This window comes from Seonamhaeicola sp. S2-3 (assembly GCF_001971785.1).
Taxonomy (GTDB): domain Bacteria; phylum Bacteroidota; class Bacteroidia; order Flavobacteriales; family Flavobacteriaceae; genus Seonamhaeicola.
This window is the reverse complement of sequence record NZ_CP019389.1, coordinates 135,001-250,343: the sequence shown is the minus strand read 5'-3', so window position 1 is coordinate 250,343 and position 115,343 is coordinate 135,001. Positions and strand designations below refer to the sequence as shown.

Annotated in this window: 109 protein-coding genes, 5 tRNA genes, 2 rRNA genes and 2 pseudogenes (2 of these 118 only partly in view); 49 read left to right on the top strand and 69 right to left on the bottom strand. The window is 31.7% G+C overall.

All coding sequences use genetic code 11. The features are described 5' to 3' along the window. On the bottom strand, window positions 1-159 hold the 5' portion of the coding sequence (locus tag BWZ22_RS01195) for a hypothetical protein (RefSeq protein ID WP_076697416.1). It extends 108 nt beyond the left edge of the window; the window shows 159 of its 267 coding nt (coding positions 1-159); it begins with the start codon at window positions 157-159; its stop codon lies off the left edge, out of view. Between the two features lie 586 nt (window positions 160-745). Here BWZ22_RS01195 and BWZ22_RS01190 point away from each other — a divergent pair. Continuing rightward, window positions 746-1,597, top strand: coding sequence for a PPK2 family polyphosphate kinase (locus BWZ22_RS01190; RefSeq protein WP_083692144.1), 852 nt, complete (start codon window positions 746-748; stop codon window positions 1,595-1,597). Continuing rightward, window positions 1,590-2,156: a hypothetical protein gene (locus BWZ22_RS01185; protein WP_076697410.1), complete on the top strand. Its 567-nt coding sequence runs from the start codon at window positions 1,590-1,592 to the stop codon at window positions 2,154-2,156. Before BWZ22_RS01190 ends, BWZ22_RS01185 begins: the two co-directional genes overlap by 8 nt. Here BWZ22_RS01185 and BWZ22_RS01180 read toward each other — a convergent pair whose 3' ends face one another. The 6 genes from BWZ22_RS01180 to lysA form a co-directional block, all read right to left on the bottom strand. Then, the gene (locus BWZ22_RS01180) at window positions 2,157-3,341 is read right to left on the bottom strand and encodes a DUF1624 domain-containing protein (protein ID WP_076697407.1); all 1,185 of its coding nucleotides are present in this window, start codon (window positions 3,339-3,341) and stop codon (window positions 2,157-2,159) included. Between the two features lie 159 nt (window positions 3,342-3,500). Continuing rightward, window positions 3,501-4,448, bottom strand: a complete 948-nt coding sequence (locus BWZ22_RS01175) for a nuclear transport factor 2 family protein (protein ID WP_076697404.1) — start codon at window positions 4,446-4,448, stop codon at window positions 3,501-3,503. A 38-nt stretch (window positions 4,449-4,486) separates the two neighbouring features. Beyond that, entirely contained in the window at window positions 4,487-5,425 is a 939-nt protein-coding gene (locus tag BWZ22_RS01170) for an NAD-dependent epimerase/dehydratase family protein (RefSeq protein WP_076697401.1), read from the bottom strand. A gap of 248 nt (window positions 5,426-5,673) precedes the next feature. After that, complete coding sequence (locus tag BWZ22_RS01165; RefSeq protein WP_076697398.1) at window positions 5,674-7,557, bottom strand: tetratricopeptide repeat protein; 1,884 nt, start codon at window positions 7,555-7,557, stop codon at window positions 5,674-5,676. A gap of 19 nt (window positions 7,558-7,576) precedes the next feature. Continuing rightward, complete coding sequence (locus BWZ22_RS01160) at window positions 7,577-8,320, bottom strand: LytTR family DNA-binding domain-containing protein (RefSeq protein WP_076697395.1); 744 nt, start codon at window positions 8,318-8,320, stop codon at window positions 7,577-7,579. 187 nt (window positions 8,321-8,507) lie between these two features. Beyond that, entirely contained in the window at window positions 8,508-9,743 is a 1,236-nt protein-coding gene (lysA, locus tag BWZ22_RS01155; RefSeq protein ID WP_076697392.1) for a diaminopimelate decarboxylase, read from the bottom strand. Window positions 9,744-9,943: 200 nt separating this feature from the next. On the opposite strand from lysA, the gene sucC reads away from it, so the two are divergent. Next, window positions 9,944-11,134 (top strand): ADP-forming succinate--CoA ligase subunit beta, encoded by a 1,191-nt coding sequence (sucC, locus tag BWZ22_RS01150; protein WP_076697389.1) that lies wholly within the window; start codon window positions 9,944-9,946, stop codon window positions 11,132-11,134. Window positions 11,135-11,269: 135 nt separating this feature from the next. Here sucC and BWZ22_RS01145 read toward each other — a convergent pair whose 3' ends face one another. After that, entirely contained in the window at window positions 11,270-11,986 is a 717-nt protein-coding gene (locus tag BWZ22_RS01145) for a LytTR family DNA-binding domain-containing protein (RefSeq protein WP_076697387.1), read from the bottom strand. Beyond that, complete coding sequence (locus BWZ22_RS01140; RefSeq protein ID WP_232225206.1) at window positions 11,983-12,969, bottom strand: sensor histidine kinase; 987 nt, start codon at window positions 12,967-12,969, stop codon at window positions 11,983-11,985. Before BWZ22_RS01140 ends, BWZ22_RS01145 begins: the two co-directional genes overlap by 4 nt. Before the next feature lie 254 nt (window positions 12,970-13,223). On the opposite strand from BWZ22_RS01140, the gene BWZ22_RS01135 reads away from it, so the two are divergent. Beyond that, window positions 13,224-13,655, top strand: coding sequence for a MotA/TolQ/ExbB proton channel family protein (locus BWZ22_RS01135; RefSeq protein WP_076697382.1), 432 nt, complete (start codon window positions 13,224-13,226; stop codon window positions 13,653-13,655). 109 nt (window positions 13,656-13,764) lie between these two features. Here the strand turns inward: BWZ22_RS01135 and BWZ22_RS01130 are convergent, their stop codons facing one another. Next, a complete protein-coding gene (locus tag BWZ22_RS01130; protein ID WP_076697379.1) occupies window positions 13,765-14,436 on the bottom strand; it encodes an HAD family phosphatase in 672 nt (223 codons plus the stop codon). 112 nt (window positions 14,437-14,548) lie between these two features. Here BWZ22_RS01130 and rlmF point away from each other — a divergent pair, with 112 nt between their 5' ends. Further along, window positions 14,549-15,424 (top strand): 23S rRNA (adenine(1618)-N(6))-methyltransferase RlmF, encoded by an 876-nt coding sequence (rlmF, locus tag BWZ22_RS01125; RefSeq protein WP_076697377.1) that lies wholly within the window; start codon window positions 14,549-14,551, stop codon window positions 15,422-15,424. Here the strand turns inward: rlmF and BWZ22_RS01120 are convergent, their stop codons facing one another. The 3 genes from BWZ22_RS01120 to BWZ22_RS01110 all read right to left on the bottom strand — a co-directional run bounded on the left by BWZ22_RS01120 (window position 15,425) and on the right by BWZ22_RS01110 (window position 19,680). Next, entirely contained in the window at window positions 15,425-16,111 is a 687-nt protein-coding gene (locus tag BWZ22_RS01120; protein ID WP_076697375.1) for a DUF2490 domain-containing protein, read from the bottom strand. Between the two features lie 71 nt (window positions 16,112-16,182). After that, on the bottom strand, window positions 16,183-17,814 hold the full coding sequence (gene pckA / locus BWZ22_RS01115; RefSeq protein ID WP_076697373.1) for a phosphoenolpyruvate carboxykinase (ATP): 1,632 nt from the start codon (window positions 17,812-17,814) through the stop codon (window positions 16,183-16,185). Window positions 17,815-17,850: 36 nt separating this feature from the next. Beyond that, window positions 17,851-19,680: an SLC13 family permease gene (locus BWZ22_RS01110; RefSeq protein ID WP_083692413.1), complete on the bottom strand. Its 1,830-nt coding sequence runs from the start codon at window positions 19,678-19,680 to the stop codon at window positions 17,851-17,853. A gap of 333 nt (window positions 19,681-20,013) precedes the next feature. Here BWZ22_RS01110 and bshB1 point away from each other — a divergent pair, with 333 nt between their 5' ends. Together bshB1 and BWZ22_RS01100 are read left to right on the top strand one after the other, a co-directional pair. Continuing rightward, window positions 20,014-20,736 (top strand): bacillithiol biosynthesis deacetylase BshB1, encoded by a 723-nt coding sequence (gene bshB1 / locus BWZ22_RS01105; RefSeq protein WP_076697368.1) that lies wholly within the window; start codon window positions 20,014-20,016, stop codon window positions 20,734-20,736. A gap of 94 nt (window positions 20,737-20,830) precedes the next feature. Continuing rightward, a tRNA-His gene (locus tag BWZ22_RS01100) sits at window positions 20,831-20,906 on the top strand. A 108-nt stretch (window positions 20,907-21,014) separates the two neighbouring features. Here the strand turns inward: BWZ22_RS01100 and BWZ22_RS01095 are convergent. The 6 genes from BWZ22_RS01095 to BWZ22_RS01070 all read right to left on the bottom strand — a co-directional run bounded on the left by BWZ22_RS01095 (window position 21,015) and on the right by BWZ22_RS01070 (window position 25,793). Then, entirely contained in the window at window positions 21,015-21,950 is a 936-nt protein-coding gene (locus BWZ22_RS01095) for a transposase (RefSeq protein ID WP_076697213.1), read from the bottom strand. A 43-nt stretch (window positions 21,951-21,993) separates the two neighbouring features. After that, the gene (locus BWZ22_RS01090; RefSeq protein WP_076697215.1) at window positions 21,994-22,377 is read right to left on the bottom strand and encodes a hypothetical protein; all 384 of its coding nucleotides are present in this window, start codon (window positions 22,375-22,377) and stop codon (window positions 21,994-21,996) included. 71 nt (window positions 22,378-22,448) lie between these two features. After that, window positions 22,449-23,456, bottom strand: a complete 1,008-nt coding sequence (locus BWZ22_RS01085; RefSeq protein WP_076697365.1) for a M28 family metallopeptidase — start codon at window positions 23,454-23,456, stop codon at window positions 22,449-22,451. Window positions 23,457-23,498: 42 nt separating this feature from the next. Beyond that, window positions 23,499-24,551: a M28 family metallopeptidase gene (locus tag BWZ22_RS01080; RefSeq protein ID WP_076697363.1), complete on the bottom strand. Its 1,053-nt coding sequence runs from the start codon at window positions 24,549-24,551 to the stop codon at window positions 23,499-23,501. A 103-nt stretch (window positions 24,552-24,654) separates the two neighbouring features. Beyond that, window positions 24,655-25,023, bottom strand: coding sequence for an FUSC family protein (locus tag BWZ22_RS01075; RefSeq protein WP_076697360.1), 369 nt, complete (start codon window positions 25,021-25,023; stop codon window positions 24,655-24,657). Between the two features lie 5 nt (window positions 25,024-25,028). After that, window positions 25,029-25,793, bottom strand: a complete 765-nt coding sequence (locus tag BWZ22_RS01070) for a DUF3108 domain-containing protein (RefSeq protein ID WP_076697358.1) — start codon at window positions 25,791-25,793, stop codon at window positions 25,029-25,031. A gap of 179 nt (window positions 25,794-25,972) precedes the next feature. On the opposite strand from BWZ22_RS01070, the gene BWZ22_RS01065 reads away from it, so the two are divergent. Beyond that, window positions 25,973-26,824: a universal stress protein gene (locus BWZ22_RS01065; protein ID WP_076697355.1), complete on the top strand. Its 852-nt coding sequence runs from the start codon at window positions 25,973-25,975 to the stop codon at window positions 26,822-26,824. Between the two features lie 259 nt (window positions 26,825-27,083). On the opposite strand, the gene BWZ22_RS01060 is transcribed toward BWZ22_RS01065, so the two are convergent. From BWZ22_RS01060 to BWZ22_RS01030, 7 genes are all read right to left on the bottom strand, one after another. After that, window positions 27,084-28,046 (bottom strand): HaeIII family restriction endonuclease, encoded by a 963-nt coding sequence (locus tag BWZ22_RS01060; RefSeq protein WP_076697353.1) that lies wholly within the window; start codon window positions 28,044-28,046, stop codon window positions 27,084-27,086. A 4-nt stretch (window positions 28,047-28,050) separates the two neighbouring features. Beyond that, entirely contained in the window at window positions 28,051-29,094 is a 1,044-nt protein-coding gene (locus BWZ22_RS01055) for a DNA cytosine methyltransferase (protein ID WP_076697350.1), read from the bottom strand. Between the two features lie 6 nt (window positions 29,095-29,100). Then, window positions 29,101-29,418, bottom strand: coding sequence for a helix-turn-helix domain-containing protein (locus BWZ22_RS01050; protein WP_076702207.1), 318 nt, complete (start codon window positions 29,416-29,418; stop codon window positions 29,101-29,103). A 361-nt stretch (window positions 29,419-29,779) separates the two neighbouring features. After that, on the bottom strand, window positions 29,780-30,898 hold the full coding sequence (gene dnaN, locus BWZ22_RS01045; protein ID WP_076697348.1) for a DNA polymerase III subunit beta: 1,119 nt from the start codon (window positions 30,896-30,898) through the stop codon (window positions 29,780-29,782). A gap of 89 nt (window positions 30,899-30,987) precedes the next feature. After that, window positions 30,988-33,372 carry a gliding motility-associated ABC transporter substrate-binding protein GldG gene (gene gldG / locus BWZ22_RS01040; RefSeq protein ID WP_076697345.1) on the bottom strand — a complete coding sequence of 795 codons (2,385 nt, stop codon included), beginning with the start codon at window positions 33,370-33,372 and terminating at the stop codon, window positions 30,988-30,990. Continuing rightward, window positions 33,373-33,669: a putative quinol monooxygenase gene (locus BWZ22_RS01035; protein ID WP_076697343.1), complete on the bottom strand. Its 297-nt coding sequence runs from the start codon at window positions 33,667-33,669 to the stop codon at window positions 33,373-33,375. 3 nt (window positions 33,670-33,672) lie between these two features. Continuing rightward, entirely contained in the window at window positions 33,673-34,509 is an 837-nt protein-coding gene (locus tag BWZ22_RS01030) for an S-adenosyl-l-methionine hydroxide adenosyltransferase family protein (RefSeq protein WP_076697340.1), read from the bottom strand. A gap of 130 nt (window positions 34,510-34,639) precedes the next feature. On the opposite strand from BWZ22_RS01030, the gene BWZ22_RS01025 reads away from it, so the two are divergent. Both BWZ22_RS01025 and BWZ22_RS01020 read left to right on the top strand, forming a co-directional pair. Then, on the top strand, window positions 34,640-35,593 hold the full coding sequence (locus BWZ22_RS01025) for a PhoH family protein (protein ID WP_076697338.1): 954 nt from the start codon (window positions 34,640-34,642) through the stop codon (window positions 35,591-35,593). Between the two features lie 167 nt (window positions 35,594-35,760). Beyond that, window positions 35,761-36,714, top strand: coding sequence for a phosphoribosylaminoimidazolesuccinocarboxamide synthase (locus BWZ22_RS01020; protein ID WP_076697335.1), 954 nt, complete (start codon window positions 35,761-35,763; stop codon window positions 36,712-36,714). On the opposite strand, the gene BWZ22_RS01015 is transcribed toward BWZ22_RS01020, so the two are convergent. The 6 genes from BWZ22_RS01015 to nrfH form a co-directional block, all read right to left on the bottom strand. Beyond that, the gene (locus tag BWZ22_RS01015) at window positions 36,709-37,356 is read right to left on the bottom strand and encodes an HAD family hydrolase (protein ID WP_076697333.1); all 648 of its coding nucleotides are present in this window, start codon (window positions 37,354-37,356) and stop codon (window positions 36,709-36,711) included. The genes BWZ22_RS01020 and BWZ22_RS01015 overlap by 6 nt on opposite strands. Window positions 37,357-37,369: 13 nt before the next feature. Next, window positions 37,370-38,152, bottom strand: coding sequence for a carbonic anhydrase (locus BWZ22_RS01010; protein WP_076697330.1), 783 nt, complete (start codon window positions 38,150-38,152; stop codon window positions 37,370-37,372). A 108-nt stretch (window positions 38,153-38,260) separates the two neighbouring features. Next, window positions 38,261-39,487: a hypothetical protein gene (locus BWZ22_RS01005; protein WP_076697328.1), complete on the bottom strand. Its 1,227-nt coding sequence runs from the start codon at window positions 39,485-39,487 to the stop codon at window positions 38,261-38,263. Window positions 39,488-39,493: 6 nt separating this feature from the next. After that, entirely contained in the window at window positions 39,494-42,652 is a 3,159-nt protein-coding gene (gene ccsA / locus BWZ22_RS01000; protein WP_076697325.1) for a cytochrome c biogenesis protein CcsA, read from the bottom strand. Between the two features lie 108 nt (window positions 42,653-42,760). Next, window positions 42,761-44,257, bottom strand: coding sequence for an ammonia-forming cytochrome c nitrite reductase (gene nrfA / locus BWZ22_RS00995; protein WP_076697323.1), 1,497 nt, complete (start codon window positions 44,255-44,257; stop codon window positions 42,761-42,763). A gap of 27 nt (window positions 44,258-44,284) precedes the next feature. After that, a complete protein-coding gene (gene nrfH, locus BWZ22_RS00990) occupies window positions 44,285-44,890 on the bottom strand; it encodes a cytochrome c nitrite reductase small subunit (protein ID WP_076697320.1) in 606 nt (201 codons plus the stop codon). A 413-nt stretch (window positions 44,891-45,303) separates the two neighbouring features. On the opposite strand from nrfH, the gene BWZ22_RS00985 reads away from it, so the two are divergent. The 3 genes from BWZ22_RS00985 to acs all read left to right on the top strand — a co-directional run bounded on the left by BWZ22_RS00985 (window position 45,304) and on the right by acs (window position 49,309). Next, window positions 45,304-45,558: a DUF4212 domain-containing protein gene (locus BWZ22_RS00985; RefSeq protein ID WP_076697318.1), complete on the top strand. Its 255-nt coding sequence runs from the start codon at window positions 45,304-45,306 to the stop codon at window positions 45,556-45,558. A gap of 16 nt (window positions 45,559-45,574) precedes the next feature. Then, a complete protein-coding gene (locus BWZ22_RS00980) occupies window positions 45,575-47,272 on the top strand; it encodes a sodium:solute symporter family protein (RefSeq protein WP_076702204.1) in 1,698 nt (565 codons plus the stop codon). Between the two features lie 129 nt (window positions 47,273-47,401). Beyond that, the gene (acs, locus tag BWZ22_RS00975) at window positions 47,402-49,309 is read left to right on the top strand and encodes an acetate--CoA ligase (protein WP_076697315.1); all 1,908 of its coding nucleotides are present in this window, start codon (window positions 47,402-47,404) and stop codon (window positions 49,307-49,309) included. Between the two features lie 73 nt (window positions 49,310-49,382). Here the strand turns inward: acs and BWZ22_RS00970 are convergent, their stop codons facing one another. Both BWZ22_RS00970 and BWZ22_RS00965 read right to left on the bottom strand, forming a co-directional pair. Then, entirely contained in the window at window positions 49,383-49,997 is a 615-nt protein-coding gene (locus BWZ22_RS00970) for a fumarylacetoacetate hydrolase family protein (RefSeq protein ID WP_076697313.1), read from the bottom strand. A gap of 75 nt (window positions 49,998-50,072) precedes the next feature. Continuing rightward, the gene (locus BWZ22_RS00965) at window positions 50,073-51,278 is read right to left on the bottom strand and encodes a multidrug effflux MFS transporter (protein ID WP_076697310.1); all 1,206 of its coding nucleotides are present in this window, start codon (window positions 51,276-51,278) and stop codon (window positions 50,073-50,075) included. 131 nt (window positions 51,279-51,409) lie between these two features. Here BWZ22_RS00965 and BWZ22_RS00960 point away from each other — a divergent pair, with 131 nt between their 5' ends. Together BWZ22_RS00960 and BWZ22_RS00955 are read left to right on the top strand one after the other, a co-directional pair. Then, entirely contained in the window at window positions 51,410-51,856 is a 447-nt protein-coding gene (locus tag BWZ22_RS00960; protein ID WP_076697308.1) for a DinB family protein, read from the top strand. Between the two features lie 236 nt (window positions 51,857-52,092). Beyond that, window positions 52,093-53,604, top strand: coding sequence for a hypothetical protein (locus BWZ22_RS00955; RefSeq protein ID WP_157607874.1), 1,512 nt, complete (start codon window positions 52,093-52,095; stop codon window positions 53,602-53,604). Window positions 53,605-53,914: 310 nt separating this feature from the next. On the opposite strand, the gene BWZ22_RS00950 is transcribed toward BWZ22_RS00955, so the two are convergent. The 4 genes from BWZ22_RS00950 to BWZ22_RS00935 all read right to left on the bottom strand — a co-directional run bounded on the left by BWZ22_RS00950 (window position 53,915) and on the right by BWZ22_RS00935 (window position 58,172). Beyond that, the gene (locus BWZ22_RS00950; protein WP_076697303.1) at window positions 53,915-55,456 is read right to left on the bottom strand and encodes an acyl-CoA carboxylase subunit beta; all 1,542 of its coding nucleotides are present in this window, start codon (window positions 55,454-55,456) and stop codon (window positions 53,915-53,917) included. Between the two features lie 6 nt (window positions 55,457-55,462). Continuing rightward, window positions 55,463-56,902: an acetyl-CoA carboxylase biotin carboxylase subunit gene (gene accC / locus BWZ22_RS00945; RefSeq protein WP_076697300.1), complete on the bottom strand. Its 1,440-nt coding sequence runs from the start codon at window positions 56,900-56,902 to the stop codon at window positions 55,463-55,465. 3 nt (window positions 56,903-56,905) lie between these two features. After that, window positions 56,906-57,391, bottom strand: a complete 486-nt coding sequence (locus BWZ22_RS00940; protein WP_076697297.1) for an acetyl-CoA carboxylase biotin carboxyl carrier protein subunit — start codon at window positions 57,389-57,391, stop codon at window positions 56,906-56,908. A gap of 109 nt (window positions 57,392-57,500) precedes the next feature. After that, window positions 57,501-58,172 (bottom strand): PrsW family intramembrane metalloprotease, encoded by a 672-nt coding sequence (locus BWZ22_RS00935; RefSeq protein WP_076697295.1) that lies wholly within the window; start codon window positions 58,170-58,172, stop codon window positions 57,501-57,503. Between the two features lie 384 nt (window positions 58,173-58,556). Here BWZ22_RS00935 and BWZ22_RS00930 point away from each other — a divergent pair, with 384 nt between their 5' ends. Then, a complete protein-coding gene (locus BWZ22_RS00930) occupies window positions 58,557-59,168 on the top strand; it encodes a YceI family protein (RefSeq protein ID WP_076697292.1) in 612 nt (203 codons plus the stop codon). Between the two features lie 85 nt (window positions 59,169-59,253). On the opposite strand, the gene BWZ22_RS00925 is transcribed toward BWZ22_RS00930, so the two are convergent. Together BWZ22_RS00925 and BWZ22_RS00920 are read right to left on the bottom strand one after the other, a co-directional pair. After that, entirely contained in the window at window positions 59,254-59,805 is a 552-nt protein-coding gene (locus tag BWZ22_RS00925) for an NUDIX domain-containing protein (RefSeq protein ID WP_076697289.1), read from the bottom strand. A gap of 85 nt (window positions 59,806-59,890) precedes the next feature. Continuing rightward, a complete protein-coding gene (locus BWZ22_RS00920) occupies window positions 59,891-60,979 on the bottom strand; it encodes a M42 family metallopeptidase (RefSeq protein ID WP_076697287.1) in 1,089 nt (362 codons plus the stop codon). A gap of 135 nt (window positions 60,980-61,114) precedes the next feature. Between BWZ22_RS00920 and BWZ22_RS00915 the strand changes: the two genes are divergently transcribed. The 4 genes and pseudogenes from BWZ22_RS00915 to BWZ22_RS00900 all read left to right on the top strand — a co-directional run. Beyond that, window positions 61,115-61,798 carry a DUF4294 domain-containing protein gene (locus BWZ22_RS00915; protein ID WP_076697284.1) on the top strand — a complete coding sequence of 228 codons (684 nt, stop codon included), beginning with the start codon at window positions 61,115-61,117 and terminating at the stop codon, window positions 61,796-61,798. 2 nt (window positions 61,799-61,800) lie between these two features. After that, a complete protein-coding gene (locus tag BWZ22_RS00910) occupies window positions 61,801-62,427 on the top strand; it encodes a hemolysin III family protein (protein WP_076697282.1) in 627 nt (208 codons plus the stop codon). Window positions 62,428-62,433: 6 nt separating this feature from the next. Beyond that, entirely contained in the window at window positions 62,434-62,925 is a 492-nt protein-coding gene (locus tag BWZ22_RS00905) for a GNAT family N-acetyltransferase (protein WP_076697279.1), read from the top strand. 261 nt (window positions 62,926-63,186) lie between these two features. Continuing rightward, window positions 63,187-63,480, top strand: a pseudogene (locus BWZ22_RS00900) (transposase); the annotation flags it as partial. Window positions 63,481-63,530: 50 nt separating this feature from the next. Here the strand turns inward: BWZ22_RS00900 and BWZ22_RS00895 are convergent. The 3 genes from BWZ22_RS00895 to BWZ22_RS00885 all read right to left on the bottom strand — a co-directional run bounded on the left by BWZ22_RS00895 (window position 63,531) and on the right by BWZ22_RS00885 (window position 67,192). Beyond that, a complete protein-coding gene (locus BWZ22_RS00895) occupies window positions 63,531-64,688 on the bottom strand; it encodes a GIY-YIG nuclease family protein (RefSeq protein ID WP_076697277.1) in 1,158 nt (385 codons plus the stop codon). A 151-nt stretch (window positions 64,689-64,839) separates the two neighbouring features. Beyond that, window positions 64,840-65,433 (bottom strand): DUF4145 domain-containing protein, encoded by a 594-nt coding sequence (locus tag BWZ22_RS00890; RefSeq protein WP_076697274.1) that lies wholly within the window; start codon window positions 65,431-65,433, stop codon window positions 64,840-64,842. A 1,195-nt stretch (window positions 65,434-66,628) separates the two neighbouring features. After that, window positions 66,629-67,192: a hypothetical protein gene (locus tag BWZ22_RS00885; protein WP_076697272.1), complete on the bottom strand. Its 564-nt coding sequence runs from the start codon at window positions 67,190-67,192 to the stop codon at window positions 66,629-66,631. A 222-nt stretch (window positions 67,193-67,414) separates the two neighbouring features. Between BWZ22_RS00885 and BWZ22_RS16705 the strand changes: the two genes are divergently transcribed. Further along, a complete protein-coding gene (locus tag BWZ22_RS16705; RefSeq protein ID WP_198027634.1) occupies window positions 67,415-67,609 on the top strand; it encodes a hypothetical protein in 195 nt (64 codons plus the stop codon). Between the two features lie 272 nt (window positions 67,610-67,881). Here BWZ22_RS16705 and BWZ22_RS00875 read toward each other — a convergent pair whose 3' ends face one another. Next, the gene (locus tag BWZ22_RS00875) at window positions 67,882-68,271 is read right to left on the bottom strand and encodes a hypothetical protein (protein WP_076697266.1); all 390 of its coding nucleotides are present in this window, start codon (window positions 68,269-68,271) and stop codon (window positions 67,882-67,884) included. A 351-nt stretch (window positions 68,272-68,622) separates the two neighbouring features. Here BWZ22_RS00875 and BWZ22_RS00870 point away from each other — a divergent pair, with 351 nt between their 5' ends. Beyond that, the gene (locus BWZ22_RS00870; RefSeq protein ID WP_076697264.1) at window positions 68,623-68,844 is read left to right on the top strand and encodes a hypothetical protein; all 222 of its coding nucleotides are present in this window, start codon (window positions 68,623-68,625) and stop codon (window positions 68,842-68,844) included. A gap of 97 nt (window positions 68,845-68,941) precedes the next feature. Here the strand turns inward: BWZ22_RS00870 and BWZ22_RS00865 are convergent, their stop codons facing one another. After that, on the bottom strand, window positions 68,942-69,640 hold the full coding sequence (locus BWZ22_RS00865) for a hypothetical protein (RefSeq protein WP_076697261.1): 699 nt from the start codon (window positions 69,638-69,640) through the stop codon (window positions 68,942-68,944). Window positions 69,641-70,210: 570 nt separating this feature from the next. Then, window positions 70,211-70,807, bottom strand: a complete 597-nt coding sequence (locus BWZ22_RS00860) for a toxin-antitoxin system YwqK family antitoxin (protein WP_076697259.1) — start codon at window positions 70,805-70,807, stop codon at window positions 70,211-70,213. A gap of 150 nt (window positions 70,808-70,957) precedes the next feature. Here BWZ22_RS00860 and BWZ22_RS00855 point away from each other — a divergent pair, with 150 nt between their 5' ends. Next, window positions 70,958-71,203, top strand: coding sequence for a DUF3850 domain-containing protein (locus BWZ22_RS00855; RefSeq protein ID WP_076697256.1), 246 nt, complete (start codon window positions 70,958-70,960; stop codon window positions 71,201-71,203). 82 nt (window positions 71,204-71,285) lie between these two features. Here the strand turns inward: BWZ22_RS00855 and BWZ22_RS16820 are convergent. From BWZ22_RS16820 to BWZ22_RS00820, 8 genes and pseudogenes are all read right to left on the bottom strand, one after another. Further along, window positions 71,286-71,402 (bottom strand): annotated as a pseudogene (locus tag BWZ22_RS16820) (recombinase); the annotation flags it as partial. 313 nt (window positions 71,403-71,715) lie between these two features. Beyond that, entirely contained in the window at window positions 71,716-72,786 is a 1,071-nt protein-coding gene (locus BWZ22_RS00850) for a DUF6090 family protein (protein ID WP_076697254.1), read from the bottom strand. Between the two features lie 133 nt (window positions 72,787-72,919). Further along, window positions 72,920-74,029 (bottom strand): alpha/beta hydrolase, encoded by a 1,110-nt coding sequence (locus BWZ22_RS00845; protein ID WP_076697251.1) that lies wholly within the window; start codon window positions 74,027-74,029, stop codon window positions 72,920-72,922. A 197-nt stretch (window positions 74,030-74,226) separates the two neighbouring features. After that, the gene (locus BWZ22_RS00840; protein WP_076697248.1) at window positions 74,227-74,670 is read right to left on the bottom strand and encodes a hypothetical protein; all 444 of its coding nucleotides are present in this window, start codon (window positions 74,668-74,670) and stop codon (window positions 74,227-74,229) included. After that, window positions 74,660-75,898, bottom strand: coding sequence for an ABC transporter permease (locus BWZ22_RS00835; RefSeq protein ID WP_076697246.1), 1,239 nt, complete (start codon window positions 75,896-75,898; stop codon window positions 74,660-74,662). Before BWZ22_RS00835 ends, BWZ22_RS00840 begins: the two co-directional genes overlap by 11 nt. After that, window positions 75,895-76,524, bottom strand: coding sequence for an ATP-binding cassette domain-containing protein (locus BWZ22_RS00830; RefSeq protein ID WP_076697243.1), 630 nt, complete (start codon window positions 76,522-76,524; stop codon window positions 75,895-75,897). The genes BWZ22_RS00835 and BWZ22_RS00830 overlap by 4 nt, the downstream gene beginning before the upstream one ends. Window positions 76,525-76,593: 69 nt before the next feature. Then, window positions 76,594-77,253 (bottom strand): GTP cyclohydrolase I FolE, encoded by a 660-nt coding sequence (folE, locus tag BWZ22_RS00825; RefSeq protein WP_076697241.1) that lies wholly within the window; start codon window positions 77,251-77,253, stop codon window positions 76,594-76,596. After that, complete coding sequence (locus BWZ22_RS00820; protein ID WP_076697238.1) at window positions 77,246-77,650, bottom strand: MerC domain-containing protein; 405 nt, start codon at window positions 77,648-77,650, stop codon at window positions 77,246-77,248. Before BWZ22_RS00820 ends, folE begins: the two co-directional genes overlap by 8 nt. Window positions 77,651-77,730: 80 nt before the next feature. On the opposite strand from BWZ22_RS00820, the gene BWZ22_RS00815 reads away from it, so the two are divergent. Continuing rightward, window positions 77,731-78,111, top strand: coding sequence for a Fur family transcriptional regulator (locus BWZ22_RS00815; RefSeq protein ID WP_076697236.1), 381 nt, complete (start codon window positions 77,731-77,733; stop codon window positions 78,109-78,111). Window positions 78,112-78,121: 10 nt separating this feature from the next. On the opposite strand, the gene BWZ22_RS00810 is transcribed toward BWZ22_RS00815, so the two are convergent. The 3 genes from BWZ22_RS00810 to BWZ22_RS00800 are packed head-to-tail and all read right to left on the bottom strand — an operon-like array spanning window position 78,122 to window position 80,005. Next, the gene (locus BWZ22_RS00810; RefSeq protein ID WP_076697233.1) at window positions 78,122-78,550 is read right to left on the bottom strand and encodes a DUF4268 domain-containing protein; all 429 of its coding nucleotides are present in this window, start codon (window positions 78,548-78,550) and stop codon (window positions 78,122-78,124) included. Between the two features lie 4 nt (window positions 78,551-78,554). After that, on the bottom strand, window positions 78,555-79,229 hold the full coding sequence (locus BWZ22_RS00805; RefSeq protein ID WP_076697231.1) for a ZIP family metal transporter: 675 nt from the start codon (window positions 79,227-79,229) through the stop codon (window positions 78,555-78,557). 44 nt (window positions 79,230-79,273) lie between these two features. Continuing rightward, complete coding sequence (locus tag BWZ22_RS00800) at window positions 79,274-80,005, bottom strand: bifunctional 2-polyprenyl-6-hydroxyphenol methylase/3-demethylubiquinol 3-O-methyltransferase UbiG (protein WP_076697228.1); 732 nt, start codon at window positions 80,003-80,005, stop codon at window positions 79,274-79,276. A 223-nt stretch (window positions 80,006-80,228) separates the two neighbouring features. On the opposite strand from BWZ22_RS00800, the gene BWZ22_RS00795 reads away from it, so the two are divergent. After that, complete coding sequence (locus BWZ22_RS00795; protein WP_076697226.1) at window positions 80,229-81,386, top strand: class I SAM-dependent RNA methyltransferase; 1,158 nt, start codon at window positions 80,229-80,231, stop codon at window positions 81,384-81,386. A 140-nt stretch (window positions 81,387-81,526) separates the two neighbouring features. Here BWZ22_RS00795 and BWZ22_RS00790 read toward each other — a convergent pair whose 3' ends face one another. After that, a complete protein-coding gene (locus BWZ22_RS00790) occupies window positions 81,527-82,969 on the bottom strand; it encodes an EVE domain-containing protein (RefSeq protein WP_076697223.1) in 1,443 nt (480 codons plus the stop codon). 195 nt (window positions 82,970-83,164) lie between these two features. Continuing rightward, the gene (locus BWZ22_RS00785; protein WP_076697221.1) at window positions 83,165-84,730 is read right to left on the bottom strand and encodes a right-handed parallel beta-helix repeat-containing protein; all 1,566 of its coding nucleotides are present in this window, start codon (window positions 84,728-84,730) and stop codon (window positions 83,165-83,167) included. Between the two features lie 209 nt (window positions 84,731-84,939). On the opposite strand from BWZ22_RS00785, the gene BWZ22_RS00780 reads away from it, so the two are divergent. The 6 genes from BWZ22_RS00780 (at window position 84,940) to BWZ22_RS00755 (ending at window position 89,236) form a co-directional block, all read left to right on the top strand. Then, complete coding sequence (locus tag BWZ22_RS00780) at window positions 84,940-85,449, top strand: Hsp20/alpha crystallin family protein (RefSeq protein ID WP_083692136.1); 510 nt, start codon at window positions 84,940-84,942, stop codon at window positions 85,447-85,449. A gap of 186 nt (window positions 85,450-85,635) precedes the next feature. Continuing rightward, window positions 85,636-85,709: transfer RNA gene (locus BWZ22_RS00775), tRNA-Arg, on the top strand. A gap of 700 nt (window positions 85,710-86,409) precedes the next feature. Beyond that, the gene (locus BWZ22_RS00770) at window positions 86,410-86,793 is read left to right on the top strand and encodes a hypothetical protein (protein ID WP_076697215.1); all 384 of its coding nucleotides are present in this window, start codon (window positions 86,410-86,412) and stop codon (window positions 86,791-86,793) included. Between the two features lie 43 nt (window positions 86,794-86,836). After that, the gene (locus BWZ22_RS00765; protein ID WP_076697218.1) at window positions 86,837-87,772 is read left to right on the top strand and encodes a transposase; all 936 of its coding nucleotides are present in this window, start codon (window positions 86,837-86,839) and stop codon (window positions 87,770-87,772) included. 101 nt (window positions 87,773-87,873) lie between these two features. Continuing rightward, the gene (locus BWZ22_RS00760) at window positions 87,874-88,257 is read left to right on the top strand and encodes a hypothetical protein (protein ID WP_076697215.1); all 384 of its coding nucleotides are present in this window, start codon (window positions 87,874-87,876) and stop codon (window positions 88,255-88,257) included. 43 nt (window positions 88,258-88,300) lie between these two features. Continuing rightward, the gene (locus tag BWZ22_RS00755; protein WP_076697213.1) at window positions 88,301-89,236 is read left to right on the top strand and encodes a transposase; all 936 of its coding nucleotides are present in this window, start codon (window positions 88,301-88,303) and stop codon (window positions 89,234-89,236) included. Between the two features lie 176 nt (window positions 89,237-89,412). On the opposite strand, the gene BWZ22_RS00750 is transcribed toward BWZ22_RS00755, so the two are convergent. After that, window positions 89,413-89,485, bottom strand: a tRNA-Lys gene (locus BWZ22_RS00750). 134 nt (window positions 89,486-89,619) lie between these two features. Here BWZ22_RS00750 and BWZ22_RS00745 point away from each other — a divergent pair. Next, window positions 89,620-90,138: a shikimate kinase gene (locus tag BWZ22_RS00745; protein WP_076697210.1), complete on the top strand. Its 519-nt coding sequence runs from the start codon at window positions 89,620-89,622 to the stop codon at window positions 90,136-90,138. On the opposite strand, the gene BWZ22_RS00740 is transcribed toward BWZ22_RS00745, so the two are convergent. Next, entirely contained in the window at window positions 90,130-90,633 is a 504-nt protein-coding gene (locus BWZ22_RS00740; RefSeq protein ID WP_076697208.1) for a phosphoribosyltransferase domain-containing protein, read from the bottom strand. The two genes, BWZ22_RS00745 and BWZ22_RS00740, sit on opposite strands and share 9 nt — an antisense overlap. A 26-nt stretch (window positions 90,634-90,659) precedes the next feature. Beyond that, window positions 90,660-91,031 (bottom strand): RNA-binding S4 domain-containing protein, encoded by a 372-nt coding sequence (locus BWZ22_RS00735; protein ID WP_076697205.1) that lies wholly within the window; start codon window positions 91,029-91,031, stop codon window positions 90,660-90,662. 92 nt (window positions 91,032-91,123) lie between these two features. Here BWZ22_RS00735 and BWZ22_RS00730 point away from each other — a divergent pair, with 92 nt between their 5' ends. Further along, window positions 91,124-92,056, top strand: a complete 933-nt coding sequence (locus BWZ22_RS00730) for an FKBP-type peptidyl-prolyl cis-trans isomerase (protein ID WP_076697204.1) — start codon at window positions 91,124-91,126, stop codon at window positions 92,054-92,056. A gap of 67 nt (window positions 92,057-92,123) precedes the next feature. Here the strand turns inward: BWZ22_RS00730 and BWZ22_RS00725 are convergent, their stop codons facing one another. Next, the gene (locus BWZ22_RS00725; RefSeq protein ID WP_076697203.1) at window positions 92,124-92,720 is read right to left on the bottom strand and encodes an outer membrane beta-barrel protein; all 597 of its coding nucleotides are present in this window, start codon (window positions 92,718-92,720) and stop codon (window positions 92,124-92,126) included. A gap of 123 nt (window positions 92,721-92,843) precedes the next feature. Between BWZ22_RS00725 and tgt the strand changes: the two genes are divergently transcribed. The 7 genes from tgt (at window position 92,844) to BWZ22_RS00690 (ending at window position 100,455) form a co-directional block, all read left to right on the top strand. Further along, complete coding sequence (tgt, locus tag BWZ22_RS00720) at window positions 92,844-93,974, top strand: tRNA guanosine(34) transglycosylase Tgt (RefSeq protein WP_076697201.1); 1,131 nt, start codon at window positions 92,844-92,846, stop codon at window positions 93,972-93,974. Window positions 93,975-93,980: 6 nt separating this feature from the next. Then, complete coding sequence (locus BWZ22_RS00715) at window positions 93,981-95,057, top strand: LptF/LptG family permease (RefSeq protein ID WP_076697199.1); 1,077 nt, start codon at window positions 93,981-93,983, stop codon at window positions 95,055-95,057. Further along, on the top strand, window positions 95,044-95,940 hold the full coding sequence (locus BWZ22_RS00710) for a DMT family transporter (protein WP_076697196.1): 897 nt from the start codon (window positions 95,044-95,046) through the stop codon (window positions 95,938-95,940). Before BWZ22_RS00715 ends, BWZ22_RS00710 begins: the two co-directional genes overlap by 14 nt. 66 nt (window positions 95,941-96,006) lie before the next feature. Beyond that, window positions 96,007-96,960, top strand: a complete 954-nt coding sequence (locus BWZ22_RS00705; protein ID WP_076697194.1) for an acetyl-CoA carboxylase carboxyltransferase subunit alpha — start codon at window positions 96,007-96,009, stop codon at window positions 96,958-96,960. 168 nt (window positions 96,961-97,128) lie between these two features. After that, window positions 97,129-98,673 carry a replicative DNA helicase gene (gene dnaB / locus BWZ22_RS00700; RefSeq protein ID WP_076697191.1) on the top strand — a complete coding sequence of 515 codons (1,545 nt, stop codon included), beginning with the start codon at window positions 97,129-97,131 and terminating at the stop codon, window positions 98,671-98,673. A gap of 133 nt (window positions 98,674-98,806) precedes the next feature. Beyond that, on the top strand, window positions 98,807-99,991 hold the full coding sequence (locus BWZ22_RS00695) for an asparagine synthetase B (RefSeq protein ID WP_076697189.1): 1,185 nt from the start codon (window positions 98,807-98,809) through the stop codon (window positions 99,989-99,991). A 41-nt stretch (window positions 99,992-100,032) separates the two neighbouring features. Then, window positions 100,033-100,455 carry a secondary thiamine-phosphate synthase enzyme YjbQ gene (locus tag BWZ22_RS00690; protein ID WP_076697186.1) on the top strand — a complete coding sequence of 141 codons (423 nt, stop codon included), beginning with the start codon at window positions 100,033-100,035 and terminating at the stop codon, window positions 100,453-100,455. Here BWZ22_RS00690 and BWZ22_RS00685 read toward each other — a convergent pair. The 5 genes from BWZ22_RS00685 to thrS form a co-directional block, all read right to left on the bottom strand. After that, window positions 100,452-101,255, bottom strand: a complete 804-nt coding sequence (locus BWZ22_RS00685) for a Cof-type HAD-IIB family hydrolase (RefSeq protein ID WP_076697184.1) — start codon at window positions 101,253-101,255, stop codon at window positions 100,452-100,454. The genes BWZ22_RS00690 and BWZ22_RS00685 overlap by 4 nt on opposite strands. A gap of 134 nt (window positions 101,256-101,389) precedes the next feature. Continuing rightward, window positions 101,390-101,734, bottom strand: a complete 345-nt coding sequence (gene rplT / locus BWZ22_RS00680) for a 50S ribosomal protein L20 (RefSeq protein ID WP_076697181.1) — start codon at window positions 101,732-101,734, stop codon at window positions 101,390-101,392. 98 nt (window positions 101,735-101,832) lie between these two features. Then, window positions 101,833-102,030 carry a 50S ribosomal protein L35 gene (gene rpmI, locus BWZ22_RS00675; protein ID WP_019388182.1) on the bottom strand — a complete coding sequence of 66 codons (198 nt, stop codon included), beginning with the start codon at window positions 102,028-102,030 and terminating at the stop codon, window positions 101,833-101,835. A 61-nt stretch (window positions 102,031-102,091) separates the two neighbouring features. Next, window positions 102,092-102,610, bottom strand: a complete 519-nt coding sequence (gene infC / locus BWZ22_RS00670) for a translation initiation factor IF-3 (protein WP_371326818.1) — start codon at window positions 102,608-102,610, stop codon at window positions 102,092-102,094. Window positions 102,611-102,678: 68 nt separating this feature from the next. After that, on the bottom strand, window positions 102,679-104,613 hold the full coding sequence (gene thrS / locus BWZ22_RS00665; RefSeq protein ID WP_076697176.1) for a threonine--tRNA ligase: 1,935 nt from the start codon (window positions 104,611-104,613) through the stop codon (window positions 102,679-102,681). A gap of 421 nt (window positions 104,614-105,034) precedes the next feature. Between thrS and BWZ22_RS00660 the strand changes: the two genes are divergently transcribed. The 4 genes from BWZ22_RS00660 to BWZ22_RS00645 are packed head-to-tail and all read left to right on the top strand — an operon-like array spanning window position 105,035 to window position 110,018. Next, a complete protein-coding gene (locus BWZ22_RS00660) occupies window positions 105,035-105,877 on the top strand; it encodes a hypothetical protein (RefSeq protein WP_076697173.1) in 843 nt (280 codons plus the stop codon). A gap of 23 nt (window positions 105,878-105,900) precedes the next feature. Then, entirely contained in the window at window positions 105,901-107,616 is a 1,716-nt protein-coding gene (locus tag BWZ22_RS00655; RefSeq protein WP_076697171.1) for a cytosine permease, read from the top strand. 5 nt (window positions 107,617-107,621) lie between these two features. Further along, on the top strand, window positions 107,622-109,118 hold the full coding sequence (locus BWZ22_RS00650) for a mannitol dehydrogenase family protein (protein ID WP_076697168.1): 1,497 nt from the start codon (window positions 107,622-107,624) through the stop codon (window positions 109,116-109,118). After that, window positions 109,119-110,018 (top strand): carbohydrate kinase, encoded by a 900-nt coding sequence (locus BWZ22_RS00645; protein ID WP_076697166.1) that lies wholly within the window; start codon window positions 109,119-109,121, stop codon window positions 110,016-110,018. It begins immediately after the preceding gene. 84 nt (window positions 110,019-110,102) lie between these two features. On the opposite strand, the gene BWZ22_RS00640 is transcribed toward BWZ22_RS00645, so the two are convergent. Next, a complete protein-coding gene (locus BWZ22_RS00640; protein WP_232225203.1) occupies window positions 110,103-111,566 on the bottom strand; it encodes a mannitol dehydrogenase family protein in 1,464 nt (487 codons plus the stop codon). A 176-nt stretch (window positions 111,567-111,742) separates the two neighbouring features. On the opposite strand from BWZ22_RS00640, the gene BWZ22_RS00635 reads away from it, so the two are divergent. The 5 genes from BWZ22_RS00635 to BWZ22_RS00615 form a co-directional block, all read left to right on the top strand. Further along, window positions 111,743-112,471 carry an NUDIX hydrolase gene (locus BWZ22_RS00635; protein WP_076697161.1) on the top strand — a complete coding sequence of 243 codons (729 nt, stop codon included), beginning with the start codon at window positions 111,743-111,745 and terminating at the stop codon, window positions 112,469-112,471. 641 nt (window positions 112,472-113,112) lie between these two features. Further along, window positions 113,113-114,632: ribosomal RNA gene (locus BWZ22_RS00630) — 16S ribosomal RNA — on the top strand. Window positions 114,633-114,780: 148 nt separating this feature from the next. Further along, window positions 114,781-114,854, top strand: a tRNA-Ile gene (locus tag BWZ22_RS00625). 141 nt (window positions 114,855-114,995) lie between these two features. After that, a tRNA-Ala gene (locus BWZ22_RS00620) sits at window positions 114,996-115,069 on the top strand. 154 nt (window positions 115,070-115,223) lie between these two features. Beyond that, window positions 115,224-115,343: ribosomal RNA gene (locus BWZ22_RS00615) — 23S ribosomal RNA — on the top strand (it continues 2,698 nt past the right edge of the window). The 16S and 23S rRNA genes sit together here with 2 tRNA genes alongside, the layout of an rRNA operon.

Sequence of the window (115,343 nt, the reverse complement as noted above, 5' to 3'; positions counted from 1 at the left end):
TGTATTGGGTGGTAAAATCTCAAAACTACTCCCATATTGTTTTAAAACCCTATTGTAAGTTTCAATGTTTAAAGAAAGCGCGTCTTTGTATTTGGTAATTATAGCTTTCTTTTCAAGTGTTGCTGCTTTTTCTTTTTTGTTTAGCCAATTTTTTGGCAATAGCAGCTTCTTTTTGTTTTAATTCAAGTTGTTGCTGTTCAAGTTTTTACTTTTCAATTTGTAAAGCACTTAAATTATCGGTTTCCTCTTGTTCTGTATTGTTGTTTGCTGTAAATTCATTCAAAGAATCAATAGTGCTTTTAGCAATTTCTCTAGCTCTTTTTACATAAAAGCGTCCGTCTTCAAAAGTTTCTTGAGATGCTACTTTTGCTAGTAATTCAGCGCCATCATACGCTAAATTATAGGCACTTTCACAACCACATTTTTTTAGATTGGTTTTTGCTTTTTCAAACGATTTTAAAGACTTTTCTGAGTAATACTTAAGGTGGTCTAAATTATTAGATTCATAAGCAGATTTTACATTAGAATAAGCATAAATAAGATTAGAATCGGCATCTGCACAATAATCTTGAGCAAAAAAAATTAGAAATACTTAAAAGTGATAATAAAAAACAAAGGTGTTTTTCATGGTATTTTGGTTGGTTAATAAGTAGGTAAACCAAATGTATAAAAAACATAATTAATGAGCTTGCACTTCATCGAAATTTTGGTTTTAGTATATTTATAAAAAATTAAAAAAATACATATGAGAGAATATAAAGTGACTTCTAAAATTTCATTAAAAGATAGACCCACTAAAGTTGTAATAGATGATGCCAAAAAGCAATTAAAAAAAACTAGAAAGAAACTAGGTAAACTACAAGATACCTTATATGCTCACGGAAAATATGCTGTTTTAGTATGTTTACAAGGTATGGACACCGCAGGAAAAGATAGCTTAATAAGAGAAGTTTTTAAAGATTTTAACGCCAGAGGTGTTGAGGTACATAGTTTTAAAGTGCCTACAGAGTTAGAGCTTAAACATGACTACTTATGGAGACATTATTTAGCACTACCTGCTAGAGGTAAATTTGGTGTGTTTAACCGTACACATTATGAAAATGTATTAGTTACACGTGTGCATCCTGGTTATATTTTAGGAGAAAATATTCCTTCTGTAAATACTGTTGAAGATGTTAATGATGCTTTTTGGGACAAGCGTTTTGAACAAATAAATAATTTTGAAAAGCATGTTGCCGAAAACGGAACCATAATTTTTAAGTTCTTTTTAAACCTATCAAAAGAAGAACAGAAATACAGACTTTTAAGACGATTGAATAAACAAGAAAAAAACTGGAAATTTTCACCAAGCGATTTAAAAGAACGTAAGCTTTGGGATACATATCAAGAGTGTTATGAAGATGCTATTAATAGAACTTCTAAAGCATATGCACCTTGGTATACCATTCCTGCAGATGATAAACCTTCGGCAAGATATATTGTAGCTAAAACTATATATGATACACTTAAAGAATATACTGATATTGAAGAACCAGAGTTAGATGATGATATTAAAGCTAATATTGAACAATACAAACAACAATTAAAAAATGAATAATATTAAAAAGTTGGTTGTTGCTTTTGTATTATTGTTTTTAGTACAAAACATAATGTCACAAGAAGTGAACAATTTACCATTTAGAGAAATACCAGAATATCCTGAAGAATACACGTCTAACTTATTAGTAGCTAGAATGGTAGATGGTTTAGGCTTTAGATATTATTGGGCTACCGAAGGATTGAAAAATACAGATTTAGCTTATAAAGCAAGCGAATCTGGGCGTACAAGTTTAGAAACTATCAATCATATTTATGGGTTGTCTAAATTTTTAAGAAATAGTGTGTTAGAAAATGATATAGATGATAATAAAGAAGAACTCAGCTTTTTAGAATTGAGGGCAAAAACGTTAATAAACTTCAAGAAAGTTTCTGATAGATTAAAAAACGCTAATAAAACGTTTAAATTTGAAGCTACTGCGGTGCCTTTTTGGAATATCATTAACGGACCAATTGCAGATGCGTTGTGGCATTGTGGACAAATAGTGATGTTGCGAAGAGCTTCTGGAAACCCGTTTAATTCTAAAGTTTCGGTGTTTAGTGGTAAGTTAAAAGATTAATTACAAATAGCTTAACCACCATTTTTGCTTATTATTTGCTTTGTAAATCATGTATTTTTTACTAGGTAAGTAAAGTAGTGCTACAATACCTATCCAAACTAAATACACAACAAAAAGCGAATAGCCATATTTTGCAAGTCCTATAATAGATCTGTCAGAGATGTTTGAAAGAATGTCTCGCCAACCTTCATTAAATAAAATAACACCAATAATTGCAAAACTGTGAATTACAAATATGTGTAAGAAATAATAGAAAAGTGGCACTCTACCAAATACTAAAAAGAAATCGGTTATTTTATTTTTAGCTTTTTCAATAGCTAATAAAAAGAGTAATGAAGGCCCTATGGTTATTAATATATATGATAAAGATGGCGGGTATTTAGTTACTTTAAAAAAAGACATTACGGTTTTTGTAAAAGTATCTTGCGTAGACCACGGTGTTAAATCTCCATACATATTAGTACCTCTAATAATAAAAAACAGTACAATAGCACCAATACCAAGTGATAGTAACCATTTTTTTCTAGTTTCAGCACAAAACCCTCTAGTATAAAATGAACCAAAGCAATATCCTAACGCAATGAGCCCAATCCAAGGAATAACAGGATAAATAATATAGGCAAATCTAGTTCCACTTATTGGAATACTATTAGGTTGATGTAACATGTACCAAATGATAGATTGAAAACTAGTACCTTCAGCAATAGTTTTATCTAGAAGGTTATGACCCGCAACTAGAATAATACCAATACCAAGAATAACTTTTTTAGGTAGTAAAACAAGAAAAGAAAGAGCAATCATACCTATACCTATAGCCCAAATAACTTGTAAAGCTATTAAACTGTAAGTGTAATCAAAAGTCCAATTAAAGCTATTAACAAAAATTTCAAGAAATATAAGCCATAAACCTCTAGTAAATAAGAATTTAAAAAGTTTAGGTTTTGTTTTATTATTGCCATAAAGAAAAGCCGAGGTTCCCGCTAAAAACACAAAAACAGGTGCACAATAATGCGTTATAAACCTAGTGAAAAACAATATAGGAGTTGTGGTTTCTATATTTGTAGGATTATTTAAAGAGGCATCCAAATGAAAATAATCTCTAGTATGATCTAAAGCCATTAACACCATTACAACACCTCTTAAAATATCAATAGATTGAATTCGGGTTGATTTTATAACGCTCATACTACTAAGGTAAGTTTTAATTTTGAATATAAATGATTTCAGCTTTGCACACTTAGTAAGATACTACCATTTAAAATTTTAGTGCTAAATTCATTCTTTTATAAAAAGAACCAAAAGCAGCTTTAATAATGAAAGCTACTTTTGGTTTAAAAAGGTTGGTTATTTGGCGCTTAATAGAGCTCTACTGTAATAAATCATTTCACTTGTAATTTTCCCATCGGCATCAAAACTATTGCTAAAATGCATAGGAACTGTAATTTCTTTCTTGTCAGATTTACGTATTAAATGGTAGTTCCACCAAGATAATACTTCGCGTCCTTCGCCCATTTCATATTCTAAATAATCAGGATACCCAATCATATCTATACTTACTATTTCAAAATTTTCTAGAAACTGTTCCCATAAAGCTTTTATTTCAGATTTTGGTGTTGAATCTCCCACTTGATTGTGAATACTGTGAAAAGTAGCATCATCACTATAATAGCTTAAACATTTGTCTAAATCTAAGTTTTCAAAGGCATACATGCCTTTACGAATGGTATTTATATTATCATGATGGTTGTAAATAGTACCATTAGTTCTATTAACAAAACTGGCTCCTATTTCATCAAAAATACTTTCGTTAGTATAATTTATTATAGCTTGTATTTTGTTGTTTTTATTTAGAATAAAAAGTCTGTGTAACGGCATGTTTACTTTTACACCTGTTTTTTTGTGTACGCCTTTTATGTCTTCCCAATTTTGTACCCAAACTACATCTTCGTCATTATCTTTTTTATACTCAATGGCATCTGGATAGGCTCCTTTTGTCTGTGTTATAGAGAAATAATCAAGAACATCATTCCAGACTTTTGCAGAACCAGCAAATGATGCTTTGTCTTCTCCTTTAGGTTTGGTTGCTAAACCTACGCCATTCCAAGCCTTAAAATCATCAGCTAGGTAACTTGCAACTTTAGAAGAATCGCCTGCTACAAAGGCTTTGTTCATGGCTTGAACAGTTTCAATGGCCGGATGTTCAATATAAACAGTTCCATTTGATTTTTTTTGCCCAAAAGCAGTAATTAAACTTGAAAGGGCAATTACGAATAATAATGTTTGTTTTTTCATTTTATTGGATTTATGGTTAATTAATTTCTTCTTAATTTTTAATTTGAATAACTATTTAAAGTGTCTTTTACAGGTTTAAAATGAATACCTAAATCGGTTTTAGCTAAATCACTTCTATAAATAATTTGGGGATGATTTTTTGCAGGTTTGTGGTTAAGCATTTTATGCATATCTGAAATTTTATAAGTTTCACTGCTTAATAAATAATCTTTACCATGTAGGCCTTTTTTGGTTGCTATTTTGTAAATGGCTTTAGCTACATCTTCAACATCTACTATGGCAAATGGTACGTCATTATCAAAAAGGAGTTTAATAAAATTGTTAGGAGCTATATTGTTTTTTACTAGATATTGCAGATTTCCAGAGGTAGAATCTTCTCTGTTTGATAGTGCTTTCCCCATAACGGCTACAGGGGAAACTGTGCTGATTTCAAAATGAATATTTGGGTTGTTATTGATGAATTTTTCTACTACTTGGTTTGCTATAAATTTTGCTTGGGCATATGGGTGACTTTCAGTGCTTGAAAACCGAGAGCTAGATTCATCAATGGTATCTGTGAAATTTTTGCCATTTGGCGGAAACGGAAAGTTTGTATTCCAACCCGCTACTGATGCAATAAAAACAACTTTTTCAATGCTTGGTGTAAGAGATATAACTTCTAGAAAATTCTCGGTACCTTTAATTATAGGATTGAATAATTGGGTTTGAGGGTTTTCAACATCTAAAATAAATGGTGTGCCACCATGAACAATAATATCACAATCGCTTACAAACGCTTTTAAAGAGGTTTTGTTGGTTATATTCATTTCGCTTATATACAAATGGTCAGTATGTTTAAGGGTCATTAAATGTCCGTATTTGTCTTCACGAGAAATATCAGTAGTTGACACTTTTACTTGATAGCCTTTATTTAAAAATGCTTTGGTGACGTGGCTTCCTATAAACCCTGAACCGCCTATGATTCCTGCTTTTTTCATTCCATTTTAAATTAAAAAACCTACATTTTAATATTGACAAATGTTAGTTTCAATGCATGTAGGTTTTTTGTTTTTTTGATTGGTTACTTAATAAAAATGACTAACTCAAGTGTCATAACTTGTATCTAAATAAGGCATAAAAAGAGTAGGGGAAAAGCGATTAAGGACGAAACAGGTATAAAATTGAGCAGAAGCGGTGATTTATTTATCGAAGGATTTAAGTGCTTGTAAATAAATAATTTATATGTTTATGAAGTGGCTTTTAATTGAAAGTCAAAAATAAAAGTGGTGCCATTTTTATTTTTTTCTGTCATAGAGCCATTAAGTTGAAGGGTAAGTAAGGATATTAATTGCGAACCAAAGCCGGTGCCCTGTATAACGTTGGGTTTACCAATGCCATCATCGGCAACTTCTAGGTGTAAAACATCATTAGTTTGTTTTTCCATTTTAATGGTTATAGTACCATTTTTGTTATCAGGAAATGCATATTTTACGGTGTTGGTTAACAACTCATTAATTATTAAACCTAAAGGAATTGCTGTATCAATATCTAAGTCTAGTTTATTCATTGTTAGAATTAGGTTTATCTTTTTTTCAGCATTTAAACTATCTAAAATATTTTCACTTAAATTTAAAACATAATCTTTCATTTCTATAGCACCTAATTTTTCACCTTGATATAATTTTTGGTGCACAATACCAATAGAATTCACTCGGTTTTGATTTTCTAACATGGTTTCTTTAGTGGTTAGGTCGTCTATTTGTGCAGATTGTAATGAAAGTAAGCTAGATACAATTTCTAAATTATTTTTTACTCTGTGGTGAACTTCTTTTAGTAGTAACTCAATTTTAGCATTTTTTTCAGCTAAAAGTTTATTTGTTTTACTTCGGTTTTGGTAACTTATAAAGACAAAAACTAATACCCCAAGTAAAAGCGCAACCATACCAAAACTTAGGGTTTGAATTACGCGTTGTTGAGAAATTTTAGTTTGTTGAATTACAATGGTTTCTTCCTTCTTTTTTGTTTCGTATTGAGTTAATAGCTCAGACATTTTAGCATCGCTTTCTATTGAAGCAATACTGTCTCTAAGAGTATAAGCTTTTTGTTTAAAGTTTAAGGCTTCTTTGTAGTTTCCTAGTTTATTATAAATGGTACTAACGTGGTTGTAATTTTCAATTAAATTTGAAACGTCTTTGTTTTTTTCTTGTAGGTTTACGGTTTTTAATTGATAGTTTAATGCTGTTTTGTAATTTCCTAGAAGCATATTTACTTCGCCCAAATTTGCAATAACAGTACTTGTGGCATTGGGGTAGTTAGCTTTTTTGGCTAAAGCTAAACACATTTTATAACTTTTTAAGGCCTCTTCATATTTACCAAGTCTTTTATAAGCATTGCCAATGGCATTAGTAACATCAGATTCTGTTGGTAAACCTAAATTTTGTTCTTGTGCTATGGTTAAGGACTTTTTATAATAATCTAAAGATTGAGCATAATTATTTTTTGCCATAGCTACATTACCAGCATTAAAATTAACATAGAATTTCTCTGAGGTTAATTGGTTGTCTTCTGCAATTTTTATGGCTTTTTGGGCATATTCTAAAGCTTCATTTAATCGGTTTTGGTATGTTAGGTCTTCAGATACCCGTGTTAAGCCACTACAAATACCTTGTTTATCATCTAAAGTTTCCATTATTTTTAAGGCAGAAAGATCTTTTTGTAGTGCAGCATCTAGATTGCCATGTTTTTTATCAACCCAAGATAATTTAAAAAGTGTGGTGGCTGTTCCTCTTTGGTTATTAATAGCCTCATAACCTTTTAGGGCTTTGTTAAAAAAGATAATTGCAGAGTCTAATTGTAACAAATTAGCGTGCATTCTACCTTGCATTTCGTAAAATTTAGGTTGCCAAGTTTTGTTTTCTACCTTATCTGATAATTGTACACCAAGTTTAGAAAATTTTAATGCTTTGCTCATATCCTGGTTAAAAGCAATATCTACCATATTGCTAATTATCTCAAGCTGTTTTGCAGGGTTTGTTTCGGAATTTAATTGTTGTTGAAGTTTATTTATTGTGGAATGTTGACTATATCCTATAAAATGTAAAATTAAAAATAAGAAAAGGGCATTTTTCATAGATGAGAGATAGAGTTTATTACACTTTTTGGATAAGTTGAAGCAATTGTTTTTTAGAATCTGTACTTATTGGAATGGCTTTTTTTGAAATAACAATATGGCTAGTGGCTATTTCATCAATGTTTGAAAGGTTTACAATAAACGAGCGGTGTACCCTAATAAAGTGTTGGTGGGGTAATTTGTCGTTCATATCTTTAAGTGTTGTAGATAATAGGTACTCTTTGTCTTTACAGTGTATCCGGCAATAGTTTCTTTCGGCTTCAATGTAGAAGATGTCTTTTATATTAACACGTACCATTTTTTCATGATGGCGTACAAAAATACAATCGTTTAGAATAATTGATGATTCTTTAGCTTTTAGAGTTGAAGTGTTTGGTGCTTTTTCAGGCTGTATTCTATTTATGGTTAATTCAATAGCACGTTGTAAATCTAATTTTTTAAACGGTTTAGAAATGAAAGCGTGTGGGTTGGTTTTTATAGCTTTTTTAAAATGCGTGTTATCTGAATTTGCCGTTACGTAAATTATAGGAATCTTGTAATCTTGTTGAATAATTTGTGCCGTTTCTATACCAGAAAGCGCGCCTTTTAAATTAATATCTAGTAAAATAATATCGGGCGTATTTTCTTTTATATGTACTAAGGCATCTTCGCCTTTAGGCATAATACCTGTTACATCATAACCTAAATTGGTAAGCTGTAATGATGTATTTGCAGCAATAATCATCTCGTCTTCAACAATTAATATTTTAATTGCTTTTTTCATTAGAGATGGTGACGAGAGTAATAAAAACTACTAAAATAATTGAAACACAATTTACACATATAAGTCTTTTTATTAAGTTGCTATTATTTAAAAAGACCTAGGGAGGAATTATAAATGTAGATATAATCTTTGGATAAAAAAAATGCCCAACATAAGTTGAGCACCTAAAGTAAAGTTTATTGTTGATTTATTTAGCTAGTTCTTTTTCCTTTTTTGAAGAAAAATCTACTTCAATTTGGTTTCTAGTTATATCTTCAAAAGTTTCTCTTTTTCTAATTAAATGGGCTTTGTTATTATACCATAAAACTTCGGCAGGTCTAAACCTAGAGTTGTAATTACTAGCCATAGAAAAACAATAAGCGCCCGCATTTTTAAAGCGAAGAATGTCACCTTCGGTAATTTCATTAATACGTCTGTTATTTCCAAATGTATCTGTTTCACAAATATAACCTACAACAGTGTAGAAACGCTCTCGACCTTTAGGGTTAGAAATATTGTCAATTTCATGGTGAGACCCATAAAACATGGGGCGTATTAAATGATTAAAGCCAGAATCTACTTGTGCAAAAACAGTTGAGGTTGTTTGCTTTACGGCATTAACTTTAACTAGAAAATTACCAGATTCGCTAACTAAGAATTTACCAGGTTCAAAAGCTAAGGTTAACTCTTTACCGTATTCTTTGCAAAAGTTGTTAAATCTTTCTGATAGTTTTTTGCCTAATTCTTCAATATTGGTTTCAATATCACCATTTTTATAAGGTACTTTAAAACCAGACCCAAAATCAATAAAATCTAAATTTTTAAATTGTTTAGCGGTTTCAAATAATATTTCACTGGCATATAAGAAAACTTCAATGTCTAAAATATCACTACCAGTATGCATATGAATACCGTTAATAGTCATATTAGTGTTTTCAACAATACGTAAAATATGAGGTATTTGATGAATTGAAATTCCAAATTTAGAATCTATATGACCAACTGAAATATTAGCATTTCCACCTGCCATTACATGAGGATTTATTCTAATACAAACAGGAATATCAGGATGTTTTGTTCCAAATTGTTCTAAAATAGACAGATTATCAATGTTTATTTTAACGCCCAATTTAGCAGCTTGTTCAATTTCTTCTAAAGACACACCGTTTGGAGTAAAAATAATTTGTTCTGGGGCATACCCCGCAGCCAAACCAAGCTGAACCTCTTGTAATGAAACCGTATCTATACCAGAACCTAAAGCATGCAATAACTTTAATATTGAGATGTTAGATAATGCCTTAACAGCATAATTTATCTTTAAACTTTTTATACTTTTAAAGGCATTAGTTAAACGTTTATATTGCGATTCAATTTTTTCGGCATCATAAACATAAACAGGGCTTCCAAAATCTTGTGCTATTTTAAGCAATTGATTTTCCGTCATAACTTTTCAAATTTTTGCCAAAGATATTTTATTCAAGTGAATAAAAAATAAATAACTAAAAAATAATACAAACTAAACAAGATGTTAAATAATTAACAAAATATAAAAGTTTTAAAATAAAAAAAGTTTTAAATAATAATTATTAGCGAAAGTAATCGCTATTATCTACATTTGCTTTTCTTATAAATAATGAGCGAATTATGAATTTACACGAATATCAAGGTAAAGAAATATTAAGCAGTTTTGGAGTGCGTATCCAACGTGGTATTGTTGCCCAAAATGCTAATGAAGCTGTAGCTGCTGCAAAACAATTAACTACTGAAACTGGTACTAGCTGGCATGTAATTAAAGCACAAGTACATGCAGGTGGTCGTGGTAAAGGTGGCGGTGTAAAGCTTGCTAAAAACTTGCAAGAAGTAGAGGATATTGCTGGTGAAATTATTGGTATGAACTTAATTACACCTCAAACATCTGCTGAAGGTAAAAAAGTTCATCAGGTTTTAGTAGCAGAAGATGTTTATTATCCAGGTGAAAGTGAAACAGAAGAATATTATATGTCTGTTTTATTAAATAGAGGTACTGGACGCAACATGATTATGTATTCTACCGAAGGTGGAATGGATATTGAAACGGTTGCCGAAGAAACCCCTCATTTAATTTTTACTGAAGAAATTGATCCATCAGTGGGGTTATTACCATTTCAAGCAAGACGAGTAGCTTTTAATCTTGGATTATCTGGAACTGCGTTTAAAGAAATGACCAAATTTGTAATGGCACTTTATACAGCTTATGTGAAATCTGATTCATCTTTATTTGAAATTAACCCAGTTTTAAAAACTAGTGATAACAAAATTTTAGCTGTTGATGCTAAAGTTACCATAGATGATAATGCGCTTTACAGACATAAAGATTATGTTAATTTAAGAGATTTACGTGAAGAAAATCCAATAGAAGTTGAAGCCAAAGAAGTTGGTTTAAATTATGTTGATTTAGATGGTAACGTGGGGTGTATGGTAAATGGAGCAGGTTTAGCCATGGCAACAATGGATTTAATTAAACAAGCAGGAGGTGAGCCAGCAAACTTTTTAGATGTTGGTGGTACCGCAGATGCGGCTCGTGTAGAGGCTGCTTTTAAAATTATTTTAAAAGACCCTGCAGTAAAAGCTATTCTAATTAATATTTTTGGTGGTATTGTACGTTGCGATCGTGTGGCGCAAGGCGTTATTGATGCTTATAAAAATATGGGTAATATAAATGTGCCTATTATTGTGCGTTTACAAGGTACCAATGCAGATATTGCTAAAGAATTAATTGATAATTCTGGTTTAGCAGTTTTAAGTGCTACAGAGTTTCAAGAGGCCGCAGATAAGGTTCAAGAAGTGTTATCTTAAACTTTTAGGACGGGACAACTATAATAAAAAAAGCAAATCGATAAGATTTGCTTTTTTTATTTGATGTTTTACTTTATTATAAAATTTTACTCTTGGTATTAAGTTTTTGATATAAATAATAGTAACAATATCATATTAATATTGTTCTAGGTGTTTTAACACCTCTTTTTTATAACCTCTACTTATTGGTAAAGTCTTTTTTAAAATAGTAATGTGTTCATTGGTAAATGATGTAATTTGCTCTAAAGCAATGATGTAAGAACGGTGTATTCTTAAAAATTTTTGTTTAGGTAATTTTGCTTCAATAGCACTAATGGTTTCTCGTGTTATTATGGTTTTGTTATTTAAATGAATTTTTAAATAATCACTATAACTTTCAATATAAACAATGTCATCAAAATTAATTTTAATCATTTTTCTATCTGCACGAACAAAAATAAATCCGTTAAAGTCTCTACTATTCTCTAATTGTTTTTCGTTGCGCTGTAGCGTTTCAAAGTAATTATTAACCGCTTTTAATAAACGTTCAAAAGCAATGGGTTTTAATAAATAATCAACGGCTTTAAGCTCAAAACCTTCTACAGCATAATCTCTGTAAGCTGTTGTAAAAATAATTTTAATGTTTTTGTTTATAGATTTAGCAAACAAAATACCCGATATTTCCGGCATATTAATATCTAAAAAAACAAGATCTATTTTGGTTGTGTTTATCCAATTAAAAGCTTCTAGAGCATTACTACAACTTGCAACAACACTTATATTATTAATTTTTGAAAGATGTGTAGCTATAACTTCTCTGGCTATAATTTCGTCATCAACAATTAGGCACGATATGGAGGTGTTGTTTATCAAAAATTCAGAATTAATTCTACTTTAAAGTTTGGTGTATTATCATCAATTTTTATTGAGTATTTGTTGGGGTAAAGTAAATCTAAACGTTTTTTTATATTTTCTAGCCCAATGCCATTAGTATGTGTTTTAGATTTTTTACTGGTATTAATTATTGAAAAATAAATTTTATTGGGTTTGCAAGTTAAATTAATATCAACATTTAAAACACCATGCTTTATAAAACCATGTTTAAAGCTATTTTCAACAAAAGGTAGTAAAAGCATGGGAGCTATTTTTTGAGTAACATCAATATTAGTTGTTTTAAAAGAAATTTTTAATGTATCATTAAATCGCATTTCTTCTAAAGCAATATAATCTTTTATATGAGCAATTTCTTCAGTTAAAAGTACAAATGGTTTATCTGCTTGATATAATAAATAGTCTAGTAAATTTGAAAGTTTTAATATCATTTCTGGGGTTTCGTCTGCTTTTTTTAAAGCAAATCCATACATGGTATTTAGGGTGTTGAATAAAAAATGCGGATGTATTTGCATTTTTAAATAATTCAATTCTTGTTCTTTTAACTTTAGTTGTGTGTCTAAAATTTTTGTTTTTAGAGTACTGTTTTGTTCAGCATTTTTAAAATTAAGCTTTAATAATTTAAAAGCACTTACAATAAAAGCTACCAAATATACTGCTGTAATAACAAACAGCATGTTTTTTGTAGCAGGAGCCATTTGTTCATATTTAAAGTTTGATATGTAAATCAAACTAAAAAATATAGAAACCATAACTAAATATACCGAAACTATAAAGGTGTAACTACTGTATAGAATAAAAAGGGCGTACCGTTTTTTTACCAAATAATCTGGGATTAATTTATATACAGATACATAAGAAACTGCTATGGTTATTGGCATTAAAAAACCAGCAAACCACAGTGTATCATTAAAGTTTTTACTATCTGCACCAAAAAGATAAGTAAAAAATAAAAGTACTCCCAACCAAAAGAGCAAGTGTAAAAACGCGTGCCCAATTTTATTTATAATAAACTGTTTTGAAAGCATTATTGCATGTATTCATACAATAATAGTATATTTTTACATGCTAAATCTTATTTTGTAGACGAATAACCAATTTAAGGACGGATTTTGCAATACTGTTATTTCCTGTGCTAATTTGGTTATTGGTCTCATTTTAATTTTCAAACCTATAAAAGGCATTAAGTTTGGGTATGTTCAATTAAAAACCGTTAATTATGAGTTTATTTTTAATTTCTTTGTTTGCTGATAAATTGGTTATTACCTTGCAATTTGTTGATCGTTTTAATGAGGGCGGACCATTATTTATGTCTTTAATATTAATATGCCTGCTATTATCTGTATTTTTTATTATTATGAGTTTCATCAATCTAAAAAAAAACGAACTACTTTCAAAAAAATACATAAAGTTAACTACAGACTCTAGCTTGCTAGGTTTAGTTTTAGGTTTTCTAGGTTCAGTAATAGGATTAATTACAGCGTTCGATTCAATTGAAGCAATGGGAAGTCCTAGTCCTGAGATTTTTGCGGGTGGTCTTAAAGTATCACTTCTAACTGCTACATTTGGGTTGTTTTCATTTGTAATTGCTAGATTGGGTATTCTTATTTTAAGATGGTTTAGTAACGCAGATAAAGAAGTTGCTGAATAAATTTTATGCTAACACTAAATTAAAAAAGTGAATCATTAGGTTCACTTTTTTTATAGCAATATTGTATGCATTTTTAAGAATAAAACTTATGTTTTAAAGTCTAAAAAAATTATTGGAAGGAATTAGTTAAAACCTCATTTAGTCTATCAAAAGTAATTTCCTTAAAATCTTTAATAACCATATCAGCTTTAGAATAGTCTTGGTTTTTAGAGTGAAAACTATCATAACCAACACAGTAAATACCTGCAGCATGTGCAGCATGTATACCATTGGTTGAATCTTCAATAACCATACATTCTTCTTTTTTGAAACCAGAGGCTTCTGCAGCTTTTATAAATATTTCGGGGTGTGGTTTAGATTGCTTTAAATCGGCACCACTTAATTTTGCTTTAAAATATTTGTCCAAATCAAATCGTTCAAAAATCTGATTAATGCTTGTCATTGCAGCAGATGAACCTAAAACTAAGGTTAAACCATTACTGTGATAATCTTTAATTAAATCTAAAACACCATCAATAAGGGTTAAATCAGAGTTTGTTTCAAAAAAGTGTTTATAATACTTTCTTTTTAAAGCCACTAAAGTTTCTGGAGATTGTTTAAGATTAAAATGATTGCACAAACGTTTGCAAATATTTATGGTAGATTGCCCTGTAAATGACTCATATAATTCTGTTGAAACTTCAATACCAACATGATTAAACATATCATTGTAGGCTTTATTATGCAGTGGTTCACTGTCTATAATAACCCCATCCATATCAAAAATAACTGCTTTAAGCATATTAAATTTTTTTTTTGACGAAGATAAGCAATTGATAAAAGTTGCCTGTAAAATATTTTGGTGTTTTAGAATTATATAAGCACTTTAGCTAAATTAATTTTAAACAATTAGGGTGACTTCACAATTGCATCATAAAAACAAGCATAAATTTGGTTATGATTTTGATGTTTTATGCAGCGTATTTTCTAGTTTAAAATCTTTTGTATTTGTTAATAAATACAAAACACAAACTATAGATTTTTCAAACCCTAAAGCAGTTAAAGCGCTTAACACGAGTTTGTTATTAGCGTATTATAACGTTAAGTTTTGGGAATTTCCAGATAAAAATCTATGTCCGCCAATTCCAGGTAGAGTTGATTATATTCATTATTTATACGATTTATTAGTTGAAACTAAAATATCTGAAAAAATTAAAGTTTTAGATATAGGAACAGGTGCTAGTTGTATTTATCCTATTCTAGGAAATGCTGAGTACCAATGGAATTTTGTTGGAACTGACATTGACAAAAATTCTTTAAAACATGCACAACATATTATTGATAAAAATGATTTAACAAATGATATTACATTAAGATTTCAAGAAAACAGTCAACACATTTTAAAAGGTATTTTAACTTCTGCAGACAAATTTTCAATAACCATGTGTAATCCACCTTTTTACAAATCAGAACAAGAAGCTATAGCTGCTACTGCTAGAAAATTAAAAGGATTAAATACATCTCAAGACAAACTTATTAGAAACTTTTCTGGTAAACATAATGAACTTTGGTATAAAGGGGGTGAAAAAGCATTTCTTCATAATTATATATATGAAAGTTCTTTATACAAAAATCAGAGTATCTGGTTTACATCATTAGTATCTAAAAAAGAATTGATTAGAGGATTGAAAGTATCTCTTAAAAAACTTAACGCTAAAACTGTTAAAGTTATTAATATGGGGCAAGGCAATAAATTATCAAGAATTATTGCTTGGACATTTCAAGAATAACTACTCTGTTTTTTTTCTAAAATCTACTTTGTAAAAGAATCCTAGTTGTAATCTATGTAAATCTAAGCCACTTATTTTTCTGTTTAAATAACCAACTTGAAGGTTGGCAGATTTAAAAACATTAATACCTAAGGCTCCGTAAGCTCTGTTTTCTGTAAAGCCATCATTCTTTTTGGTTTCAATAGTCCAAATAAATTCATTATTCAACCTAATAAAAAGGGTTTTGTTTAATGTTATTTTGGTACCTATTCTATAACGCATACGGTTGTGCATTACGTTTTCTATAGGAGCAGGTTTGTTTAAAAATCGTTGTTCTAACCTTAATCTATGGTCAAAAGGAAGATTAGCTAATTTATGTTTGTAGCCTAATTGTTCATAAATTCTATTTTCGTAGGTGTGTGATCCACTTTTCTCAAAACCGCTATCTATATCCGTCCAACCATAAGATACAGAGGTAGTAAACTTAGGAGAAACGTGATAGTTAAAAGCTAAATTGGCAAGAAAAAAATTGAAATTATCAGCAATTTCGTAGTGCCATGACTGTACAACGTTGCTAACACTAATTTTATCTGAAATTCTATAAGTACCACCATAGGTAAACCAAGAACCTATTTTATCTTCAACAGGAGATTGTGCAAAAGTATTTAAACTTAAAAAAAGTAATATAAGGGCTAAATATTGTTTCATTCTAAATTAAAATAAAGGTTAATTATAAAGGGAGTTCTTAAGAACTCCCTTTAGTTTTTAATAAAAACCTATTAAAAGTGTTCGTGTAAGTGATGGTGTTCATCAATTAGTGGACCACCTTCAATTATTTGTGTTGAAGCTTGACTAGCAAATTTTTCGAAGTTTAAGTGGAATGAGTGTGCTAACTGTATAGCTTTTCCAACATAAGCTCCTTTTTGTAACCAAGTATTCATTGGGTCTAAAATTTCAGTTGGTACACCAGGACAATATTTAGGCATATATAATCCAAAAATAAAGTTTTGGTCATAATCTACATTGTCTAATTCACCGTTTAGAATAGCAGTAATCATGGCTCTAGTGTATTTAAGCTTGATACGAGATCCAACACCGTAAGGTCCGGCACTCCAGCCTGTGTTTATTAACCAAACGTTAACGCCAGCTTCAGTCATTTTTTTACTTAACATTTCGCCGTAAACTGTTGGGTGTAATGGCATAAATGGTTCGCCAAAACAAGCAGAGAATGATGGCACAGGCTCAGTTATTCCAGCTTCTGTTCCAGCAACTTTAGCTGTATAACCAGAGATAAAGTGGTAAGCCGCTTGACCAGGAGTTAATTTTGAAACAGGAGGTAACACACCAAAAGCATCACAAGTTAAAAAGAAAATATTTTTTGGGTTGTTTGCGTAAAGTGTTTCTTGAATATTATCAATATGATAAATAGGGTAGCTTACACGTGTGTTTTGTGTTATACTGCTATCTAAATAATCTGGTTCTCCGTTTTCTTTTAAAACTATGTTTTCAAGTAAAGCACCTGGTTTAACAGCTCTAAAGATGTCTGGCTCTTTTTCTTCAGATAAATCGATTACTTTTGCATAACATCCACCTTCAAAGTTAAAAATGGTGTTGTCTGCAGTCCAACCGTGTTCATCATCACCAATTAATTTTCTTTCTGGATCTGCAGAAAGTGTTGTTTTTCCTGTTCCAGATAATCCGAAGAAAATAGCCGTATCACCTTTTTTGCCTACGTTTGCAGAGCAGTGCATTGGTAATACGTTTTTTTCTACAGGTAAAACCATGTTCATAGCAGAGAAGATACCTTTTTTAATTTCTCCAGTATATGCAGAACCACCAACTAATGCTATTTTTTTGGTAAAGTTTAGAATTGAAAAGTTTCCTTGGCGGATGCCGAAAGCTTTTGGGTCTGGACATTCATAACCAGGAGCACAAAGTACTAACCAATCTTCTTTAAAGTTTTCAAATTCTTTTTCGCTAGGTCTTAAAAACATGTTATAAACAAACATATTAGACCAAGGAAGTTCGGTTATCGTTCTAACATTTGTTCTATATTCAGGCTCTGCACAAACATAGCCATCTCTTGCATAAATTTCTTTTCCAGAAAGATATTTGATAATTTCTTTTTCAAGTTTATCAAAATTTTCAGGAGATACTGCTTTATTTGTTTTTCCCCACCAAACTCTTTCTGCAGTATAGTCATCTTTTACAATAAAGCGGTCTTGAGGAGAACGTCCTGTAAATTTTCCAGTATTAACGGCTAAGGTACCATTAGCAGTTTCTTTGCCCATTCCTTTTTCAACTGTGATTTTTTGAAGTTCTTTTGGAGATAAATTCCAATGAACTGTTGCGTCTTTTAACCCATATTTAGATAGGTCGTGGGTTTTTTTAGAAGTCATAGATGTATTCATTTTGTTCAATTTTAAGGTTCTTACTAAATAATTTTATTAAAATGGCCATATAATTGGCACGAGTATTAATGAGATAATTAAGAATAATAATAATAATGGTGCTCCAACTTTTAAGTAATTCATAAACTTGTAGCCACCTGCCGTCATTACCATGGCATTTGTTGTAGTACCTATTGGCGTTAAAAATGCTGTAGAGGCACTAATAGCAACAACTATCATGAATGGTTCTGGAGATAGGTTTAATGATTTGGCTGCAAGTATGGCAATAGGAGCCATAAGTACTGCTGTTGCAGAGTTGTTTATTACCTGACTAAAAGTAGTTGTTAATAAGAATACGCCACCAAGTAATAAAACGGGATGAATAGACCCTAAATAACTTACTAGTCCATTTGCTATTACTTGCGCAGTTCCTGTTTTTTGTAACGCTATACCCATAGGTATCATAGCGGCAATCATAATTACACTAGTCCAGCTAATGCCTTTATAAGCTTTAGCCATAGGAATACAGCCTGTTAACAGTATAATACCAGCAGAAATTAAAGCAGCAATAGAGCCTGGTACAATTTTAAATACCATAAAAATAATCATGAGTAATAAAGATCCTAAAGCAATCCATGATTTATGGTTTAAACTTTCTACATTTTTAGCCATTCCTTCAGGGCTACCACAAATTACCAAGTTACCATGTTGGGTTTTAAGGTCTTCAATACTTTTCCAAGTACCTCTAAGTAAAAAAGCATCACCTACTTTTACTTTAATTTCTTTGTCTAGTAAAGGTTTGTTGTTTCTGGAAGCAGCTAGTAATTGAATACCAAACCTTTTAAAATAATCACCTAGTTTATAGGTTCTTCCAACAAAAATGGAATTTGGGTTAACAATTACCTCTGCCATTCCAACCTCTTGGTTAATAAGGTTGTGTTTTAATTCATCTGTCACAGGTTCTAGGGGTAATAAACCTAGTCTAAAATTAATCATGATTCGGTTAATAGCTTCTGTATCACCTTTAACAGTTATAATATCATGATATCTTAAAACAGTATTAGGATCTGGAAACTCAACAAACTGAGGTATTTTTTTCAATACGTTTGGATGTCTTCTTTTCAATCTAATAACTGTAACATTAAAATTTTTCTCAAAATCCCATTCGCTGAGTTTCGTGTTTATAAGGGGAGATATAGATCTTACACGTAATCTATAATAATCTCCATCAATTCTATAAGCTTCAATCCAATTATGTAGTGTAGATTCTATATTTACAGGTTTATTATTTGTGTGGTTTTTTGGTAATAATTTAAACCCTACATATCTAAAATATAGTAAAGCAACTATTAAAAGAGGGACTCCAATAAGACCAAATTCGAAGAAAGAAAAGCCTTCAAAACCAGATTCTACTAACGCATTGCTTGCTATAATATTAGGAGGAGTACCCGTTAATGTAAGTAAGCCACCAGTATTAGAACCAAAAGCCACAGGCATTAACATTTTAGAAGGTAAAGTACCAATGCTCCAAGCAGATGAAATAGTTAAGGGCATTAAAGTTGCTACGGTACCAGTATTACTAACAAAACCAGATAAAACACCAGCACCTAAACTTACAATAACTAGTAGTTTAGGAACGCTTTTACCAGCCCATTCTACAAATTTCTTACCAGCCATAGCCGTCCAGCCTGTTTGCGCTATACCTTCACCTATAATAAAAAGAGCGGCAATCATAACAACTGTAGGGTTACTGAATCCGCTCAAAGTTTCTGGCGCTGTTAAAATACCCGTTAAGTACAACGTTATCATAGATATTAAGGCTACAATATCTGGTGTAAATTTTCCCCAGACAAAGAGACCTATTGTGACAACTAAAATGAAGAGCATTAAATACATAATTTTTGTGTTTTCTGGTTAATTTTTTATTGATTTGTTTTATCTGCTATTAATTATATGATAAAATTACTACTGCTTATTGCTATTTATTATGACGAAAGTCATACTTTACATAGAGTCATTATTTTTCAATAATTATTATATTTATCATATAAAAATTAAAGAAACCACTAACGAAGACGTTTTCGTAATTATGACTTTTGCGAGTTTACTACTTTCTTTTGAATAATTAAACATAAGAACATTCAATAAACTAATAAAAAAATAAAAAATCACATAATATTTAAATTAAAGTTAAGTATTTATGTGAAAAAAATTAAAAATATGAAATTAGATATATTAGCCATTGGAGCGCATCCTGATGATGTGGAATTAGGTTGTGGAGCTACCTTAGCCAAAGAAATTTCAAATGGTAAAAAAGTTGGTATTATAGATTTAACTAGAGGAGAACTAGGTACCAGAGGAACAGCTGAAACCAGAAAAATAGAATCTGAGGAGGCTAGAAAAATTTTAGGAGCTTCAGTTAGAATAAATATGAAGTTTGCCGATGGGTTTTTTACTAATGATAAATACCATCAAATAGAACTTATTAAAATGATACGAAAGTATAAACCCGAAATAGTGTTATGTAATGCCATTGATGATAGACATATTGACCATGGAAAAGGAAGTAAACTAGTTAGTGATGCTTGTTTTTTAAGCGGGTTGCTTAAAATAGATACTAAAATTGATGACGATGATGCGTGGCAGGAACCTTGGAGGCCAAAATATGTGTATCATTACATTCAATGGAAAAATTTAGAACCAGATTTTGTTGTTGATGTTTCTGGATTTATAGATAAAAAAATAGAAGCGGTCTTAGCATATAAAACACAATTTTTTAATACTAAGAGTAACGAACCTGAAACCCCTATATCTAGTAAAAATTTTAAAGATAGTGTTGAGTATAGAGCAAGAGATTTAGGGCGGTTAATAGGGGTAGAGTATGCCGAAGGGTTTAATGTTGAAAGATATGTTGCTGTAGATAGTTTGTATGATTTAAAATAATTTGATGATTTATTGCTTAAAATATTAAAAAAGTCTTTGCAGAAAAATTGAAATCCGTTACATTTGCACTCGCATTGTGAAAATGCATTTAAATGGTGGTTGTAGCTCAGTTGGTTAGAGCGCCTGATTGTGGTTCAGGAGGTCGTCGGTTCGAGACCGATCTTCCACCCAAAAATACAAAGCCTTTCAATTTCTTGAAAGGCTTTTTTTGTTTGCTAATTTTATGATTAGTTCTAAATATTTTTCGGATCAAGTCCAAAATCTGGGTTTTTACCATTTTAAGAATATAATTTAATCAAGCGATATAAGAAGTATTCCGTATTCCTGACTCCCCTAAATTGAGATCTAAAAGCCTTTACTTTGGCATTAAAGGATTCAGCTGAAGCATTAGTACTTCTGTTTATAAAATAGTTGAGTACAGAGCGGTAATTTAAAGTAATACTATTGGCTACCGTTTGGAAGCTCTTAAATCCAGACTCCTCTACATCTTTGTACCAGTGGGCTAGTTTGGTGTAAGCTACTTTAATATCTATGGCTTGGTTAAAAATATTCCTCAAGCCTTGAACAAGTCCATAAGCTTTCTTTAATTCTGGGTATTCATTAAACAATATCTGTCCCCTCTCTTTCTGATTTGGAGTCCATTTATCTGGGGATTTATACAGTAGATATCTACTCCTGGCCAGGAGTTGTTTTGAGCTATCACCATTAGAAAAAGTTACAGGTTTAAATTCTTTGTCGGCAGCTCTAGATAGCTTTATCTGTTCATTTTCTTGATCCAAAGCTTCCCATCGGTATTTGATACGAAGATCTTGGAGCGCCTCTATTGCCAGCTTCTGTACATGGAACCTGTCTGTTACTTGGATGGCTTTCGGGAAACATTTAGTGGAGATTGTTTTCATAGAATTAGCCATGTCTAAGGTAATCTCTTTCACTTTAGCACGCTTCTTTGCTGGGATCTTCAAGAGTTGTTCGATAATAGGCTCCACTTTAGTTCCGTGGAATATCCCAACTAAAGCCCCTTTCTTTCCTTTGGCCTTCTTATTGGTAATGATGGTATAGAGCTCTCCCTTGGACAGCGCTGTCTCATCAATGGATAAATAAGAACCTAAGTTTTCAGGGAAAACAAGCCACTGTTTAGCATGACTCTTATGCTCCCATTGCTTAAAATCACTTAAGTGATCCTTATAATGTCTTTGAAGCCTTTTTCCGGACATACCATACTGGTGCCCAAGTTGTTGGCTGCTCAGAGCAGTATTATCAGTCGATTTCTTTTAAAAAAGCAGCAAACTCTTTTGATATTCGAGTTCCCTGTGCAATAAATTCATCCCATTCACGACTTACTTTAATCCTCTTTTTATCAAGTAGAACGTCCCAACGCCTTCGTTTAAGATTTAATGATAGTAGATTGTCTCGAACGGGATAATCCTCGATTATTCGAGGCTCCATGAAGCCACTGGCTTTATACTTGCAATCCTTGTACTTAGATGGTATTTGTTTTTTCTCCTCCAAATATATCGTTAGACGGTTCTCATATAAAACATGCTTTATAGGCTTCTTATCGAATCCAACAATATCAAAATACTCTAATATTCCTTCTGGTAATATTAAACTTAACAAGGATAACTCAGTGTCTTTATTCATCAATATAATTTAAAGCACAAAGAAAATTATTTTTCTCTTTAGACCCAACTTTTGAGATTGATCCTATTTTTCTAATCTAATTTAATACGTTCTTCTCTATTAGCCAATTCCCATGCCGTGTAAAAAATGAGGCGTGTTCTAGTTTCTAAAAGTTCATATTCAATTTTATCTGGCGTATCGGTTGGTTTATGATAATCTGCATGTGTACCATTAAAATAGAAGATAACTGGTATGTTGTTTTTTGCAAAATTGTAGTGGTCAGATCTGTAATAAAAACGGTTAGGGTCATTAATAGCGTTATACGTATAATCAAACGTCATATTGATATATTGTTTATTAACGGCCTCAGACAAGTCATGTAGTTCTTTACTCAATTTATCAGACCCAATTAAATATAAGTAATTAGGGTTATTTTCATGTTTGGAATCTACGCGTCCAATCATGTCAATATTTAAATCTGCAACAGTATTTTCTAAAGGAAAAATAGGGTCAACATCGGTGTAATATTTAGAACCGTAAAGACCTATTTCTTCTCCTGTTACGTGTAAAAATAAAATAGAACGTTTTGGTCCGTGACCATTATCGGCCGCTGTTTTAAAAGCTTCTGCTATTTCTAAAACAGCTACTGTGCCAGAGCCATCATCATCAGCTCCATTATTTATTTCTCCATTTGTGTTTACCCCAATATGATCTAAGTGTGCAGAAATAACTATAATTTCATCGGGTTTTTCAGAACCTTTAATGTATGCTAAAACATTTTCAGAAGCAGCATTTGCATGACCATTAAAAAAAGATTCAGGTATTTCTTGAAAATAATCGCCTTCAGCAATTGGAGAAGGTATTTTATTAGCTATATAGTGCTCTTTTATAAATTCAATGGCTTTTTTTTGTCCAGGTTCACCTGTTTTTCTGCCTTCATAGTCGTCAGATGCGTAGGTGTAAAGCATATCTTTTAACTCATTAGCAGTTATAGTTTTTGCATAATCTACAGGGTTTGCTTCTTTGTTTTCTTTGTTTTTTGAAGAGCTACATGCCACTATTAAACATGATGCTATTAGTAGTAACGTTAATTTCCGCATATTGTTTATTTATTAATGTAATATTACAAAAAAGTTATTTATTTAATTTAATAGTTTATTATTTTCATCTAATAGAACTCTTTGTTCCTGATTGGCTATTTGCCATGCCGTAGCAAAGACTAGTTGTGTTCTTCTTTTTAAAAGCGGGTAGTCTATCTTATCTGCAGTATCGGTAGGCTTGTGGTAATCGGCGTGTTCACCATTAAAATAAAAAATTACAGGAACACCATTTGCAGCAAAGTTATAATGATCTGACCTAAAGTAATAATTATTTCTATCTCTTAATGAATTGTATTTATAGTCTAGATATATGTTGAAGTAGGCATTATTTACCTTTTCCGACAGGTAGTGTAATTCTGTACTCATTCTATCAGAACCAATTAAATAAATATAATCTTTATTCTCTTGATGTAAATCATCAACTCTTCCAATCATGTCTATATTAAGGTTTACTACGGTGTTTTCTAACGGAAAAACGGGGTGTTCAGTATAGTATTCAGAGCCTTTTTTTCCTATCTCTTCAGCAGTAAAATGAAGAAAAAGTATGCTTCTTTTGGGACCTAAACCTTTGTTTTTTGCTAAGTTAAAAGCTTGAGCTATTTCCATAAGCGCTACCGTTCCAGAGCCATCATCATCTGCACCATTATTTATTTGTCCGTCTTCCTCAATTCCTAAATGATCTAAATGTGCAGAAATAACCACTATTTCATCTGGTTTTTCAGAGCCTTCAATAAAAGCTAAAACATTGTTGGTACTTTTAATGTTATTAGATAAAAATTCTGCTGGAATGGTTTGAAAATAATTACTATTACCAAAGGCAGATTGTATGTTTTCGTTTTGGTAATATGTTTTTAAAAAATGGGCGGCTTTTACATGACCTGGTTCACCAGATTTTCTACCTTCAAACTCATCTGATGAAAAAGTATAGAGGTGAGTTTTTAATTCTTTGGCAGTAATTGTACTAGCGTATTTTACAACATGTGTACTATCTACCAGTTGAATATTATTTTTTAAGTTTTTAATTTTAGTTGTGTATTTGGGTGTAGCACAAGTACCAACTAATGAGAGCGCTGAAAGCAAGAAAAGGATTTTCATCTGGTAAATTCTGTGTTTTTGGTGTCAGATGTACTAGTATACTAAACTGAGTATCCTAGTTTTAGTCTTGCCAAATATACGAATAACCCTGAAAATGATTGCGTTATAACTCTATATCTTCTAGTTCAGATTCGTCTATCTCAATGTCATCAATTTCTAACTCTTCCAGTTCTTCTATAGCATCTTCTTGAGATTTAGTTTCTGTGGCTTCTAAATCATCGGTATTAGCTACTTCGGTTTTTGTAAAAACAGCTTTGTAAGTGGTAATGGCTAGTGCCATGATAGTTAAAAAGAAGGTAAACTGAATTATTTTTTTTACTTGTCCAGTTTTTTTTGAATAATAAAATGCCAAAAGTCCGAAAATGAGGGCTAAAACAGCTGGAATTATGGCTAAATTAGAAACAGGTAAAACAGCTAAAATAATAGCTAAAAAAGAAGTTATTAGTGCTAATACGGTAAATACTTTTTTCATTTTGTTTAATTTTTTAATCCAGAGGCAGATTTTATTTTTAACTCACCATTTCCAACAGGTATTTTAAATTTACCATATACTATTATTTTGTTGGCATCTGCAGTAAGCCACAATACATTATTGTTGCTTCCTTCTAAAATTTTAGATTGACTTCCTATAGATATTTTGTAACAAGTTTTTGTGCCAATATCAGTGTTAATGGTTTCTTTTCCTAAATAAGTAATGTAGGCTTTGGTTTCTTTTCGGTCAAAAATAATAGTAAGTGTTTTTTGACTGCCTTTATTCATGCCTTCAAAATTAACCAACCTAATATTGTACAGTGTAGATACAATGTCTTTTGCACCTAGGCTAAATTTGAAATCTTTGTTTTCAACATGATTTTTCTTTTTAGTTTGTACAGATTTAATGGTGCTAGTTTTATGGCTATAAGTGTATTTCATGGCCTTAAAATAACTACCTTCATTAATGTTTCGTTTGTATAAATAGGGTTTTAAAGTTTTAGGGCTAACGTAACTTTCATACAAATCTCTAATTCTAAAAAAATTATCCCATTTGCTATATGTGGCGGCAGTACATTTTAATCTTAAAAGTGTTGCTTTTGATGTTTGTACGTTGCTAGTTTCCATGGTTACTTGTGCAATATCAGTAAGAATTCCAGACATATTGTACGAAGCCGTATAAACAAGCTTTTCATTGGGTGAAACAGCCGTATTTTGCGCATTTATAGTAAAAGACCACAAAAAAATAAGTAGGTAAAAAAAACGAGCCATTTAGTAATATTTATGGTTATAACGGTTCAATAATCATTTATTGTGCCGAAAATACAATGCTTTATATTATTTTACTAATTTTTAGTTTTATAGTTTGTAACCGGTTGTGTAACTGATATTTGTCATAGTTTTATGAGATTGTTAATGTTAAATTTACTTAACATCAAAATATTGAAGTTATGAAAACTATATTATTACCTACAGATTTTTCTAAAAATTCTATTAACGCTATTAAATATGCAACAGAATTGTTTAAAAATGAAGTTTGTGATTTTTATGTTTTAAATGTTCAAAAGGCGTCATCATTTATTTCAGATGATATGATGTCTGTATCAACTTCAACAACAATATATTCAACCTTAATTGATGCCGCAAAAAAATCAATTTCTAATATTATTTCTGGTATAGAAATAAAAAAGAAAAACAGCAATCATAAATTTCATTCTATAGTAGATTATGATAATTTTATAGATTCTATAAATCAAACTTCAAAAAAACATCAGGTAGATTTAATAGTTATGGGTACTAAAGGAGCCTCTGGTTTAAAACGCGTTCTTTTTGGAAGTAACACAGCAAGAGTTATGCAACGTTGTAATGTACCTGTTTTAGCAATTCCAGATGGGTGTAAGTTTTCTAGCTTAAAAAAAATAGCTTTTACTACCAATCATATTAATATATTTACAATTGAAGAATTAGAAACTTTAAAATGGCTTGTAGCGTTCTGCAAATCTGAACTTTATATTTTACATGTGGCCGATGAGCATCATTTAGCACAAAAACAAATGCAAAATATGGAATTTTTTGATGCATATTTCCCAAATGCTTTTCATGACTTTATTGATGTTAATTACAAAGACATGTTTGATACCGTACATAAATACCTAACAGATAACAACATTAATTTACTTTCTATGATTAGTGAAAAGCACTCATTTTTAGAACGATTATTTACCAGACACGCCTTAGAAACGTTTGCATTTAGTATAGATGTGCCGTTTTTAGTAATGGAGCGTGCTAATGAAAAAAGTTAGTGACTTAAAGTTATTTTGTAGTAAGACTTACTGGGGCTAGTATAGGAATAGTAGCGGATTAGAACACACTAACCTTTCTGATAAATACTAAATTTTTTGTATTTACTTACTTTTTTTTAGCGATTAAATCGCTATTATTTTTACACATTGCTGTGTTTTTTTTCTTTATTGTGGATTAGCAAAAATATACTTTTTTGCAATTTTTGGTTTGTATGTTGACTGTAGAGACTTGCAAATGAGTATGACTTTATGCGTTGGCTTATCCATTCACAAATATATGATTCGTAAATAAAGTGTGTGGAGCACTTACTAAATTTATGTCAAATTTCAATGATGGTTCAACTCTTGAACTCGCATTATGAATTCTAAAAGAAATCTGCCAACCCTCATTCAAAGAAACTAACAATGTTGTTGTTGAATTTTCTTGGTAAACAACTTCGATTAATCTTGTTGGTAATTTTAATTTTGGAATTTTGGCTTTTGGTTTTACTTTTTCAAAAGGCAAATTCAAAGTTCCGTGTAAATTGTAAGCCTGAATCTCGACTTTCTTTTTACCTTTAATTACCTTGTAAAAATCCTTATTCCCAATTAAATATTGTACCAAATTTTCTGCTACAATGTTTGGGTTTTCTTTATCTAAACGAAGTAATTCTTTACGGAAAGCATCTAAAATTGGAATATAAACTACTTGGTGCATATTTTCAATCGAAGTCCATTTAGTAGCTTTGTCCTTTGCTCTCAAATCAGCAAGCATTGTAAAAACCGGGTTAATTTCCTCGAAGTAATTGTCTGAACAAGAAACACCTAACCATTTTTCTCCAAAGTTGATTTTATTTGATAACCTTGAATGTTTAACTGCTCTATGATTATTCTTTGCTGAAATTCCAATTTCCCATTTTTGTAGAGAACGAATCATCAAAATATCACGAACATCTCCAGTTTGTCCAGTTTGGTCACTAACTAATTCCAAAACTAAAATATCATCTTTGCTAATACCATTCGATAATCTCGGTTCAATGTCAATTAGAAAATTAATTGAAGCACTGGCGGTAATTCTAAAAGTATCTTGATCTGGTTCGCTAAAACCATCGAAAAATCCTTTAGCCGTTTTATAAGGTTCGTTTTCAGTTATTGAAACGCTTGTTATTGTCTTTAAACGTTCATAAAATTCAAATAGCAATGCATATTCAAATGCCTTACCGTTAATTGTTTGACTTGCCATAAATTTATGAAAGAGTATTTTCTAATTCCAATTTTTTCTTTACAACTCGTTTTGGTTCATTTTCTGCATTCTCAATCTGAGACTTAATACTTATGGCAATATGTTTTGCAAGATTAACAGGAACTGCATTTCCAATCATTTTGTATCCAGCTGAAATATTGTTATAATAGAATATGAAGTCATTTGGAAAAGTTTGAATTCTTGCGCACTCTCTAACACTTAATCTGCGATATAAATCCTCTTTACCTGGAACAAAAACGCGAATATTTTGCTCAATAAATTTCATCTTTGGTGCTTGTGGATGAATAGGGGCGTGTCTTCCTCCTGCTTGAATAGTGAATGACTGTTCGTCCCAACTTCTTACTCTATTCCTTGACATAAACATTGAAGAGAATCCGCCAATCATATATTCGTGATTTGGGATTTTACAATTTTCTTTATTTGTCTTATTTCCATCTTTTGCTGGAACAACAGAATCTTTTAAATCAGCTATTGCCTGTTCAAGAGTCACTTTCTTTTTTAATGGTTTAGGAAATTTAAATTCAAAACCAAGGTCTTCTCGAATACCTACAAAAAATACTCTTTTTCGGTCTTGGGGAACATCAAAGTCAGAAGCATTTAATAACTTAAAGGACAATCTATATCCAGCATTTTTAAACATTTCCTTAATATTATTTAAAGCTTTTTTGTGTCTTTCTAATAACATTCCACTTACATTTTCAGCAAGAAAGAATTTTGGCTGTTTTGCTTCTAATATTCGGATAAAGTCATAAAATAATTGTCCTCTTTTGTCATTTATTCCACGTAATGAACCTGCTTCACTCCAACTTTGACAAGGTGGTCCACCAATTATTCCATCGCATTCGGGAACTTCGTCAGACTCTATGTTTACTATACTTCGTCTGTCGAGTATCGTTTTTTTATGATTTTTCTCATAAGTTTCCCAAATATCTTTGTCATATTCGTTTGCCCAAATAACATTAAATCCTGCTTTTTCAAATCCTAAATCGAGTCCGCCAGCTCCTGCGAAGAATGATACTATATTCATATTTTATTATGCTTGTAGTGTTTTATTAAGTTTTCTGCGATATTCTGCTTTTTCTTCTGCGACTTGTAAAAGTTGTTTCGTACAATTAGTTTCGTAAATATGTTTTCCAATTTGGTCAGTTACATATTCATTCCGTAATTCCGTTAGATTAAGCTTGAAGATTTTCGCAAGTTTTGGTAAGCGTTTTTCATCGAAATCTCTTTTTCCATTCTCTATTTTGCTCAAATTTGCAGAATCCAAGTCCAGTTTGGCTGCAAGTTGAGTTAAGGTTAATTCGTTTTTGTTTCGTAAAAGCCGGATGTATTCTCCAAATGTGGTTTTCATAAGACTTGTCATTTTTTGACAAACTTAAATCTTTTTGTCAATATATTCAATTCGAGCGATGGGAAATTTAAGTTCTTTTAGTTTTTAGAGCTTTGGGATTGAACGTTGGCAAAAACCAAAGTGCTAAAATATGTGGTTGGTATTATGAAACATAATTAAGGCTATAAACCTTTTCAATACAGGAACAAGTTCAGCACAATTAATTTATATCCACTAATAAGCTAATCTAGAATTTTCTTACTGAAAAATCTAATTGATTTTTAGATAAAACATTTGTTAGTAGATATAAAAAAATCCTGATAGAAAATATCAGGATTTAAAAATTTGGTTTTTGTTATTTATTAAACTTTCAGAATATGTATTAAGAATTTAGCATTACGGGCATTACAAGCATAGTAACTTGCTCACCTTCATCTAAACCATCAATTGGTGTTAAAATACCGGCTCTATTAGGCATGCTCATTTCTAGTTGTACTTCATCAGAGCTAAGGTTGTTTAGCATTTCGGTTAAAAAACGCGAGTTAAACCCAATTTGCATATCGTCACCTTGGTAATCACAAGTTAAACGCTCTTCGGCTTTATTGCTGTAATCTACATCTTCGGCAGAAATATTTAACTCGGCACCTGCAATTTTTAAACGTATTTGGTGGGTTGTTTTGTTAGAGAAAATGCTAACACGTTTTACAGAGTTTAAAAATTGCGTTCTGTCTATCACCAATTTATTAGGGTTTTCTTTAGGTATTACCGCCTCATAGTTGGGGTATTTACCATCAATAAGCCTACAGATTAAAACAGAATTTTCAAATGTAAATTTAGCATTAGATTCATTATATTCAATAACAACTTCATCTTCACTAGCAGCTAAAATACCTTTTAAAAGATTTAAAGGTTTTTTAGGCATAATAAATTCTGCAACCTGATTTGCTTGTATATCTTCTCTAGTGTATTTTACTAATTTATGAGCATCGGTTGCTACAAATGTTAGTCCTTGTTGTGAAAACTGAAAAAATACACCACTCATTACAGGGCGTAAATCGTCATTTCCAGCAGCAAAAATTGTTTTGCTTATGGCTGTTGCTAAAACATCTCCAGTAACAACGGTTTTACTAGGGTCTTCTAAGGCTACGGCTTTAGGAAATTCGTTTCCATCGGCGTAAGCTAGGGCATATTTACCGTGGTTAGAGCTAATTTCTACAGTGTTGTTATCTTCTATAACAAATGTTAAAGGTTGCTCTGGGAAGGTTTTTAAAGTATCAAGTAACAAACGCGCAGGAATAGCAACGCTTCCGGTACTATCACTTTCTACATCAAGGGTAGAAGACATGGTGGTTTCTAAATCACTTGCCGAAACAGTAAGTGTACTGTTATCTAATTCAAATAAAAAATTATCTAAAATAGGTAAGGTATTAGAATTATTTATAACGCCACCTAAAACCTGCAGCTGTTTCAATAAATACGTGCTAGATACTATAAATTTCATGTATGTTAATGAATTTAATTTTTTTGAATAAAATGCTATCTACAAATATATTCGATACAGATAAATAACCGAAACAAACTTATTAACATTTAAGAAGCGTATTTTTTCTTTCTAATAAAATTAAAGATAAATCCAAAAATACCTAGTAATACCAGTGGTAATAAGATGTTTACGAGTTGCCACTTGGTTTTTTCTGAAGCTATTTTTTGCTGATTTAAGAAAGCTACGGCTATTTCTTTAGAACGAATGTTTATAAGTCCGTCATCATCTAGTAAATAATTTACGGCATTAAGTAAAAATTCTTTGTTACCGTAAGTTTGTCCGGTCCATCTATCAAAACCTAATTCTTGTGGTTTGTTTTTAAGCACATCATTTTTAATAACATCGCCATCGGCAATAATTATCATTTTGGTTGGTGTACTTTGGTCTTTTATTGTTGATAATTTTATGGGTTTAATTAGATTATGATACACAGAGGTAAACTCACCTTCTAAAAGAACAGCCAATGTTTGGTTGCCTTTATTAAACAATTTAGGGTCTTGTGGTTTAGTAACTAAATCTAAACTAATTTCGCGCGGGGTTCCTTCTAATTTAGTAAGTGGCGCAGATTCTAAAAGGATAGTCTTTTTTAATGCGTTCTTTAAGGTGTCTATTTGGTTAGCAAAGTCAAATTTTACAAGATTTAAGTTGTTTACAATAGGGTGCTTACTGCTAGAACCGGCTAAAGGTGAATAAGGCCATTGTAAATGCTGAAATTGCGAATTACTACCTTCGCCAATAGCCAATGTTATTGGGGCAGAGTAGAGGGAACTAACAATATTTGGATTTATGCGCACACCGTATTTAAAAAAGAAATCGGTTAAATTTAAATCTCTAGAAATGGCATAATTTTTACCAGCTTCGTTATACAAACTATCTTTTTCAATAGCTACGGCATCTATTAACCAGAGACTTTTACCACCATTCATGGTAAATTGGTCTAAAACTAATTTTTCTTCTTCTGTAAATGGTTGGGTAGGTTTTGCCGAAATAATTAAATCAAAATCCTTTAAATCTTCTAAAGTTTTTTGAGCATTATTAGATACACTATCTAGGGTAAAAGGTGCAATAAAATAGTATTCACCTAATTTTTTAAGAAAATCTGCAATGTAAATATCGTCTAGTTGTTGATTGCCTTTTAAAACTGCTATTTTTCGGCGTTTGGGTTTGGTGAGTTTGCTAAAACCATCAGCAAAGGCGTATTCTAAGTGCTGAACAGAATTACTTACTAACTCTTGTTGTGTGGCTCCAATTTTATTTTTTATAAGCGGAATGGCAACTGTTTGCTCATTAAAACTTGCTAATGCCCATGGAAATATTACAGCTTGTGATGACTTACCACTTTCTGTAACGCTTAATTGCATGGGGGTTAAACCACGATTGTTGAGTTGTTTAATGTTTCTATCTTTAGTAGCTTCGTCTTCTAACGGATTGATAAAACTAAAAACAATATTGTCATTTACATTAGAAAACTCTTCTAGTAGTTGTTTGGTTTCAGCTTGTAGGCGCCTAAATTCTGAAGGAAAATCTTCACCTTCTAAAAACACATCAATAGTAATAGGAGACTCTATGTCTTTTATGATGTTTATAGCAGATTTGCTTAAAGTGTAGCGTTTGTCTTTTGTTAAATCAAAACGTTTGTGTATAGAATTAGAAACAATATTTAGTCCTATTAACACAACAAAAGCAGTAGTTATTTGTGACAGGTGTTTTTTCTTAAAAGTTTCATTTTTAATAGCAATAACAGTAAGTACAATAAAGAAAATGGTAACACTTAAAAAGTAAATAATATTGGTAGTATCTAACACGCCTCGTCCCATACTTTTAAAGTGGTAACTCATGCCTAATTGTTCAATAAAATTGCTAGATGTAAAATCGGCAATACCTTCAAAACCAATGTAGAACAGAAAACATAAAAACACAGCAATAATAAACGCCACAATTTGATTATCTGATAGGGTAGAGCTAAACACCCCAATAGCGGTATAGGCAGCAGCTAAAAACAACAAACCAAAATAAGACCCTAGTGTGCTACCAACATCTAAATTTCCAACAGGGTTTCCTAATTGATAAACGGTATAAACATAGAGTAGTGTTGGTGTTAATGCTATAATAATGAGTATAAATGCACCAAAATATTTACCTAAAACTATTTTTAAATGAGATATGGGTTTGGTTAAAAGTAACTCTAAAGTGCCTTGTTTTTTTTCGTCAGAAAAGCTGCGCATGGTTACGGCAGGAATAAGAAAAATAAGTATCCATGGTGCTAATAAAAAGAACGATGATAAATCTGCAAATCCATAATCTAAAATGTTAAACTCGCCTTTAAAAAGCCATAAAAACAAGCCATTTAGTAATAGAAAAATAGCTATTACTAAGTACCCAATGGGTGAGGCAAAAAAGGAATTTATTTCTTTTCTTAAAATTGCTAACATTTATTTTAAAGTTTCTAGTTTATCAACACTCCAAGCTTCTGGTTTTATGTTAAAAAGTACTTTGGTTTTGTTCCAGACATTTTTAAATAATTCAGACTGCCTGTATTGTTCCAAATCGTTTTCAGTTTCCCAATAACTGTAAGTGAAAAATATATTTGGATTATTTTTATCTCTGTAAAGTTCTAAAAATTTACAACCCTTAAAGTTTCTAATTTGTTTTTTATTAGCATTAAAATTTGATAGAAATGTATCAATATGCATTTCATGAAATCCCATTTTTACAATTCTAACAAGCATAAATTATTCATTAATAAATTTAACGCTAACGGTATCCATAAGTCCTAATCCCATTAAACTACTAGCACTTCCTACAGTGGCAGAATTACTTTTGTAAACTGCAATTTCTAAAAAGTTTCCAGAGTTAAAAACCACCAAGCCTTTGCCTTCATCATTTCTTTTACCTTCGGGTATTTCAAAATTTACAATATCGCTATATTTTTTATAAATGGTATTAAACTTATAATTTCTAGCATAAATTTCAAAAGCACGTCCTTTTTGTATGGTTTCAAAAAAACTCTTTTTAATATTAGTTACCACATTACCATAATTATCAACATAAATAATCTTGCCCATTATTTGGTTTTTTTCATCATTAACATAAGGTAGAATATTTTTTATGGGCTTAATTTCATTAATGGTTTTACCAATAACCTCTAGGGTACCACCTCTTGCAATATGGCAAGCTACTTTAACAAAAACATCTAAAACAGGAAAACTAGTTTGAATTTTATCATGTATGTTTATTTCTACAATTTTTTCTGGAGCTATTTCAGAACAAATCATACTCATAATACCATTATTGGCGCAAATAAAATAATGGTCGTCTAGCTTCATAGCAATGTGTTTGTTTTCCTGATTTAATTCAGAATCAATACCAATAACATGAATGGTACCTTTAGGAAAACTACTATACGCATTCTGTATAATATAGGCCGCCTCTAAAATATTAAAAGGCGATACAGTATGTGAGATATCAACAATTTCAATATTAGGTAGTTCACTATAAATAGCGCCTTTTATAGCGCCAGCAAAGTAATCTTTTTCCCCAAAATCGGTTGTTAAAGTAATAATTGCCATAGACAAAATTGTTGATATGTTTTTAGCGTTAGGTCACTCAAATTTGCTTATTTTTGAGTTTTACAAAACTAAGCAAATCATTTTATCTGATTAAATATAATTTCATAAGTAATTAAAATAATCTACGCCTTTGAATGAATTAATTTTTGAACTTGAAGAAATCACTCCAAAAGAATTTTTTGGAGCACACAATGTTAATATTGAGCTTTTAAAAAAGTACTTTCCTAAACTTAAAATTGTAGCCAGAGGCAATAAAATAAAAGCCTTTGGTGATGAAGAACTTTTAGAAGAATTTGATAGGAGACTCACCATGCTTTTAAAGCATTATGCAAAGTATAATAAACTAGATGAAAATGCTATAGAACGTGTTTTAACAAGTGTAAATAGCGAAGAATATAGCACGTCTAAACAAAGTGGCGAAGTCATTGTTCATGGTGTAGGCGGTAAAATAATAAAAGCACAAACAGTAAATCAGCGTAGGTTAGTAGAAAGCATGCGTAAAAACGATATGGTTTTTGCCATAGGTCCGGCAGGAACAGGTAAAACCTATACAGGTGTTGCATTAGCGGTACAAGCATTAAAAAATAAAGAAGTAAAACGCATTATTTTAACGCGTCCCGCTGTAGAAGCAGGAGAAAATCTTGGGTTTTTACCAGGCGATTTAAAAGAAAAGTTAGACCCTTACATGCAACCCTTATATGACGCTTTAAGAGATATGATTGCACCAGAAAAATTGGCGCATTATATAGAAAATGGTACCATACAAATAGCGCCATTAGCTTTTATGCGAGGTAGAACTTTAGATAATGCATTTGTTATTTTAGATGAAGGACAAAACACTACCCACGCCCAAATGAAAATGTTTTTAACACGTATGGGTAAAAACGCCAAATTTTTATTAACAGGAGATCCTGGGCAAATAGATTTGCCACGGCGCACCATATCAGGTTTAAAAGAAGCCCTTTTAATCCTTAAAAATGTAGAAGGCGTAGGCATTATATTTTTAGATGATAAAGATGTAATTCGTCATAAACTTGTTAAAAAAGTAATAGAAGCCTACAAAAGTATAGAAAACAGAGAGTAGTTTGTTAAGAAGCTATTTCCCGCTTTCGGCAGTCGCTTTTTTGTGTTGCATAGGTGCAACAACACAAAAAGAGCTTCAACAAATGCCTCAATCGGGGCTAGGGTTTCGTTAAAAATAAAAAATTACAGTGCTAGAAGCTAAAAGCACATAGCAAAAAGCAATAAACAATGAGTAACACAATAATAGATACCAACTTTAATTTCCCAAAACAAAAAAGTGTTTATAAAGGAAAAGTACGAGAAGTTTATAACATAAATAATGAGCAATTAGTAATGATTGCTACCGATAGGTTATCGGCTTTTGATGTAGTAATGCCTAAAGGAATTCCTTATAAAGGACAAATACTAAACCAAATAGCTACCAAAATGATGGCAGCTACTGAAGATTTAGTTCCTAATTGGTTAACAGCCACACCAGATCCTAATGTAGCTGTAGGGCATTTATGCGAACCTTTTAAAGTAGAAATGGTAATTCGTGGGTACATGTCTGGTCACGCAGCAAGAGAGTATAAAGCAGGTAAACGCATGCTTTGTGGCGTACCAATGCCAGAAGGTATGAAAGAAAATGATGCCTTCCCAGAACCCATTATAACACCAGCTACAAAAGCAGAAATGGGCGATCATGACGAAGATATTTCACGAGAAGATATTTTAAAACGCGGTATTGTTTCAGAAGATGATTATGTTGTTCTAGAAGATTATACACGCAAACTATTTAAGCGTGGGTCTGAAATTGCAGCTTCCAGAGGTTTAATTTTAGTAGATACCAAATATGAATTTGGTAAAACTAAAGACGGAAAAATAGTATTGATAGATGAAATTCATACCCCAGATTCTTCGCGTTATTTTTATGCTGAGGGGTATGAAGAACGACAAGAAAAAGGCGAGCCTCAAAAACAGTTGAGTAAAGAGTTTGTTCGTCAATGGTTAATCTCTAATAACTTTCAAGGTTTAGAAGGACAAACCGTACCTTTTATGAGTGATGAGTACATAGAAACGGTTTCAGAACGTTACATAGAACTTTATGAAAATATTACCGGAGAAACTTTTGTAAAAGCCGATGTTTCAAATATTCAAGAACGTATAGAAGCAAATGTTTTAGCTTATTTAAAAGGGTTATAATATATCAAGCAATTCTATAGGTTTATCTAAAATATAATCGGCACCTTCATTGGTTAGTTCTTGTTTGTCTCTAAAACCCCAGCTAACACCAACAGCTAGCATATTGGCGTTTTTAGCGGTTTGAATATCAATATTAGAATCGCCTACAAATATGACCTCTTCTGGCTTTAAGCCTAAATTATTAATTAAGTTTAAAGCCTTAGCAGGATTTGGTTTTTTTAACGCTTCGGTGGTTAACCCTAAAACCTGATGAAAATATTTTGGTAAAATAGCATTTGCTACTTTTTTGGTTAAAGTTTCATCTTTATTAGAGAATATATTCAATTTTAAGTTTTTTGAGTTTAAAATGTCTAATAACTCTAAAATGCCGTTGTAAGCATGTGTTTTAATGGTACAATGGTTGCTATAAACCCGCATCATTTCAGAGAGGCATTCATCTACTTCTGCCTCATTTGGGTTTTTGTTGGGTAAAGCATTAATTACCAAACTTCTAATACCACTACCAACAAATAGTTTGTAGGTTTCATAATTATGAGTAGGGTAATGACGCTTTTTAAGTACTGTGTTCATGGCATCTGCTATATCTTGTATAGAATTTACCAAAGTGCCATCTAAATCAAAAATTATGGCTTTATAATTCATATATTTTAATTGTTTAATAGTGATAATTAACCACTCTACCGTTTAAAGCTTGCTCATTACGGTAGTTGTTTACAGGCATATTATTTTTAAGTTTTAATACTTCATCAACCGATAAAATAATAGGTTCTTTAAACACAATCCAATTCACATTTTCAGTACATGGAGGTGTAGTTAAAGAGCCATCGTATGAGTAATAATGTTTGTCTTCTAAAAACAAACTTGATAAATCAATTTTTTGATGTATTTCTTTAACAGCGCCATTTTTAAGCGGTAAAAAACTTTCAAAAAACTCAAACAATTGGCTTTCTTCGCCTTCTTCACCTAAAACGCCTAAAACAGTAATTTCCCCTTTTTTACTTACATGAACTAAGTGCATTTCAATAGGGTAAATTATACCGTTAATTCTGTGTTCTGAAGGTTCATGAAAATGAATTTGTTTTAAGTAAAAGGTTTTTCCTTTGTAATTTATGGAGTCTCCAGCTTCAAAATCAAATTGAATAGAATGTCCGTTGTTTTCAACTTCACTTATTAAAGTAGCGGGTGTATAAAGTATTTTTAAATCATCGTTAATTTTTACTGAATCTACATCCTTGTGTATAATATTTATAGGTGATTGGTAATTTCCATCACAATCAGAATTCTTTTCAATTTCGGCCCAATGAATAGGAGCGGTTTCACCTTGGTAACTCCAGTGATGTTCCTCTGTGTGGTTTTGGCTTGTTGTTTTATGGGTTTTGTTACAAGCTACTGTAAATATTACAAGAAGACCTGTTAAAAGTTTAATTGTAGTGTTCATTCTGGTTTTTTTAAGCAATGATTAAGATGCTAAAATTAATGCCGATATAAATGATAAAAGCTAACTAATATCAGGTTTTTTTAAGTTTTTGTATAAAGTTTTTAACTATTACGTTTTCTTTAGTTTATTTATTTTTTTAGTATTAAACTGAAGTAAGAATATATACATTAAAGCAAATAAAAAAATTACACTGCAGGCTAGTATAAAGTAAGGTTGTTTTTCAGGTAAATATAGGTTTTTCCAAATGGCTATTCCGTTGTATAAGATTACAAATTCCATTAATAAAAATCCTAAAAGATAGAAGTTAAGACAGCCTTTTGTTAATTGAATAAACTTAAAATAATTTAGAAAACCTAATAATAGAAAGCTGCATACACCTAAGAAAATCCAATGTAAATATCCAATTATTAAGTGAATATTTGAAGCGATGGTACTTGATATAGAAGGTAAAGTTCCAGTAAATTGTAATAAAAGTTTAATGCTAAAGAATATTAAAACAATTTTAAGTATGCTTAGGTAGTTTTTTGAAAATGAATGTTTAATTTGATGGTTTAGGGTAATGATTCTTTTTACTAAAATACCAAATGCTAATATTTGAAAAAGCGCTCCAATACCAGCTATAATATTGATATAAGTGTGGACTTTCATCCAGAGTATTGAAATTGCTAAAGTTAATACTACTCCAATATTCATTAATACAAAGAAACGTTTAAAAGTATTATTTGAAACCTGAATGTTGTTTTGCTTTAGCGTGTAAAACAAAATACCAAAAAGAGCCATAATAAACCAACCGTTATACTGAAAGTGCAAGTAAAAGTAAATAGCATTTCTATACCAACTAGAGGCACTACCCATAGTACTCATAATAATACCTAACGCTAAAGGACCAAGGCTAGATATGACCATATACCATAAACCAATTTGAACACATTTATATGAATTAGTTTGTTTCATTTTTAGCGGTGTATGCTTAAAAACCATATGGCAGAATGCATAAGAAGCTACCAAAAACAATGTAGAAAATAATATAGAAAAGAAAGCATACCCAGTAAAAGGAAATGATAGAAGCATACCTAAAATAGTAATTTGGGTAACCCAAAACAAACGCTTGAATTTTTTGCTAATACTAATGTTATTTAGATATAATTTATAAATTAATATCATTAAAGCAGTATACACCCATCCTAGAAGCGCTATATGTGAATGTGTATGAACCACATATTTATAGTTAAAGTTAAAATTTGATACACTAAAACTACGAAGTAGTACTCCTAATAAGGCTATAAGAAAAAAATACCCCAAAGCTAAAAGGCTGTATTTTTTTAAGTTAATCATTTGTAGTTATTTAACAGCTTGATGTTTTTTGCGTTTTAAAGCTACTAATATTGTAATTAATATCATGCTAAAAAATATAACATATACAAACTTTGGTACAGGTACAGAGTCTCCTGCGGCATAACTATGGAGCCCAGATAAGTAGTAGTTTACACCAAAAGAAGTCATGACAATAGACCAAAAAGCAAACATACTAGCCACATTTAAAACGTAAAAGTTGTTTAGTTTAGGCACAAAACGTAAATGCAATACAATAGCGTAAATAATAATACTAATTAATGCCCAAGTTTCCTTGGGATCCCAAGCCCAATAACGTCCCCAACTTTCATTAGCCCATACACCACCTAAAAAAGTACCTACAGCTAGTGTAAATAGACCAATAGTCATAGAAAGCTCATTAATATAAGTGAGTTCCTTTATTTTTAAATCTATTATTGTTTTTGTCTTTTTAGTTCTAAATAGCATAAGTAATAATGCCATAATACCTAAAACAGCCGATAGCCCTAAAGGTGCATAACTGCTAACAATGGTAGCTACATGTATTTTTAACCAATACGATTTTAATACGGGCATTAGGTTTGTAATTTCAGGATTTAACCAATCTAAATAACTTACAAAAAGTAACGCACCAGAAAAAAGCGTAGCCAATGGTAGCGAGAAGTCTGATTTTCTAAATGTTATTAGTCCACTTAGTAAAAGACACCAAGCAACAAAAACAAGCATTTCATAGCCATTACTCCAAGGTGCGTGTTGCGCAACATACCAACGTAGAATAATGTTAAAAGTGAATAATAAAAACGAAGTTAATGTAAGTAAAATTAATACATTCCAAATAATATTTATTGCTTTATTTAACGTAAACATTTTAATAATAGAAACTATTAAAAGCAGAAAGCCAATTGTAAAAAACACTTGAAACAACCAAAAATTTATATTGGCTTTGTTATACCATAATTCGGCTTCAATACGTTCGGAAGAAGGGATGATACTAGCACTAATAACCTCTTGATATTTTTTTAGATAATTAAGTTTTTTAAACGCTTCATTATATTGTCTTTGACTTAAATCATTAAAATATGCAGGCAGAATAGTTTTTGCAAAACGGCCATCTTCTTCTGTAAAATCGTTAAAGTTATGAGTGTAACTGTGCCATGTGTTATTAGTATCTTCTTTATTAGGGAAAATTTTAAGATAATTACCCGTAAACAAGTTATAAAGTATATTAAAGCGTTCATCAATTTTCAAAACTTCTTTATCAAATTCATTCCGTTCAGAAGGTTTCTTTTTATTTGCGGTTTCGGCAGCTTCAGAAAGTATGTAGCTACCATCACTTTTTAAAAAGTCAACAAAAGCATATAAACCGTTTTTACCCACTTCTAAATTATTAAGTAAGTCTCCTGTTTTATCAGTATCTGCTTTAATAATAGGAATGCGTTGCCATACTTGTGGAGCCATATGCATTCCTAAAAATACTTGGTTAACATTTAACTTTAATGTTTTTTTATTTGAAGGGTATTTAAAATACGCTTTTCTTGAAACTTTCCTGATACATTCAGAGGCGAGTGTGTTTATTGGTTTTATACGTCCGTCTAAATCTTGAACTAACAAACGTCCAAAAAGTTCAGCTTGTTGTTCATTAATTTGTTGCGATTGTACTAGTGTTTCTATTGATATTTTTGGAACACTATCTTGAATTATTGTAGCATGAGATTTTTGACTAATAACAGAAATTAGTGCAGCAATAAAAATAGTTGTATGTTTTTTCAACTTTTTTAATTTCCTATTTATAATTTGAAAACGTGATGTTTTGCCAAAGAGAGTAAAAAGCATGCCTATACCCATTAAAAAGTACCCAATATAAGTTGTCCATGTACCTAAACTATCGTGGTTTACAGATAAAACAGTGCCTTTTTCATCAGTATCATAACTAGCTTGAAAAAATCTGTATCCCTTGTAATCTAGTACATTGTTCATATATATTCTATAAGGTATTTGCTGGTCTTCATCTAAAATCATTACTTCACTGGCATATGTCGATGGACTAGAAGACCCCGGGTACCGTTCTAACTGGAAATCATTCAATTTTAAAGAAAAAGGTGTTTGAATTGCTCCAGACCCATATGATAAAATAACTTGTAAATTATCATTAAATTCTCCTACGTGTTTTATAGGTAAAAAGCCTTCACGGTATAAAAGATTGGTTTCTTGTGTGGGTTGGTTATCTACTTTTACATTAACAATTAAGGCATCATCTAAAGTTTTATCGTTATCAGTTTTAGATGTAGCAGAACTTTTTAACTTAAACTTTCCATATGGATGATAAGCCGTTGGAACAAATGAAAAATCACCAGAGCGAAACAGTGTTCGTAACACAATATTTTGCAGTGTGTCTTGTTTTATTTTACCAGCTTGTTGACTGGCCATTATAAAAAAGTCAATATCATGAGGTGATTTAATTTTAAATAATCCATTTTCTTCATAAATATTAATAATATTATCCTTATCAGATTCAAAACCAACTTCGTGTTGGTGCAAGCCAATACGTTCAATTTCTCCTTTTTGTAAATAGAGTGTATTTCGTCCGTTTCCAGAGGTAGCAACCATTTCTAAGAGAGGGGTTCCGTTAATACTATCGGTAACCACTTCTGGAGCAGCATCAGCAATATAATCATTAAACGTTATGCTAATTTTTTTCCCATGAAAATTAGTGTTTATTTCAAAATGATTATTCTGTAACGGAGAAAAACTAAATTTTTTATGAATGGTTTTTTCGTTTTTACCATCTGTAATAGTTGCTGTTAGTAGTTTGGTGTCTGATATTATGATGTTAGAAGAAGCACCTTCTCTAATTCTCATAATACCGCTATAAGAGGTATATCTTGTAATTCCTGCACCAAGCACAATAATTATAAATGCTACATGAAATAAAAATATAGGCCACTTTTCTTGTCTAAAAAGTTTGTATTTAACAATATTGAATATAAAACAAATTGTTAAGCCAACCATAACAATTTCAAACCACCAAGCATCATAAATACTAGCCCATGCAACTGCTGTTCCATAATCGTTTTCAACAAACGTAGCTACAGCCATAGCTATAGCAAAAACTAATAGCAAGATTAAAGCTAAAGTAGATGATGAAAAGAATTTATATAATTTGTTCATAAATTTTTATTTGAAAAAAGATAATCTTTGAAGTATGGTGTGCTCCAAAGATTATCTTTATTAACTCAAGCAGAGTTTTTACTATTAACTAGTTATTAAATTTTTATGTTATTTTGCTACAGAAACTTTGTTAGTTCCGTAAGTTGCTTCGCGTTTTTTGGCAGCTTCTAACCATTTAGGTAAAAGGTTTTCTTTAAACTCTTCTTTTTCCTTAGTTAGTTTTTCCATATCTAAGCCAATATATTCTTGTGCTTTTTCTTTAGTAGAAAGGTCTGGCATTTCAACAGGTTTATTATGACCTAATTCTGCTAATAAACGCGCTAATTTTACTCTACCTTCTGTAGCTTTATCTAAACCACCATTTAAAACACGTGCAATTTCTACAGGAGAGTGAAATGTAGCCCCGTGTGAAGCAGCAGCATAATCCCAACGCCATTGCGCATGGCGTATATCCATTAAAATATCTTTCATTTGCTCTTCAGTAGCACCTAAATCCCAACATTTTTTAGCTTCAACATGCATTTTAACAAGTGCATCTTCTAGTTTTAATCTGCTTTCGGTTGCTTTTTGTTGACGCTCATACACATTAGCTCTTAATTTTTCGGCTTCTTCACGATGACACACTTGGCAAGAGTTAGCTACATTATTAAGAGGCGATTGTATGTGGTGGTCTGTAAATTTTTGTCCGCCTTCACTTTTATAAGGCATATGGCAATCTGCACAAGAAACACCTCTATCTGCATGTACGCCAGTTAAATAGGTTTCATAACCCGGGTGTTGGGCTTTAAGCATTGGAGCTCTACTTAATTTGTGAGTCCAATCTTTAAAGTCCATATCATCATAATACTTCTCCATAGCTTCAACAGACATACCATTTTTCCAAGGTAATGTTAAATAAGGTATACCTTCTTTTCCTGGTAAGTTTTTATTAAAATAGTACTCTACATGGCATTGTGCACAAACCAAAGATCGCATTTCTTGGTGTGTTGCTTTATTAATGTCTTTGCCCATAGCTTCAAAAGCTTCAACTAAAGCAGGACGAGTAATGGTAAGTTTCATGGTTTTAGAATCATGACAATCTGCACAACCTATAGGGTTAACTATTTCTTCACCTTTATCTGCCCATTTACCACTGTAAAATTCTGCAATACCAATTTCATTCATTAACCTAGGTACATCAGGACTTTTACATGTCCAACAAGTAGCAGGCATAGGGCCATCACCTTCTCCTTTAGGCCCTCCCGTTCTAAGAGTGTTATGAATATCTTCAATGGCGTGTTGATGTCCGCGTCCTTGGCTGTAATCTTTAGAAAAACCATAACCAGCCCAAAGTACTACTAAACGAGTGTCTTCTTCTAGCATGTCTCGCATAGAACTACCGCCTTGAAATGAGGTGAAGTCGCCTTGTTCAGTTTGTAAAAATGATTGGTATTCTGCAGGAAAATTTTTCCCCCATTCTTCATTTCTGGGTTCATTTTCGCTAATTTCTACTTGTGGAACATATTTATATTTAGCTTCATTTTTTCTATTTACAATACTAGAGGCTAATAACCCTAAAAGGAAAACTACAATTATAGTTACTATAAATAATACTTTGTTTTTCATCTGATTAAAGTTTGCAGGTCTTGTTAATTAGTTTTTTTCTTTTATTTGATTGTTTAACCATTTAGGAATAACCGTGGTTAAAGTGTCTGTAGGAATAGGAGCAATGTTGTTTCTTATAGTAGAAATACCATGAACAGTACCATGTGGTATTTCTTGATGACATTCCCAACATTGTCTTTCGGTTCTATTTTCTTTATGGCCTTCTATCCATCCATCATATTTAGTTTGTGTAACTTGTTGTACATGGCAACGTATACAGTTATTTTGTACTACTTCTTGAGAAGCTTCTCTCATAAACATAACCTCGGGCTCCATTCTTGCTGTAAAAACTGATGCATGAAATAAACCATCTTTTGCTTTAAAAAAATATTTATTAGCTACATTATTGTGTGGTACATGGCAGTCATTACAATTAGCATATTCTCTGTGTGAACTATGCATCCAACTATTATACATTGGAGTCATTACATGACAGTTAACGCATGCCTGAGGATCGTTAGACATATAAGAAACTAAAGAGGCTTCTTTTGCCATAAATAAACCTAAGCCAATAAGAGAGCCAATCATAACTACAGCAACAGGACGCCATTTAGACTTTTTGTTAGGGAATATTTCTTTTCTTTTTAGATTCAAGTTGGTTGATTCTTTTAGTTTTACAGGCTCAAAAATACCAAAATGATAAAATTCAAAACCTTACAAATATCATGTTTTAAAAAAACATGCTTTTAGTAACTAAATTTATAATAAGTCTAAATAAAAGATAAAAAAATCTTAAATTTTTAAACATTAATTTTTATTAAAAATAAGATGTTTTTTCTAATATAAATAAAATTATTTAAAGAGTTAAAGATTATTTAATAATAGATTGCTTCTTTGAAACCTTAATTTATTGCATACAAATTTAGGATAGCATAAATCCTTAAATTAATTTAAGATAATGTATAATTGGCGTTAAAATTATATGAAAATTAAAATTTTTGTATAAGTTTTGTGTAAAATTGTTAATACACATTATATATTAGCAAATCAACTAACCTAAATAAATTATGACTAAAAGTAAGGCAAAAGCCTATTGGAAAGAAAACATTCGCTATGTTTTATTGTTACTCGCTATTTGGTTTTTAGTATCCTACGGTGCGGGTATTATTTTTAAAGATGAATTAAATGCTATAAAAATTGGAGGTTTCAAACTAGGATTTTGGTTTGCCCAACAAGGTTCTATGTATGTGTTTGTTGTCATCATTTTCGTTTACGTTCGCCTAATGAATAAACTTGATAAAAAGTACGGTTATGATAAATAGTTTATTCATTTCAGCTATAGCTGTACAGGATTGGACCTATATTTTAGTGGGTATTACTTTTTCAATTTACATAGGAATAGCCATATGGTCTAGAGCAAGTTCAACCAAAGATTTTTATGTTGCGGGTGGAGGTGTTTCATCATGGGCAAACGGAATGGCTACTGCTGCAGATTGGATGAGTGCCGCTTCTTTTATATCTATGGCGGGCATTATCTCTTTTGCTGGTTACGATGGTGCAGTTTATTTAATGGGCTGGACAGGAGGTTATGTGTTGTTAGCACTACTCTTAGCCCCTTATTTACGGAAGTTTGGTAAATTCACTGTTCCAGATTTTATAGGAGACCGGTATTACTCTAAAACAGCAAGAATTGTGGCGGTATTTTGTGCACTTATTGTGTCTTTTACCTATGTAGCTGGTCAAATGCGTGGTGTAGGTATCGTGTTCTCTCGTTTTTTAGAAGTAGACATTAATACGGGAGTAATTATAGGAATGCTCATCGTGTTGTTTTATGCTGTATTAGGTGGCATGAAAGGCATCACTTATACACAAGTTGCACAATATTGTGTGCTTATTTTTGCCTTTATGGTACCTGCTATTTTTATTTCGTTTCAAATGACAGGAAATCCTATTCCTCAGTTTGGATTTGGTGACCAATTAACAGATGGCTCTGGATATTTGTTAGATAAATTAGATGGATTAAGTACAGAACTTGGATTTTCTGAATATACCGAAGGTTCTAAAACCACTATAGATGTATTCGCTATTACTTTAGCGTTAATGGTTGGTACTGCGGGACTTCCGCATGTTATAGTAAGGTTCTTTACAGTTAAACGAGTTAGGGATGCACGAAAATCTGCTGGTATCGCATTATTGCTTATTGTATTACTATATACTACGGCACCAGCAGTGGCGGTATTTGCAAGAACTAATATGATTGAAACCGTTTCTAATAAACCATATAAAAGTATGCCAGAATGGTTTAAAAAATGGGAAACTACTGGTTTAATAACTTTTGAAGATAAAAACAATGATGGAAATATTCAATATGTAGCCGATGCATCTAAAAACGAATTAACCGTTGACAGAGACATTATGGTATTAGCTAACCCAGAAATTGCCAAATTACCAAATTGGGTAATAGCTTTAGTAGCAGCAGGAGGTTTAGCAGCAGCTTTATCTACGGCAGCTGGCTTGCTATTAGTAATTTCAGCTTCGGTTTCTCACGATTTAATTAAAAAAGTTATTAAGCCTTCTATTTCAGAAAAAGGCGAATTAGTTGCTGCACGTTTATCGGCAGTAGGAGCTGTTGTTGTAGCAGGCTATTACGGTATTCACCCACCAGGGTTTGTTGCTGCGGTAGTGGCTTTAGCTTTTGGTTTAGCAGCCGCTTCGTTTTTTCCAGCCATCATATTAGGAATTTTCTATAAACGTATGAATAAAGAAGGAGCTATTGCGGGAATGGTAGTAGGTATTGTAGCTATGTTATTATATATGATTAAGTATAAATTAGGATGGTTTGATGATGTTGTCCCCGATAAAAGTGAATGGTGGTTTGGAATTTCTCCTGAAGGATTTGGAACTGTGGCAATGGTACTTAATTTCATTGTTTCAATTACCATCATGAAATTTACCAAAGCGCCCCCTGAAGACGTTCAGGAAATTGTTGAAAACATTAGAATTCCAAGTGGAGCAGGGGAAGCCGTTAATCATTAAATTAATATGTAAAACTTAATTCTATGTAGATAGTCTTCTGCTGTTTGTAGAAAAACTTGGTAAGTTTTCATCAAATTAGTTATTTTAGAAGACAACTAAATTTTTGACGTTAAATTTAATTATAAAACAATGAGTAATTACCACATAAAACATTTAGAAGAATATTATCAAGTTTACAGAAAATCTGTAAGAGAACCCGAAAATTTTTGGGAAGAAATTGCCGAAGAACATTTTATGTGGCAAAAAAAATGGGATAAGGTATTAAGTTGGGATTTTTCTAAACCAGAAATAAAATGGTTTGAAGGGGCTCAATTAAACATTACAGAAAATTGTATAGACCGCCATTTAGCCACTAGAGGAGATAAAACAGCTATTTTATTTGAACCTAATGATCCTAACGAACCTGCAATCCATATAAGCTATAAAGAGTTAGCAGAACGGGTAAATAAATTTGCTAATGTTTTAAAAGGTCAAGGTATTAAAAGGGGAGATCGCGTTTGTGTTTATTTGCCCATGATTCCAGAATTGGCGGTAGCTATTTTAGCTTGTGCAAGAATAGGAGCCATCCATTCGGTGGTATTTGCAGGGTTTTCTTCTACAGCTTTAGCCACAAGAATTAATGATTCTGAATGTAAAATGGTATTAACTAGTGATGGCTCTTATCGTGGTAAAAAAACAATCGATTTAAAAGGTATTGTTGACGAAGCTTTAAAAGACTGCCCTTGTGTAGAAACTGTACTAGTTGCAAAACGTATTCATTCTGATATCCATATGGAAGCCGGAAGAGATAAATGGCTACAACCCCTGTTAGATGAAGCTTCTGCAGAATGTAAAGCTGAAGTAATGAATGCAGAAGACCCTTTATTTATTTTATATACATCAGGTTCTACTGGTATGCCAAAAGGTATGGTGCATACCATTGCAGGATATATGGTCTATACAGCTTATACTTTTAAAAATGTATTTCAGTACAGAGAAAATGATATTTACTGGTGTACTGCCGATATAGGTTGGATTACAGGCCATAGTTATATTGTTTATGGACCTTTAGCAAATGGAGCAACTACAGTAATGTTTGAAGGTGTTCCTAGTTATCCTAATTTTGGACGTTTTTGGGAAATTGTAGAGAAACACAAAATTAATCAGTTTTATACTGCACCAACAGCCATAAGAGCTTTATCTAAGCAAGGTTCAGAATTGGTTGATAAATACGATTTGTCGTCATTAAAAACTTTAGGCTCTGTAGGAGAACCCATAAATGAAGAGGCGTGGCACTGGTATAATGATAATGTTGGTAAAAAGAAAAGTCCTATTGTTGATACCTGGTGGCAAACCGAAACGGGTGGTATTATGATATCACCAATACCTTTTGTTACACCTACAAAACCAACCTATGCTACTTTGCCATTTATAGGAATTCAACCTGCATTAATGGATGAAGATGGAGAAGAGATTAAAGGTAATCAAGTAGATGGGCGATTATGTATAAAATTCCCATGGCCTAGTATGGCAAGAACCATTTGGGGAAACCATCAACGTTATAAAGACACGTATTTTTCGGCGTTTGAAAATAAATATTTTACAGGTGATGGTGCTTTACGTGATGAGGTAGGATACTATAGAATAACAGGAAGAGTAGATGATGTTATTATTGTTTCTGGTCATAACTTAGGTACAGCGCCTATAGAAGATGCGGTGAATGAACATCCAGCAGTAGTAGAATCAGCCATTGTTGGTTTTCCTCACGATGTAAAAGGAAATGCACTTTACGGCTATGTTATTTTAAAAGATACAGGAGAGAGTAGAGACCAAACCAATTTACGAAACGAAATAAATCAAATTATAACAGAGCATATTGGGCCTATAGCCAAATTAGATAAAATTCAATTTACAAGTGGTTTGCCCAAAACACGCTCTGGTAAGATAATGAGACGAATTTTACGTAAAATAGCGCATAAAGACATTAGTAATTTAGGTGATACCAGTACATTATTAAATCCAGAAGTAGTACAGGATATTATAGATAATGCTTTATAGTTAAATTGAAATGTAAGCATAAAAAAGCTACCAATTGGTAGCTTTTTTAGTTTTATGATGAGATAAAAAGGTGTTAAACCATTTTAAAATCTAAAAGTAATTCTCCTTCAATAGAGGCTTGAAAATGATCATTATGTGCCGTTTCTCCAACACCTGATGCTGGAGTACCTGTAAAAATTAAATCGCCTTCTTCTAAAGTCATGTAAGAGGATACAAAAGCAATAATTTCGGCAAAATTATAAATCATCATATCTGTATTGCCTACCTGCCTAGATTCACCATTAATTTTTAAATCGAAATTAATATTATTTAATTCCGGGAAATCAGAAACAGGTTTAAATTCAGAAACAGGAGAAGCTCCGTCAAACCCTTTTGCAAGTGCCCAAGGGCCTTTTTTATCTCTACTTTTTGTAAGTACATCTTTAGCAGTAAAATCAATACCAATTGCTATTTCAGAAATGTAAGATGTAGCGTCTTCCAAAGAAATATCTTTACCTTGTTTTCCTATTTTTGCAACCAGTTCAACTTCATAAACAAGTTGATTAGTGATTTTAGGAAAAGGGATGTTTTTGTTATTGGTAACTAAGGTTGAATTAGCCTTAACAAAAATGGTTTGAAACCCCGTTTTTATGGCTTCAATTTCAGATTTATCGTTCACATAATTTTTTCCAATACCTATTATTTTCATATCAGTTTAATTGATTTAATTAAAATGTAAAAATACTAAATATCCTACCAAACTGGTAGTAACTTCCTAAAAGAATTAGGCTTTTACAGACTTTGCATTTTTTCTTAATAGAACAAAAACGAATACTGATAAAACTCCAAATACGGAAAACCCAATAAACAACGGTAACACAGAAGAAGAAACATAATTACCTATAAAATTAGCAATAGGAACAGCCATAACAGTACTAACAAAACCATTTATAGCAGCACCAATACCAGCAATATGACCTAAAGGTTGCATTGCAATGGCTCTTAGGTTTCCAAACAGGAATCCAACTGCTAAAAATTGCAATGCGAAAAAAATAAGTAAAACGTAAATACTAGGGTTTTTACCCGAGTAAAATAGAATAACGTACAATAGAGATACAACAGAATAAGCTATTGCAGCTGTATAGGCCATACGCCACATACCAAATCTCTCAACCAGTCTGCTATTTAAATAAGTAGCTACTCCTAAAGAAACTGCTAAACTTGCAAAAATATAAGGGAACATTTCTGCCAATTTGTATTGCTCCTGAAAAATTTGTTGAGAGGTACTTAAATATACCATAAAAGACCCTGTTATAAAACCAGATACAAAGGTAAAGGCTACGGCTTCTCTATGTTTTACAAATTCTTTTACACCATCTATAAAAAGATGAGAAGAGAACTTAATTCGGTTTTGTTTTGGAAGGGTTTCAGTTTGCCTTATAGCAAACCAAATCATTATTAAAACACCAAAAATTAAATTAAAATAGAAAATAGATTGCCAGTTGAATAATTGTATAAGCCAATGTCCTAATGTTGGTGCCACAACAGGTACTAAAATAAAAAACATAACAACAATAGACATTACCTTGGCCATATAATCGCCATCATATAAGTCTCTTATCATTGATAAAGAAATACTACGAGGCGATGATAATCCCACACCTTGTAAAATACGGCCAATAAGCATTAGCTCAAAACTTTTGGTATTAACACATATAAGGCTAGCAACAATAAATAAAGCAAACCCAGCATAAACAATGGGTTTTCTTCCAAAACTATCAGAAAGTGGGCCGAAAATAAGCTGGCCAATTCCTATGCCTAAAAAAATCATGGTAATTAACAGTTGGTTATCTTTACTGTTAACCACAGCAATATGATTTCCTATTTGTGGCAACGCAGGAAGTAATGCATCTATAGAGAGTGCTACAATAGACATTAAAGATGCCATTAATGCAACAAATTCAAATTTTAAGGGGCTGTTATTTTGCATGGCGCAAAATTAGCCTAATATTATTTATTTTAGAGCTAATATGATGAAGGAAACGTTAAAGAATTCACAAATTTTAAATTGATTTTCACGGGTTGTTTTATCTTCTACTTTTACCATTTAAAAACTGTATTATGTTAGCCGAAACATTAATTAAAATAATAACGCGAGATCTTAATAATTTAAAAGTAGAGATTAATGCTTATAAAAATGAAAACAATTTATGGATTATAAAAAAAGGCATTAAAAATACAGCAGGTAATTTATGTTTACACCTAGTAGGTAATCTTAATCATTTTATAGGAAATGTACTTGGTAATACAGGTTATATAAGGGAAAGAGATTTAGAGTTTTCTATAAAAGGTATTTCAAAAAAAGAATTAATTAATCAGATAGAGGAAACTATTATAATGGTTGAGAAAGTTCTTAAAAATTTAAATGAAGAAAGTTTTAAAGAACAATACCCAATTAAGGTGTTTAAAAATAACATGACTGTTCAACATTTTTTAATTCACCTTTCTACCCATTTGGCATACCATTTAGGGCAAGTAAATTATCATAGACGATTATTAGATTTATAATAATTAACCTTACACTAAAACTGTAACAATTATATCTATTATTAGTTTGTGTTTTGTAACTCTATTTAAACAGTAAAAAGTATTCTTAAATGTGTTCATAAAATTCTGAAAATTGTGTATTTTATCTTACATTTGAGGATTGTTTTATTTAAAACCGTATTCTTTTGTTTAGTTCTCCCCACAACAAGATTAAAACAAAAGGGCTGTTTATTATTTTTAATCTTGTAATTTTTTTATTGCAGGCCCAAAATAGTTATGAGCGCCTTATAGATTCTGCCGATAATCACCTAGGAGGAAACGCTTTAAAAGCATTACAGTTTTTAGACTCTATTCCAAAACCTCTAGAAACAAGTATAGAGGGAAGTATAGCAGATTATTATTCCGTCAAAGCTTTAATTCATGATGAGCTTAATCAAAGAGCAAAAGTTTACAAGAACTATCTTTTAGCACTTAAATATGCGAAAATTGAAAAGAACTATCAAGTAGCAGGAGATTCAAGTTTAGAACTTTTTGCAAATATTTATATAGTATATGAAGATTCCACAGCATATTCTTATTTAGAGCAAGCAAAAAAATATTACGAATTAAGTGGTTATAAAAATGGAAATTTAGAAGTTGAATTAATAGAAGCTTATGCCCATTTTTTAGATGGAAAAATAGATAAATGTAATGGTTTATTATTAAGAAAATTAGATATATATAGAAACACTAAAGATGATGTCTATTTTTACATGTTTGCGTTATATATGTTAACTTCTAATTATCTATATCTTAATAATCTTGAAGAAGCCAATAAATACTATGAAAAATTTAAATCTTTAGAAAATAATTCTACTATTGATCCTTATAACTATTCTTCTTTTGATGCTAATATTAATTTGTCTTACGCAGAATTATTCTATAAAAAAAAGCAGATAGACTCTACATTATTTTATTTGTCACAAGCTGGAATAAACCAAAAAAGTATGTCACATGATGCTTTAGAATCATATTTTACAATTAGTTCTAAAGTATATAGTCTTTCAGGAAAGATTGATAAGTCTAAGGCTTATTTAGATTCTTTAAGGTTTTTTCAAGAAGATATGTTTAAAAATCTAATAGATGTAAGTTATCATATAAATCGTTCACTTATTAAAGATGAAGTGACACAAAAAAAAGAAAGTGAAAATTTCTTAGGTGTATTTGGAATTTTATTAATATGTCTCATCTCTATAATTAGTATTGCGTATTTTATTTATTATAAAGAACAAAGGCAAAAATTAAGTTATTTAAGTAACCAAACCGAAAATTTAACCTACTTAAAATCTAATAACGAAAAACTAGCAGTTAAGGTACAGGGTTTAGAAGATTATATCTCACAACTTAAATTACAAGTTAAAACAATAGCAACAATAGATGATGTTGTTTTACAAAGAGAAAAAATAAAAGACTTTTACAAAGAGTTGCATTTAAGTTCTACAACCTTACTAGAAGAAAGTAAAAATCATTTAGAATTAGTTAATAATTTTGATATGGAATTTTTTAAGAAAATAAAAAATCTTCATCCAAAATTAAATGACTCTGAAATTATTATTTGTTACTATGTTTCTGTAGGTTTTAAAAACAAAGAAATAGCCGTTTTCTTAAACACTTCAGTTAGAGCTATTGAAAGTAAACGCTATAGAATTACAAAGAAAATGGGCTTAAATAAACAAGGAATTTCTCTTGTAGAGTACTTAACACAAACTTTTAAAAAGCCAAATGCGTAAACTTCATAATATGTTATAAAAGCGTGTAAAATGTATAAAATATCATAAGTGCGTAATAAGTGCGTAGTGATATTTGTATGTTTTTTGTTTTATTTATTGATATTTGTCAAAGCTATTAATCGACAATTATATATTTCTCGCAAGAGAGCCTACATTATTGTTTTATTTTGGTTGTGACTAAATAAAAGAGTTTATTTAGTTGAGAGATAAATTATAAATGTGTAGGAAGTTAATTGTAATAAACTTTAATAGTTTATTCGATTACAGGTTAAATTAAAAGGAGGCTAGTTAGGGAGCCTCCTTTTTTATTTTATAAAGGAATATTACCATGTTTTCGGTTTGGTTTATTAACCTTTTTATTTTCCAACATAGCAAAAGCCTTTAATAGTTTTCTTCTAGTGTTTTTAGGGAGTATTATTTCATCTATAAATCCACGTTGTGCTGCTTTATAAGGATTAGCAAATTTTTCGGCATATTCTGCTTCTTTTTCAGCAAGTTTTTCTTCAGGGTTATTGGCAGTAGCTATTTCTCGTCTAAAAATAATTTCACTGGCGCCTTTAGCTCCCATTACAGCTATTTCTGCTCCAGGCCATGCATAGTTAAAGTCAGCGCCTATATGTTTAGAATTCATAACATCATAAGCACCTCCATAAGCTTTTCTGGTAATAACAGTTATTCTTGGTACAGTGGCTTCACTTAAAGCATATAATAACTTAGCTCCATGTACAATAATGCCATTCCACTCTTGGTCTGTGCCTGGTAAAAACCCAGGAACATCAACTAAAACAAGTAAAGGAATATTGAAACAATCGCAGAAACGCGTAAATCTAGCAGCTTTTTTTGAACTTTTAACATCTAAAACACCTGCTAAAAACATAGGTTGATTTGCAATTATACCAATACTTCTACCTCCTAAACGGGCAAAACCTACAATAATATTTTCGGCATAATCTTTATGAATTTCATAAAAAGAATCTGTATCAATAATTCCAGTAATAACCTCGTGCATATCATAAGGTTTATTAGGGGTTTCTGGAACAATATCAGATAGAACATCTCTTATTTCTTCAGAAGGAGAAAAATCTAACTTTTTAGTAGTTTCAGTATTGTTTTGAGGTAAATAACTAAGTAGCTTTTTTACATCTTCTAAGCATTCAATATCATTTGCTGAAGTTTTATGAGCCACACCCGATTTTGAAGCATGTGTATAGGCGCCACCCAATTCCTCGCTACTAACTTCTTCATTAGTAACCGTTTTTACTACGTTTGGGCCTGTTACAAACATATAACTAGTGTTTTCTACCATAATGGTGAAATCTGTCATGGCTGGTGAATACACTGCACCACCAGCACAAGGACCCATGATGGCAGAAATTTGAGGAATAACACCAGAGGCTTGAACATTTCGGTAAAATATGTCGGCATAACCACCAAGAGATCTTACTCCTTCTTGAATACGAGCACCACCAGAATCATTTAACCCAATAATGGGAGCACCAACCTTTACAGCCATATCCATGATTTTACATATTTTTTCTGCATGTGTTTCAGATAAAGCGCCACCAAAAACAGTGAAATCTTGGGCATAAACATATACTAACCTGCCGTTAATAGTACCGTAACCTGTTACAACTCCATCTCCAAAATAAACTTCTTTATCCATTCCAAAATCGGTGGTTCTATGAGTAACTAAAATGCCTATTTCTTCAAAAGAACCTTCATCAAGTAAATAGTCAATACGCTCTCTAGCGGTTAGTTTTTTCTTGGCATGTTGCTTATCAATTCGTTTTTGTCCACCGCCCAATTTGGCTTGTTCAATATGGTTTTTTAGTTTATCTATTTTAGAATCCATAAGTTACTAATTTGGTAGTTTTAGTATTTTTTGATCTGCTAAATATTGTTTTAAGGCAAGTAAAGCAGCAATTTTAGCTTCATTTTTAGTTTCTTTTTGTAAGTATTCTGGTGAATAATATTTTTTAACAAAATGGGTATCGAAATTTCCAGAGCAAAAAGCTTCATGATTGCAAACAAATTTTCCGAAAGGTAAAGTTGTTTTTACGCCTTCAATATGATAATTTTCAATAGCTTTTGCCATGAGTTGAATGGCTTCTTCTCTTGTTTTTCCGTAGGTGATTAATTTTGAAAGCATGGGGTCATAATAAATGGGGACATCCATACCTTCTTCAAAACCATTATCAACACGAATACCTTTTCCAACGGGTAATTTGTAAGTACTTAAATTGCCAACACTAGGTAGGAAATTATTCAACGGATCTTCAGCATAAACGCGTAATTCAATAGCATGACCACATATTTTTAAATGTTCTTGTTTTATTTCAAGTTTTTCTCCTCTTGCTATTTTTATTTGTAGTTCTACTAAATCTATGCCAGTAATTAGTTCTGTTACAGGGTGTTCTACTTGTAAGCGGGTGTTCATTTCTAAAAAGTAGAAATTATGGTCTGCATCTAATAAAAACTCAACGGTACCAGCGCCAACATAGTTACAAGATTTAGCAACTTTAATGGCAGCTTCTCCCATTTCTAATCTTAGCTTTTGCGTTAAAACAGATGAAGGGGCTTCTTCAACAACTTTTTGATGTCTGCGTTGTATGCTACATTCGCGTTCAAAAAAGTGTAATATATTACCGTGACTATCTGCAACTATTTGAATTTCTATGTGCCTAGGAGAGGAAACATATTTTTCTATAAAAACAGAACCGTCACCAAATGCTGAGGTAGCTTCGCTTATAGCGCGTGTCATTTGAGATTCTAAATCACTTTCTTTTTCAACAATACGCATGCCTTTGCCACCGCCACCAGCCGAGGCCTTTATTAAAATAGGGAAGCCAATTTCTTTTGCAATATTTTTAGCTTTTTCAACATCTGTGATAGCCTCATCAATTCCTGGAACCATTGGGATGTTATATTGCTTAACAGCCTCTTTAGCTGCTAATTTACTACCCATAATTTTTATGGCTTTTGAATGTGGACCAATAAAAATGATGTTGTTTTTTTCTGTAAGTTCTGCAAAATCGGCATTTTCACTTAAAAAACCGTATCCAGGATGAATAGCATCAACATTTAATTGTTTTGCTATTTCAATAATTTTATCGCCCCGTAAATAGGATTGATTTGAAGGTGCTTCACCAATACAAACGGCTTCATCAGCAATTTTTACATGTGGAGCGTTTCTATCTGCAGTAGAGTAAATAGCAACGGTTTTAATACCCATTTTTTGTACAGTTTTCATAACTCTAATGGCTATTTCGCCTCTGTTTGCAACAAGAATCTTTTTCATAAATTATTGAAATTCAATTAATAATTGGTTTTTTAGAACGGTTTCTCCTTTGTTAACGGTTAATGTTTTAATAATACCATCTCTTGGCGAGGTAATTACATTTTCCATTTTCATAGCTTCTAAAATTAGTAAAGAATCTCCTTCTTTTACTTCTTGTCCAATGTCAATATTAATATCTAAAATAAGCCCAGGCATTGGAGCTTTTATAGAATTAACGTGTTTAGTAGCACCTATTGTAAACCCTAGTTCTTTTATTAATACATCTAATTCATTAATTATATTAACATTATAGGTGTTGTTGTTAACTTTAATTTGATAGCTTTTATTATTAAAATTAGACTTAACAATTTCTGCGTTGTAAGGCTTGTTATTGTGAAGAATATGAAATTTTGATTTTGAAACATTTAAGGCATCTAAAGCAGATACGTCTTCTTTTCTTATTTCAAAATCATAAGCATTATTAACCTTAGTTTTGAAAATTTTGCCCATAATTAGAATAATTGATTTAAGTAAATATAATCATAATGTGTTAGATATTTATTTACAGAAATTAGAGTAGAATTTTATTTAAATATTGCGCTTAAAAGGCGTTGTAGTTTTAAACCCTAAAATTTGAGTTTTTTTGATGCCTTTTTATAGCCTTTCTAGACAAAAGAATACCAACAATTAAAGAAGCTAAGGCACCTAACCAGATACCTGGGATAAAATCTATAAATAAAAAGAAATCATAAGCGCCGTGAAAAAGCATTGCAAGTAATAACCCCATTAAATTTAATTGGGCTCTATTTTTAGAAAATTTAGCTTTACCCATAAAGTATCCCATTAAAATACCAAATGTGGCATGTGCAGGAACAGCAGTAAAAGCTCTTAAAATAGCTGTTTGATATCCGCTTTCTAAAACGTAAAAAATGTTTTCTGTTGCGGCAAAACCCATAGATACCATAACGGCATATATTATACCATCAAAAGGTTCGTTAAATTCAGAATGACGCTGTGCAACATATCTAACTATTATGTACTTACTGAATTCTTCGGTTAACGCTACAACAAAAAATGCCCTGATAAATTGTTGAAAAATACTTGTGTGATTAAGTACAAGTACCATATCAATTGCAAAATAAATAACTGTGGTAAGTAAAATGCTAACAACCGCACCTAAGATAAAGTTATATAAAAGTAAGCGCTTAGGTTCTTTTTCGTATTTATCTTTAAAATATACATATAAAATAATGATGCAAACGGGCGCAATGGCCAAGAGTAATAAATTCATTTACTTAATTGTTCTTTATTTCCTCAAAATTATTTCTTATTGACTGAATGCTTATAGGCTTGAGTTATTGAATAAATATACATAATATATTTAGGAGCTAAAATATTAAATACATTGTTAGTTAGCTTTAGTAAATGTTATTTCTAGTAGTAGAAAAGATTTAAATTGTTTTTATTTTTTAAGGTGCATAAAATCAATTATTTACCCCGATAAATTAATATTTAGCTTTACTGTATTAAAAATCACACCCAAAATACGAATATGACAAAATAAATCTAAAAAAAAGCCTTATTTTATCAAAAATAAAATTAAAACATGATTTTTATCATTTTTCCTCAATACTAAAACGTTGTAATTTGCATTATAATTAAACCACATAATGTCATGAATACACAAATAAATATTTTACGAAAATTGTTCATCTGCATCGTTTTAATAGGACTAGTTTTTAATAACGCACAAGCCCAAATGTTGCATTTAGAAAATGAAAATTCTTTTTTAACAGTTTTTGGTTCTTCTAACCTTCATGGATGGAAAGTTGATGCTAACACAAAAAATGGATTAATTAGTTTTAATAATCTTCAAACTTGTGACATAGAGTCTTTAACCTTTGCTGTGCTAACTGAAAGCTTAAAAGGTGCTAAACCTGGAATAACTTCTACGGCAGCCAAAGCGTTAAAAGCAGACAAATACAAAAGTATATTATACTCGCTTGTTGAAGTTAAAAATGTAATAGACAAAGGAAATGGTGTTTTTGAATTAGAAACTCTAGGAGATTTAGTTATTGCTGGTACTAAAAAAACAATTCCTTTAAATTTTAATGTTGCTATTAGTGGTCAAAAAGTAACACTTAACGGTAAAGTACAATTAAAGTTAACAGAGTTTAATATAACGCCTCCAACAGGTATGTTAGGAGCAGTTCAAGCAAAAGATGATGTCTTTGTGAAATTTGAAACAAGCTTTATAAATAACAACTTAGTAAATAACATTTTATAATTGAATTTAGTCAAAAAAAGCCTCCTTGCTAAGGTTTCGTGAGAGATTCTTATAGCAAGGAGGCTTTTGAATTTTTAAGTAAAAATTAAACTTGTTTTTTTAAATGGTTATATACCAATTCATAATAGGCTTTATTTGATGGTACAAAATGATTATTGTTATCATTAATGTTTTTAATAAGTGTTTTAAAAACATCAAGAGATACAAGTTTTAGAGCTTCAACTTCATCTTCTTGAGGTGTTAATTCTGATAATGAAGTATTTAATTCACAGATAAAAGTGTTGTGAAACTCATTATCTTTAATACCATTGCCATAGCTTTGAAAGCATTTAAAAACTCCAATTTTAATTAAATCAGGTTTTAAAATAGTTAAACCAATTTCTTCTTTGGTTTCTCTAATGGCTGCTTGTTCTGGTGTTTCACCCGCATCAATATGACCCGCAACGGAAACATCCCACATGAGCGGACAAATAAGTTTTTTAGCCGACCGTTGAGATAACAGTACCTCACCATTTTTAGTATAAAACCATATATGCGCTGTGTTATGGTAATACCCTTTTTGATGAATTACAGATTTTAATGCTGTTTGTCCGGTGGGTTTACCATTGGCATCTACTATGTCTATGAGTTCATCCATGTTAAAAAAGATAACGTAGCCTAATAAGTTGAGTATCTGCGAATATAAACTAAGTTATATTTACAAAACATAGACTGTTAGCTAATTAATCAAAATAACTAAATGTATCTCCGTCTTTTATGTTTAGAAGTGATTCATAAATTAATCTAATTACGTTTTCTACATCTTCTTTATGAACCATTTCAACCGTGGTATGCATATAACGAAGCGGTAATGAAATTAAAGCAGAAGCAACACCACCATTGCTATACGCAAAAGCATCGGTGTCTGTTCCAGTGGCTCTTGATAGTGCAGAACGTTGGAAAGGAATTTTTTTAGCTTCGGCTGTATCAATAATTAAATCGCGTAATTTTTGTTGTACAGCAGGCGCATAGGCTACAACCGGACCATTACCAATTTCTAAGTGACCTTCTTTTTTCTGTTCAATCATTGGGGTAGTGGTATCATGAGTTACATCGGTAACAATAGCCACATTTGGTTTAATGGTTTGAGTAATCATTTCAGCACCTCGCAATCCAATTTCTTCTTGCACTGCATTGGTAATGTATAAACCAAAAGGTAATTCTTTTTTGTTTTCTTTAAGTAAACGAGCCACTTCGGCAATCATAAATCCACCCATGCGGTTATCTATAGCTCTACAAACAAATTTATCGCCATTTAAAATATGAAATTCATCAGGATAGGTAATAACGCATCCTACGTGAACGCCTAATTTCTCTACCTCTTCTTTAGTTTTACAACCACAATCAATAAAAATGTTGTCAGGTTTTGGAGGTTCTTCTTTTACTCTGCTTCTTGTATGAATAGCTGGCCATCCAAAAACACCTTTAACAATACCATTTTTGGTATGAATATTTACTACTTTACTTGGAGCAATTTGATGATCACTACCACCATTTCTAATAACATAAATAAGTCCGTTATCACTAATGTAATTAACGTACCATGAAATTTCATCGGCATGCCCTTCAATAACAACCTTATATTTTGCTTTAGGATTAATTACACCAACTGCGGTTCCGTATGTATCTGTAATAAATTCATCTACATAAGGTTTTAGGTAATCCATCCACAGTTTTTGTCCGTCCCATTCATATCCTGTTGGGGCAGCATTATTTAAATATTTTTCTAAAAAGTCTATTGATTTTTTGTTTAATATTTGCTTTTTCGCCATTTGTAAAAGTTTTGCACTAAAATAAGAATATTAATGAAAGTAGTATTTAATCAAACTAAAAATATCCGGTATTAAAAACCGTTTTAAAAGTTGTAAATTGTTAATTTTGGAATATAAAGCCTCAGAAACAGATTAATGAACTCAATAAAGTACATCTTCTTTTTATTACCAACAGTTTTATTGGCTCAAATTAATGAGGTTGAAAATGATTCTATTTCTACCATAGAATATATAATTATTGAAGGCGATTCTGTACCTAGAACTTCAATTGATTTAGATGAGGTTAAGCTTTTACCTAAACTAAGATTTGATAGTAGGGAAGAAAGAATAAGGTATTTAATATTGCGACGTAAAACAATTAAAGTTTACCCATATGCCAAATTAGCTGCAGAGCGTTTAGATTCTATGAACAAAAGGTTGGCAAGTATAAAAAAGAAACGAGACAAAAAACGTTATACTAAACGCGTACAAAAGTATATTGAAGGTGAGTTTTCTGATGAATTAAAAAAATTATCGCGTACAGAGGGACAAATTTTGGTAAAACTAATTCATAGGCAAACCGGTACAACAGCTTTTGATTTGGTTAAAGAACTACGTAATGGTTGGCGAGCTTTTTGGTATAACACAACAGCTAGTATGTTTGATATTTCGTTAAAAAAGGAGTTTGATCCAGAACATGAAAAAGAAGATTATTTAATTGAAGATATTTTATTACGAAACTTTCAAAGCGGAAGATTAGAAGCTCAAAAATCGGCTTTAGATTTCGATTTTTATGAATTAACAACGAAGTGGGTTTATAACAAAAATCCTGAAAATTAGTAATGAGGCAACAATCTCTTTTTGAAGAAAAACTTAATGCTACTACCCATGCTTTTGGTGCTTTATTTGGAGTTGTAGCTTTGGTTTTACTCATACTTTTTGATACTCATAAAACCAATTTTAGTTTAGGTAGCGTTATTGTTTATGGCATATCTATAATAGTTTTATTTACCGCTTCAACCTTATATCATTCTGTAAAAAACGAAAAACTTAAACACTATTATAGAATAGTAGATCATATTAGTATTTACCTTTTAATAGCAGGTACTTACACACCCGTTTTGCTCATAACTTTAAATGATAGTTTGGGGTGGATGCTTTTTTATATTGTTTGGGGAATTGCTGCTTTTGGTATTATATTAAAACTATTTTTCACAGGGCGTTTTGAAGTTTTTTCAACCCTATTGTATCTTTTAATGGGCTGGTTAATTGTATTTGATTTTTCTAATTTTTCTAAATTAGTATCTAGTGATGCTGTTTTATTACTCTTTGCCGGTGGTTTAGCTTATACTGGTGGTGTTATTTTTTATGCTATTGAAAAAATTCCGTTTAACCATGTTATATGGCATTTATTTGTGTTAGTAGGAGCCATTTGCCATTTTTTTATGATATTTTTTTACATAATTTAATAGTGTATGATAGAGATTGTAGTAGCAAATAAATCAGAGCATTTTAACAATATAGCAACCCTAGCCGATATTATTTGGCAAGAGCATTACATTCCAATTATAGGGTTACCACAAGTAAATTACATGCTTAAAAAGTTCCAATCTGCAAAAGCTATTAAAGAACAAGTAGAAGGCGGTTTTGAATATTATCTTCTTTCTTTTAATAAAATTCCCGTTGGTTATATTTCTATAAAAAAGGAAACCGACACCTTATTTTTAAGCAAATTGTATGTTGTTAATTTGCATAGAGGAAAAAAAATAGGCAAAACAGCTTTAAATTTTGTAGCAAATAAAGCTAAAGCATATAATTTAAAACGTATTAGACTTACCGTAAATATCAATAATGTTAATGCTATAAAAGCCTATGAAAAAATGGGTTTTAAGAAAGAGAAACCAATTGTGACAGATATAGGAAGTGGATTTATAATGGATGATTTTGAGATGGTTAAGGAGATATAAATAACTTGATTAGTTGAGTTTATAGGTTTTGTGTATTAAAAGTAGGGGGTCTTGAAAGCCTAAACTTTCAATTAAGTCCGAAATTCTATTTAACCCACAAGCCTTAATCTTACTACTATTTCGTATATTTTTTCTATAGATTGTATCGTTGTTGTATAAGGTTTGTTGCGTTGGTTTAACAGTAAAGTTACTAAATAATTACAGACGAATAAGGTCCGCGAGGACTTTCGTAAGTGAGCAAAAAGCCAGCAATAAATTATATACACAGGTCTGACTCCATTAACCAGACAAAGCGGAAGTAGTATAAATGGACGTTCAAGGATAAGTAAAATAGGCAATCAAAAGCTTCTAAAGTTATTGTTTATGTGCAGTTTTAATGCTTGTAAATACAACAAAGTCTGACGAGAACTTTATGAACGAATTGTTGCCAAAGGAAAGCGCAAAAAACTAGCCTTAATAGCTGTGTGTAATAAGTTGCTAAAACAGGCTTTTGCAATTGCAAAATCAGGATTGATATATGATGATGCTTATAAAAGTACTTTAGCGAAAAATTAATGGAGTTTTACTTGTTTTTTACCATAGTGCTTTGTTATGGGCAACGTTTATTATTTCAAAGATTCAATTATATGTTCGACATCAATTTGATTAAGTTCAAACCACTCTCCACGTACTCTTTTTTCAACATATGTTTCGTGTAATGACTTTTCAAAACTTTCTGCTATTTTTCTAATTGGAAACTTTTTTGCAATTATCAATTCGATTGTGGGTTTCTCACTTTGTAATGTTCTCTCTCTATATTTTGGTTGGTTTGAAATCCCAATTTTATAATAACCATTAGTACTATCTTTCATTAAGTAAACGAAACAATGTTTATTTTTTGACTCATTAATATTTGATGTTTGTCTAATTTTTAAAGGTTGATGTTCAGGAATTGTTCTTTGAACAATATCTATATAATCATTGGCATATTTCTTTATAGCAATAGTTAGATTATTTCTAGATTCATAACTTTTGTATCCTCCAATTTCACCTCCTAATATTTCTCTTTTACCACTTGATAGAGTTAATTTCCATTTTCTAAAGTCCGTATTTGAAAATAGATGTAATTCACTTTCTGTTATTATGGTTTTATAAACTAAAATTTTATTATTTAATTCATTTTTAGACAAAGTCGGTTTATTTTTTAACACAAATTCAATAATTTCTCCATTTTCGAAAAGTAAACTTATTTTGTCATTTTGCTTTGGTTTGATTTGTTTGGGATCGAAATAAAAAACTAAATAATCATTATTTTGTTCATAATTGAAACAGAAAACTAATTCAGTTTTAAAGTCATCAGATTTAGATTTTATTCCTCGACTAATTAGAAAATCAGAACTAACTCGTTCCCAAATAATTTTTTTAGAGTTGTTAAATTCATCAATAATAATGGTTGGTTTATTAATGAATTTTCTATCTATTCTTTTTTTGTCATTTTCCCTAATTACATACATTAATTGATTTTTTGGAATATGTAAAGATTTATTTGTAAAGTATAAATCTATATAACCACTTTTTTCCGCTTTATGTCTTATTAAAGTGTAATTAGGTTTAGCTCCTAATAGCGCTAATTGTGAATTCACAATTATAGATTTTGAATATTCATAAATATCTTCACCTTCTTTTACAAAACTTCCATCTTGAACTAGCCAATTTTTGAATGAAAATTCCAGCTGATAATTTGGAAAATATGATTTAAACTCAAATTCTGAATTATTGTTCATGGTGTTCTTTTAAATTACGCTATTAAAATAAGCCTCTACAATTGCAAAATCAGGATGGATATATGATGATGCTTATGAAAGTACTTTAGCGAAAAATTAATAGAGTTTTACTTGTTTTTTACCACAGTGCTTTGTTGGCAAATCGTTTTTTTTAATCATTAATCATATTTGGTAATTCGTAGATGAATTTTAAAAGCATTTCTGTAAATAATAATATTTTCAGAGCCTCATCTTTTGTTTTCAAAACGATTTTATGATTTGCTGTATTTCCGTGTTTTCTTATTTCGTCAACCCATTTTAGTCCGTTTGGTGGAATGTAATTATTGTCTTTTAAATAGTTTACATAATCAACAAAACTTAAACCTTCTTTTGCTCCTTCGCTAACTGAAATGTTCATTAGTAATTTTCGGCAGCACATTACTGTCGAAGTGTATGAGTGTGAAGACATACATCTACGAGCTTCTTGGTATAAGTCTTCGACTTCTTTTTCATTTATGTGTTTAATTAAGTTTCCAAAACTTGTGTCAGGATATTGTTCATTATCCTCGTCAAAATATGTTGGGTTTTTACAATTATAACATATATAAATACTGCCTTTAATTCCCTCGTAAGATTCGTGTCTTCCGTGTTTATTGGCACTTACTGTTCCGATTGCAGCAAATCCAAGTTCAGACGCGATTTCTCTTTCGCAGAATCCGCATTTATATTCTTTTGATGGTACTTTATATGCTTCTTTCCACTTCATTTTTCAAATGTTTGCCAACGTCCACTGTGTATGGCGTAGTAAGGTACACCTCACAGATAGCCATAAAGTGGGTTTTTGTTTACTCTGATAAATATAAAAAAATAAACAAAAAGACGCAATGAACAGTGGACGATGGTATGTCATTAGTAGAAGGTAAGCGTTTGCATAACGGGATACTGTATGTTGTGGGTAATAAACTCTATTACGAGAAGACAAATTGAGTTCTCGATACAATTTGTTCGTACCTCACAAATCACTCGAACTGACGGGGAGAGGATTTATCAATTTAGTGCAGGAATGTCATTACCCAGCTCGTCACGTCGAGTGTTTTCACGGCACGAAAGTAAGTCGTGAAAATGTATCGAGACGCGTCACTGCGAAGAGGAAGGACGAAGCGTTCTCGATACAATTTGTTCGTACCTCACAAATCACTCGAACTGACGGGGAGAGGATTTATCAATTTAGTGCAGGAATGTCATTACCCAGCTCGTCACGTCGAGTGTTTTCACGGCACGAAAGTAAGTCGTGAAAATGTATCGAGACGCGTCACTGCGAAGAGGAAGGACGAAGCGTTCTCGATACAATTTGTTCGTACCTTACAAATCACTCGAACTGACGGGGGAGAGGCTTTATCAATTTAGTGCAGGAATGTCATTACCCAGCTCGTCACGTCGAGTGTTTTCACGGCACGAAAGTAAGTCGTGAAAATGTATCGAGACGCGTCACTGCGAGGAGGTACGACGAAGCAGTCTCTTTAAACTTAGAGATTGCCACAGCCTATCGGCTTCGCAATACCCCCAAAACCCTCACCAATTTACCCCAAAAAAGCCATAAACACCTACTTTTCTTCCCATCTTCTTCGAGTTTTCTTCGGGCTTGCTTCAACAAAAATCGATTTTTAAAAAATACAGTCGAACTTGAGGCGAAGGATTCTCGAACAAAACTCGAACAAAACCCCCGAAAATTCAAAATTTGTGTCAATATGATAATATTAGAAATTTAAACAGTTCTAATTAAGGGAAGCCTACACCTTTTACAACCTTATAAACATGCTTTTAAAGCCTTTTAAAACACCAGGATTTTTAAGTCTATAAAAACAGAAACCGCCTTTAAAAGACGGTTTCTAATTATAATTTTAGGATTCATTATGGGCTTGTGCAACGGTTACCATTGTTGTAAAACGTTTTTTATTCCGTTAAAATCGGTATCCAATTCTTAAATGTAAATTCAAAGCAGCTTCTCCTTCATTTTCTAAATATCCGACACTTTTAGCGAAAATATACCTGTATCCAATTCCAATTCCAGTTTCGTATGTAAAATGGTTTCCAATATTTCGTCTAATTCCCCAAGTTGGTATTATGGAAATTTGGTCAGCCACTTCCACATTATCATAATTTGAAATTACAAACCAATTCGGATTATAGCTTGTTTGTAATGTTAAAAAATTCCCACTGTTCCCGCCAATATTTCTTGATTTAGATACTCTTTTGTTAAGATTATAATACCATCTAGGTTCTAATCTAATTACAGGTGTCATTAAATATCCATTTTCAGGATAGAAACTTCCTCCCCAAAAACCAGCATCCATTCCGATTTCTGCTCTTAAAGCTATTTGATTTGATAATTTCGTCTCTTTATGAGCCCAAATCCCTAAAACTCCTGTTTGTATTCCGTAGGTAGATTGTTTTACACTTGCGGTTTGTGATTTCGCAATTAAAGTCAGTCCGCAAAATGTCAAGGTCAATAAGATTTTTTTCATTCAGTTTATTTTTTGCTATTAAGTTTATTTTTTGGTCAAAATGCACTACAACGGTTTAGTGTATGATTTCGTTGCGTGTTTAAGCACTAAAGTTAGCAAATAAATCACAGATAGAAAGTCCGCGAGGACTTTCGTAAGTAGGCTATAACTAGCAATGAATTATACACATTGTGCCTGTAGCACAAGTCTTGCTAAATATACAGAAATTTCGTATATTTAATAATGCAAGGCACAAAAATATTTCAAGAAAAACTGTTCCCACAGTTTCAGTTAAGCGAACGCGTACCAGAGCACAATTTCTACAGACGATTAAAAGAGGTTCTAGACCTAGAATTTCTATATAAGCTCACGCGCCCATATTATGGGGATAGCGGACAAAAAAGCATTGATTACCATTGGAATCAAGCAAACCAATAAATGCATGCAACTTTCTGCCATAGCCTACAATCTTAAAAAATATATGAAATTCATAGAAAAACGTACTAAAAGCGGAGCTGGAGTACTTGCGTTTTATTTTAGTCTCAAAAATACCTTTTACAAGGTTATAAACATGCTTTTAAAGCCTTTTAAAACACCAGGATTTTTAAGTCTATAAAAACAGAAACCGCCTTTAAAAGACGGTTTCTAATTATAATTTTAGGATTCATTATGGGCTTGTGCAACGGTTACCATTGTTGTAAAACGTTTTTTTAATTCCATTCCACATTCAGTTTTTCCAATTCCTTGTTTAATTCAGCGAGAGAGTTTGGGTCAATAATCTGAGTGTTAATTGTCAGTTCATTTTTGTCCGTTTTTAAGATATAATCTCCCGCAAACTTTTTAATCCGTTTTATTTCAGTCAGATTTAGTTTTTTTCCGAACGGTCCATTCACGTTTATAATTCCGTTTTCAATGGTCAGATATTTGTAATTTTTTTGGTAGAAGTAAAGTCCTAAATACATTATCGAAATTACAATCCATCCATAGTCAGTCCAATTCGGTTCTTTTTTTTCAAAAACTCCGACAAAGAACCAAATTAACCATACGAGTCCTAAAATTAAATTCACATTTAAGTGTTTCTTTTTGTATCCTATTTTCATTTCGTAAATGTTTTACAACGGTTTAGCATATTGCCTACAACGTGTTTGGCTAAGGTTTCGTTGCGGAAAAATCCGCAGGATTCTTTCCGCCGTAAACCAAACTTAGTGAAAAGTTAGGAATTTTCGGCAGAAAATTCCGTAGCAATGAACTTTAGCCGGTGTGCCTGTTGCACAAGACTTGCTAAATATACAGAAATTTCGTATATTTAATAATGCAAGGCACAAAAATATTTCAAGAAAAGCTGTTCTCACAGTTTCGGTTAAGCGAACGCGTACCAGAGCACAATTTCTACAGATGATTAAAAGAGGTTCTAGACCTAGAATTTCTATATAAACCCACGCGCCCATATTATGGGGATAGCGGACAAAAAAGCATTGAATACCATTGGAATCGAGCAGGCCAATAAATGCATGCAGCTTTACAATCTTAAAAAATATATGAAATTCATAGAAAAACGTACTAAAAGCGGAGCAGGGGCACAGGCGCTTTATTTTAGTCTCAAAAATACCTTTTGCAACCTTATAAACATGCTTTTAAAGCCTTTTAAAACACCAGGATTTTTAAGTCTATAAAAACAGAAACCGCCTTTAAAAGACGGTTTCTAATTATAATTTTAGGATTCATTATGGGCTTGTGCAACGGTTACCGGTGTTAGGTGTAGTTTTTTTATTATGATATTAGCGACTCAACTAATCCTTCTTTTAAAATATTACCTGTTTTCAAAAATTGATGTAAAGCGGAAATACAGTATTCAGAATTAATATAATATCGTTTCATTTCTGAGGTGTAATTGATTCCGTCAATAAAATATGCTTTCTTACTAGTTTTGCTTACATATACCTCACCCTTTAATCTATCATCGAAACGAACTTTGTAAGTATCCCAAATTGGACCGAAAAAAGCTCTTTTACTTTTTACTTTTTTAATTTCATAATTATTATTTAGTCGTGTATTTATGCTTTGGTCATTCTTGCTTAAATAATTTTCAATTAAAAAGTCATTTATATCTGCGATGCTATTAATTTCAAATCCATATTTAGATTCATTAATCAAAAAAACATAATTGTCTTTACTATCCATTTTTAATGCAAATATGTTTTCGTCCAAAAAACCATGTTTGAATAAATAGCTTTCACCATCAATATCAATTAGTAAATTATTTTCTCCTATATATTCCCAGCTTTCTTTTTTTACTTTTCCGTTTTTTGAGATTAAAACTTGGTTTTTATCGCGGAAAATAAAAACATTTTTGGTGTCACTAGATTCATCTATTAAAACCCAATTTTGATTTTTCAATAATGTTAAATCATCAAGTTTTTTTGAAAATTGCTTGATTTTAGGAATGACATTTGAAAAGTATGCTTTCAATTTTATTTAGTTTTTAAATTACTGCCAACGTTTATGTATAAGAATAGTGCGGTTTTGTGTGCGAGGATTTTCCGCAGGAAAATCAGACGTAACAAAAGTGCACGGACTCTTGATTAAGCACTAAACTAAGCATTATTTTTATACGGTGTGTCCGTTGCACAAGACTTGCTAAATATACAGAAATTTCGTATATTTAATAATGCAAGGCACAAAAATATTTCAAGAAAAGCTCTTCGCATAGTTTCGGTTAAGCGAACGCGTACCGGAGCACAATTTCTACAGACGATTAAAAGGGGGGCTAGACCTAGAATTTCTATATAAACTCACGCGCCCATATTATGGGGATAGCGGACAAAAAAGCATTGATTACCATTGGAATCTGCAGGCCAATAAATGCATGCAGCTTTCTGCCATAGCCTACAACCTTATAAACATGCTTTTAAAGCCTTTTAAAACACCAGAGTTTTTAAGTGTATAAAAACAGAAACCGCCTTTAAAAGACGGTTTCTAATTATAATTTTAGGATACATTATGGGCTTGTGCAACGGTTACCATTGTTAGGCACAGTTTTTATTCTTTTTTTATTTCTCCGTTTTCGTTAAATAGAGTCCTTTTTGTTAAAATTCCATCTTTGTCATAAGTAGAAATTTCTTTTATTTTTCCACTTTGATAATACCTTTTTAATTCTCCAATTACAAGTCCGCTTTTAAATTCCGCTTTCAGTCGAATTGTTCCGTTTGAGTAATAATCAGTTTCAATTCCATCACAAACCTTATCGCAATTCATAAACTTATTATTAGGAATTATACCAAGTTTCTTGAGTTCTTCTTTACTCGTGTTTTTTGTAAAAGAAACATTAGTCATTTTAATATACTCTTCAATTCTCGGTTTAATTAAAGTGTCAGAATTTATTAGTTTGTCAATCACAATTTTATGTGTTTCTCCAATTTCAGTAGCGACAAGTTCATACTCTCCTTTGGTCGGAAGTATTATTGTTCCGTTGTCAAATTCCGCTATATGATATTCCGTTCCATTTTTTTCAAGATGATAGTTAAAACTACTTTCAATGCTATTTGAACAAGAATCTTTTAAAAATAGATTGAATTTAATTTCTTGACTAAACCCAGAAATGGTAGAAAAAAGTAATATCAAAATCGTAATCTTCATTGGTTTGTCAAATTGTGCCTAACGGATAAAATATAAATAAAGTGCGGCACAATTCCGAAGGAATTTGCCAGCACGATAGAAAGAATTATAATTAATAACCAAACACCAAATAAGCATTTTGTTTATATTGTGTTGTAAACTGTAAAAATTATGAAGCACGAAATTAAAATAACACCCAATTATTTTGAGGCGGTAAAAAAAGGAATAAAACCTTGGGAAATTAGAAAGAATGACAGAAACTATAAAGTTGGTGATAATATAATACTTAAAGAGTACGACCTGAAACTTAAAAAATACACAGGCAGACGTATTAGTGGTTGGATAGAATATATATTAGAAGGCGGAAAATATGGTCTTTCACAAGGTTTTGTGATAATGACAATAAAATACACTTAATTTTTATTGTTTGACAACAATTGAATAAACACAATTGTGTTTATTTACATTATTTTTATTTCGGTAAATATAATTATTTTTCTTACAAATCTAATGGGTTTTTTATAAAATTAAAACTGCTTTTTGCTACATGGGTATAGATTTCTGTAGTTTTAGTTGAATTGTGTCCCAATAAAAGTTGAATGTACCTTATGTCTGTTCAATACATAAAAATTATTTTCTTTTATTTAGACTCGTGGAGGGATTAATTCAAAATGCTAGTTCAAAATTAAAGAAACAGAAGACATAACAAATCAACTTTGGGATGTTTTTGAAAAAACGATTTAGTATTAATATTTTATACCTAATTAAGGTATTGCAAAATAGCAAATTAGGAGAAAAAGTTTTTAATAGCATTTTGTAAAAGAGGAAAGGTATAAAAGACTTATAAAAAGGGTTTAAAAAAGGTTTTTTCGTTGTTCAAGCACTTCTACAACGCTTACCAGCTTAAGTTTGATTTTTTTTTAATTGGCTTAAAGTTTATTTAAGTGAACTCTTGTTCCATATTTCATAATAATTAAAGAAGTAATTTCATTCGAGCTATCTCTTATAAACTCTCCTTTAAAGTAAATATCAGTTTGACCAAATATCTTATTTGTTGTTTCAAAATAGAAAAAATCCATATCTTCAAGATTTCCATTCATAACGCCTATTAAATCATTGTCTTGTATCTGAATTTTATAGTTCATATCAGGAAATTGACCATCAAAACCTTCAACCTTTACAACCTTAAAAGTACCCACATATTCTTTTAGTTGTGCCTTTGTTAGATGAATTAAATTATGTGGTATAAAATCGGGAAGCGGTTCATTACTTTCAACAAGTGTGTTAATTTGTTTGTATGCATTAATTGCGTTTTCTCTAAATTGCATAACATGATAGCTTGCCAAATTTTCACAGCCAGCATTTTGGTATAGATTTACATCATTTTTATAGTAAGGGTCATTCAGAAAAAAATCAATCATCTCATCTTCTAATTGAGGTCGATCTAATCTGTAATACCAATCTTTACTTTTGGCTAACTCGTCCATCACCCTATCAGTAATCAAGTCCATGCGATTATCGAACTTGTCTATTTCGTATTTGTTATAAATATAAATCTCGTTTAATGGCTCAATAACTGCTTGTAGCTTTTTTGGAACATTATCAACATTTTCTGTGAGGTTAGTATATCCATTTTCATGAATTTTCATATGAAAAGCGTCCATAATAGCATATCTTAAAGCATTTTGATAATCATTTTGATAATCATCATAGGTTAGTTTATCTGTTTGTATTAAGTTGATGATTGAATCTTTTGTTTTATAATAGGCAATTAGTTCGTCCGATTTTTGAATATCCAGTCCTAAATCATGTTGTACTTCTTTTAAAATAGAAACAATCTTATTTTCGGTTTTACGCTGTTCGTTTTTATTATTTATTTGAAGTGCGATAAGAATACCGATAATAACAAGTACAATCTCGCCTATAGCGTATAGTAAGTATTTGCTTAATTTATTTTCTGAGAGTAGGTTTTTGCGAATTTTTCTAAAGAATTTTATCATTTGGTTAGTGGTTGGTTATAATGAAGTATGATGGTAAATATGTTACTAGTATGCGATTTCGAAGCACTACATTTAGTATGGGCCAACCCACTTTTATTTATCTACATTTTGCCTATACATTATTTGGGAGTACTTATTTTGCCAGTATTTCATTGATATATATTGAACGATATTTTTGGGGATATTCAATTTGTACTCCGTGAGTTCCATCTTCAAATAAAAACCATTTTTTAGAGGGTGCAATAATTGAATCGAAATACGCTTTTGCTACAGCCGTTTCGGTAAAATGGTCGTTGTCTCCTTGTAATATATAAACGGGTACTTTTAATTCTGGAACATCACGCATTAAATTCATGTCTATTGCTGTAGGTTGTAAAATCTTAGCGGCTGGATAGTAGGATTCTGGACTATTTATCATGTCAGTAAATTTTTCCTTAAACGTTAATCCGTTATCTAAAAACATACTTTTAATAAAATTAAAATTGGTTTCTAATTTTACTGGAGCATACTTCATTATAATTTGTCGTTCTATTTCAAAGGCTTCGGTTACTGAATTTTTTGAATTTTCTACATAAGGAGGTCTTCCAATTTGTTTTAATTGATTGATTGAAATGGTATCATTATGTTTTTGCGATTCTGACATTGCAAATTCATAAGATAATTCTTCTGAAAGCGATAGATTCGCCATAAGACCACTACCAATATAGGCGTGATATAATTCAGGCTGTTTTTGAACCATATAAGCAGCTACAGCAGTACCCCACGATAAACCTTCGATGTAAATCTTATCTTTTTTGAAAGTCTTTCTTAAGTGATTTGATAGTTCCAAACCATCATCTACAATATGACTTAGGGTAATGGACGAATCTGGTATGCTGTCATTATAAGCAAGTCCAGAGCCTCTTTGTTCCCAATAACAAACCGTAAAAATATCTTCCAAATCAACTCCCGTGAGTTTGTAAATTACCGGTAAAATTGGTGCGCCTGGTCCCCCGTGAACTATTAGTAGCACGGGATTATTCTTGTCTTTTCCTCTAATGGTAATCCTTTGTGGCACTCCATTTATTATCATATCCTCGTGCATAGCGATACTATTTGGAAGCACATTGCCCTTTTCGTCTAAAAAAGGTTCTTCATTTCCAGAACTATTGATTCGGATTACTAGTAAAACAACTAAAATGAAAGTAATAAATGCTCCTACTAAAATCAAAAACCATTTCCCTATTTTCTTTAATATTTTCATATGTTCTTAATTGGTTATATGGTTTTTTCTTATTACCTCCAACGCTAAGCATATGAATCCGTTTCAATATTAAAAACAGTTTTAATGTAGGAGATTTATATGCACCAATAGGCTAAGTTAGAATTTTCTTAGCGAAAAGTTCATACATACTTACATATAAATTTTTATTGATATGATTTTGAGATGATAAAAGCAGTTTAGTCGGTCTCAATTAACTTTATTTCGCAATCTGTAAGGATATAGTTAAAATGTTCTACATCATCAACGTTTAGTTTAAGTGTTCCTGTTACCGTTACAATATCATCGGTTCTAAGGTTTTGTCTTTCGCTAAACTGAAGTTCTATAGCTGTTTCTGGGCCACCAACACCACAAAAAAAGCAAGCAGACATTGGGCCTTTAGACAACATATACAATTTGTCTTTTGGTGAAATATGTAAAAAATAACCTGATATATTTACGGTTTTTCCATCTAAAGCTTTTACAGAATCTGAAAATTCAGGAACTAAATAGCTTTCATCATATTCTTGATAGTACTTTTCAACAAATTTTACTTTAGCTAAATCATCCCAAGTTATTTTTTGTTGGGAAAAACATGAAGAAAACGTTAGAAAACAAAGCAGTATTATGATGTTATTTTTCATTGCTTAAAATTGTTGAAATATTCATTTTTAAAATAGGGTAAATAGCCAATGATACCGACAAAGTTACCATTATAAAAACTAATACACCAATTTGTGATATGTCTTGAATGCTTAACTCTCTAATAATGTTTTGTTTAAATCCAAAGTTTGTGAATTTTAACATAAGGTGCAAGCCTATTTTTACAAGTATAAGCCCTAATGCAAAAGCTGAAAATGCAACAATTAGTGCTTCATAAGCAACCATTTTTATAATTTGAAAATTACTAGCGCCGTAGGTTCTCAATAGAGCCAAATCAAAAGCGCGTTCTTTAATCATTTTATACAAATTAATGAAAATAGTAATACCAGAAATTATTAGAATTAAGTAGGCTATCCAAGTAATGGTTTTAAAGCCAACACTTGTGTATTGGTATAACCTATCTAATTCATACCTAGGGATTGCGGCCTGCAAATTACTACTTTCGTTAACTTTTCTTGGAAAAGTTAAAAGTGCTGCCGGACTTCTAAACCTTATTAATAAAGAGGTGATTTCTTTGTCTTCATCGTGGTGTTCATGTTCGTGTTCATGGTCATGTAGCTCTTTGCTATGGTTTTCATGTTCATTATGTTCTTCATGATTATGTACATCCCAAACACTTTGTAAATTAGTAATAATTAAGCGGTCTATAACTTTTTGTGTAGGCTTTAAAATACCTACTACGGTTAATTTATCATCATGAACATCTATAGTGTTTTCTACTAAACCGTGAGAGCTTGTAAAGGTATCACCAATTTTAAGGTTTAATTGTTCTGCTAAATTACTGCCAATAACAACTTCCATAGATTTTTGTACCATGCGTCCTTGTTCTAATTCGGCATTATAAAAAGAGAAGAATTCATTGGTAGTTCCCACAATTCTATAACCTTTATAATTATCGCCATAAGAAATGGGTACAGCAGATTTAATTAAAGGGGTTTTGCTTAATTTTTTGGCTTCATTATAATTAATATTTCCAGTAGGATTATCTAAATGTAGAACCGAAGCTAAAATAAGTTGTAGTGGACTTCCTTTGGCTCCAACAACCAAATCAATATCACCTAAATTATTGTCCATTTGGTATTGAAATGAGCTTTTAAGTTGCTGAATACCTAATAGAAGTGTAATACTTAATGCTAATATAATGATACTTAAAAACGTATAAAACGATTTAGATTTTAGATTTTTTATACTAATCTTCCAAATGTTCATAATGTTATTGTGTTTTGAAAGAATGGTTTAATTCTTTGATCGTGCGTAATTACAATTAAATTGGCTTTGTTTTTTTTGGCTTGTTTTTTAAGAAGATTTATAACAGCTTTACAGTTTTCATCGTCTAAACTAGAGGTAGGTTCATCTGCTAAAATAACTTGCGGATTGTGTACTACAGATAAAGCAATGCCTAATCTTTGTAATTGTCCTTCGCTAATTTGGTTTATTTTACTGTTTTTACAGTTGCTTAAATTTAATTCTTCTAGTAATGTGTTAATTGTATTTTGTTGATCACTTTTTTTACAAAAAAATAAACGCGCTTGTAAATTTTCATAAACGCTTAACGATTGTATGGCATGTTTTTTTTGAAACACTAAACCAATGTTTTTACCTCTAAACGTGTCTAATTTACTATTGCTAAGTGTATTTATATTAACATTGTTAATAGTAATGTTACCAGTTTTGGGTTGTAATAAACCAGCTAGTAAGTGCAGAAGCGTTGTTTTACCTATACCAGAATTACCTAAAATAAGTAAGCTTTCTTCTTCCTTTAAGTCAATTTTAGGAAAGCTAAAAATCTGTTCTTTATTTTTATATTTAAACGTAAGATTATTGGTTTGTATCATCTTAAATTTTAAGTATTTTGTAAATAAACGAATTATTTTGCCAATTTATATAGGCTTTAATAGCATTTTCTAAATTTGATTATTCACAACATTTAAAAATTCATTACGATATACTTTTTCTTCAAAACACCCACCATATTCTATAGTTGTGGTAAAACTATCTTTATCTTTTATACCTCTAGATGATACGCATAAATGTTTAGCAGAAATCATGACTATAACATCTTTAGTCTCTAAAGTGTTTTGAAGGTCTTTTAATATTTGAAGCGATAAACGTTCTTGTACTTGTGGGCGGTGTGCGTAATAATCAACCAATCGGTTTATTTTAGATAAACCAATAACTTTGTTATTGGGTATATAAGCAATGTGTGCGTGTCCTGTAATAGGCAAAAAATGGTGTTCGCAAGAAGAATCTATGGTAATGTTTTGTTCAACAATCATTTTTTTATAATGATATTTGTTTTCAAACACCGATAATTTAGGTTTGTTTTTTGGGTTTAAACCGTAAAACAATTCTTTTACATACATTTTAGCAAATCGATAGGGGGTACCAGATAAGCTGTCATCTGTTAAATCTAGTCCTAATTCTTCCATAATTTTAGAGAAGTGAAACTGAATTGCTTTTATTTTTTCATCATCAGGTTTATTAAATGCAGTTTTAAGTATTGGTGTATCTACACTAGATGCAATGTGATTGTCTCCTATTATTTCAATTTGTTTTTTATCCATTGTTTATACAGCATGAATTGTTATTACATTGACAAAATTTAAGATTATAAATATGAAGCAAAATAAGGGCAAGAGCAGGCATGTAATGTAGGTATTCAGGAATGTGAATAAACTCAAATTTTTCATTTATTATAACCCCAAAAAGTAGTGTCCAACTTACCCATAAAGCAGGTTTCATAATTTTTTTAGAGGTGTTTTTGGTAGAGCGGTAAACAGCAAAAAACGAAATTAATAAAAAAATATAATCAACAGATTGCCACCACAAAGGCACGCTGGTATTACAACACCCAGTTGTTACATGTGCTAAAAAAATAAACGGTGTGGCTACACAGTGAATTAAACATATTGTACTTGCCGTTGCCCCTAAGGTGTCTGGTTTTAAAATTGTAATTTTCATTATTTGGTTTATTAACGCAACTAAGTTGCAAATATAATCATATATTTGTTATTGCAACATAGTTGTGTTAAATTTGTGGTATGGGAGTAATTAGAAAAACACAGTCTTTAGAGGTTTTACTGGCTGAATTTGAAAATGATTCTGGAGCTATTTCTGCAACAGAACTAGTTAAACGCTTGAGTTCTCAGTTTAATAAAACCACCATTTATAGGGTTTTAGACAGACTTGAAGATGATGGGGTTTTACATTCTTTTTTAGGTAAAAATGGTATAAAATGGTATGCTAAGTGTCATGGTTGTACAAAATCTGGTCATATAGATGTACACCCACATTTTCAATGTATAAGTTGTGGTAAGGTAGATTGTTTAGATATAAATGTTTCTATTCCAGAACTACAAAATAGAGAGGTTGTAGCCACTCAAATTTTAATACAAGGTAAGTGTGAAACCTGTTGTGATTAATGTTGTTTAATTAGCCTTCAATAACCTCTTTGTATTCTTCAAAAAAGGCTTCAAACAAGCTCATTTTTTCGTTGAAAAATTCCATAACTATTTGCCATGAGTTTTTGTTGTGAATAGACACTTTTGCATCTAAAGGCACGTAAATTCTAGAGATTTCTTTGTAATTATCTAATATATATGCTTCATCAAAAACAGCATCAGGTAAATAATCATTAATTAAAATAGATTTTAATGCAGTAAGTTTTTCCCAGTATTTTATGCGGTGTTCTAAGTCGTCTTCTAAATCAAGGGCTACCAAAGCTTTTTTTGTGTCAAAATGAAATTTAAAACTAAAGCCTTTTAGTTTAGTATTATACAATATCCATTTTCTTGGAAATGATTTTCCAAAACTTGTCCAAAATTCTTGTCGTAATAATTTTGATTCTTCTTTGCTAAACATAAAGTTATATCAAATAAGCAATTCCAACGCCTAAAATAATGGCAATAAATTTAGACATGTTAAATTTATGTCCGTCGCTACTTTCAAATAAAATAGTTGTAGAAATATGAAAAAAGATACCAATTACAATGGCATTTAATATATGGCCGTAATGTGTAATTATTTCAGAAGTATTAGATATAAGTGTACCTAATGGCGTCATAAAAGCAAAAACTGTTAAGAATATAAAAACCTGAAATTTGTTATAATTGGCTTTAAATAAAAACATACTAATTATAATAGCAATAGGTATTTTATGTACTAAAACGCCGTAAACCATATCGTTATGCTCATGTATAGCAAAACCTTCTAAAAAGCTATGAATACATAAACTTACAAACAATAACCAAGGGAAAAATGATTTGTTTTTATGTACGTGTACATGCCCATGCTCTGCACCTTTGGAGAATAATTCTAATATAATTTGCAGCAAAATACCGCACATAATGTACAATCCGGTAATTTTAGAGTCTAAATGGTGGTACACTTCTGGTAATAATTCAAAAAGCGTTAAAGCTAATAGAAAAGCACCACTAAAAGAGAGTAGTAGTTTGGTATTCCAAGATTTACTGGTTTTAGTAAAACTGGCAATAATAACACCAATAACTACGGCAAGAAAAGGAAAAAGATAATCACTCATGTAAAAATATACTAGTAAAAAATATAATAGCGCCTATTAAAGACTTATTTAAAAATCATAACTAATCGTTCTGAGGTTTTAGAATCAAACTTATGCAAGTTATAATCTCCAAAAACATCTAGCAAATGTACATCGGCTTTTTTAAATAAATCTTCAAAATCATTTAAAGTAAAAGCTCTAACACGTTCTTGATAATGGTGTAAATGTTCATTAATGGTAAATTCAATATCTTTAATTACATAACCATCTTCAACATAACGTTTTAAATTAAAGGCTATATCATCAACCATCTTTACTTCTTCGGGTACTAGATTATTAATTACATATTCACTATTCATAAAATCAATAACCCCAAAACCATAAGTGTTTAAATTGGCTTTAATGGCTTTAATAGTATTAAGGTTATCGTTGTCATCATCAAAATAACCAAAGCTGGTAAATAGGTTAAAAACGGCATCAAACTGTTTGCCGTAAGGTTTACACATATTGTGAACATCAAATTTTAAGCGGTGATTTTCAAATTTTTTAGCAAATTCAATACTGTTTTCACTTAAATCTACACCCGTTACATCGTATCCTATTTTGTTTAAATAACGCGCATGTCTTCCGCGTCCGCAAGCCAAATCTAAAATAGTACCATTTTCTGGAATATTTAAATAGTTAGTAAGTTTAGCCATAAACGCATGCGCCTCGGTGTCATTTCTATCTTTATATAAAATATGGTAATATGGCGTATCAAACCAAGAAGAAAACCAAGTAGTTGTATCTGTTGTCATTAATCATTTTTATGGGGTTACCACAATATGGTGTGGTTAGGCTTTTATTTGTGGTTTAATAATTTATATCATTAACTCATGAAAATAAATATTTTGTCATGTCTTTTGTAAACAAAAGGATGCCACTTTAATTCCTTAACCCAATTTCACTTATCCAAATATTAATCAAAATTACGCTATTTTTGCAACCTATTAAAGCAAACCAATTAAGTAGTAGCAAAAAATGGATGAAAATTTCAAAATGGTGGCCAAAACCTTATTTGGTTTTGAAGATTTATTGGCAAAAGAACTTACCCAATTAGGCGCACAAAACATTAAAAAAGGCGTTAGAAATGTGAGTTTTGTAGGAGATAAGGGGTTTATGTATAAAGCCAATTTAGGGTTGCGTACGGCCATTAAAATTTTAAAACCTATCCATACGTTTAAGGTGAATAATGAGCAAGATTTGTACAACAACATATACAAAATGTCTTGGGAAGATTATTTAAAACCAACGGGTTCTTTGGCTGTAGATGCTACTATACACTCGCATTTATTTAAACATTCACTATACATTGCTTTAAAAACAAAAGATGCCATTGTTGATAGATTTAGAGATAACACAGGCCAACGCCCCAATGTAGATTTAAAATTCCCCGATTTAAAAATAAATATACATATAGACCGAAATCAGTGTACGGTGTCTTTAGATACTTCGGGAGATTCATTGCACAAGCGAGGTTATAAAACCGCAACCAATATTGCACCTATTAATGAGGTGTTGGCTGCAGGTATGATTATGCTATCTGGTTGGGACGGACAATGTGATTTTATGGACCCCATGTGTGGTTCTGGTACCATGCTTATAGAAGCAGCTATGATTGCCTGTAACATACCACCAAACCTAATGCGTAAAGAGTTTGCTTTTGAACGTTGGCAAGATTGGGATGTAGATTTGTTTGAAAAAATTGAAGCATCTTTACTTAATAAAACACGCTATTTTCACCATAAAATTATAGGGTACGATAAAGCTCCAAGTGCCGTTTATAAAGCCAAAGACAATGTAAAAAATGCACAGTTGGATGATTTTATAACCGTTAAGCACGAAGACTTTTTTAAAACCCAAAAAGGAGGCGATGAAAAGTTGCATATGGTATTTAACCCACCCTACGGAGAGCGTTTAAATATAGATATGGAAGCCTTTTATAAAAATATTGGTGATACCCTTAAACAAAAATATCCTGATACCAATGCGTGGTTTATAACTAGTAATTTAGATGCTTTAAAGCATGTTGGTTTACGTCCTAGCAGAAAGATACAACTCTTTAATGCTAAGTTAGAATCTAGATTAGTTAAATATGAGATTTATGCTGGTAGTAAAAAGGGGAAGTATATGAAGTAGTTTTGGGAGTTATGTTTATTGGATAGAATATGCGTAGTGAGGGATTTCAAGGTACTTTACTATCAAACCGCTTAAATGCTTCAAAGTTTAAACTTAGCTAATCTCCCGCATTACATATATTTATTATTACCGCCTGGTTTTTATTCATTTTTCATTTTATCAATCCGAATCTTTTGATTATCAATCGTAAACTCGAAATATTTGTCATTATTTTCATTCAGTTTTACGTTTCCGTAATGCAATTGTCTATGATGATTTGCACAAACAGTCAGTAAATTTAAAGTTCCAAGAGAACCTTGCTCCAACTCTGATACTGGAATTACATGATGAGTCTCAATATAAAATTCTCCGTTTCGTTTTTTGAATCCATGAGGGTTTTTACCTAAAGCTTTACAAATCTGACATTCGTAGTTATTTGCTTTTTTAACTGCTTTTGAAATATTTCCTCGCTCAATTCTTCGACTTACAATTTCTTTTACTCTTGGTGTTGCATTAAAATACTTTGCTTCAAGTTTTTGTAAATCTACAAAGTCATTAAGTTCTGAAGTTGTTGCTTCGCTTACAATTTCAATATTACTGTCTGCAATTTCAATTATTTTATCAAAAGTATCTTTCTCAATTGACCACGAAGAAGCTTGACGACCATTTAACAATGGTTTTTCATTTTGAAAGTCCGTTAGATTTTTCAAATCGCTTAAAAGTATCGGATTATCCAAAAGCTTCTTTACATATCGAATTTTAACTCTTAAACGTTCTTCTCCATATTTTTCAGGGTTTATCCAAAATTGTCCGTCAGAATCAGGCATTGGTTGTGCTGAACTCATAATTTCAACAATCCCGTATATTCCAGCCTTTAATCTGTCTTTTCCTGCTAACTCGTCTTTTGTTCTTGAATCATAACCTACTCGAATAACAGCTAATTGTCCTTTTTGAAAATGTTTACTTTGCCAATCAGTTATCCTCCACGTAGAGTTTATTTCGTCAGTTTCAAGAAATTCGTCAATTTGCCAATATTTTGGATTGCAAAAGAAAATCCAATAACCATTGCTATTAAATGATGAATCGCCAGAAATTTCAGTCTCTTTATATTCGGGAAAAGGCAATGATGGTGAAATATTTTCCCTTAAATAATTGAGCATTTCAAACGAAGTGTCTTTTTGACTATCTGTTCTTAACTGTACATATTTTTTTGATGCTTTTTCAATTGTGCCAAAATGGAGATGTTTAATTTTTTCCCATTTTTCTTTTGAAATGTCTCGATAAAAATAATTTCGTGTTTTTACCGCTGAATATTCTGCCCAATCTCCAGAATCCCAATCAGATTCTAACATGTTATTAATCTCGGTTGTATTGTCTTTTAATAGTTCCTTATCTAAAGCAATCCAAATTGAATCTTCGTGAATCGTTGTTGTTATTAAACTTCCAATCTTTAACCGTATTCGGTCTCTTTTTACGCTCAATCCCCACTTTTCAGAACCAAACGAATCCGCATGACTGATAATTTCGCAAAGAATCTCAAGATAGTTTCTTCGTTGGTATTTATCAGGTAGCAAATCAGATATTATTTTTTCAATTTCACTCATATTTATTGCTCTAGTTCGTTTCATAAACTTGGTGGTAACCTTCAGAATGAATCTGTTTCAATAATTTAAATTCTCAGACAAGCGAAGTTAGAATTTTCTTACTAAAGTAAATATGTGTTTGTACCTAACTTATAAACAAGTTTTAAACTAAATAAATTATATGTAGTTCTTGTTTAAGTATTTTTTGTAGAAAAATTAATCTTCTTCAGGAAACACAATATGTTGGTAAGCACCTAAGTCTGGAGCCGTAGTTCTATTTACATTTAAAATATCGGTAGGTACTTGGGTGGCATAGGTTGCTAAACCTTGGTTTATAGCAGCAGATTCCTCGCCAATTATAAGCATATTTAAAGCGGTATCTTTAAAATTGGGGTCTTCATTATATAGGTTACCTTCGTAATGGTTGGTATCATTTAAATCGTAATTTGGCCCCGTAAAATTATTGTTATTGTCTTCAAACCTAATTAGGCAATTGGTAAATTTAAAATTAAAATTTACGCTTGCTTCTTCAACTTCATCTAAAAGAATTTCGGGATTATCGTTACCATAAATAATGCAGTTGTTAAAGTTGGCTTCGGTTAAATTGGTAACAATAACATTGTCATCATCATCTACCAAAAAATTATTTAATAATACAGAGGGGAATTGTCTAAATCCATCATTCCAGTAATTGGCAATGGTACAGTGTGTAAAATTATATTTACCACCAAAAGTACCTGCAAAAGATGATAAACCAGAGTTATTTATTACTACATTTTCGCCTTTAATAGAGGTGTTTCTACCTAAAATTCCAAAGTTACTAGAGTTATAAATTTGAGAATTTGTAATGGTTAGTTTATCTGTGGTAGCATCAGGATTTCCATCGCATAAAATGCCTACTAATGCATTTTTAATGGTAGCGTAGTTAATGTAATTATTGGTGCTTCCGTCTAAAAACCAAATGGTTCCCCATTGTCCGGGACTTTCAGAATAATTAGGTTCTAATCTATCACCTTCAAAAATAACTTCGTTTTCTAGTAATTCTTGGTCTGCACTATGCATGCCGTTTACTTGTAATGATGCGTTATTTTGTATAATTAAACCAGAGTTTTCATGAAAATGCAATCGTGCGCCAGCATCAATAGTAAGCGTTTCGCCCTCAGGAACAGCTGCAAATCCATAAATAACATAGGGTTTTTCGTTGGTCATAGTTAATTCAGAAGGGAGTAATTCTCTGCCTTGTAATTCGGTTTCAATTTGTTCGCCTCCAACATTAAGTGTTAGTGTTTCAACTATTTTGGTGGTGTTATCTCTATTTGGGTAAATAAATATCGCATCTTTTACAAGGGTTACTAACTCTACTTTTTGAAGGTTAGAACCTGCATCAAATTCAATTTGGTCTGTATATAAATATTCGCCGTTAGGGTTAGAGAAATTGCTAATATCAATAGTAGATTCAATAAAAATGTATAAACTATCATGAGCTAGTAATTCTACATTTTTAAACAATTTACCAGCTATACCATCAACACTTAATCGGTAATTAGAGTTTTCGCCTAAAGCTAAACCTAAGGTTGGAATAGATATGTCATTATCGCTTCTATTGTAAACTTTTAAGTTGTAGGTACTAGAGCCAATATTGGTAAAAACGGTATCTAAATAAATGGTGTCTTTAGAAAATTCTAAGCTTCCTGTACTTGGAGAAAATTCAAAATCTTTACGGCAAGAACTCCAAAGTGTTAAAAAAACAATGGTTAAAATAAAATATAGGTAGCGGCTCATTAACAATTTAATTTATGCTAAAATATAACTTTTGAAATAATGAATTATTATGAGATGCTTTATTTTTTAATTTGAATAAAAATGCGGGTTTTAATTAAGTGTAAATTAGTTGTTTTCAGTTAATAAACATGATAAATATCATAGGATATATGTATGTGTTTTAATAAACTTTATAAGTGAAATTTTGTTTAACTTAAAAACACAGTATCATGACTTCATTAACAAAACACAAAAGAAGACACCGTGCTTCAACTCCTTGGAGAAATAGGATGTTTACACCCTGGAGACATGACCTTTTATCACCTATGAGTGATCGATTATTTTCACCAAATTATGAGTTTGATGATATTTTTGAAAACGACTTTTTTACAGAAGATAGTTTAATACCCGCTATGAATGTAATTGAACATGAAAACAATTTTGATGTTGAATTTGCGGTTCCTGGATTTAATAAAGATGATTTTGAAGTTTCTATAGAAGATGATATTCTTCATGTAAGTGCTAAGAAAGAATTAGAAGAAACTAAAGAAGAAGATAATTATTCTAGAAAGGAATTTAGTTACAAATCATTTAAACGTTCATGTAGATTACCAGAGTTGGTTGACTTAGATCAAGACATTAAAGCGTCTTATAAAAATGGTATTTTAAAAATTAATCTTCTAAAAACCCAAAAAGGTATAGAAGAAAACCCAGTAAAAAAGTTAATTGAAATAGAGTAGAAGTAAATAATTATTTCTACTTTGGTTTTATGCCGACTCTAACATAAACCAGAGAAACCCTTGCATTTGCAGGGGTTTTTATGTTTGGTTTTAGTAGATTTTTTAAAGGCTAAAATATCCATTAAAAAATTATGGATATTCTTTTGGTTAGATTTATGTTTAATTTTATATTTGCACCGCTTTAATGGTCGCGTAGCTCAGCTGGATAGAGCATCTGCCTTCTAAGCAGACGGTCACAGGTTCGAATCCTGTCGCGATCACTGAAACCCTTACTTTAATTAGTAGGGGTTTTTTGTTTTTATTAAGTATTTTCTACTATCTACCAATCTTCAGGAATCATAACCAATTGTTGTGTTTACGTAAAAATTGTAGTTAATCTAAAGAGAAAGAATTGAATCAAGTCCAAAAGTTGTGTGTAGATTGTATAAATAGTTAAATGGTTCTCTTAAAAAAGACAACGTATTGAAACTTGCTCTAGACCCACTAAACTTTGTATAATTATATCAGGATTTATTTATTAACTTGTATAGCTATTTTAGGACGGGTCACACTCACCACTCACCATTCACTATTCACTTCTCACTCCTATAGATGCCCTATAGATACCCTATAGATGTCCTATGGATGTCCTATGGATATCCTATGCTTTACCTGTGAGTAAAATTATTGAATTTTCCCAGTTCATAACCAATTGTTGTGTTTAGGCAAAAATTGGTCATGCCCCATACAAATGAAGAATTTCGTTAGTTTTAGTGTGTTTCACTAAATTGAAGTTGTTAATTAAGAATTCAGGTAAAAACAGTTTTAATAGGTCTAAGGTAAGTTCTAATACAATAATTTTAAAACTTCAAAACTAAAACTATCTTTATTCACACACAACTTTTGGTCATGATCCCGGATCAATCTCAAAAGTTGGGTCTAAAGAGAAAAATAATTTTCTTTGTACTTTAAATTATATTGATGAATAAAGACACTGAGTTATCCTTGTTAAGTTTAATATTACCAGAAGGAATATTAGAGTATTTTGATATTGTTGGATTCGATAAGAAGCCTATAAAGCATGTTTTATATGAGAACCGTCTAACGATATATTTGGAGGAGAAAAAACAAATACCATCTAAGTACAAGGATTGCAAGTATAAAGCCAGTGGCTTCATGGAGCCTCGAATAATCGAGGATTATCCCGTTCGAGACAATCTACTATCATTAAATCTTAAACGAAGGCGTTGGGACGTTCTACTTGATAAAAAGAGGATTAAAGTAAGTCGTGAATGGGATGAATTTATTGCACAGGGAACTCGAATATCAAAAGAGTTTGCTGCTTTTTTAAAAGAAATCGACTGATAATACTGCTCTGAGCAGCCAACAACTTGGGCACCAGTATGGTATGTCCGGAAAAAGGCTTCAAAGACATTATAAGGATCACTTAAGTGATTTTAAGCAATGGGAGCATAAGAGTCATGCTAAACAGTGGCTTGTTTTCCCTGAAAACTTAGGTTCTTATTTATCCATTGATGAGACAGCGCTGTCCAGGGGAGAGCTCTATACCATCATTACCAATAAGAAGGCCAAAGGAAAGAAAGGGGCTTTAGTTGGGATATTCCACGGAACTAAAGTGGAGCCTATTATCGAACAACTCTTGAAGATCCCAGCAAAGAAGCGTGCTAAAGTGAAAGAGATTACCTTAGACATGGCAAACTCTATGAAAACAATCTCCACTAAATGTTTCCCGAAAGCCATCCAAGTAACAGACAGGTTCCATGTACAGAAGCTGGCAATAGAGGCGCTCCAAGATCTTCGTATCAAATACCGATGGGAAGCTTTGGATCAAGAAAATGAACAGATAAAGCTATCTAGAGCTGCCGACAAAGAATTTAAACCTGTAACTTTTTCTAATGGTGATAGCTCAAAACAACTCCTGGCCAGGAGTAGATATCTACTGTATAAATCCCCAGATAAATGGACTCCAAATCAGAAAGAGAGGGGACAGATATTGTTTAATGAATACCCAGAATTAAAGAAAGCTTATGGACTTGTTCAAGGCTTGAGGAATATTTTTAACCAAGCCATAGATATTAAAGTAGCTTACACCAAACTAGCCCACTGGTACAAAGATGTAGAGGAGTCAGGATTTAAGAGCTTCCAAACGGTAGCCAATAGTATTACTTTAAATTACCGCTCTGTACTCAACTATTTTATAAACAGAAGTACTAATGCTTCAGCTGAATCCTTTAATGCCAAAGTAAAGGCTTTTAGATCTCAATTTAGGGGAGTCAGGAATACGGAATACTTCTTATATCGCTTGATTAAATTATATTCTTAAAATGGTAAAAACCCAGATTTTGGACTTGATCCGGATCGGATCAATCTCAAAAGTTGGGTCTAAAGAGAAAAATAATTTTCTTTGTACTTTAAATTATATTGATGAATAAAGACACTGAGTTATCCTTGTTAAGTTTAATATTACCAGAAGGAATATTAGAGTATTTTGATATTGTTGGATTCGATAAGAAGCCTATAAAGCATGTTTTATATGAGAACCGTCTAACGATATATTTGGAGGAGAAAAAACAAATACCATCTAAGTACAAGGATTGCAAGTATAAAGCCAGTGGCTTCATGGAGCCTCGAATAATCGAGGATTATCCCGTTCGAGACAATCTACTATCATTAAATCTTAAACGAAGGCGTTGGGACGTTCTACTTGATAAAAAGAGGATTAAAGTAAGTCGTGAATGGGATGAATTTATTGCACAGGGAACTCGAATATCAAAAGAGTTTGCTGCTTTTTTAAAAGAAATCGACTGATAATACTGCTCTGAGCAGCCAACAACTTGGGCACCAGTATGGTATGTCCGGAAAAAGGCTTCAAAGACATTATAAGGATCACTTAAGTGATTTTAAGCAATGGGAGCATAAGAGTCATGCTAAACAGTGGCTTGTTTTCCCTGAAAACTTAGGTTCTTATTTATCCATTGATGAGACAGCGCTGTCCAAGGGAGAGCTCTATACCATCATTACCAATAAGAAGGCCAAAGGAAAGAAAGGGGCTTTAGTTGGGATATTCCACGGAACTAAAGTGGAGCCTATTATCGAACAACTCTTGAAGATCCCAGCAAAGAAGCGTGCTAAAGTGAAAGAGATTACCTTAGACATGGCTAACTCTATGAAAACAATCTCCACTAAATGTTTCCCGAAAGCCATCCAAGTAACAGACAGGTTCCATGTACAGAAGCTGGCAATAGAGGCGCTCCAAGATCTTCGTATCAAATACCGATGGGAAGCTTTGGATCAAGAAAATGAACAGATAAAGCTATCTAGAGCTGCCGACAAAGAATTTAAACCTGTAACTTTTTCTAATGGTGATAGCTCAAAACAACTCCTGGCCAGGAGTAGATATCTACTGTATAAATCCCCAGATAAATGGACTCCAAATCAGAAAGAGAGGGGACAGATATTGTTTAATGAATACCCAGAATTAAAGAAAGCTTATGGACTTGTTCAAGGCTTGAGGAATATTTTTAACCAAGCCATAGATATTAAAGTAGCTTACACCAAACTAGCCCACTGGTACAAAGATGTAGAGGAGTCAGGATTTAAGAGCTTCCAAACGGTAGCCAATAGTATTACTTTAAATTACCGCTCTGTACTCAACTATTTTATAAACAGAAGTACTAATGCTTCAGCTGAATCCTTTAATGCCAAAGTAAAGGCTTTTAGATCTCAATTTAGGGGAGTCAGGAATACGGAATACTTCTTATATCGCTTGATTAAATTATATTCTTAAAATGGTAAAAACCCAGATTTTGGACTTGATCCGTAAAAACCCAGATTTTGGACTTGATCCCTTGATCCCTTGATCCCTTGATCCCATTTTGGACTTGATCCTTGGTATTAAGAAAAATGAAAAAGCCTGAAAGTATTAAGTTTCAGGCTTTTTGAATAATTTTGAAGTGATTCTAGTGACCGGGCTGGGGCTCGAACCCAGGACCCTCTCCTTAAAAGGGAGATGCTCTACCAACTGAGCTACCCGGTCTTGCAAGGCTTCTTTGCGTTTGCGGGTGCAAATATAGAACCTTTAATTAATAAAACAATATTTTTTTTAAATATTTTTTTGTTTTTTTGCACCACTTTAACGTATGTTTTTAATAATCAATTTATAGCGTAAAAATGATAATAGTTTTAATAGGGTATATGGGATCTGGAAAATCTTCAATTGGAAGGAGATTATCAAAAAAAACAGATTATGATTTGATAGATTTAGACGATTTTATTGAAGAAAAAGAAAATGCAAGCGTTAAAGAAATTTTTGAAACTAAAGGCGAAATATATTTTAGAAAAAAAGAAGAGGAGTACTTACAAAAGCTTCTAAAAAATGATAAAGATATAATTCTTTCACTAGGAGGGGGAACGCCTTGTTTTGGTAACAATATGCAACATATTATTGATGCTAAAAATGCTACAAGTATTTATTTAAAGGCATCTATTAAAAAATTAGCAGATAAACTAATTCTTAAAAAGGCTAAACGCCCATTAATTGCTCATATTGAAACAAAAGAAGAATTAGAAGAATTTATTGGTAAGCACTTATTTGAAAGATCTCCTTATTACAGTAAAGCAGAACATCAAATTCTTACAGATAACAAAACCAAAGATGAAGTTGTTAAAGAAATTCTAACCTTATTCTAAAACAGCTTCAAATACGTTTCCTTCTAAAACTACATTAACGTGCTCATGAAGTGATGTAGATAAAGAAATGCCTTTAAAATCTGCTTTTACAGGATATTTTTTATGATTTCGGTTAACTAAAACAGCTGTTTTAAATTGTTTTAAAGGTACGTTTAAAAAATGTTTTACTCCATAAATTAAAGTGGTACCAGAGTTTAAAACATCATCAACTAAAATTAATGATTTGTTTTTGTAATCTTCTTCAGAAATAGAAGTTTTTATTTCAGATTGAGGGTTCTTTTTATCAATACTAACTTTACATAAAACCAGATTGATGTCTGATATTTTTTGAAGTACAGATTTAAGTTTTTTTGCAAATATGTAACCGTTTTTATCAATACCAGCCAGAATCACTTCTTTTTCATCTACATTGTTCTCGTATATCTGAAACGCAATACGGCGTATTTTATGATTAATTTCGGTATGGTTTAATATCACATTATTTTTAACTGTCATATCCTTAATTTGTATAAAGTATAAAATTACTCATTTTCGGTAGTATAATCATCAATATCACGTCTATCTTTTTTTGTAGGCCTACCAGTTCCTTTTTTTCTGTAATAATCTTTAGAAAATTTTAAAAGTTCTTGGGCTTCAAAGGCTTCTTTTGGTGTGGTATCAGTCCTGTAAATATCAACAAGTTTAGCGCCAACTCTACTTTCAGGAATATCATTTACCTTTAGTTTGTAGTTTATTTGGTTTTTTCTAACCTCAATAATATCCAACGGATAAACCTCTCTACTAGGTTTTACAATTTCATTATTTACTCTTACGTGTCCCTTTTTGCAAGCTGTAGTAGCTAAAGATCTGGTTTTGTAATACCTAACACACCATAAATACTTGTCTATTCGCATATAATTATTGCTAAAACTACGTTAATGTTATTGGGCAAGATTGTATTAAAATTGTATCTTGCGCCTCAAAAATAACAATATTTAAAATTCATATGAAATTAGGAAAAATCTGTTTGAGTATACTGTGTTTGTCTGTTTGTTTTTTGTCTTGTAAAAAAGATGATGATGGAGATGATACGGTTACAGTAGAAATAAGAGATAGAGCAGAACAGCAGATTGTAGATAATGACTCTATTATTGAGTATTTAGAAACGCATTACTACAATAAAAGTGATTTTGAAGGAAATACAAATCCGAAAATTGCAGATTTAAAGATAATGAGTACAGAGGGATTAACCATTTCATCCGATGCAGATTCATTATTAATAAACGCTGTGGGCGCTGCAAAAACAACCGTATATGCAGATACAGATTATGAATTTTATGTATTGAAATTAAACCAAGGTGGAGGCGAAGATTCTCCAACTTTTGCAGATAATGTTTTGGTGAATTATGAAGGTTTTACATTAGATAATGAAGTGTTTGATAGTGCAGTAACCCCAGTAGAGTTTGATTTAATAGACTTAGTACCTGGTTGGAGAAAAGTGTTACCAGATTTTAATGTTGCCGAAAGTTATGTAGAAAATAATGATGGTACGGTAGATTTTGTAAACTCTGGTGTGGGCGTTATGTTTTTGCCATCGGGCTTAGGTTATTTTTCTAGTGCTACATCATCCATTTCATCATATTCGCCAATAGCTTTTAAATTTGAATTGATACATACTACCGAAAATGATCATGATGGAGACGGAGTTCCTTCTTATTTAGAAGATTTAAATGGAGATGGAGATTTGTTTGATGAAAATACCGATGAAGACTTCGTAAATGGTTTTCCACTGTACAATTACATAGATTCAGATGATGATGGAGATGGTATACCAACAATATATGAAGATATTGATGGAGATGGCGACCCAACAAATGATATTGGTAAAAACGGTATACCTAAGTATTTAGATCCTGAAGAAACAGAATCTAATACTTAGAATAAAAAGAGAATAAATAAAAAAACCTCGCTAAAAGCGAGGTTTTTTTATAACTGAAAACTAAAGTTTATAAAATAATAGATAAACTTAAAATTAATTGATCTGGTCTGGTGTCTAATCTATTTTCAACAGAACCTAAATTGGTATTTATAAATGTAGCTTCGTTATCATTAAAACCACGTTCATACCTAAGGTCAATACCCACCTTTTTTAAGTTTAGCCCAATTCCAAAGTTAAGCCCTACGGTAAAATCATTTTTAACATCATTTATTGCAATACCATCAAACTCGGTATCTAGTATATACTGAAAAGAAGGACCTCCAAATACACTTAACGGGCCAATTACTTTTGTACCAATAAGTAAAGGTGCATCCAGTTTTTGCATGTTAAAACTATCATCATTATAATCACTTTTTGTACTTGTGTAAACTAACTCTGGTTTAAAGTATAGTTTGGTTCCTATTTTTCCAAAAATTCCAATGTGATACCCAATATTTCTATCAGGATGCTTAGCATTAGCACCTACAGAATCAAAATAATCACCATTAGCATTGTAATTTAATCCGCCTTTTAAACCAAAACCAGTAGCGGTTTGAGCCTTAGCAGTAGAAGAAGCTAAAGCAATAATAAAAAGGCTAAATAATAAGTTTTTTAAAATTTTCATAACTGTTCGTTTTTAAGATTTGGTTAACATTATCAAAAACGTTGCCAAAACCAATTTATTTTCTATTCAATACAATAGTTATCATTTTTCAGTTATTTATCTTTGCGCTCAGAATAGTAAAAAATGAAATTTCAACTAAACGGAAAAGATTCACAAAGCAAAGCAAGGGCAGGTAAGTTAACTACAGATCATGGCGTTATAGAAACCCCTATTTTTATGCCCGTAGGCACTGTTGCAACTGTGAAAGGCGTACACCAGCGTGAATTAAAACAAGATATAAATCCTGATATTATTTTAGGAAACACCTATCACTTATATCTGCGTCCGCAAACAGATATTATTGAAAAAGCAGGTGGACTTCATAAATTTATGAATTGGGATAGAAATATTTTAACCGATTCTGGAGGTTATCAAGTCTATTCTTTATCTGCCAATAGAAAGATTAAAGAAGAGGGCGTAAAATTTAAATCGCATATTGATGGGAGTTATCATGTGTTTACACCCGAAAATGTTATGGAAATTCAACGCAGTATTGGGGCAGATATTATCATGGCTTTTGATGAATGTACGCCTTATCCATGTGATTATAACTATGCAAAACGCTCTATGCATATGACACATAGGTGGTTAGACCGTTGTATTGCTCATTTAGCAAAAACACCATTAAAGTATGGTTATAATCAAGCTTTTTTTCCAATAGTACAAGGAAGTACGTATAAAGACTTGCGTATTCAATCTGCAGAATATATAGCCAATGCAGGTGCTGTTGGTAATGCCATTGGAGGCTTATCGGTTGGAGAACCTGCCGAAGAAATGTATGCCATGACAGATGTTGTTTGCAGTATTTTACCCGAAGATAAACCAAGATATTTGATGGGAGTAGGGACTCCAATCAATATTTTAGAAAATATTGCGTTAGGTGTAGATATGTTTGATTGTGTAATGCCAACACGTAATGCAAGAAATGGTATGTTATTTACAGCACACGGAACCATAAATATTAAAAACAAAAAATGGGAGGATGATTTTTCTCCAATTGATGAAATGGGTATAACTTTTGTTGATACAGAATATACCAAAGCCTATTTACGTCATCTATTTTCAGTTAACGAATTGTTAGGCAAACAAATAGCAACTATTCATAACTTAGGTTTTTATTTATGGTTGGTTAGAGAAGCCAGAAAACATATATTAGCAGGAGATTTTAAAGCTTGGAAAGATAAAATGGTAAAACAAATGGATAAACGTTTGTAAAAGTTAATGAAGATACTAGACTGGTACATATTAAAACGCTATTTGTTAACATTTGCAATGATGTTGCTGCTGTTTATTCCTATAGGAATTACAGTGCACTTAGCAGAAAAAATTGGTAAAATACTTGAAAATGAAGTGCCTTTACCAGAAGTATTGTTATATTTTTTAGACTTTACTATTTATTTTGCACATTTATTATTTCCGTTATTTTTATTCTTATCAGTTATTTGGTTTACTTCTAAACTAGCCAATAACACAGAGATTATTGCTTTTTTAAGTTCTGGTGTTTCTTTTACCCGATTTTTAAGACCTTACTTAATTGGTGCAGCTATAGTAGCAGTATTTTCAATAATATTAGGTTTGTTTTTAGCTCCTAAAGCAAGTGAAGGGTTTAATAGCTTTAGTTATAAATACCTGAAAAAAGGAAGAAAAGCAGTTGATAATACCAATGTTTTTAGGCAAATAAATGATAATGAAATTATTTATGTAAGTAGTTTTAATATTAAAAATAACGTCGGACAAAATTTTACATTAGAGCATTTTGAAGATAACAAACTCACATATAAAATAACAGCTAGTTCTATTAGATTTATAGAAAAAGACTCTACCTATAGATTAACAAATTATACTAAACGAGACATTCTTGAGAATGAAGATAAAATAGAAACTTTAAAAAGAAAAGATACACTCTTTACTTTTAAGGTAGGAGATTTAACGCCTCCTTTATATGCTGCCGAAATATTAATGTATGATGAGTTAAGGGAGTTTATTAAAAAAGAAGAGGCTAGGGGCTCAACTCAAGTAGGGCGTTTTAAGTTGGTTTTATACCGTAAGTGGAGTTTACCAGTTTCAGTTTTTATTTTAACCATTATTGCCGTGGCGGTTTCTTCAATTAAAAGACGCGGTGGTATGGGGGTAAACCTCGCAATTGGTATTTGTATAGCCATGGTATTTGTGTTTTTTGATAAGATTTTTGGGGTTATGGCAGAACAATCAGATTTTCCTCCAATAATAGCTGTATGGTTCCCAAATATCATTTTTGGTATTTTAGCAGCATATATGCTTTATAATGCCAAACGCTAAACTTAAAAATTACTTACACCTTCATCTTTTAGTTTTTATAGCTGGTTTTACCGCTATTTTGGGTGAGCTAATTACCATTACTGCTATTCCCTTAGTTTGGTATAGAATGATTATGGCATCTATTTTAATGTTTGTTTATATTAAAATAGCAAAGGTAAAGCTAAGTATTAGACCAAAATCGGTTTTAAAACTATCAATTGCAGGAATTATAATTGCAGCACACTGGATTACTTTTTTTGGAGCTATAGATGAAGCCAACATATCTATAGCATTAGCAATGTTCTCAACAGGTGCTTTTTTTGCTTCATTAATAGAGCCTGTAGTATATAAAAGAAAAATTATTTGGTATGAAATTTTATTTGGGTTAATAGTAATTACAGGAGTTATAATAATAACACAAAGCGAAATAAAATACCTTTCTGGAATAATTCTAGGCATATCTTCGGCTTTTTTATCATCATTATTTGCTGTTTTAAATGGTAGTTTTTTAAAACAACATACAGCAACAGTCATTTCATTTTATGAATTTTTAAGTGGTGTCATTTTCATTTCGTTGTATTTACTTTTCACTACAGAAGGTTTTAATTTAGCATTTTTCAAACTAAGTACATCAGATTTTTTATACTTATTAATTTTAGCATCGGTTTGTACTGCATATGCTTTTATAGCATCGGTTCATGTAATGAAACATATAAGTCCATACACCGTAGTTTTAACCTATAACTTAGAGCCTATTTACGGTATATTAATAGCATTAATGCTGTTTCCAGAGAGTGAAAAAATGAGTGCTTCTTTTTATTATGGAGCCCTTTTAATTATTACAACTATAATACTGAATGGGATATTGAAAAATTCACAAAAATTAAAAAGAAAAAATTCATAGGCTTTAATCAAGATTAAAGTTTTTATATTTGTACCCTAACCAAAATTAATAGCCAAAGAAATTCTTATGGAATATTTAGAATTTGAACTACCCATAAAAGAACTAGAAGATCAGCTTCAAAAATGTAGAGTGATAGGAGAAGAGAGTGAAGTTGATGTTACAGAAACCTGTTCTCAAATAGAAAAGAAATTAGCTTCTACTCAAAAAGATTTATATAAAAACCTTACGCCTTGGCAACGTGTACAATTGTCTCGTCACCCAAACAGACCTTATACATTAGATTATATTAATGCCATTTGCGGAGAATCTTTTTTAGAGTTACATGGTGATAGAAACTTTAAAGACGATAAAGCCATGATAGGAGGTTTAGGGAAAATAGGAGACCAAAGTTTTATGTTTATTGGGCAACAAAAAGGTTACAATACCAAAACAAGACAATACAGAAATTTTGGTATGGCAAACCCAGAAGGCTATAGAAAAGCACTTCGGTTAATGAAGATGGCAGAAAAATTTGGTATTCCAGTAGTAACCCTTTTAGATACACCTGGAGCATACCCAGGATTAGAAGCAGAAGAGCGCGGACAAGGTGAAGCCATAGCCAGAAATATTTTAGAAATGACACGTTTAAAAGTTCCTATTATAACTATTGTTATAGGCGAAGGAGCTTCTGGTGGGGCGTTAGGAATTGGAGTAGGAGATAAAGTATTAATGCTAGAAAATACTTGGTACTCTGTAATTTCTCCAGAGTCTTGTTCTTCTATTTTATGGCGCAGTTGGGAGTATAAAGAACAAGCTGCTGAAGCTTTAAAGCTTACTGCTACCGATATGAAAAAACTTAAACTTGTTGATGGTATTATAAAAGAACCTTTAGGAGGAGCTCATAGAGATAGACAAAAAACATTTACTGCAGTTAGCAATGCCATTGTAAAAAATTATAATGAATTAAAAAACTTATCACCAAAAGATTTAGTTGCAAACCGAATGGATAAATATGCTAATATGGGTGTTTATAAAGGCTAATGCGTTTAAAACCACATGATACAAAAATCTGAAGTTTGTAACTTCAGTTTTTTTTTGGCTTATTCACAATATATTAAAGTTATTAACAGTTAAATTGTTAACTAACGGTTAAAATCCAATAGTAGATTATTTCTAATTAAACATACTTTTTTAGTTATTTTCGTAGTTATGAAACAACCCAATCAAATAAAGGGATATAAAGTAGATAAAAGCACCTTAATCAGTCTTGAAAAAGGTAAAATACCTCCGCAAGCTATTGATTTAGAGGAAGTTGTGTTGGGTGCAATGATGATTGATAAAAAAGGAGTAGATGAAGTTATTGATATTTTAAGTCCAGAAGCATTCTATAAAGAAGCACATCAACATATTTTTGAAGCTATTTTTCAGCTGTTTGAAAACAGTGAACCTATAGACTTATTAACGGTTTCAACACAATTAAAGAAGAATGCTAAGCTAGAATTGGTTGGAGGTGATTTTTACCTCATTTCTTTAACCCAAAAAGTGTCATCTTCAGCACATATTGAGTTTCATGCTCGTATTATTTTACAGAAATTTATTCAACGTAGTTTAATTAAAATTTCTAGTGAAATTATAGAAGATTCTTATGATGAAACCAAAGATGTGTTTGACTTATTAGATAAGGCAGAAGCTAAATTATACGAAGTAACGCAAGGAAACATAAAAAAATCTAGTGAGTCTGCTCAAGATTTGGTAATTCAAGCAAAAAAGAAAATTGAAGAAATTTCTAATAAAGAAGGACTTAGTGGTATTCCAACAGGTTTTACTAAGCTAGATAAATTAACCTCTGGTTGGCAACCATCAGATTTAATTATTGTTGCTGCGCGTCCTGGTATGGGTAAAACAGCCCTAACACTTTCTATGGCAAGAAATATAGCCGTAGATCAAAATATACCTGTGGCATTTTTCTCTTTAGAAATGGCATCTGTACAATTAATTACGCGTTTAATATCTAGTGAAACGGGGTTATCTTCAGAAAAATTACGTACCGGAAAATTAGAAAAACACGAGTGGGAACAGCTTAACGTAAAAGTAAAAGGGCTTGAAAAAGCACCACTTTTTATAGATGACACCCCTTCACTTTCAATTTTCGATTTAAGAGCCAAAGCACGTCGTTTATCCTCTCAGCATGATATAAAACTAATCATGATTGATTACCTGCAACTTATGACTGGTGGAAGTAGCCATAATGGTAACAGAGAGCAAGAAATATCAATGATTTCTAGAAACTTAAAAGCGTTAGCTAAAGAGTTAAATGTACCTGTAATTGCATTATCACAGTTATCGCGTGCGGTTGAAACTAGGGGAGGTAGCAAGCGTCCATTACTATCAGATTTACGTGAATCTGGAGCTATTGAACAAGATGCTGATATTGTAAGTTTTATTTACAGACCAGAATATTATAAAATTGATGAATGGGATGATGAAGAACGCTCTCCAACCGAAGGTCAGGCAGAATTTATTATTGCTAAACACAGAAATGGTGGCTTAGAAAACATAAGATTGAAGTTTATTGGGCATCTTGGTAAGTTTGATAATTTAGATGATTTTGATTCTCCTTTTGAATTCCATTCTAAAATGAATGCTGCTGCTAATGATGATACCTTTAGCTCAGACAATTTTACAGCAAGTCCAGACCAAGCTTTTGGAAGTTCATTAAATGAAGGTGATGAAAATGATGATGTACCTTTCTAAGAATTAATCTTCTGTTAAAGACTGTTTTTTAGAGTAAATTTTAAGTATCTTTCGATCTATGAAACGTACTGTAGCCTTATTATTTCTTTTATTTATTTCATTTAATGCTTTTGCATCATACATACTAATTCCTATGGATGCAGAAAGCCAAAAAAATCATTTAAAGGCTTATGGTATTACCTATTGGACACTTAAAAAAGAACTTAAAGTAAAATGGTTACTTAATTATAGAGGCGGTTCTTTTTTATTACCAGATACCCAAGAAATTCAAAAAGAGTGTTTAATTAGAGGGGTTTCATTTGAAGTTATTTCAAATGATATGGCAGAAAACATTTTAGAAGAAATAAGTAGCCCAAGCAAAAATATGGAAGCTGTTGTTTTAGAGAAAGCACCTAAAATTGCAGTTTATACGCCTAACGGTAAACAACCTTGGGATGATGCCGTTACAATGGTGTTGCAATACGCAGAAATTCCTTATGAAACAGTTTATGATGAAGAAGTGCTAAATGATAACTTATTACTTTATGATTGGTTGCACTTACATCACGAAGATTTTACAGGGCAATATGGTAAATTTTATGGCGCTTACAGAGCCTCATCATGGTATATAAATGAAAAAAAATCTGCTGAAGCTTTAGCCAAAAAAATGGGATTTAATAAAGTGTCTCAATCTAAGTTAGCAGTAGCTTTAAAAATTCGTGATTATGTTGTTGGCGGTGGGTTTATGTTTGCTATGTGTAGTGCTACAGATAGTTTTGATATAGCTCTATCTGCCGAAGGTGTTGATATTTGTGAGCCTATGTTTGACGGAGATGGGAGTGATGCTGGATACCAAAATAAAATAGATTATAATAAAACTTTAGCTTTTAAAGATTTTACTTTAGAACGAAGCCCTTTAATTTACGAGTTTTCATCTATTGATATGACTAGAAAAAGGAATGTGCCAAGAACTTCTGATTATTTTACTTTAATGGAGTTTTCGGCAAAATGGGACCCTATTCCTACCATGCTTTGTCAAAATCATACAGCCTTAATAAAGGGTTTTATGGGGCAAACTACTTCTTTTACAAGAGATGAAATTAAGCCTAATGTATTAATAATGGGGGAAACCAAAATTAATGGAGAAGCTAAATACATTCATGGAATTAAAGGAAAGGGATTCTTTACATTTTATGGCGGTCATGACCCTGAAGATTATCAACATAAAGTAGGTGATTCTAAAACCGAATTAGATTTACACCCTACATCACCCGGATATAGGCTTATTTTAAACAATGTACTTTTTCCTGCAGCCAGAAAAAAGAAACAAAAAACCTAATGATTATTCTGCTTCAATGAGTACTCTTTGAAATTAATGTTATGAAATTTTTTCAAGAACAAGTAAAATTAAAGCCTTACACAAGAGGTTTTCATCTTATCACCGATGAAATATTAAACGCCATTCCACAAATTAACCAAATAAATATAGGGCAGTTACAGGTATTTATAAAACATACTTCGGCTAGTTTAACCATAAATGAGAATGCAGATTATACTGTTAGAACCGATTTTGAAAGTCATTTTAATAAAATGGTTCCAGAAAATGCTCCTTATTATAAACACACTTATGAAGGACCTGACGATATGCCTGCTCATATTAAAGCCTCTTTATTAGGTGCTTCGGTTCAAATACCAATTACAAATGGTAAATTAAATTTAGGTGTTTGGCAGGGTATTTACCTATGTGAACATAGAGATTATGGTGGCTCTAGAAACTTAGTAATTACTGCTTTTGGTAATTAGTTTTTGGTATCTAAAAGTTTAGCTATAATGTGTTCTACGCCTAAGTCATTGTTACTTTTAGTTTCGTAATTGGCAACTTCCTTAACATTGTCATGGGCATTTTTCATTGCAAAACTATATTTTGCTAAGCTTAGCATTTCTAAATCGTTATTATAATCGCCAAAAGCCATAGTTTCTTTTTCAGAAATATTAAAGGTTTCTTGTAATAGTTTTATGGCGTGTCCTTTGTTGGCTAAATGATCAGAAATATCTAACCAGTTTTTACCAGAAATTTTAATAGCATATTTATTTTCTAAAAACTTTACTAGAGGGTAAATATGTTTTTCTGAATCTTCTGAATGATAAAGCGCTATTTTCATGATTTCTTCATCAATTTCTTCAATGTTGTCTATGACTTTAAATTTGGGGTAGTATTCTGATAAAACAGATATATAACCAAAAGAGTTACTTTTAAAATAGCCTTTACTTTTTGTACAAAATACAGGATGAATATGATTGTTAGCGTCAATTATTTTTTCAATTTCAAATAAATTACCTCTATCTATTGGGGTAGAAAGAATTTGTTTGTTGTTTTGAATAACCAATCCTCCGTTTTCTGCAACTACAATAATATCATTTTTAATAGATTTTAATTTTTCAACAATACTGTAGTAAGGTCTTCCGCTTGCAGCAACAAACAAAATATTGTGTTTTTTTAGAGTTTTAAATTGTTCTAAAAATAAATTACTTACTTCGTGGTTAGAGTTTAGTAGCGTACCATCCATATCACTTACTACTAACTTTACTTGAGATAAATCCATATTATTTTAATAATTGGCAAAATTAATATTTTGTATAATTTTTTGTGTTTAAAATGTATTAAATAAAAAAATCCAACTCATATGAGTTGGATTTTTATTAAGCGAAATATATGTTTTACAATAGGCTAAGCGCCTTATTTTACTTTATCAACTACAGCTTTAAAAGCTTCAGGGTTATTCATAGCTAAATCTGCTAAAACCTTACGGTTTAATTCAATGTTATTAGCTTTTAATTTCCCCATAAATTGAGAATAAGATAAACCATGTTCTCTGGCACCTGCATTAATACGGGTTATCCATAAAGCACGGAATGTTCTTTTCTTGTTTCTACGGTCTCTATACGAATATTGCATCGCTCTATCAACCGCATTTTTGGCTACTGTCCAAACGTTTTTACGTCTTCCAAAGTAACCTTTTGCTTGTTTAATAATCTTTTTTCTTCTAGCTCTTTTAGCTACAGAATTTACTGATCTTGGCATAATTTTTAATTTTTTTGTAGTAGGCGGCCAATTAAAACTGACACTTTTACTGAGCCTAACTCCAGGGTTTATAATTTATTTAACCAATTAAAACGTGGTTACTTTAAACGTAACATGGTTTTAATATTGTCTTCGTCTGCCTTATGTACTAATGTATCATGAGTCAGAGCAAGCTTACGCTTTTTAGATTTTTTAGTCAATATATGACTCTTAAATGCGTGCTTTCTTTTAATCTTACCAGTACCTGTTAACTTAAAACGTTTTTTGGCACTAGATTTTGTTTTCATTTTAGGCATTTTCTTTTCCTAGTTTTAATTTATTTCGCTTAATTATTTTTAATACTGAAAATACATTCAGTTATTTCTTATCTTTTTTAGGAGCAATAAACATTGTCATTCGCTTTCCTTCTAATTTTGGCATTTGTTCAACTTTACCAAATTCTTCTAAATCTTGAGCTAAACGTAATAACAAAATTTGTCCTTGCTCTTTAAATACAATAGAACGTCCTTTAAAGAATACAAATGCTTTTAGTTTTGCACCTTCTTTTAAAAACTTTTCAGCATGTTTCTTTTTAAACTGATAATCGTGATCATCAGTTTGTGGTCCAAATCTAATTTCTTTAATAATAACTTTAGTTGCCTTAGCTTTTAAGGCTTTATCTCGTTTCTTTTGTTCATAAAGAAACTTTTTATAATCCATAACTTTACAAACCGGTGGGTCTGCGTTTGGAGATATTTCAACTAAATCTAAATCTTGCTCATTAGCTATTCTCATGGCATCACCTTTGGTGTATATACCAATTTCTACATTATCGCCAACAAGACGTAACTTTTGTGCTGTAATTTTAGAGTTGATTCTGTGTTTGTCCTCTTTAATAACTCTTTGAGGCTGTCTTCTTCTTCTAATTGCTATGGCTTACTACTTTTTAAATTAAACTTTTTTATTTAGAACGATTTTAACGTTTTATCAATTTCTTCTTTTATAATGTTTGAGAAGGATTCAATAGTCATCATTCCTAAATCTTCACCACCGTGCTTGCGTACAGTAACCATGTTATCTTTCTCTTCTTGTTCCCCTATAATAAGCATATACGGGTGTTTTTGCATTTCGGATTCCCGAATTTTTTTCCCTATAGTCTCATTTCTATGGTCTACAAGGGCGCGAATTTCGTGATTTTCTAGCAAATTTAAAACTTTTTCGGAGTATTTTTCATATTTCTCGCTGAGTGACAATATAATACATTGTGTTGGCATAAGCCAAAGCGGGAAATTACCTCCTGTATGTTCTAATAATAATGCTACAAAACGTTCCATACTTCCAAATGGTGCCCTGTGAATCATTACAGGACGGTGCAATTCATTATCACTTCCTTTATATGTAAGGTCAAAGCGTTCTGGTAAGTTATAATCTACCTGTATTGTTCCTAGTTGCCATTGTCTTCCTAAGGCATCTTTAACCATAAAGTCTAATTTAGGACCATAAAAAGCAGCTTCTCCTTCTTCAATAACATAATTTAATCCTTTATCAGAAGCCGCATTAATAATGGCTTGTTCTGCTTTTTCCCAATTAGCTACATCACCTATATATTTGTCGGGGTTTTCAGGATCTCTTACAGAAACCTGAGCCGTAAAGTTTTCAAATCCTAAAGATCCAAATACATATAATACTAAATCAATTACATTTTTAAATTCTTCATCTAATTGATCTGGAGTACAAAATAAATGGGCATCATCTTGTGTAAAGCCTCTAACACGTGTTAAACCATGTAGTTCTCCACTTTGTTCGTATCTATAAACTGTACCAAATTCGGCATAACGTTTAGGTAAATCTTTATAACTCCATTGGAAGCTATTGAATATTTCACAATGGTGCGGACAGTTCATAGGTTTTAATAAAAATTCTTCGTCTTCCTTAGGGGTTTTTATGGGCTGAAAACTATCTTCTCCGTATTTAGCGTAATGCCCTGAAGTTACATATAATTCTTTCTGTCCTATGTGTGGTGAAACAACCATTTCATAACCAGCCTTTTTTTGAGCAGCTTTTAAAAAGTTTTCTAAACGTTCGCGTAGGGCAGCTCCTTTAGGTAACCATAAAGGTAAACCTTGTCCTACTCTTTGAGAAAAAGTAAATAATTCTAACTCTTTCCCAAGTTTTCTATGGTCGCGTTTTTTAGCTTCTTCAAGCATGTGTAAATACTCGGTAAGTTCTTTTTGCTTAGGAAATGAAATACCGTAAACACGTGTTAACTGAGGTTTATTTTCATCACCACGCCAATAGGCTCCAGCAACACTTAAAATTTTTACCGCTTTTATAATGCCGGTATTAGGTATATGGCCTCCTCTACATAAATCTGTAAATGTAGAGTGGTCACAAAACGTTATAGTACCATCTTCTAAGTTTTCAATAAGTTCAGTTTTAAACTCATTATTTTTATATAAAGCTAAGGCTTCAGCTTTGGTGGCAGATCGCATTTTAAAATCGTGTTTACCACGTGCAATCTCTAACATTTTATTTTCAATGGTTTTAAAATCTTTTTCAGATACTGTATGCTCACCAAAATCTACATCATAATAAAATCCATTTTCAATAGCAGGACCAATAGTTAATTTAACCCCTGGATATAATTCTTCAATTGCTTGAGCTAATACGTGTGCCGAAGAGTGCCAGAAAGCTTGTTTTCCTGCATCGTCTCTCCAGGTATATAAAACCAATGACCCATCGGTGGTTAATGGGGTTGCTGTTTCAACGGTTGTACCATTAAAACTTGCCGAAATAACATTTCTAGCTAATCCTTCACTAATATTTTTAGCAACATCCATTGGTGTAACGTTTTCTTCAAACGCTTTTACACTACCGTCTGGTAAAGTAATATGTATCATCTAATTAAATTAAAATAGGCTGCAAAGATAATAGTATAAACAAATACACGCAATATATAATGGGTGTAATTTATTTTAACTGTGTTTCTATTTTTAAGTTTGTGTTTTGTGAGTATTTAATTAAGATTTTAATTCTTAACATAATTATATATACTACAAATTGAGTTGTTTAACAATTTTTCATGACTTTTTACATGTGGTTGGTTTATTAATGTTAAAATTTTATCAAACGTATTTTTTACGTTTTATATTTTTTTTAAATATTCTTTATAAAAAACTGAGTATGATTGAAAAAAATATAAAAATAAATGTAATAAATGAATTTTTTGAATTAAAATTTTAATTATCAAGTAATCTTATATAAATTTGTTGTTATTAAACGTTGTTTTTACGTTTAATAAAACCAACTAAGATAAGACAAATGAATTATAGGATTTTAAAAACAAAACAGGTTGTTGCTTCTAAGTCTAAACTCATATGGTTAATGTTGTTATGTTTTGCTGCAATTATTGTTAATGGGCAAGATGAAAACAAAAATGATTACAAGGCTTTTACAGCTGATGCTCATCTTAAAAATATGCACCTATGGCATGGGTTTGTAGTGCATCCTGGGGCTATGGTAGCTACTAGTTTACAATATAATTCTAGAAACAAAAAATTCACTTTTGGTGTATGGGGTGGTGCAAGTTTTACAACAGTAGACGTTGTGAATAAAAACACAGGTGAAAATGTGGCAGCTCATTATCAAGAGTTTTCAATATATACGGCATATCGTTTATCAAATAAATTTTTTGTTGAGGCTGTTACTCATAATAACTATACTGGTGTTGAAGAACGTGGAGATGTGTTGCATTATTGGAGTTATGATAAAACACAAGGTTATAATTTTGTTGATATTAGCTTTGGGTATAATATTTCTTCAAAAATATTACTCTATTTGGCAACCATTGTAGGTGGTGGGGCTGGTGATTATGAGGTGCAAACGGATGGTTCTTTAAAAAATTCTTGGACTCATTATTTTGAAGTAAACAGTAAGGTTTGGGAAAAAGCAGATGCTAATTTGTTGCTATTTGCAGGGGGTGCATGGTCATTTATAACAGATAAGACATTTTATACTGAAGGTGCCGGAAACTTGATTAATGTTGGAGCTACTTTTAGTGATAAAATTAGAATTGGAAATCATAAGCTTCCTATTGGTGTAACAGCTATGTGGAATCCTGAGCAAGAAAAAACAGTATTACAATTAGATGTTACATTATTTTAAAAACTAAACTAAATAATTAAACTATGAACGCCACTAATAAATATTCTCAGTTTGAAAATATTGAAGAAGAACAGTTGCCAATAGCAAAGCATAAACTGTATAATTGGACTCATTTTGCAGGTTTATATGCAGCAGAACATGTTGCTGCTACAGAATTTGTTATAGGAGCTACTTTTGTAGCGCTTGGTGCCACCACTAAAGATATTATTTTAGGTTTATTAATTGGAAACATTTTAGCTGTTTTAAGTTGGACCTTTATAACGTCTCCCATTGCTGTAGATACCCGATTAAGTTTATATACCTACTTAAATAAAATAGCAGGAGATTCTATGACAAATCTTTATAATTGGGCAAATGTTATCATTTTTACGGTAATATCAGCAGCAATGATTACTGTATCTTCTACAGCTGTACGTTTTGCTTTTAATATTCCTGCGCAACTTAATTGGTATCCTACAAATGTATGGTTTATATTAATTGTTTTGTGTGTAGGTGCTGTGGTGGTCTCTATTGCTATATATGGATTCAAAGCTGTGTCTAAATTCTCTGCTATTTGCGCACCTTGGTTATTTGTTATGTTCGTTTGTGGTGCATTCGTACTCTTGCCAGCACTTTCATTAGAGGTTTTAGGAGAAACATTACCAAAAGGATGGAGTGATTTTATAACTCTAGGAGATAAGTCTATTTGGACAGGAGTTAATAGTGAAGGAAAACCAGGTATTGGTTTAGTAGAGGTAATAGGTTTTGCATGGGCAGCAAATACTATTACGCATTTCGGGCTTATAGATATGGCTTTATTGCGTTTTGCAAAAAAGAAAGTGTACGGGTTATCTACTAGTACAGGAATGATGTTTGGGCATTACCTTGCTTGGATATCAGCTGGAATTATGGGAGCAGGGGCAGCTGTAATTATTGGTAAGTCTATTGTTGAATTAGACCCCGGAGATGTTGCTTATTATGCTTTAGGTTGGTCTGGGTTTATCATCGTTATTGTTGCTGGTTGGACTACAGCAGTTGCTAATCTATACCGAGCAGGACTAGCAGCACAGGCTATTTTTTATAACAATTCAAGAAAAAAAACAACCATTATAGTTGGTTTAGTTACCGTAGTGGTGGCGTGTTTTCCTTTTGTATTTTCTCAAATTCTTCCATTATTAACCTTTGCAGGTTTAATAGTTGTGCCTGTTGGAGGAATTGTATTTGCAGAACATCAGATTTTCCCTAAAATTAACTATACGCGTTACTGGGCACGTTATCGCAAGTTGTCATTTAATACACCAGCTGTTGCATCATGGGCTTTAGGGCTTGTGTTTGGTTTTGGTTTAAATGCACTAAATGTAATGTCGTTTTTTTACTTATTTATTCCTACTTGGATTTTTACAATAGTGGTTTATACGCTATTGGCAGGTCGTTATGGAGCAAAAAATAAATACCCTGAAGAAGAAGCAAAAGAAAACAAAAGAAATAAGGATATTGAAAAATTTCAAGAAGAAAAAGCAAAAGAGCATGTTGTACATTTAAAAGATAATACTTCTTTAACTAAAGTGTTGCGAGTAATTTCTATTCTGGTTTTAATTATTACCGTTGTATTAGCATTCACAGTGTTGTTTGGTAGTTCTAATGAAAGCGCGTACATAGAAAATAGGGAGGTATTTTATAAATATGCTTTTGTCTGTACTATTATCTACTTTATTACAACAATATGGGTACTTAAAAGAGGTGATTCTATACAAAATTAAATATTATGAAAAATTTAAAATTAAATAGTAAAAATCTTTCTGCTATCGCAGAAAGAGTTAAAGTGCCAACGTATGATAGATCTACTATTAAAACAGGTATTGTGCATGTTGGTATTGGTGGTTTTCATCGTGCGCATCAGGCTTATTATACCGATCAATTATTACACAATGAAAATATAAAAGATTGGGGAATTTGTGGGGTTGCATTATTAGATTTTGACACTAAAATTTATCAAACATTAAAGAATCAAGATGGGTTATATACTTTGGTTGTTAAAGAGTTAGATGGTACATTAACAAAGCAAGTTATTGGCTCTATAGTAGAATATTTGTTTGCGCCACAAAACCCAACGGCTGTTATAGAAAAAATGGCGAGTCCTGAAGTTAAAATAATAACTTTAACAATTACCGAAGGTGGTTATAATTATAATGAGGCTACTAAAGCTTTTGATTTTAGTAATCTATCAATTATACATGATCTAGAGTATCCTAAAACTCCAAAAACTATTTTTGGTTATTTAACACAAGCGCTTAAACTTAGGAAAAAATTAGGTTTAAAAGGTGTTACTATACAATCTTGTGATAATATACAAGGTAACGGAGATATGACAAAAAAAATGTTGCTAAGTTATATTAGAAAAGCAGAGCCAGAATTAGTGTCATGGGTTGAAACTAATGTGTCTTTTCCTAATGCTATGGTAGATCGTATAACGCCTGTAACTTCTGTCGAGGATATAACACATTTAAAAGAAACTTCTGGTATTGATGATGCGTGGCCTGTGGTATGTGAGTCGTTTAAACAATGGATAATTGAAGATGATTTTGTAGCAGGAAGACCGCCTTGGGAAAAAGTAGGAGTGCAGTTTGTTGAAGATGTTGAGCCTTTTGAAAAAATGAAGTTGCAATTGTTAAATGCAGGACATTCTGTGTTAGGTATATTAGGAGCCTTAATAGGGTATAACACTATTGATGAAGCAGCAAACAATAAAAGTATTAAAAACTTTCTTAAAATTTATATGAGGGATGAGGTGGCTCCCATTTTAAGAGATTTAAAAGGGGTAGATTTAGAAAGTTACGAAGCAACATTGCTAGAGCGCTTTGGAAATATTTATATAAAGGATCAAATTGAAAGAATTTGTTCTGAGAGTTCTTCTAAAATTCCAATTTTTATATTGCCAACAGTGAAAGCGCAGTTAAAAGAAAATGGGTCAATTACATATGCGGCCTTTGTAATTGCTGCATGGTGTAAATATAATTTGGGTAAAGATGAGTATCAAAAACCTTTAGTTATAAAAGATGTTATGGCTAATATTTTGCATGAGCAGGCTTTAAAAGCTACAAATAAACCCGAAACATTTTTACAATTAGAAACAGTATTTGGCGGACTTAGTGCGTCTAATACATTTGTAAAAGCATATGCCAAAGCGTATAATGATATTGTGAAATATGGGGTTGAAAAATGTGTAAAGGAAATGAATAATAAAGTTTTAACTGAAATTTAGATGAGTACTATTCTTTGCTTTGGTGAAGTGTTGTGGGATGAATTTCCAACACACAAAAAAATAGGCGGTGCACCTTTAAATGTAGCGGTAAGATTTCAATCAATGCGTAATAATGTAGCTATTATTAGTAGGGTTGGAGATGATAGAAGTGGACGAAAATTGATAGGATTTTTGCAAGACCAAAATATAAATACATCTGCAGTACAAATAGATTCAATTTATAAAACTGGAAATGTAAAAGTATTGCTAGATTCAAATGGGTGTGCTTCTTATGAAATTGAATATCCTTGTGCGTGGGATAAAATAGAGCTTTCAGAAGAAGCTATTAAGCTTACTAAAACTTCAGATGTTTTTGTGTACGGAAGTTTAGCTTCAAGAGATGAAGTTTCAAAAAATACCTTAATGGAATTATTAAAAATTGCAAAATATAAGGTTTTCGATGTCAATTTAAGAGCGCCTCATTATTCATTCAAAGTTTTATCAGATTTGATGAATCACGCAGACTTTATAAAATTTAATGATGATGAGATTTTTGAAATAGGTGATTTCTTAAACATATCAACTAAGTCATTAGAGCAACTTATAATGAGTATTGCAGGTCAAACTAAAGCAAAAAGTATTTGTGTAACAAGAGGAAAAAAAGGAGCAATTCTTTATAACGAAGGGAAGTTGTATTACAATAAAGGTTATAAAGTTAAGGTGGTAGATACGGTTGGAGCTGGAGATTCCTTTTTGGCAACCCTAATAAGTAAATTAACAGATAACAATGCGCCTCAAGAATCATTAGATTATGCTTGTGCTGTTGGAGCGTTAGTAACAAGTAGTGAAGGAGCAAACCCTGTTATTAATGAGATGTCAATTAAAAATTTAACAGGTGTTCTAAGTGAATATTTATTATAACCTAATTATTTTGATTAATAGCAATTTGAAAAAGCCTTGCAATTTTAATGTAAGGCTTTTTCTTATAATAAAATTATGGTTGTATTAAATTAAAGCATTAAGTTCTTTTATACAATCTTTAACGTTTTTTGTTCTTAATAATGATAGCGATTCTAAATAATAATTTCTAAAAATTTCATTTTCGCTTAAGTTACCAAAAACAGTTGTTGTTTCTAAAAATTTCATAGGGTTTTGGTGAGATAGTGCTGCGTTTCTAATTAAGGTTCCGCTTAAACTATCAATAATTTTATAGGGGTTGTTTTGGTCATCTATACCATCATTATATTTACACCATGCAGCAATAATAAAAGCAGCAATTTTTATTTGCTTTTCACCTTTCAGTTGATCCTTAATTGTAGGTAAGATAAATAGTGGAATTTTAGCTGAACTTTCTTGGCAAATTCTAGAAAGTTTGTCATTTATATATGGGTTTTGAAATCTAGATATTATGTTTTTTTTATAATCATTTATAGTTTTAATGTCTTGATTTTTAAGGGTGGCTGTAACTTCTTTATCCATGTAAGAATGCAGTAATGATATAAAATCACTATCAATAGCGGCTTCGTAAACAGTTTTGTAGCCATGTAAGGTTCCTAAAATACCTAAAATAGTATGACCCGCATTTAAAAGCCTTAGTTTCATGCGTTCAAAAGGCTTAATGTCTTTCGTAAATTGAACGCCTACCTTATCCCAAGCAGGTTTTTCATCAAAAAAATTATCTTCAATAACCCACTGCGAAAAAGATTCGCACACTACAGGCCATTGGTCTTCAATTAAAAACTCGTTTCTTAAAGTGTGTATGTCGCTTAATTCAGTATTTGGTGTAATTCTGTCAACCATCGTGTTAGGAAAGGTTGTGTTTTCAGTAAGCCAAGGTAACAGGTCTGGGTCAACCTTGCTAACATAATTAAAAAAGGATTGTTTAATGGTGTTTCCGTTTTCTTTAATGTTATCACAAGAAAGTATGGTGCAACCAGAAAGACCTCTTAGTTTTCTAAGTTTAAATGCTTGGGTTAAATATCCAAAAACAGTATTAGGGCTTAAAGGATTTTTTAAATCTTCAGTCACAGATGGGTGGTTTATGTCAAACTCACCAGTTATTTCGTTTAAATGATATCCGTCTTCTGCTATGGTTAGCGATATAATTTTTATATCTGGACTCGCCATTTTCTCTATAACCGCCATGGGGTTTTCAGGTCCAAAAAAATATTCCACAATAGAGCCTATAATTTTAGCTTTGTGAACACCATTTGTTTTCTTTATATAAAGAGTGTAAAGGCCATCTTGGTCTTTTAAAATATTGTATATCTTACGGCTAGAGTCTAATATATCTACACCACATATACCATAATTTAGTTCATGAAACCTTTCAATAAGTTCATGTGTGTAAAATGCTTGAAGTGATCGATGAAAATTACTAACCCCAATATGTAAAATGCTAGTTTTAATATTATCTCTGTTAAATAATGGCTTTAAAACATTTGGAGGCAACTGTTTTAAATTTTCCATATTAAGATAAAATGATTTCGACATATAATATTAATTAAAAAGTGGTTTAAAAATATAAGTCTTAAAAACCCCTTAATTACTCATCTAAACTAATAGAAAAAAGTGCTCTCTTAGGGTTGTTGTTACTGTAATAATGATTATTTTCGTAAAAACGTAAAATTAACGTTTTATTTAATATGGATTTTAGAAAAATTAATAATTTATCAGTAGACTGTGTAATTTTTGCTCTAAAAGGAAAGTCCTTAAATGTTCTGTTAAGAAAACGTTCATTAAATATGTATACACAAGGTTTACCAGTTATAGATGATTGGGTGTTACCAGGGCATTATGTGCTTAAAAGTAATAATTTAGGGCAGTCAGCAGATAGGGTGTTTAAAGAATTGATAGGAGAAGATAATCTTAATAAAATCCAATTCAGAACTTACGGTAATCCTAATAGGTTAAAATCAGATAAAGACTTATTATGGATAAGAAGTCGTGGTGCTCAAGTAAGAACGGTAACAGTGGCATATTATTTAAATATACAGTCAAATAAAATAAAACTAAATAAAGAAGATACCTTAAAATGGTTTAAAATTAAAAACTTGCCAGAAATAGGATTTGATCACCATAGACTAATCAATGATGCTTACCAAGATTTAAAAACTAAAATAATAACACAACCAATAGTGTTTGACTTTCTTCCTGTCAAGTTTACCTTAAATGAATTGCAAGTAGTGTACCAAGCAGTTTTAGGAATAGAACTAGATAATCGTAACTTCAGAAAAAAAGCAATAAGCAAACCATATATAGTACCTTTAGATGAAAAGAAAAAAGGAGCATCAAAAAAACCAGCAAAACTATATATGTTTAGCGCAGATATTTATAACCAAGTAGCAAAAACAGATAGTATCATTAATATATAATGTAATATACATGGTAATATTTTAAAGATGGGCGTTACCCAAAGGGTCGGGCTATCCGTTACAAGTCCTCGCTCGTACCTCGCTGTGGGCTATCCACTACTATCCCTAACGCATTAATAAATGCAATTATAAGTTGAAAAGTTTAATAAAAAATTGTATCTTTAACCTTCCCGTTTTATTTTTTTGAGCTTAAATCTTAGTCACACTTAATTTTTTTTCATGCGTAAGTAATGGTAAATAAGTAAGTTAAGTGTTGAACTGAAAAAAACCATAAAAAAAGATTAAAAAAGTCATTGCAAAAAGGAAAATAGGTGTTATGTTTGCACCCGCAAAAACGAGGAATAAAATCCAAGTTAAGCAGACGTTCATAGTACAAGATTAGAGTAGAGAAAAAGGGTTAAAAAATTTTTTCAAAAAAATCAAAAAAAGTATTGTGAGTATAAAAAAAGGTTTTATATTTGCACCCGCTAAACGAGGAAACGAATATTAGCGAAGCAAAAAAAGTTCATAAACATATTGAAATTGACAGCGTAAGATTTAGTTGGAAACGATTAAATCAGACAAGAGAATAAACCATTTTGAGTACTAGAAATTCTTATTAGTTGTTAAATAGTAAAAGTCATAAAAGACTTAAAAATTTAACGATGAAGAGTTTGATCCTGGCTCAGGATGAACGCTAGCGGCAGGCTTAACACATGCAAGTCGAGGGGTAACAGGAAGAGCTTGCTCTTTGCTGACGACCGGCGCACGGGTGCGTAACGCGTATACAATCTACCTTATACTGGAGAATAGCCCAGAGAAATTTGGATTAATGCTCCATAGTATATCTTTTTCGCATGAGAGAGGTATTAAAGGTTACGGTATAAGATGAGTATGCGTCCTATTAGCTAGATGGTGTGGTAACGGCACACCATGGCAACGATAGGTAGGGGCCCTGAGAGGGGGATCCCCCACACTGGTACTGAGACACGGACCAGACTCCTACGGGAGGCAGCAGTGAGGAATATTGGACAATGGGCGCAAGCCTGATCCAGCCATGCCGCGTGCAGGAAGACTGCCCTATGGGTTGTAAACTGCTTTTGTACGGGAAGAAACCCTCCTACGTGTAGGAGCTTGACGGTACCGTAAGAATAAGCATCGGCTAACTCCGTGCCAGCAGCCGCGGTAATACGGAGGATGCAAGCGTTATCCGGAATCATTGGGTTTAAAGGGTCCGTAGGTGGATTGGTCAGTCAGAGGTGAAATCCTGCAGCTTAACTGTAGAACTGCCTTTGATACTGCTAATCTTGAGTCATTATGAAGTAGTTAGAATATGTAGTGTAGCGGTGAAATGCATAGATATTACATAGAATACCAATTGCGAAGGCAGATTACTAATAATGTACTGACACTGATGGACGAAAGCGTGGGGAGCGAACGGGATTAGATACCCCGGTAGTCCACGCCGTAAACGATGGATACTAGCTGTTGGACTTCGGTTCAGTGGCTAAGCGAAAGTGATAAGTATCCCACCTGGGGAGTACGTTCGCAAGAATGAAACTCAAAGGAATTGACGGGGGCCCGCACAAGCGGTGGAGCATGTGGTTTAATTCGATGATACGCGAGGAACCTTACCAGGGCTTAAATGTAAGTTGCATGATTTAGAGATAGATCTTTCTTCGGACTACTTACAAGGTGCTGCATGGTTGTCGTCAGCTCGTGCCGTGAGGTGTCAGGTTAAGTCCTATAACGAGCGCAACCCCTGTTGTTAGTTGCCAGCATGTAAAGATGGGAACTCTAGCAAGACTGCCAGTGCAAACTGTGAGGAAGGTGGGGATGACGTCAAATCATCACGGCCCTTACGTCCTGGGCTACACACGTGCTACAATGGTAGGGACAGAGAGCAGCCACACCGCGAGGTGGAGCGAATCTATAAACCCTATCTCAGTTCGGATCGGAGTCTGCAACTCGACTCCGTGAAGCTGGAATCGCTAGTAATCGGATATCAGCCATGATCCGGTGAATACGTTCCCGGGCCTTGTACACACCGCCCGTCAAGCCATGGAAGCTGGGAGTGCCTGAAGTCCGTCACCGCAAGGAGCGGCCTAGGGTAAAATCGGTAACTAGGGCTAAGTCGTAACAAGGTAGCCGTACCGGAAGGTGCGGCTGGAACACCTCCTTTCTAGAGAAAGACGACTAATAGGTAAAAGTTTTTAAGAAAGAAATAGTTTATTCTTCTTGCTGTTAATTTTAAAATATAAAAGTAAGTCATTAAGTATTAGTGATTAGATAATCTAAGCGCTAAAAGCTGAGGACTCACGACTAAGTACAGTCTCATAGCTCAGCTGGTTAGAGCGCTACACTGATAATGTAGAGGTCGGCAGTTCGAGTCTGCCTGAGACTACAAGTTAAGGTTGGGTAAGAAAATCTTAATAAGTTCATTAAATATTGAAAGGAAATTTTAGAAGTTGGGTATCCCAAGTTGACGTATAGGTCATCAATTAACTGATAACTGTTAACTGATAACTGACTACTGAAAGTACATGGGGGATTAGCTCAGCTGGCTAGAGCGCTTGCCTTGCACGCAAGAGGTCATCGGTTCGACTCCGATATTCTCCACAATTCCGCAGAGCGGAAAAAGGTTCATTGACATATTGAAAAAGATACATGAAAATAAAATTAGAATAAGATCTAGTTTTAAGTAATTTGGATTAATTAGAGTCACGCGAGCGACAATCTAATTAATCATAACTCATTAAAAAAGCAAAAAGTACAATAAGCTAAATAAGGGCGTATGGGGAATGCCTAGGCTCTCAGAGGCGAAGAAGGACGTGATAAGCTGCGAAAAGCTGCGGGGATTGGCACATACAAATTGATCCGCAGATATCCGAAT

What these genes read in the sequence shown, in the direction of transcription:
- BWZ22_RS01190 (WP_083692144.1), top strand. Translation starts at nt 746, where the DNA reads ATGAGAGAATATAAAGTGACTTCTAAAATTTCATTAAAAGATAGACCC.
- BWZ22_RS01185 (WP_076697410.1), top strand. Translation starts at nt 1,590, where the DNA reads ATGAATAATATTAAAAAGTTGGTTGTTGCTTTTGTATTATTGTTTTTA.
- BWZ22_RS01180 (WP_076697407.1), bottom strand. Translation starts at nt 3,341, where the DNA reads ATGAGCGTTATAAAATCAACCCGAATTCAATCTATTGATATTTTAAGA.
- BWZ22_RS01175 (WP_076697404.1), bottom strand. Translation starts at nt 4,448, where the DNA reads ATGAAAAAACAAACATTATTATTCGTAATTGCCCTTTCAAGTTTAATT.
- BWZ22_RS01170 (WP_076697401.1), bottom strand. Translation starts at nt 5,425, where the DNA reads ATGAAAAAAGCAGGAATCATAGGCGGTTCAGGGTTTATAGGAAGCCAC.
- BWZ22_RS01165 (WP_076697398.1), bottom strand. Translation starts at nt 7,557, where the DNA reads ATGAAAAATGCCCTTTTCTTATTTTTAATTTTACATTTTATAGGATAT.
- BWZ22_RS01160 (WP_076697395.1), bottom strand. Translation starts at nt 8,320, where the DNA reads ATGAAAAAAGCAATTAAAATATTAATTGTTGAAGACGAGATGATTATT.
- lysA (WP_076697392.1), bottom strand. Translation starts at nt 9,743, where the DNA reads ATGACGGAAAATCAATTGCTTAAAATAGCACAAGATTTTGGAAGCCCT.
- sucC (WP_076697389.1), top strand. Translation starts at nt 9,944, where the DNA reads ATGAATTTACACGAATATCAAGGTAAAGAAATATTAAGCAGTTTTGGA.
- BWZ22_RS01135 (WP_076697382.1), top strand. Translation starts at nt 13,224, where the DNA reads ATGAGTTTATTTTTAATTTCTTTGTTTGCTGATAAATTGGTTATTACC.
- BWZ22_RS01130 (WP_076697379.1), bottom strand. Translation starts at nt 14,436, where the DNA reads ATGCTTAAAGCAGTTATTTTTGATATGGATGGGGTTATTATAGACAGT.
- BWZ22_RS01120 (WP_076697375.1), bottom strand. Translation starts at nt 16,111, where the DNA reads ATGAAACAATATTTAGCCCTTATATTACTTTTTTTAAGTTTAAATACT.
- pckA (WP_076697373.1), bottom strand. Translation starts at nt 17,814, where the DNA reads ATGAATACATCTATGACTTCTAAAAAAACCCACGACCTATCTAAATAT.
- BWZ22_RS01110 (WP_083692413.1), bottom strand. Translation starts at nt 19,680, where the DNA reads ATGCTCTTCATTTTAGTTGTCACAATAGGTCTCTTTGTCTGGGGAAAA.
- bshB1 (WP_076697368.1), top strand. Translation starts at nt 20,014, where the DNA reads ATGAAATTAGATATATTAGCCATTGGAGCGCATCCTGATGATGTGGAA.
- BWZ22_RS01095 (WP_076697213.1), bottom strand. Translation starts at nt 21,950, where the DNA reads ATGTCCGGAAAAAGGCTTCAAAGACATTATAAGGATCACTTAAGTGAT.
- BWZ22_RS01090 (WP_076697215.1), bottom strand. Translation starts at nt 22,377, where the DNA reads ATGAATAAAGACACTGAGTTATCCTTGTTAAGTTTAATATTACCAGAA.
- BWZ22_RS01085 (WP_076697365.1), bottom strand. Translation starts at nt 23,456, where the DNA reads ATGCGGAAATTAACGTTACTACTAATAGCATCATGTTTAATAGTGGCA.
- BWZ22_RS01080 (WP_076697363.1), bottom strand. Translation starts at nt 24,551, where the DNA reads ATGAAAATCCTTTTCTTGCTTTCAGCGCTCTCATTAGTTGGTACTTGT.
- BWZ22_RS01075 (WP_076697360.1), bottom strand. Translation starts at nt 25,023, where the DNA reads ATGAAAAAAGTATTTACCGTATTAGCACTAATAACTTCTTTTTTAGCT.
- BWZ22_RS01070 (WP_076697358.1), bottom strand. Translation starts at nt 25,793, where the DNA reads ATGGCTCGTTTTTTTTACCTACTTATTTTTTTGTGGTCTTTTACTATA.
- BWZ22_RS01065 (WP_076697355.1), top strand. Translation starts at nt 25,973, where the DNA reads ATGAAAACTATATTATTACCTACAGATTTTTCTAAAAATTCTATTAAC.
- BWZ22_RS01060 (WP_076697353.1), bottom strand. Translation starts at nt 28,046, where the DNA reads ATGGCAAGTCAAACAATTAACGGTAAGGCATTTGAATATGCATTGCTA.
- BWZ22_RS01055 (WP_076697350.1), bottom strand. Translation starts at nt 29,094, where the DNA reads ATGAATATAGTATCATTCTTCGCAGGAGCTGGCGGACTCGATTTAGGA.
- BWZ22_RS01050 (WP_076702207.1), bottom strand. Translation starts at nt 29,418, where the DNA reads ATGAAAACCACATTTGGAGAATACATCCGGCTTTTACGAAACAAAAAC.
- dnaN (WP_076697348.1), bottom strand. Translation starts at nt 30,898, where the DNA reads ATGAAATTTATAGTATCTAGCACGTATTTATTGAAACAGCTGCAGGTT.
- gldG (WP_076697345.1), bottom strand. Translation starts at nt 33,372, where the DNA reads ATGTTAGCAATTTTAAGAAAAGAAATAAATTCCTTTTTTGCCTCACCC.
- BWZ22_RS01035 (WP_076697343.1), bottom strand. Translation starts at nt 33,669, where the DNA reads ATGCTTGTTAGAATTGTAAAAATGGGATTTCATGAAATGCATATTGAT.
- BWZ22_RS01030 (WP_076697340.1), bottom strand. Translation starts at nt 34,509, where the DNA reads ATGGCAATTATTACTTTAACAACCGATTTTGGGGAAAAAGATTACTTT.
- BWZ22_RS01020 (WP_076697335.1), top strand. Translation starts at nt 35,761, where the DNA reads ATGAGTAACACAATAATAGATACCAACTTTAATTTCCCAAAACAAAAA.
- BWZ22_RS01015 (WP_076697333.1), bottom strand. Translation starts at nt 37,356, where the DNA reads ATGAATTATAAAGCCATAATTTTTGATTTAGATGGCACTTTGGTAAAT.
- BWZ22_RS01010 (WP_076697330.1), bottom strand. Translation starts at nt 38,152, where the DNA reads ATGAACACTACAATTAAACTTTTAACAGGTCTTCTTGTAATATTTACA.
- BWZ22_RS01005 (WP_076697328.1), bottom strand. Translation starts at nt 39,487, where the DNA reads ATGATTAACTTAAAAAAATACAGCCTTTTAGCTTTGGGGTATTTTTTT.
- ccsA (WP_076697325.1), bottom strand. Translation starts at nt 42,652, where the DNA reads ATGAACAAATTATATAAATTCTTTTCATCATCTACTTTAGCTTTAATC.
- nrfA (WP_076697323.1), bottom strand. Translation starts at nt 44,257, where the DNA reads ATGAAAAACAAAGTATTATTTATAGTAACTATAATTGTAGTTTTCCTT.
- BWZ22_RS00985 (WP_076697318.1), top strand. Translation starts at nt 45,304, where the DNA reads ATGACTAAAAGTAAGGCAAAAGCCTATTGGAAAGAAAACATTCGCTAT.
- acs (WP_076697315.1), top strand. Translation starts at nt 47,402, where the DNA reads ATGAGTAATTACCACATAAAACATTTAGAAGAATATTATCAAGTTTAC.
- BWZ22_RS00970 (WP_076697313.1), bottom strand. Translation starts at nt 49,997, where the DNA reads ATGAAAATAATAGGTATTGGAAAAAATTATGTGAACGATAAATCTGAA.
- BWZ22_RS00965 (WP_076697310.1), bottom strand. Translation starts at nt 51,278, where the DNA reads ATGCAAAATAACAGCCCCTTAAAATTTGAATTTGTTGCATTAATGGCA.
- BWZ22_RS00960 (WP_076697308.1), top strand. Translation starts at nt 51,410, where the DNA reads ATGTTAGCCGAAACATTAATTAAAATAATAACGCGAGATCTTAATAAT.
- BWZ22_RS00950 (WP_076697303.1), bottom strand. Translation starts at nt 55,456, where the DNA reads ATGGATTCTAAAATAGATAAACTAAAAAACCATATTGAACAAGCCAAA.
- accC (WP_076697300.1), bottom strand. Translation starts at nt 56,902, where the DNA reads ATGAAAAAGATTCTTGTTGCAAACAGAGGCGAAATAGCCATTAGAGTT.
- BWZ22_RS00940 (WP_076697297.1), bottom strand. Translation starts at nt 57,391, where the DNA reads ATGGGCAAAATTTTCAAAACTAAGGTTAATAATGCTTATGATTTTGAA.
- BWZ22_RS00935 (WP_076697295.1), bottom strand. Translation starts at nt 58,172, where the DNA reads ATGAATTTATTACTCTTGGCCATTGCGCCCGTTTGCATCATTATTTTA.
- BWZ22_RS00930 (WP_076697292.1), top strand. Translation starts at nt 58,557, where the DNA reads ATGAATACACAAATAAATATTTTACGAAAATTGTTCATCTGCATCGTT.
- BWZ22_RS00925 (WP_076697289.1), bottom strand. Translation starts at nt 59,805, where the DNA reads ATGGATGAACTCATAGACATAGTAGATGCCAATGGTAAACCCACCGGA.
- BWZ22_RS00920 (WP_076697287.1), bottom strand. Translation starts at nt 60,979, where the DNA reads ATGGCGAAAAAGCAAATATTAAACAAAAAATCAATAGACTTTTTAGAA.
- BWZ22_RS00915 (WP_076697284.1), top strand. Translation starts at nt 61,115, where the DNA reads ATGAACTCAATAAAGTACATCTTCTTTTTATTACCAACAGTTTTATTG.
- BWZ22_RS00910 (WP_076697282.1), top strand. Translation starts at nt 61,801, where the DNA reads ATGAGGCAACAATCTCTTTTTGAAGAAAAACTTAATGCTACTACCCAT.
- BWZ22_RS00905 (WP_076697279.1), top strand. Translation starts at nt 62,434, where the DNA reads ATGATAGAGATTGTAGTAGCAAATAAATCAGAGCATTTTAACAATATA.
- BWZ22_RS00895 (WP_076697277.1), bottom strand. Translation starts at nt 64,688, where the DNA reads ATGAACAATAATTCAGAATTTGAGTTTAAATCATATTTTCCAAATTAT.
- BWZ22_RS00890 (WP_076697274.1), bottom strand. Translation starts at nt 65,433, where the DNA reads ATGAAGTGGAAAGAAGCATATAAAGTACCATCAAAAGAATATAAATGC.
- BWZ22_RS00885 (WP_076697272.1), bottom strand. Translation starts at nt 67,192, where the DNA reads ATGAAAAAAATCTTATTGACCTTGACATTTTGCGGACTGACTTTAATT.
- BWZ22_RS16705 (WP_198027634.1), top strand. Translation starts at nt 67,415, where the DNA reads ATGCAAGGCACAAAAATATTTCAAGAAAAACTGTTCCCACAGTTTCAG.
- BWZ22_RS00875 (WP_076697266.1), bottom strand. Translation starts at nt 68,271, where the DNA reads ATGAAAATAGGATACAAAAAGAAACACTTAAATGTGAATTTAATTTTA.
- BWZ22_RS00870 (WP_076697264.1), top strand. Translation starts at nt 68,623, where the DNA reads ATGGGGATAGCGGACAAAAAAGCATTGAATACCATTGGAATCGAGCAG.
- BWZ22_RS00860 (WP_076697259.1), bottom strand. Translation starts at nt 70,807, where the DNA reads ATGAAGATTACGATTTTGATATTACTTTTTTCTACCATTTCTGGGTTT.
- BWZ22_RS00855 (WP_076697256.1), top strand. Translation starts at nt 70,958, where the DNA reads ATGAAGCACGAAATTAAAATAACACCCAATTATTTTGAGGCGGTAAAA.
- BWZ22_RS00850 (WP_076697254.1), bottom strand. Translation starts at nt 72,786, where the DNA reads ATGATAAAATTCTTTAGAAAAATTCGCAAAAACCTACTCTCAGAAAAT.
- BWZ22_RS00845 (WP_076697251.1), bottom strand. Translation starts at nt 74,029, where the DNA reads ATGAAAATATTAAAGAAAATAGGGAAATGGTTTTTGATTTTAGTAGGA.
- BWZ22_RS00840 (WP_076697248.1), bottom strand. Translation starts at nt 74,670, where the DNA reads ATGAAAAATAACATCATAATACTGCTTTGTTTTCTAACGTTTTCTTCA.
- BWZ22_RS00835 (WP_076697246.1), bottom strand. Translation starts at nt 75,898, where the DNA reads ATGAACATTTGGAAGATTAGTATAAAAAATCTAAAATCTAAATCGTTT.
- BWZ22_RS00830 (WP_076697243.1), bottom strand. Translation starts at nt 76,524, where the DNA reads ATGATACAAACCAATAATCTTACGTTTAAATATAAAAATAAAGAACAG.
- folE (WP_076697241.1), bottom strand. Translation starts at nt 77,253, where the DNA reads ATGGATAAAAAACAAATTGAAATAATAGGAGACAATCACATTGCATCT.
- BWZ22_RS00820 (WP_076697238.1), bottom strand. Translation starts at nt 77,650, where the DNA reads ATGAAAATTACAATTTTAAAACCAGACACCTTAGGGGCAACGGCAAGT.
- BWZ22_RS00815 (WP_076697236.1), top strand. Translation starts at nt 77,731, where the DNA reads ATGGGAGTAATTAGAAAAACACAGTCTTTAGAGGTTTTACTGGCTGAA.
- BWZ22_RS00810 (WP_076697233.1), bottom strand. Translation starts at nt 78,550, where the DNA reads ATGTTTAGCAAAGAAGAATCAAAATTATTACGACAAGAATTTTGGACA.
- BWZ22_RS00805 (WP_076697231.1), bottom strand. Translation starts at nt 79,229, where the DNA reads ATGAGTGATTATCTTTTTCCTTTTCTTGCCGTAGTTATTGGTGTTATT.
- BWZ22_RS00800 (WP_076697228.1), bottom strand. Translation starts at nt 80,005, where the DNA reads ATGACAACAGATACAACTACTTGGTTTTCTTCTTGGTTTGATACGCCA.
- BWZ22_RS00795 (WP_076697226.1), top strand. Translation starts at nt 80,229, where the DNA reads ATGGATGAAAATTTCAAAATGGTGGCCAAAACCTTATTTGGTTTTGAA.
- BWZ22_RS00790 (WP_076697223.1), bottom strand. Translation starts at nt 82,969, where the DNA reads ATGAGTGAAATTGAAAAAATAATATCTGATTTGCTACCTGATAAATAC.
- BWZ22_RS00785 (WP_076697221.1), bottom strand. Translation starts at nt 84,730, where the DNA reads ATGAGCCGCTACCTATATTTTATTTTAACCATTGTTTTTTTAACACTT.
- BWZ22_RS00780 (WP_083692136.1), top strand. Translation starts at nt 84,940, where the DNA reads ATGACTTCATTAACAAAACACAAAAGAAGACACCGTGCTTCAACTCCT.
- BWZ22_RS00770 (WP_076697215.1), top strand. Translation starts at nt 86,410, where the DNA reads ATGAATAAAGACACTGAGTTATCCTTGTTAAGTTTAATATTACCAGAA.
- BWZ22_RS00765 (WP_076697218.1), top strand. Translation starts at nt 86,837, where the DNA reads ATGTCCGGAAAAAGGCTTCAAAGACATTATAAGGATCACTTAAGTGAT.
- BWZ22_RS00760 (WP_076697215.1), top strand. Translation starts at nt 87,874, where the DNA reads ATGAATAAAGACACTGAGTTATCCTTGTTAAGTTTAATATTACCAGAA.
- BWZ22_RS00755 (WP_076697213.1), top strand. Translation starts at nt 88,301, where the DNA reads ATGTCCGGAAAAAGGCTTCAAAGACATTATAAGGATCACTTAAGTGAT.
- BWZ22_RS00745 (WP_076697210.1), top strand. Translation starts at nt 89,620, where the DNA reads ATGATAATAGTTTTAATAGGGTATATGGGATCTGGAAAATCTTCAATT.
- BWZ22_RS00740 (WP_076697208.1), bottom strand. Translation starts at nt 90,633, where the DNA reads ATGACAGTTAAAAATAATGTGATATTAAACCATACCGAAATTAATCAT.
- BWZ22_RS00735 (WP_076697205.1), bottom strand. Translation starts at nt 91,031, where the DNA reads ATGCGAATAGACAAGTATTTATGGTGTGTTAGGTATTACAAAACCAGA.
- BWZ22_RS00730 (WP_076697204.1), top strand. Translation starts at nt 91,124, where the DNA reads ATGAAATTAGGAAAAATCTGTTTGAGTATACTGTGTTTGTCTGTTTGT.
- BWZ22_RS00725 (WP_076697203.1), bottom strand. Translation starts at nt 92,720, where the DNA reads ATGAAAATTTTAAAAAACTTATTATTTAGCCTTTTTATTATTGCTTTA.
- tgt (WP_076697201.1), top strand. Translation starts at nt 92,844, where the DNA reads ATGAAATTTCAACTAAACGGAAAAGATTCACAAAGCAAAGCAAGGGCA.
- BWZ22_RS00715 (WP_076697199.1), top strand. Translation starts at nt 93,981, where the DNA reads ATGAAGATACTAGACTGGTACATATTAAAACGCTATTTGTTAACATTT.
- BWZ22_RS00710 (WP_076697196.1), top strand. Translation starts at nt 95,044, where the DNA reads ATGCCAAACGCTAAACTTAAAAATTACTTACACCTTCATCTTTTAGTT.
- BWZ22_RS00705 (WP_076697194.1), top strand. Translation starts at nt 96,007, where the DNA reads ATGGAATATTTAGAATTTGAACTACCCATAAAAGAACTAGAAGATCAG.
- dnaB (WP_076697191.1), top strand. Translation starts at nt 97,129, where the DNA reads ATGAAACAACCCAATCAAATAAAGGGATATAAAGTAGATAAAAGCACC.
- BWZ22_RS00695 (WP_076697189.1), top strand. Translation starts at nt 98,807, where the DNA reads ATGGATGCAGAAAGCCAAAAAAATCATTTAAAGGCTTATGGTATTACC.
- BWZ22_RS00690 (WP_076697186.1), top strand. Translation starts at nt 100,033, where the DNA reads ATGAAATTTTTTCAAGAACAAGTAAAATTAAAGCCTTACACAAGAGGT.
- BWZ22_RS00685 (WP_076697184.1), bottom strand. Translation starts at nt 101,255, where the DNA reads ATGGATTTATCTCAAGTAAAGTTAGTAGTAAGTGATATGGATGGTACG.
- rplT (WP_076697181.1), bottom strand. Translation starts at nt 101,734, where the DNA reads ATGCCAAGATCAGTAAATTCTGTAGCTAAAAGAGCTAGAAGAAAAAAG.
- rpmI (WP_019388182.1), bottom strand. Translation starts at nt 102,030, where the DNA reads ATGCCTAAAATGAAAACAAAATCTAGTGCCAAAAAACGTTTTAAGTTA.
- thrS (WP_076697176.1), bottom strand. Translation starts at nt 104,613, where the DNA reads ATGATACATATTACTTTACCAGACGGTAGTGTAAAAGCGTTTGAAGAA.
- BWZ22_RS00660 (WP_076697173.1), top strand. Translation starts at nt 105,035, where the DNA reads ATGAATTATAGGATTTTAAAAACAAAACAGGTTGTTGCTTCTAAGTCT.
- BWZ22_RS00655 (WP_076697171.1), top strand. Translation starts at nt 105,901, where the DNA reads ATGAACGCCACTAATAAATATTCTCAGTTTGAAAATATTGAAGAAGAA.
- BWZ22_RS00650 (WP_076697168.1), top strand. Translation starts at nt 107,622, where the DNA reads ATGAAAAATTTAAAATTAAATAGTAAAAATCTTTCTGCTATCGCAGAA.
- BWZ22_RS00645 (WP_076697166.1), top strand. Translation starts at nt 109,119, where the DNA reads ATGAGTACTATTCTTTGCTTTGGTGAAGTGTTGTGGGATGAATTTCCA.
- BWZ22_RS00640 (WP_232225203.1), bottom strand. Translation starts at nt 111,566, where the DNA reads ATGGAAAATTTAAAACAGTTGCCTCCAAATGTTTTAAAGCCATTATTT.
- BWZ22_RS00635 (WP_076697161.1), top strand. Translation starts at nt 111,743, where the DNA reads ATGGATTTTAGAAAAATTAATAATTTATCAGTAGACTGTGTAATTTTT.